The organism is Rhizobium azibense (assembly GCF_004342325.1).
GTDB lineage: Bacteria > Pseudomonadota > Alphaproteobacteria > Rhizobiales > Rhizobiaceae > Rhizobium > Rhizobium etli_B.
On record NZ_SMBJ01000005.1, the window covers coordinates 112,086 to 226,721 of the forward strand.

Here is a 114,636-nt window from a genome sequence, read left to right on the forward strand (position 1 = left end):
CAGGCAAATCTTGTACGCGACGGCAATCTTGTGCCCTGTACGATTAACACAATTTCAATCAGCAAGGCCGAGATCACGCTGCATGACAATCGGACGGCCAGGCAGATTAGTGCAGGCGACATTCTAATCTTTTCACCCTTCGCCGACTTCGACGTCGCGGCCAGGGTCAGCGACGTCGATATTGCGCGCCTTGCCCTGTCCATGGCGATCGTTGCGGTCCGGGACCGCCGCTACGACTGGAAGATCCGGCAGACCGCCGAGGATGTCCGCCGGAAGATGATCCAGCGCCTGTTCAGCGAGATGCCGCAGGCCATGCCCGCCCGCGCCTATCCGCTTGCCGCCCTCCGCGGCCTCTGGCGCCGGACGTTCAATCCCCCCTCGAAGCTTTTCGGTAGCATCGAAAAGCACGAAGTCAGCGTCAGATCGCGGCAGGCGCCGCGACGGTGGCAGAGGCGGCGTGACCTTGCACCAAGCATGCCGCTTTTGCAGGTTCGAGCGGCGAGTGCTGGGCCGCCGCTGGCGGAATGAACAGAACGGCTTTAGGCGCTTGGTCCTAATGCACACCGTCACATCAGTTAATGGCATTCTTCGACTGATTCCAAGATGGTGCAGCACTAAACCAAACTGCCCAATCCAAGCGGATCATCGACGCCGGTATCGAGCGCCGCAAGAGCCTTGTGGTCCGGCAAAGAAGTTCACTTTTACAGAATTTGAGTTTCCCGTGAGATAAACGATGGCGATGGAAAATCAACGTCATACGAAAGAAATGGTGGGCCCGGAGGGACTCGAACCCCCAACCAAGCGGTTATGAGCCGCCGGCTCTAACCATTGAGCTACAGGCCCTCACGTGGCTTTGCCGCGCGGGCAGCGGGGCAATGGCCCCCCGGTGCGGTTTCGCTCTAGCGCAATTCGGATGCAGCGACAAGACGCCGCCGCAATAGCTTCACAATCAATCTGCAAAGAGTGAGGCGGGATGGCGACAACCAAGGAGTGAAAAAATGGCGCTATGGACTATCAGAAACTTGGCCTTCGGCGTGCTGATCGGCGTACCTGCCGCGCTGGCGGGGCTGTCGGCTTCGGCTGCCGACGAAACAAAGCCGCGCGAGGCGGTGATCACGGTCTCGGGCGAAGGGGAGTCGGCGCTGGCACCGGACATGGCTGTGCTCAACCTTGCCGTCGTCAAGCAGGCGAAGACGGCGCGCGAGGCGCTTGACGAGAACAACAAGGCGATGGCCGGCGTGCTGGCAGCGCTGAAGAAGGGCGGGATTGCCGACAAGGACCTGCAGACCACGGGCTTTTCGGTGCAGCCGCAGTATAATTATCCGCAGAACAACGACGGCCAGCCGAAGCCGCCGGAGCTGATCGGCTATCAGGTTTCCAACGGGCTGACGGTGCGCGTGCGCGATCTTGGCGAGCTGGGTGAAATCATCGACCAGGCCGTGACGCTCGGCGTCAACCAGGGCGGCGACATCCAGTTCACCAACGACAAGCCGGATGCGGCAATCGAGGAGGCCCGAAAGGATGCCGTCGCGGCAGCGATCAACAAGGCAAAGACGCTGTCGCAGGCTGCCGGCGTGAAACTCGGCCGCATCGTCGAGATCAGCGAAAACAGCGCTCGGCCGCTGCCGCAGCCGGTCTACCGTGCGGCGATGATGAAGGAGGCAACCGACGCTGCTGTGCCGGTTCAGGGCGGCGAAAACACCTATAGGGTTACGGTCAACGTCACCTTCGCACTCGAGCAGTAGGCTCAATTCTCCACTTTCAAGTGAAAAAAAGCCGCTGATGTTCTTGAGCGATATCAGCGGCTTATCAGCTGCCGGAGATCCGTCGGCGGCCTGCGCGGCATAAATCGCTTTATCACGCGAGTGTTACACTATAAAATCGATCGTGTTATTCGGTCCGGAGGGAACCCTGGGTTCTGTGTGTCCTGCTTCGATCCCGGCCGATGAGGAGGAACTGGCTTAATCCACAAGAGGAGACAGACATGACGAATGCCTTGCCGCCACTTCACAACGGACACGCCCCGATAACCCTTCAGGAATTGTTCCGCGAAGCGCTCTATGCCTTCGAGGAATGGGATACGGAACTTACCGAGCCGATCGTCACGTTCGAAGGGCGGGTCATCCCGATCAGCCTCGTCTTCGAAGCCATGCGCGAATGCGACGACATCGTGCCGATGAACATCGTCGGCGCAGTCACCGAAAGATTGACCAAACCGTGGGAAGGCGAAGGACCGCTCGATCAGATGAGCTTCTCGACGGCCGCGCGCGTCATGCGCGTGCTGGTGCGCAAACGCCTTCTTGCCAACGGAAGCGCCGATATCATGGCCGTCTCAAGCCGCACAGCAGAACGCAAGCCGCCCGAATGAGCCTTTGAGGGATCGCGCCCGACCCGCGGTCCCGTCACGCTCGCAGGGAACCGCTCTCGCTTCCAATCGTTGAAGACAGACACGAAGGATGTGAGCGCCATGCTGAAATCAATCATACGCGAAATCATGGGTCCGGCGCCGCGTGCGCCCGTTTCGCCGGACTGTCTCAAGCCATTCATTGGCTCAAAGCGCGTGCTCATCATATTTGCGGATGCCGATGATGATCGCGCGGCTGTTCAGGACGAGTTGCTTCGCACCTCTCATCTTCGTTTTATAGAGGATGATATCGAGGTGTTCAGTATCGCCGGCGGAGGAGTGTTTCCGCTTTTCGAAGGCTCTTACGACCTCGACGCCGATGAAATCCGCGATGACCTCGAAGGTCCGCAGCCCGGTGAATTCGGCCTTGTCCTGCTCGACCGGCACGGAAGGGTGAAGTTGCGTTCCAGCGAGCCCGTGCCTCCCGAGGAAATCATCGGCGCGCTGTCGTCGATGCCGCACTGAACTTCGGTAGAATCGCGATTTTTGCTTTACTTTTGCCGTTGGATGCAGATGTTCTCTGCCGGTTCGATGACGCAAGAGGAGCGAGGTTTATGACTATCGAGGAAGATCTCGGCCAGATCGCTGAACAGGAAAAGGTTCTGAGCTTTGACGCCTTCGACCTCACTACTGCCTGGCAACTCGGCAAGCTCTTGCAGGAACTCGCCACCGAACGCGGCCTTGGCGTGGCAATTGACGTCACGCTGCAGTCCATGCCGGTCTTCTACGCAGCGCTGCCGGGCGCCACTCCCGACAATGTCCAATGGGTTCGCCGCAAGCGCAACATGGTATTCCGCTATTGGAAGAGCAGCTATGCCTGTGGTCTGAAGCTGCAGAAGGACGGAAAGACGGTCGAAGACAACGGTCTATCCGGCGCCGACTACGCCCCGCATGGCGGCAGTTTCCCAATCAACGTCAAAGGAACTGGCTGCATCGGCGCCGTCACGGTTTCGGGTCTGCCGCAGCGCGACGACCACAACCTCGTCGTGGAGGCGCTGTCGCTGATACTGGCGAAGGATTTGGATACCTTGCGGCTGAGTTAACATCTTCCGCCTTTCAAGCGGGAAAGATGTTAATCCGTGTGTGGCGATGGCCGACCCGTGAACGCTACTCCAAAGGAATGATGGCGTCAGGGAAAAGCCTCCGGCCTCATGTTGGGGAGTTGCCTCAAATCCTCCCGCCGGTCTCTAAGATGCCCTTGGTCAGGCTGCCGGTCGCCGGGAAGAGCGGAATGAGGCAGGCCTGGAGCGCGTGGTAGATATCACCCTTGCCTGGGAAGAGGCTGTGGGACGGAACGAGCTCTTCCGTCAGCTCTTCGTGCCAACCGCCGTTTTCATGGTCGATAAAGGCGCGTTCGATGATGTTCCAGATCTTGCGGTAGCTTTGCTCGTGGAAGTCGCTCGGCAGGTGCTCGTTGAGGAAATGGGCGGCGGCGGCGCCCTCGCAGGCGGGCCACCAGAGCTTGTTGCGCTTGACTGGCTTGTCGTCCCAATCGAGCGTGTAAAAGAAGCCGCCCTTGTCGTCGTCCCAACCGAGCGCCATGGATTGTGCGAAGAGGGCCTTCGCCGCGTCGGGCATCCAGTCGTGGCGCTTGCCGCCGAGTGACCACAGCTGCAGGAGGAGACGGGCCCATTCAAGCCAGTGGCCGGGCGTGGTGCCGGCGGGACGGAACATCTCGTTTGGATGATAGTAGTTCTTGTCGAGTGCCCAGTCGGCGCTGAAATGCTCGGCGACGCGCCAGCCGACGGAACCTGCCGACCGCAGAATGACGAGATCGGCGATGCTTTCGGCCTTGGCGAGATAGTTCTTGTCGCCGGTGGCCTCGAAGGCCGCCATCAGCGCTTCGGTCAGATGCATGTTGGAGTTCTGGCCGCGATAGGCGCCGCCGTCGAGGGGTTGCCAGTCGGATGTGAATTCTTCGGCGATGGCCCCATGCACAGGTTCCCAGAACCGTGAATTGAGGACCTCGGTGATGTCGGCCAGCATGCCGTCGGCCAGCGGATGGCCGATGGTTTTCGCTGAGGACGCGGCCAAAAGGACGAAGGCATGGCCATAGCCCTGCTTGTTGGAATCGACCGGGCCGTCATTGTTCAGCGACCAGAAGTAGCCGCCGTTCTTCTTGTCGCGATGATGATTCCAGAGGTAGTCCATGCCATGGTCGACGACGCCGGCTGAACCCGGACGGCCGAGAAGGACGCCGAGCGAGAAGCAGTGGACTGCGCGCGAAGCAATGTGGATGCTGCGAACCTGTCCCTCGGCATTTAGCGGCCTGCCATGGTCGTCGAGATCGTAAAAACCACCCTTGGGATTGACCGAATTGTGCTGGAAGAAATCGAAAAGGCCGTTCGCCTGGGCAAGAAGCCAGTTGCGGTGATATGCGCGGGCGCTCCAGTTTCCGAGCCCGGTTCCGCCAATTGCAGGTGCCATGTTACTCCTCCGATTTCGTGCACAACGCCTTGCGAAATGGCCTATACAGGGCACGCTCGAGTCTGTCACCCGCCAGGTGTTCCAAACACCGAAACGCCTAGCATATATTGACATAAAGATATCTTTATGTGATTTGGTCACTTTAGTCTTTAACGACGTCAAGGAGTCCGCCCGTGTTCGACAATCTTTTTGGTCCCGAAGGGGCAAAACGCGACGGCAGCGAAGTCTTTGCAGCTCTGCGGAAAGCCGCGAGCGAGCGGATCCTCGTTCTTGACGGCGCCATGGGCACGCAGATCCAGGGCCTCGGCTACGATGAGGATCAGTTCCGGGGCGAGCGCTTTATCGGCTGCGCCTGTCACCAGAAGGGCAATAACGATCTTTTGATCCTGACGCAGCCGGATGCTATCGAGGAAATCCATTACAAATACGCCAAGGCCGGCGCCGATATTCTCGAAACCAACACCTTCTCCTCGACCCGCATCGCGCAGGCCGATTATCAGATGGAAGGCGAGGTCTATGCTCTCAACAAGGAAGGCGCCGAGATCGTGCGCCGCGCAGCGATCCGCGCCGAGCGCGAGGATGGCCGCCGCCGTTTCGTGGCAGGCGCCATCGGCCCGACGAACCGCACCGCCTCGATTTCGCCGGATGTGAACAACCCGGGCTTTCGCGCCATCAGCTTCGATGAACTGCGCATTGCCTATGGCGAGCAGATCGATGGCCTCATCGATGGTGGAGCAGACATTGTCCTCATCGAGACCATCTTCGATACGCTGAATGCCAAGGCTGCAATCTTTGCCTGTGAGGAGCGGTTCGAAGCCAAGGGTATTCGCCTGCCGGTGATGATCTCGGGCACGATTACCGATCTTTCCGGCCGCACGCTGTCTGGACAGACGCCTTCGGCCTTCTGGAACTCGGTACGCCACGCCAATCCGTTCACGATCGGCCTCAACTGCGCGCTCGGTGCCAATGCGATGCGTCCGCATCTGCAGGAGCTCGCAGCTGTAGCCGACACCTTTGTCTGCGCCTATCCGAATGCCGGATTGCCGAACGAATTCGGCCAGTATGACGAAACGCCGGAGCTGATGGCGGGGCAGATCGACAGTTTTGCCCGCGAGGGCCTCGTCAACATCGTTGGCGGCTGCTGCGGCTCGACGCCGGAACATATCCGCGCGATCGCCGAGACAGTTGCCAGGTACAAGCCGCGGCCGATTCCCGAGCATCGGCCCTTCATGTCTTTGTCCGGCCTTGAACCCTTCGAACTGACCAAGGACATCCCTTTCGTCAACGTCGGCGAGCGCACAAACGTCACCGGTTCGGCCCGCTTCCGCAAGCTGATCACCAATGCCGATTATACGGCAGCGCTCGATGTCGCCCGCGATCAGGTGGAAAACGGTGCGCAGGTCATCGACATCAACATGGACGAGGGCCTGATCGATTCGGAAAAGGCAATGGTCGAGTTCTTGCACCTGATTGCAGCCGAGCCCGACATTGCCCGCGTGCCGGTGATGATTGACTCGTCGAAGTTCTCGATCATCGAATCCGGCCTGAAGTGCGTTCAGGGCAAGCCGATCGTCAACTCGATCTCGCTGAAGGAAGGCGAAGAGAATTTCCTCGCCCAGGCGAAGCTGCTGCACCGTTATGGCGCGGCCGTCGTCGTTATGGCCTTCGACGAGACGGGGCAGGCGGATTCTTATGAGCGCAAGGTAGAAATCTGCACGCGCGCCTATAAGCTCCTGACCGAGAAGGCGGGTTTCCCGCCCGAAGACATCATCTTCGATCCGAACATCTTTGCGGTCGCGACCGGCATCGAGGAACACAACAATTACGGCGTCGATTTCATCGAGGCGACGCGTACGATCCGCCAACGCATGCCGCTCGTGCATATTTCCGGCGGTGTTTCCAATCTGTCCTTCTCGTTCCGCGGCAACGAGCCGGTGCGCGAGGCGATGCATGCGGTGTTCCTCTACCACGCCATCCAGGCTGGCATGGACATGGGTATCGTCAATGCCGGCCAGCTTGCGGTCTATGACCAGATCGATCCGGAACTGCGCGAGGCTTGCGAAGACGTCGTTTTGAACCGCCGGCCGGACGGTACCGAGCGCCTGCTCGAAGTCGCCGAACGTTTCCGCGGTGCAGGGACGAAGGAAGCCAGGGTTCAGGATCTTTCCTGGCGCGGATGGACGGTCGAGAAGCGTCTTGAACATGCTTTGGTCAACGGCATTACCGAATACATCGGGGCCGATACCGAAGAGGCCCGCCAGAAGGCGGCACGTCCGCTCCATGTCATCGAGGGCCCGCTGATGGCCGGCATGAATGTCGTCGGCGATCTGTTTGGCTCGGGCAAGATGTTCCTGCCGCAGGTCGTCAAGTCGGCGCGCGTCATGAAACAGGCTGTCGCCGTACTGCTGCCCTACATGGAAGAGGAAAAGCGTCTCAATGGCGGCGACGAGAGGCAGGCTGCAGGCAAGATCCTGATGGCGACCGTCAAGGGCGACGTGCACGACATTGGCAAGAACATCGTCGGCGTCGTGCTAGCCTGCAACAATTACGAGATCATCGACCTCGGCGTGATGGTGCCGGCGACGAAGATCCTCGAGACGGCAGTGGCCGAAAAGGTCGATGTCATCGGCCTTTCGGGCCTCATCACGCCTTCGCTTGACGAGATGGTGCATGTGGCAGCCGAGATGGAACGTGAGGGCTTCGATATCCCACTGCTGATCGGCGGCGCGACGACCAGCCGTGTACATACGGCGGTGAAGATCCATCCAGGCTACAACAAGGGCCAGACGGTTTATGTGACGGATGCGAGCCGCGCCGTCGGCGTCGTCTCGTCCTTGCTGTCTCCGGATACTCGCCAGGGCTATATCGACGATATCCGCTCTGAATATGCCAAGGTTGCCGCTGCCCATGCGCGCAGCGAAGCCGAGAAGGTTCGCCTGCCACTTTCCCGCGCCCGCGAAAATGCGCAGCAGGTGGATTGGGCTTCCTACAAGCCGACCAGGCCGCAGTTCACCGGCACCAAGGTGTTCGAGGATTACGATCTGGCCGAAATCGCCAAATACATCGATTGGACGCCGTTCTTCCAGACCTGGGAGATGCGCGGGCGCTTCCCGGCAATCCTCGAAGACGAGAAGCAGGGCGAAGCTGCGCGCCAGCTCTGGGCCGATGCACAGGCGATGCTCAAGAAGGTAATCGACGAAAAGTGGTTCCGCCCACGCGCCGTGATAGGCTTCTGGCCGGCCAACAGCATCGGCGACGATATCCGTCTCTTCGCCGATGAGGCGCGCGACAAAGAGCTTGCGACCTTCTACACCCTCCGCCAGCAGCTTTCGAAGCGCGACGGCCGCCCGAACGTGGCGTTGTCGGATTTCGTCGCACCGGTTTCGAGCGGCGTCGAGGACTATGTAGGCTGCTTCGTGGTGACGGCGGGCATCGAGGAAATCGCCATCGCCGAGCGCTTCGAGCGGGCGAACGACGACTACTCCTCGATCCTCGTCAAGGCGATCGCCGACCGTTTCGCGGAGGCCTTTGCCGAGCGCATGCACGAACGGGTCCGACGCGAATACTGGGGCTATGCCAAGGATGAGACGCTTAGCAACGAGCAACTCATCACCGAGGAATATGCCGGCATCCGCCCTGCGCCGGGCTATCCGGCGCAGCCCGACCATACAGAAAAAGCGACGCTCTTCCGCCTGTTAGACGCCGAGAAGGCAGCCGGCGTGAAACTGACAGAAAGCTACGCCATGTGGCCCGGCTCTTCGGTCTCGGGCCTCTATATCGGCCATCCCGATAGCTATTATTTCGGGGTCGCCAAGGTGGAGCGTGACCAGGTCGAAGACTATGCGGTTCGAAAGGGCATGGAGATTTCCAAAGTGGAACGCTGGCTCGGGCCGGTACTCAACTACGTGCCGCGCAAGGCCGCCGAGGAGATCGACGACGCGGCATGAGTGCCGTGTGTGCGATGTAGGTGTTGATTCATGAAACCCGGAAAGTGAATCACTTTCCGGGTTTATGTATTTGATAACTCTACATATTCTTGCATTCATTCTCCGGTGCTAACCGATGGATAATGACGACATTAGAGCCTGGGAAGGCGAGAATTGAACGCAGTTCTGCGCGATACCGCACGGTTGGGCCACCTCGCTGACCGGCGATGAGCTGATCACCTTGCCACCGATGACCGCTGGGCCGCTCGCATCTGGCAATTCTCAGGCCCCGATCGTCAGCTCTGCCACGAAATCATAAGCGTCGCCACGATAGAGCGAGCGGGTGAATTCGACCGCGCGCCCCGAACCGAGATAGGAGATACGCTCGATCGATAGGCCGGCGGCGCCAACGGGAACACCAAGGAGATGGGCGTCGGCGTCCTTCATATTCGTGGCAGAGATGCGCTGCACCGCGCGTACCGGACGAACCTGGCGCCGCTCCAGTTCAGCATAAAGAGATGTCGTCACCACGAAAGGATCCGGCAGGAATTCGCCGGAGACACTGGCATTTTCGATTGCCAGAGGCTGGTCGTCGGCGATGCGCAGGCGGCTCAGCCGCGAGACCTTGATGTCGGCGGCAAGGCCGAGAATCATCATCTCGTCGGGCGAGGGGGTGTGGATGCCCTTGTGCAGCCATTCGGAGCGAGAGGTCATGCCGCGGCGGGCCATATCCTCGGTAAAGGAGGTGAGCTGCGACAGGCGCTGTTCGACCTTCGAGACCGGCTTGGTCACAAACGTGCCGGACCCATGGCGGCGCACGAGCAGGCCGTCCGCGACGAGTTCGTCTATCGCTTTGCGGACCGTGACCCTACTGACGGTCGAGAACTCCGCGATGTCACGCTCCGGAGGCAAGGCGTCGCCGTGGCCGAGGGTACCGGCACGGATGGCCTCTTCAAGAGTGCGGCGCAGCTTGACATAGAGCGGGCCGCTGCCGCCGGCTTGAAGGCGCTCGGGGGAAAGAATGCTGGCAAAATCATCCGTCATGCCGCGCCCTTCTGTCGCTCCTGAAGATAATTTACTGCGAGTTCGATCGCACCCTGGAGGACATCGCCTTTAGGCACTCTGAGGAGTGCTTTATGCCGCTCGGCCAGCCAGGGTTCGTAAGCCCCCGCGAGGCCGCCGAGCAGACAGATCGCCGGGCATTCCGGCCAGAGGAGGGCGTCCAGGTTTTCGTCGATCGCCAATGCGGCGTCCTTGATGATGCCAATTGCGATCTTGTCGCCTTGTGCGGCGTAGTCGAAGACAAGCGGCGCGTATCGCGCAAAATCCCTGGGTTTCGAGGCGTGGGCGAATTCGACGACGCGTTCGGGGTCGCCGCCATATTCAGCCATGAGCTTTGCCGTCAGCGGCGAAGACGGGCGCACCTTGTCGTAGGCGAGCAGCGACTTTTCCAAAAGGTCGCGGCCGAGGCGCGCACCGCTCGCCTGATCACCGACGACGAAGCCCCAGCCGCCGATGCCTCGCAATTTGCCGTCCCGGCGCGCATTGTAGACCGAACCGGTGCCGAAGGCGCCGATGACGCCGTCGGAATCGCCAAGCGCGCCCTGAAGCGCGATCAGAGCATCAGTGACGACATGGCCGTCTGCGAAGGGCAAGTTGCGTTCGATGCGGGCTCCGTAGTCGCCGACATTGGCGCCCGCGACTCCGACAACTGCGGAGACTTTGGAGATGGTTTCTGCAGGCAGGCCCGCTTCGCGCAGAGCATCGTGCGCTGACTCCACGATATTGAGGAGAGAGCCGTCTAGATCGGACAGGATGTTGGCAGGCCCCGCCTTGCCGCGGCCCAGAACATTGCCCCTTCTGTCCGCAACTGCAGCACGGCAGCTCGATCCGCCTCCGTCTATGCCGATTGCCAGTTCCGTCATCGAACCTCCGAACGACGCATCCATTTGGTTTTATTACCATACCAAAAAAATACCATTTACCAAGCGGAATTGGCGCGAAAAATCTGCATTTGTATCTCTTTGATTTTTAAAGATAAAATTTTTAAATGAAGCTTACGGACGTCAAAAGTTAAAATTCGGCTGGACAATTGGTATTTTTTTGGCATTAATTCTGGAAAAGGGAACAGCACGTAGAGGCAGATGGAAACCGGCGTCAGGACACCAGCCGGTCTCTTTGAGAAAAGGTGGAACTACGATTGCCGCGTCGGCGCAAACGCCGTGGAGATCGAGCCGCCTGCAGCTTTTCCTTAAGGATAATATCGCGCCCGGTTCAGCGTATCGGCAGGGCGCATACGGGCCGGGGCGTCTTCGCCTTCAGCGTCCGTCTGGCTTTCGGGGGTCGGCAGGTGATGACGGCCCTTCCAAGGGGAGTTGGGTGTAGCCTTCAGGCACGCCAACTGCTTGTTTCAGAACCAAGATAGCGCCCCCGCGGCGCTTAAAACAGGAGAGGGAAATGAAAAACACTGCTCTGAAAAGCCTGCTGCTTGCCTCCAGTCTGCTTACGTCTGCCGGCTTTGCCTATGCTGCGGACGTCACGCTGACGATCGAAAGCTGGCGCAACGACGACCTGCAGATCTGGCAGGAAAAGATCATCCCGGCCTTCGAGGCCAAGAACCCGGGCATCAAGCTCGTTTTCTCGCCGACTGCGCCGACTGAATACAACGCATCGCTGAACGCAAAGCTCGATGCCGGATCGGCAGGCGACATCATCACCTGCCGCCCGTTCGACGCCTCGCTCGAACTCTTTAACAAGAAGCAGCTTGCTGATCTGACAAGCCTGCCGGGCATGGAAAACTTCACGCCGGTTGCCAAGGCTGCCTGGTCGACCGACGACGGCAAGTCGACCTTCTGCGTTCCGATGGCTTCGGTCATTCACGGCTTCATCTACAACAAGGATGCCTTCGACAAGCTTGGCATCGCCGTTCCCAAGACGCAGGACGAGTTCTACGCCGCGCTCGAAAAGATCAAGGCGGACGGCACCTACATCCCGATGGCAATGGGCACCAAGGATCTTTGGGAAGCCGCAACCATGGGCTACCAGAACATCGGCCCGAACTATTGGAAGGGCGAAGAGGGCCGCATGGCCCTGATCCAAGGCAAGAAGAAGCTGACGGATGCCGAGTGGGTCGAGCCTTTCAAGGAACTCGCCAAGTGGAAGCCCTATCTCGGCGACGGCTTCGAAGCGCAGACCTATTCCGACAGCCAAAACCTCTTCACGCTCGGCCGTGCAGCGATCTACCCGGCCGGCTCGTGGGAAATTTCGCTGTTCAACAGCCAGGCGCAGTTCAAGATGGGCGCATTCCCGCCGCCGGTTCCGAAGGCTGGCGACACCGGCTACATCTCCGACCATCCGGACATCGGCGTCGGCTTGAATACGAAAAGCCCACATCCTGAGGAAGCAAAGAAGTTTTTGAGCTGGGTTGCTTCCTCCGAATTCGCAGACATTTACGCAAACTCGCTGCCAGGCTTCTTCAGCCTGAACTCGAATCCGGTGAAGATGAGTGACCCGCTGGCTCAGGAATTCGTTTCCTGGCGTGGCCCGTACAAGTCGACCGTCCGCTCGACCTATCAGATCCTGTCGCGGGGCACGCCGAACCTCGAAAACGAAACCTGGGTTGAATCAGCCAATGTCATCAACGGCACCGATACGCCGGAAGTGGCTGCCGAAAAGCTCCAGAAGGGTCTAGACGGCTGGTACAAGCCGGGCAAGTAAGCCGCAAGAAGGGCGGCGATCTTCGCCGCCCTCGTTCCTGTGCTCGTCACAGGAAAAAAGCCCAGCGAAGTCTTTCGCCTGAGAAGAGTCTCCCGTGGCGCCGTGGCGGCGAACTGGATCCCTGTTGATCGGCATAAACCGAAGACAGGGACGAGGGAGAGAACGAAGCAAAGCGAGCCTGAAACAATGACCGATCTGACATCGGCAACCCCGATTTCGCTCAAGCGCCCGGTGCGCTGGCATATCGGTGTCTTTCTTCTTCCGGCAATCGTCGTCTATTCGGCGATCATGATCCTGCCGTTGATCGAAACGCTCAGGCTATCGTTCTACAATGTGGTTGACGGTGTGCCCGCCTTCGTTGGCCTTGCGAACTACAAGGTCCTGTTCGGCGATCCACGCTGGGCGCAAGATTTCTGGAACGCGCTTGTCAACAACCTGATCTTTTTCGCCATCCATATGTGTGTGCAGAATCCGATCGGCGTTGCGCTGGCGGCGCTCCTGTCCACGCCGCGGCTGCGTTTCGTCGCCTTCTACCGCACGGCGATGTTCCTGCCGACACTGCTTTCCTTCGTGATCGTCGGCTTCATCTGGAAGCTCATCCTCTCGCCGATCTGGGGCGTTGCACCCTGGCTCATGAGCCTTGTCGGCATGAAATCCTTCTTCGCGCCGTGGCTCGGCCAGTCCGGCCCGGCGCTGGTCGCCGTCTCGCTGATTTCCAACTGGCAATATATCGGCATCCCGATGATGCTGATCTACGCGGCGCTGCTCAGCATTCCGGAAGAGGTGATCGAGGCGGCAGAATGCGACGGCATCACCGGCTGGGCACAGTTCTGGAAGATCAAGCTGCCGCTGATCCTGCCGGCGATCGGCATCATCTCGATCCTGACCTTCGTCGGCAATTTCAACGCCTTCGACTTGATCTACACGGTGCAGGGCGCGCTTGCCGGTCCCGATATGTCCACCGACATTCTGGGAACGCTGCTCTACCGCACCTTCTTCGGCTTCCAGCTGCAGCTCGGCGACCGCTCCATGGGGGCGACGATCGCGACGACGATGTTCCTGATCATCCTCGCTGGCGTCTCTTTCTATCTTTTTGCCATCCAGCGGCGCATGCGCCGGTATCAGTTCTAAGGAGCGTGGTCCATGTCCAACAGAGCACGCACATCGCCCATCCGCACCGGGCTCGTTCACCTGGCTTTGATCGGTTACACGCTCGTCGCCATCTTTCCGGTGTTTCTCACGATCATCAACTCGTTCAAGGACCGCAACGCGATCTTCCGTTCGCCGATGCAGCTTCCAACGCCCTCGACCTTCAGCCTTGTCGGCTATCAGACGGTGCTGGGGCAGGGCGACTTCGCGACCTATTTCCAGAACAGCTTCATCGTGACGGTCGTCTCGATCTTCTTCGTGCTGCTGTTCGGCGCGATGGCGGCGTTCGCCTTGTCCGAATACCGCTTCCGCGGCAACGCGCTGATGGGCCTCTACATGGCGATCGGCATCATGATCCCGATCCGCCTCGGCACGGTCGCGATCCTGCAGGGCATGGTGGCAGCGGGTCTCGTCAATACGTTGACAGCGCTGGTTCTAGTCTACACGGCGCAGGGCATTCCGCTGGCGATCTTCATCCTGTCGGAATTCATGCGCACGGTCTCCGATGACCTGAAGAATGCCGGCCGCATTGACGGGCTTTCCGAATACGCAATCTTCTTCCGGCTGGTGCTGCCGCTTGTGCGCCCGGCTATGGCGACGGTTGCGGTCTTTACGATGATCCCGATCTGGAACGATCTCTGGTTCCCGCTGATCCTGGCGCCGGCCGAATCCACCAAGACCGTCACGCTCGGCTCGCAGATATTCATCGGGCAATTCGTCACCAACTGGAACGCCGTTCTGGCTGCGCTGTCGCTGGCGATCCTGCCGATCCTCGTGCTCTACGTCATCTTCTCGCGGCAGCTGATCCGCGGCATCACCTCCGGAGCAGTGAAATGACCATTTCGCAGAAGCCGGTCCGTGTTCTCGTCGCGGGGCTCGGCAATATGGGCCGCAGCCATGCGCTCGCCTATCACAACAACCCGGACTTCGAGATCGTCGGTCTCGTCAACCGCTCGAAGCCGGAGCTTGCGCCGGAGCTGCTGGGCTACAGGATCTATCCCGACTTCGAGACGGCGCTGACCGAACTGAAGCCCGATCTCTGCTCCATCTGCACCTATTCCGACAGCCATGCCGATTATGCGGTCGCCGCATTCGAGGCCGGTTGTGATGTCTTCGTGGAAAAGCCGCTTGCAACGACCGTTGCCGACGCCGAGCGCGTCGTGGCGGCTGCGAAGAAGGCCGGGCGGAAACTGGTGATCGGCTACATCCTTCGCCATCATCCGTCCTGGATGAAGCTGATAGAGGAAGCGCGGAAACTTGGGCCGCCTTATGTGTTTCGCATGAACCTCAATCAGCAATCCAGTGGCCCGACCTGGCAGACGCACAAGTCACTGATGCAGACGACATCGCCGATCGTGGATTGCGGCGTGCATTACGTCGACGTCATGTGCCAGATCACCGATGCCAAGCCCGTCGAGGTGCGCGGCATGGGGCTGCGACTTTCCGGCGAGATCGCGCCGGACATGTACAATTACGGCCACCTGCAGGTGATCTTCGAGGACGGTTCCGTTGGATGGTACGAGGCCGGCTGGGGGCCGATGATCTCGGAGACGGCCTTCTTCGTGAAAGATGTCATGTCGCCGAACGGGGCGGTCTCGATCGTCATGGACCCGAACGCGAAATCCGACGACATCGACACGCACACCAAAACCTCCGTCATCCGGCTGCACAGTGCCGAGACGGGGCCGGAGGGCAAGTTCGTCAGGCCGGATCAGGACATGACGATGGCGGGAGAACCCGGCCATCAGGAGCTCTGCGAGCGCGAGCAGTCCTTCATGCTCAAGGCCATTCGCGAGGATCTCGACCTCAATCGCCACATGGCCGATGCCGTTGCATCGCTACGAATCTGCCTCGCCGCCGATGAGAGCGTGCGCACTGGCAAACCGGTCAAACTGCAAGGGAACGACTAGTGGGATCGCTTCAACTCAAATCCATACGCAAGACCTATGGCACGCATGAGGTGCTGAAGGGCATCGACCTTGAGGTCAGGGACGGCGAATTCGTTATTTTCGTCGGACCGTCCGGTTGCGGAAAATCGACGCTGCTGCGCAGCATCGCCGGCCTCGAAGACGTGACGTCCGGCGCCGTCCTCATCAACGGAAAGGACGAGACGCTGAAGCCGCCCGCCAAGCGCGGTATCGCCATGGTCTTCCAATCCTACGCGCTTTATCCCCACTTGACGGTGAAGGACAACATGGGGCTCGGCCTGAAGCAGGCCGGAATGCCGAAGGACGAGATCGACACGCGCGTCGGCAAGGCATCGTCGATGCTGTCGCTTGAGCCCTATCTCGCGCGCCGGCCCGCCGAGCTCTCCGGCGGCCAGCGTCAGCGCGTCGCGATTGGCCGCGCCATCGTGCGCGAACCGGAACTTTTCCTCTTCGACGAGCCGCTTTCCAACCTCGATGCGGCACTGCGCGTCCAGACGCGCCTGGAGATCGCCCGCCTGCATCGCAGCCTGAAGGCGACGATGATCTACGTCACCCACGACCAGGTCGAGGCGATGACGCTGGCCGACAAGATCGTCGTGCTGAACGCCGGTGCAATCGAGCAGGTCGGTTCGCCGATGGAACTCTACAATCGTCCGGCAAACGTCTTCGTCGCTGGCTTTATCGGCTCGCCGATGATGAACTTGATCCCGGCAGAGAAGCTCGGCGACAAGGAGGCAAGGACGATCGGCGTTCGTCCCGAGCATCTGACGCTTTCACGCGAGCAGGGGACCTGGAAGGCCAAAATCGTGCATGTCGAGCATCTCGGCGCCGATACGATCGTCTATCTGGAGTCGGATCAATGTGGCCTGCTGACGGCGCGCCTGTTTGGCGAACACAAGTACGAGCCGGACGAGATTGTTTATGCGACGCCGGACAAGGCACATATGCATCGCTTCGATGCCAAGGACCAAGCGATCCGTTAGGTCGCAAGATAGATTTTCGCCCTCGAGCTGGCTTGTTTGATACGTATCTTCAGCTCATCCGAGGACGGGCCGCATGAAGCTTCGTTCGTAGCTGATGATGCTGCGGTTGCGGCGGTCGAGCTCGAAGGCCGCCTGGCACTCGGTGTCCGTCGCCATGCGTGTACGATAATCCTCGTAGGCGGCAAGGCTCGGGAACGAAAAGAGGGCAACGGCAATGTTGTTGGCGCCTTCGGACGGCAGGAAGTAGCCGTGATGGGTACCGCCCATCCGGTTGACGATCGGAATCCAGAGCCGAGCATATTCCTCGAATTCCGCGATCTTATAAGGGTCGAGGACGTAGCGCAGATGGCAGGTAATCATCGAAATATCCTCGAATGATGTTAGGTTGCCGGGCAAACTGCCGTCCGGCCGTTGGCATATGGCTTACGAGCTTGCCGCAAGCCGCTCGGTGAGTTCCTCGATGCCGACCTCGGCTTCGACGCTGTCGCCCCTGGCCATCAGGTAAAGCCCGAGAATGAAGGCGAGTGCAGCGATGAAAAGCAGGTAATAGGCATGCGCCATGGGGTTGATCGGCAGCAGCGAGGCGACTGCCAGCGGGGTGAGACCGCCGAAGATCGCATAGGATACGTTGTACGAGAAGGAAAGCCCCGTGAAGCGGACGCGCGCGGGAAAGGCCCGGACCATCACGTACGGCACGGCGCCAACCATGCCGACGGAAAGGCCCATGATCGCGTAAAGCACGAAGAGCACTGTCAGCGAGACGGCAGCGTAGCTGTAGAACGCGAAGGTAGCGAGGCCAAAGAAGATGCTGGCGGCGGTGAAGAACTTGCCGGAGCCGACGCGGTCGACGATCGCGCCCGCGGCTGCCGTGCCGAAGATCAAGAACAGCGTGCTGAAGCTCGTCGCGGCAAGCGCCTGCTTGGCGGTGTAGCCGTAAAGTTTCTCAAGGAAGGTAGCGGTCATCAGCGTGGTGACGACGATGCCCGCTGACAGGATCCAGGTCAGCAGCATCGAAATGATGACGCCGCGCGGATGATCGCGAAGCACCGCCTTCAGCGGCAGTTCCCGCGCCAGAGAACGGCTCTGCTTCATTTCAGAGAAGATCGGTGTTTCCTGCAGCCAGCGCCGCAGATAGACGGCGACGAGGCCGAAGATGCCACCGACGAAGAAGGGAATGCGCCAGGCATAGGCAGCGACCTCCTCGGACGTGAAGACCGAGTTGATGATCGTCGCGATGAAGGAACCGAGCAGGATGCCGAGTGTCAGGCCGGAACACAGGAAACCGCAGGCAAAGCCGACGCGGCGGAAAGGGACGTGTTCAGCGACGAAGGTCCAGGCGCCCGGCACCTCGCCGCCGATCGCCGCACCCTGAAGGATGCGCATTAGGATCAGCAGGATGGGAGCGGCAACGCCGATCGAGGCATAGGTCGGCATGGCGGCCATGCCGAGTGTCGAGAGCGCCATCAGCAGGATCGAAAAGGCGAAGACGCGCTTGCGGCCGAACTTGTCGCCGAAATGTGCAAGCACGACGCCGCCAAGCGGACGAACGAGATAACCGGCGGCGAAGATGCCGAAGGTCTGGATGGTCACCAGCCAGCCGGGCATATCCGGCGGGAAGAACAGATGGCCGATGACGGTGGCGAAGAACACGAAGATGATGAAGTCGTAGAATTCCAGCGCACCGCCGAGAGCGGAAAGGCCGAGCGTGCGGAAATCCTGGGAGGTGAGGCGGCGGGGAGCCGCGGCGGGCGTGGTGGTGGGAGACATGAGGCTGCGCTTGTGGATGAACAGGGATCGTTCGGTCCATGCGGCATGGCGCCCGTCAGTTCAAGCGTTTTTTCCTGATGGCGGATTATTGACGCGTTTGGAAAAGAAAAAACTGCCACGGAGAATGGCGCTCTTGTCCAGTCATTTGTGCAAGATCAATCGCGCACGACGAGCAGGTCGGCGGCCATGAAGCGGAGCGTGACGGTTTCGCCTGCCTGTGGCGGGGTGATGCCCGGGCTGTTGAACATGTCGAAGGAAATGACGTTGCCGCCGACATTCATGCGGGTGCGGATGACGGAGCCCAGGAAGTGGGCGGAGATGACCTGGCCGGTCAGCGCCGTATCGCTCCTGACGCTGTCGGAAAGCGAGCCTGCTTCCGGACGAAGCGCCAGCGAAACGGTCTCGCCTGCCTTGTAGGCTGCGAGCGACTGCTTGAGCGTCACGGCCTGGTCGCCGATCTGGATGCGGTTTGCCGCCGGATCGACGACCTTCGCCTCGATCATGTTCAGCGTCCCGACGAAGGACGCGACGAAGCGGGTTGCGGGCGTATTGTAGACCTCGAAGGGTGTACCGATCTGGTCCGCCTTGCCGGCATTCATAACGACAATTCGGTCGGAAATCGAGAGCGCCTCTTCCTGGTCGTGCGTCACGAAGATGGTGGTGATGCCGAGCTTCTGCTGAATGAGGCGGATCTCTTCGCGAAGCGACACGCGGATCTTCGCATCAAGCGCGGAGAGTGGCTCGTCGAGCAGCAGGACCTGCGGCTTGACGGCAAGCGCGCGGGCAAGCGCCACGCGCTGCTGCTGGCCGCCCGACATCTGGTAGGGAAAGCGATCAGCGAGATGGTCGAGGCGGATGAGGCCCAGCATTTCCTTCACGCGCGCATCGATGTCGGCCTTCGACATGCCCGCAACCTTGAGACCGAAGGCGACGTTGTCGTGCACGTTCATGTTCGGGAACAGTGCGTAAGCCTGGAAGACCATGCCGATGTTGCGCTGGTTCGGTTTCAGCGGGCGCTGATCCTTGCCGTTGATGAAGAGGCTGCCGCCGGTCGGCGTTTCGAAGCCGGCGATCATGCGCAGCACCGTAGTCTTGCCGCAGCCGGACGGCCCAAGGAAAGAGACGAATTCCCCCTTCTCGATGCTCATGTTGAAATTATGGACGACCTGAACCTGGCCGAAGGATTTCTGAAGATTGGTCAGCGTGAGGAATGACATGGCCAGTTACCTTGCGGGGGCGGATTTTTGGAAACGGGAGATGAGGTTGAGCAGACCCATGCAGAGCCATGTGATCGAGAAGGCAATGACGGCAAGCGCCGAAGGCTCGTAAGCCTTGTTGGCACCGACGAGCTGCAGATAAGGCCCGAAGGCCGGCCGGTTGAGGAGGGCAGCCATCGTGAATTCGCCCATGACGATCGCGAGCGTGATGAAGGCGCCCGACAGCACGCCGCTCATGACGTTCGGGAAGATGCAGCGGAACATGATGGTCGGCCAGCTGGCGCCGAGGCTTTCGGCCGCCTCTGTCAGCGTGCGCACGTCGATGGCGCGCATGGCCGTATCGACCGCTCGATACATGTAGGGCAGCGAAAGCGTGATGTAGGAGCAGACGAGCAGGATGTTCGTGCCGGTCGTGTAACCCGTCAGGGGCAGGACCGACGACGAATTATACATGCGCAGATAGCCGAAGACGATGACGATCGCCGGGATGACCAGCGGCAGCAGCGTCACGAATTCCACGATCGGGCGCATCTGCGGCAGGCGCAGGCGAACCCAATAAGCCGTCGGCACGACGAGCAGCATGCCGAAGACGATGGTCAAAAGGGCCATCAGCATGGAATAGCCGAAGGTCTCGCGGAACTGGATGTCCGAAAAGACCGACTGATAGGCATCGAAGCTGTATACGCCGCGGCGCATTCGCAGCGAAAACTCGATGGTGCCGATCAGCGGAATGATGAAATAGGACGCACCCAGAAAAATGGCGATCCAGGCGCCGAGACGTTGAGCTTTCATTTCTGCCACCGTTCGGCGCGCATGCGCAGCATCAGGTAAAGGACGTTGGAGACGCCGGTGATGACGATCATGCCGAGCGCGATCGCGTAGCCGAGGTTCGGGTTGTGAAGGACATCGCCGCGGATCTGCGCGTAAAGCAGGATCGGAACGATGTTCAGTGAGCTTCCTGTCAGTGCATAGGCTGTCGCGATGGCGCCGAAGGCGTTTGCAAAGAGCAGCAGCGTCGTGCCGAGCAGGCTCGGCCAGAGGATCGGCAGGGCCACCATCGTCCAGTACTGGCGGTTCGTGGCGCCAAGAATTTCAGCGGCCTCGCGCCATTCCTTCTTCATGCCGTCAAGCGCCGGCGTTAGGATCAGCACCATCAGCGGGATCTGGAAATACATGTAGGTGATGGTGAGGCCGAAGAAGGACAGCAGGTTGAAGCCGGTGCCGTAGAGGTTGAAGCCGAACCAGTCGCGCAGGAAGATGGTGACGAGGCCGGTGCGGCCGAGCGTTGCCAGGAACGAGAAGGCAAGCGGCACGCCGGCAAAGTTCGATGCGACGCCGGAGAAAGTCAAAAGTGTCGAGCGGACAGAGGAGGGCAGTCCCCCCAGGACGACTGCCCATGCGAGAAAGAAGCCGATCAGCGCACCCCCGAGAGCGGAAGCCACGGACACGCGGATGCTGATCCAATAGGCGCTCATGATCGACGGGGTGAAGAGATCGCCGATGTTCTTGAACGTGAATTCGCCTTCGGGCGTGAGGAAGGCGCCGACGACAAGATAAAGCGTGGGGATGATCAGAAACAGCAGAGCGAAGATGACGAAGGGCAAGATGCCCAGCCAGTCGATTACGCGATCCTTGTTGATCAGGGGGGCGGTGCTCGCCAAAGGAGTTGAAACGGTGCTCATGCAAAGCTCATCCGGGGGCCTCGGAGTGAAAGAAAATGCCTCCCCGCTATAAGGGCGGGGAGGCATGATGTCATGCCTTACTGAACGTTGGCACCGACGACGCTGTCCCACTTGGTGGTGATGGCGGTCTTGCCTGCGGCCTGCTCGTCGAGTGTCGGGAAGACAGCCTTGGCATAGCCTTCAGCCGGCGGCAGCTTGTCGAGCAGTTCCTTCGGAATCAGGCCCTTTTCGGCAAGGTCGTTGAAGCGGATCGGGTGGCAATAGCCTTTCAGCCAGCCGAGCTGGCCTTCGTCTGAATAGAGGTATTCCATCCAGAGCTTGGCAGCATTCGGATGCGGAGCAAAGGCGGAGATCGCCTGAACGTAGACACCGGCAACGACGCCCGATGCTGGAACGACGACCTCAACCGGCGGGTTGCCGTTGAGGCTGTCACGCCAGGAGAGGCCGTTATAGTCCCAGGCGACGACGATCGGGGTGGAACCCTGAGCGAGCGAAGCGGACTTGCCGATGACCGGAACGAGGTTGCCGGCCTTGTTGAGCTCTGCGAAGTAAGCAAGACCTGCTTCGCCAGCCTTCGTGGCATCCTTTTCACCGGCAGCGAGGCCAGCGGCGTAGACGGCTTGAACAGCCTGGTTGGAAGCGCGCGGATCGCCAGCGAGCGAAACGGAGTTGGCATATTCGGACTTCTTCAGGTCGGCCCAATCCTTCGGGACGTTCTTGACGATGTCGGTGTTCACCACGAACGAAAGAACGCCGTAGTAGTCGCCGTACCAGAAGCCGTCGGCGTCCTTGGCTGAGTCCGGAATGGAATCCCAGGTGGAGACCTTGTAGGGCTGGATGAGGCCTTCGGCCTTGGCCGACGGGCCGAAGGAGAGGCCGACGTCGATGACGTCGGGCGCCTGCGGGCCGGTATTGCCCTTGTTGGCCTTGATTGCTTCGATTTCGTCGCCCGAACCTGCGTCCGGGTTCAGTTCGTTGACTTCGATGCCATACTTGGCCTTGAAGCCGGCAATGACGTCGCCATAACCGCACCAGTTGTGCGGGAGAGCGATGGTGGTGAGCGTGCCTTCCTTCTTGGCGGCGGCGACGAGTTCGGCGCTCGGTTCTGCTGCGGCAATCGCAGTCGAAGCTACGACGATCGCAGTAGAAAGCGAGAGCAGTCGAGAAATGTTAGAGATCACTGTTGTTCTCCTTCGGTTTTCAGTGGTCTGGCGATGCTGTTACTGGCGTTGCATGAAGCTTGTATGACGGTCGCGTGACGTTCGTTTTTCTTATGATTCCAGTATTTTTCGGAGTCTGTTTCGTCTGCGACGCTCGGTTCTATTTCTTTCACGCAGCCTTATTGTTTTGTTCGTTCCTGCCTCTCCTCCTAGCCGGGTTTTCGGAACAGCCTGGTCTGTTCGAACAGGCCCTCCAGTGTTTTCATACGCTCCTTCGTCTCGTCCCAGGTAGAATTCTGGACCGCTTCGATGAGCGCTTCGACGATAAAGAGGGTGACGACCGAAGAATCCCAAGCCGACGGCGCCTCGATCTGGACGCGAAAGACGTGTTTCGCGAGCTTTGCCGCCGGCGATCCCCATTGGTCCGTGAAGACGATGATTTCGGCGCCGCGCGTACGGGCGGCCTGGGCAAGGCTCACCATCTCCTGCTCATAGCGGCGGATGTCGAAGATGATCAGCAAATCGCCGGCATTCATGTTGAGAACATACTGCGGCCAGCTGGAGGAATTGGACGACAAGAGTGCGGTATTCGGCCGGATGACCTGCATGTGGGTGAAGAAGTATTCGGCAAGCGCGCCCGTGATGCGACCGCCGACGAAATAAAGGCCGCGCTTGCGATCCGAAAGCAGGGCAGCGGCGCTGTTGAAAGTCGCGGTGTCGAGATCGCTCAGCGTCTGGCGCAGATTGCCGATGATGGCATCGGCGAAACGGTTGAGGATATGCGTGCCCGGCGCATTGGAAGCCCAACGATCGTGTTTGGCGATCGGGTTGGAGATCGTCGCTTCGACCTCCTGATGCAGATGCGCCTGGAAATCCGGATAACCCTTGAAGCCGAGCTTCTGGACCATGCGGACGACGGTGGGCGTCGAGACGCCGGCGTTTTCGGCGATCGTGGTGATGCTGCCCAGCCCCGAAACAGGATAATTATCCAGCAGACTCTCGGCCAATTGCTTCTCGGCGCGCGTCAGCGCTTCGAAATGCGAATGGATGACGTCCGAAACCGTCTTCGACGCAGCGCTCACGCGATCTTGCTCCCCGGGATTGGTCTTGTGCCACTTTCCCTCTCAAAGTTAACAACGCTGTCACAATCCATGTCAACCACTGTCATGAAAAGAAATTTTCAGATCGCGCTTGACACCGCCCGAAGACTGAAGAATTCTTTTCTTGTAAGGAAATTATTAAGGCAACGGCAGGCGCGGCTAGGTGCTCACTCAGTTCAAGATTCTAAGCGAAGCGGATGGAAACTGCGTCGGAATAGAGCGGCCGCGCGGCAAGAGCCCATTGCTGGTCATCTGCGAGCACGCTTCGCGAGCGCTGCCCGAGCAGCTCGGCGATCTCGGTCTTTCCGAGGAAGCGCTCAATAGCCACATCGCCTGGGATCCGGGCGCTTTGGCAGTTGCGCGCGCCATCTCGACGGCGCTTGACGCAACACTTGTCTTTCAGCGCTTCTCTCGCCTGATCTACGACTGCAATCGCCCGCCCGAATCGCCAGGCGCAATGCCCGAGACGAGCGAGATCTATGCCATTCCCGGCAATCGGAATCTGAGCGCAAAGGAACGGCAGGCCCGTACCGAAGCGCTGTATCGACCTTTCCACGATGCGGTTAGAGATCTCATAAAGGACCGTCAGGCGCGGGGGCAGGAGACGGTGATCGTCACTGTTCACAGTTTCACGCCGGTCTATAATGGCAAGGAGCGTGCCGTCGAGCTCGGCATCCTGCACGATGCCGACAGCCGCCTGGCAGACAGAATGCTGGCAGCGGCGGCTGACGCCCCGCTCTACAAAACCGAACGAAACGAGCCCTATGGCCCTGAGGATGGCGTCACGCACACGCTGATCCTGCACGGCCTCTCGAACGGGCTCCGCAATGTAATGATCGAGGTCCGCAACGACCTCATCAGCGAGGATGTCGGCCAAGGGGTCATGGCCGACTATCTGACAGGGCTCCTCCAGCAAAGCCTGGAAGCCCGACCATAAAACAATAGACCCCAGGGAGCAGTCTAACTGCGATCTGTCCGTATGGCGAAAGCGGCGGGCAACTTTGGCACTGGATCTGCGGCAATTCCGCTGCTGATCGTCAAACAGGGGGAAGTCATGTCGGACTATACCGAACTTGATAAGAAGCAGGATATGAGCATCCTGCATTCGATGGGCTATGCCCAGGAACTGGAAAGGCGAATGAGTTCGTTCTCGAACTTTGCCGTCTCCTTCTCGATCATCTGCATCCTTTCCGGCGGCATCAATTCGCTGGCGCAGGCGACTGCCGGCGCTGGTGGTGCTGCGATCGGCATCGGTTGGCCACTCGGCTGCTTCATTTCGCTCGTCTTCGCCGTTGCCATGGCGCAGATCAGCTCTGCCTATCCGACCGCAGGCGGTCTCTACCACTGGGGTTCCATCCTCGGCAACCGCTTCACCGGCTGGCTGACCGCCTGGTTCAACCTGCTCGGTCTCGTGACGGTGCTCGGTGCCATCAACGTCGGTACCTACTACTTCTTCATGGGCTCCTTCGGCACGAGCTATCTCGGGCTGGCGGACACGACATTCGTTCGCATCGCCTTCCTGGTCATCATCACCGGTGCGCAGGCTCTTGTGAACCATATGGGCATCGGCCTGACCGCCAAGCTCACGGACTTTTCTGGCTACCTGATCTTTGCAACGGCAATCGCGCTCGCCGCAGTTTGCCTGATCGCCGCACCATCCTACGAGTTCGGCCGTCTCTTCACCTTCGCCAACTATTCGGGCGAAGCTGGCGGCAATGTCTGGCCTGCCACGTCCGCGACCTGGGTGTTCCTGCTCGGCCTCCTGCTGCCGATCTACACGATCACCGGCTATGACGCGTCGGCCCATACGTCGGAAGAGACCGTAAAGGCTGCGCATTCCGTGCCGCGCGGCATGATTTCCTCCGTGCTCTGGTCGGCGCTCTTCGGCTACATCATGCTTTGCGCATTCGTGCTGATGCTGCCCAGCATGGACGAAGCTGCCAAGCAGGGCTGGAACGTGTTCTTCTGGGCGATGGACAGCCAGGTCAATCCGATCGTCAAGGATATCCTGTATCTTGCCATTCTGGTCAGCCAGTGGCTGTGCGGCCTTGCAACCGTCACTTCGGTTTCCCGCATGATCTTCGCCTTCTCGCGTGACGGCGGTCTGCCGGCATCCAAGGCATTGTCGAAGGTCAGTCCGAAACACCGCACGCCGGTTGCTGCAATCTGGACCGGTTCTATCCTCGCCGTCCTCTTCGTCTGGGGTTCGTCGCTCGTTTCGATCGGCGAAACGCCGGTCTATACCATCGTCGTTTCGTGCACCGTCATCTTCCTCTTTTTCTCCTTCGCGATTCCGATCACGCTCGGCCTCTTCGCCTGGGGTACGTCGAAGTGGGACAAGATGGGGCCGTGGAATCTTGGCGAGGCAATGTTCAAGCTCTTTGCCGTGCTCTCGATCATTGCAATGGTGCTTATTTTCGTGCTCGGCATCCAGCCGCCGAATGACTGGGCGCTCTATATCACCGTCGGCTTCCTTATTGTAACCGGCGTTGTCTGGTACGGCTTCGAAAAGCGCCGCTTCAAGGGCCCGCCGATCGGCGAGGAAGTCGCCAAGCGCCAGGCTGAGATCGCGGCTGCCGAAAAGGCCGTCGGCGAAGCGTAAGAAAACCGAGCTTCCCTCTCAAATGGCGGGGCCGCCATTCACGCGGCCCCATCACCGGTCCAGCGAAGAGGCATCTAGCCGGTCATGGCGACCGCTGCATGCTGTTTCGTTGCCCCGAGTTTCCAATCCAGATTTCAGGCGGATAAATGATGAGCAACAGCTATACTTTCGATGATCTCAAGAAGGACGTGGCCGAAGGGCGCATCGATACTATTCTCGCATGCCAGGTGGACATGCAGGGCCGCTTGATGGGCAAGCGCTTCCAGGCGGAATATTTCCTCGAAAGCGCCTGGAAGGAAACGCATAGCTGCAACTATCTGGTCGCGACCGACATGGAGATGGAAACCGTTTCCGGCTACAAGGCGACGAGCTGGGAGAAGGGTTACGGCGACTACACGATGAAACCGGACCTTTCGACGCTGCGCCGCATTCCCTGGCTCGAGGGAACGGCGCTGGTTCTTTGCGATCTGCTCGACCATCACACGCACGAAGAGGTGCCGCATTCGCCGCGCGCCATCCTGAAGAAGCAGGTCAAGCGCCTGGAAGACATGGGCATGAAGGCCTTCATGGCATCCGAGCTCGAATTCTTCCTCTTCGACCAGACGTATGAGGCTGCGCATGCCGCCGGCTACCGCAATCTCAAGCTCGCCAGCGCCTACAACGAGGACTACCACATCTTCCAGACGACCAAGGAAGAGGATGTGATGCGGGCGATCCGTACCGGCTTGCAGGGTGCGGGCATTCCGGTCGAGAATTCCAAGGGTGAGGCTTCGGCAGGGCAGGAGGAAATCAACGTGCGCTACGCCGACGCGCTGACGATGGCTGACCGGCACGCCATCATCAAGAACGGCTGCAAGGAAATCGCCTGGTCGAAGGGCAAGGCAATCACCTTCCTCGCCAAATGGAGCTACATGTCGGCCGGCAGCTCCTCTCATATCCATCAGTCGCTCTGGAGCGCCGACGCAAAGACGCCGCTGTTCTTCGACGAGAAGGGTACATACGGCATGTCGCCTTTGATGCGGAACTACGTGGCCGGCCTTCTCGCCCACGCAAGCGAGATCACCTATTTCCTGGCACCTTATATCAATTCCTACAAGCGCTTCATGGCCGGCACCTTCGCACCGACGAAGGCGATCTGGAGCAAGGACAACCGCACCGCCGGCTACCGCCTCTGCGGCGACGACACCAAGGCGATCCGCATCGAATGCCGCGTCGGTGGTTCGGACCTCAATCCGTATCTCGCCTTTGCAGCACTGCTGGCGGCTGGCATCGACGGCATTGAGAACGGGCTCGAACTCGAATCGCCATTCGTCGGCGATGCCTATGGCGCGCGAGATATCCGCGAGATCCCGCACACGCTTCGTGCCGCGACGGTCGCCATGACGCAATCAAAGATGCTGCGGACGGCTTTCGGTGATGACGTCATCGACCACTACACGCGCGCTGCCGAATGGGAGCAGGAGGAATACGACCGCCGCGTGACGGATTGGGAAGTGGCGAGAGGCTTTGAAAGGGCGTAAGGCATTTTGCAGCGTGTCGTTGCTGTGTCCTCACCCTAACCCTTGACGGGGCGAGGTGACTGTCCCACAGGCGTTGCGATTGACCGGGTGCGGCATCCCTTTCTTCGCCGCGATTTTCGCAAGAAGGTCGGCAGGTGGATGAGGGGCTGGTGCCCGAAGAGATTTGAAGAATACAAAGGCAGGACGAGACCATGACCATGATCCAATGCATTTCGCCGGTCGACGGATCGGTATACGCGGAGCGTCCGGCGCTCTCGCTGGAGGCGGCGAGGGATGTTGTTGCCCGCGCCCGCAAGGCGCAGAGGGCTTGGGCGAAGCGGCCGCTGGAAGAGCGCGTACAGCTTGTGCTGAAGGGTGCTGCGCGTCTCAACGAGATGTCCGATCGCGTCGTGCCGGAACTCGCCTGGCAGATGGGTCGGCCGGTCAAGTATGGCGGCGAATACAGAGGCTTCAACGAGCGCTCCAACTATGTCGCCTCTATCGCTGCCGACGCGCTGGCGCCGCTTGTTGTCGAACAAAGTGACAAGTTCGAGCGCCGTATCGAGCGTGAAGCCCATGGCGTCGTGTTCGTGATCGCCCCGTGGAACTATCCTTATATGACGGCGATCAACACGATCGCACCGGCGCTGATGGCGGGCAATACCGTCATCTTGAAACACGCCTCGCAGACGCTGCTCGTCGGCGAGCGGCTGGTTCAGGCCTTTGTCGAGGCAGGTGTTCCGGAAGACGTCTTCCAGAACATCTTTCTCGACCATGAAACGACGTCGGCGCTGATCGCCGCCGGCAGCTTCAATTTCGTCAATTTCACCGGATCCGTCGAGGGTGGTCGTTCCATGGAGCGGGCCGCAGCCGGGACCTTTACGGGCCTCGGGCTCGAACTCGGCGGCAAGGATCCGGGCTACGTCATGGAAGATGCCGATCTCGATGCGGCCGTCGATACGCTGATGGATGGCGCGACCTACAATTCCGGCCAATGCTGCTGCGGCATCGAGCGCATCTACGTGCATGAATCGCTTTATGACAGCTTTGTCGAGAAGTCGCTCGCATGGGTTTCCAATTACAAGCTCGGCAATCCGCTCGATGCGGAAACTTCGCTCGGTCCAATGGCGAACAAGCGTTTCGCCAAAGTGGTGCGCGAGCAGATCGCCGACGCGGTTTCCAAGGGCGCCAAGGCACTCGTCGATCCGAAGCTCTTCCCGGCCGATGACGGCGGCGCCTATCTCGCACCGCAGATCCTCGTCGACGTCGACCATTCCATGGCGTTCATGCGCGAAGAGACTTTCGGCCCGGCGGTCGGCATCATGAAGGTAAAGAGCGACGAGGAAGCGCTGGCTTTGATGAACGACAGCCAGTACGGCCTTACCGCATCGCTCTGGACGAAGGATGCCGAGCGGGCAGCGCGGCTCGGCCGCGAGATCGAAACCGGCACCGTTTTCATGAACCGCGCAGACTATCTCGACCCGGCGCTCTGCTGGACCGGCGTCAAGGAGACGGGCCGCGGCGGCTCGCTGTCGATCATCGGCTTCCACAATCTGACGCGCCCGAAATCCTTCCACCTCAAGAAAGTCACAGCATGAGCAGCAGCAATATTACCGCCAACTGGAGCTATCCGACATCAGTCAAGCTCGGCCGCGGCCGCATCAAGGAGCTGGCCGACGCCTGCAAGAGCCTCGGCATGAAGAAGCCGCTGCTGATTACCGATCGCGGCCTGGCCCCGATGGCGATTACCAAGAACGCGCTCGACATCCTGGAAGATTCAGGTCTCGGCCGCGCGATCTTCGCAGACGTCGATCCGAACCCGAACGAGAAGAACCTCGAGGCAGGCGTCAGGGCTTTCAAGGACGGCGGCCATGACGGCGTCGTCGCTTTCGGCGGCGGTTCGGGCCTCGATCTCGGCAAGTGCGTCGCCTTCATGGCCGGCCAGACGCGTCCAGTCTGGGATTTCGAGGATATTGGGGACTGGTGGACGCGTGCGAGCATCGAGGGCATTGCGCCGATCGTTGCGGTGCCGACGACGGCCGGCACTGGCTCGGAGGTCGGCCGCGCCAGCGTCATCACCAATTCCACAACACATGTGAAGAAGATCATTTTCCATCCGAAATTTCTGCCGGGCGTCGTCATCGCCGATCCGGAGCTGACGGTCGGCATGCCGAAGATCATCACCGCCGGGACCGGGATGGATGCATTTGCGCATTGCCTGGAAGCCTATTGCTCGCCATTTTATCATCCGATGTCTGCCGGTATCGCGCTGGAAGGCATGCGCCTTGTCAAGGAATTCCTGCCGCGTGCCTATAAGGAAGGAACCGACCTCGAAGCCCGCGCCAACATGATGGCCGCCGCCGCCATGGGCGCCGTCGCCTTCCAGAAGGGACTTGGCGCCATCCATGCGCTGTCGCATCCGATCGGCGCCGTCTACAACACCCATCACGGCATGACCAATGCCGTCGTGATGCCGGCGGTGCTGCGTTTCAACCGCGCCGCCATCGAAGAAAAGATCGCACGTGCTGCCGCCTATCTCGGCATTTCCGGCGGCTTCGACGGTTTTTATGAATACGTGCTGAAGCTTCGCGCAGAACTCGGGGTTCCGGGAAGCCTTTCGGCCATGGGGATCGCACCGGACCGGATCGACGAGCTCTCTGCGATGGCAATCGAAGATCCGAGCGCGGGCGGCAATCCCGTCGAAATGACGCTCGAAAATACCAGGACGCTGTTCAAGGACTGCTTCTGATCACACAGGCGGACCGTCAAGACTGGCCTGGAAAGCCTGAGCTTTCCGGGCCTTTCTCGTTTTCGGCATCCCGATTTCTTAGGATGTGAAAGATTGAGGCTGCAATTTCGGCGCGATTGTTTGGATTTTGTTAACCATCATCGGAAAGGATACGTTAACGCACGATGAACCCGAAAGTGCGCAAGAAAGCGACATCCGGCTCGCGACATTTCCTTCGAGGATTCAACATGCCAGTCATCACATTTGCAAACACCAAGGGCGGAGCAGGCAAGACCACGGCCGTCCTTCTGCTCGCGACGGAACTTGCACGCAAGGGCTACCGCATCACCATTCTCGACGCCGATCCTCAGCACTGGATTTCCCGCTGGCACGAGATTTCAGGCCATGTGCCGAATATTCAGGTCATCGATTTCGTGACGTCCGCCTCGCTTCCGCAACACGTCAGCGAGAACAAGCATTCCACGGACTACTTTATCATCGACCTGCCAGGGGCCCGCAATCCCTTGCTGGCCACCGCAGTCGGCCTTTCCGACCATGTGCTGATCCCGATCCAGGGCTGTGCCATGGATGCGCGCGGCGGGGCGCAGGTGCTGGAATTGCTGCAGTATCTGGATGAGAAGGCGGGCATCAGGATCGGGCATTCGGTGGTGCTTACCCGCGTCAGTTCAATGGTGACCACCCGCGCACTGCAACTTGTCAAGACGCTGCTCAACGAGCGGAACGTTCCGATCCTCGATACGGCGATCATCGAGCGTGCGGCATTCCGCGATATCTTCGATTGCGGCGGTACGCTGCAGGATATGGACCCAATGCGGGTTTCCAATCTCGAGAAGGCCTGCGAGAACGCGCTCTGTTTTGCCGAGGAGATTATTCGCAAGGTACCGGTCAAGCTTCCCGCTTCCGCACGGATAACCGGACCGCTCATCCGTTCGGCGGCTTGAACACTGGGGATGCTCAGAACCAGCCGCCGGAGCGATCCGGCGGTTTTTTTGTTGGAACTGAACAAGCTTTTGTCGTGGCGGAGGCAGGTCTGTCTCTTCTCCGGGGAACGGAAAGAAGGTGCCGCCAGCCAGAAACGGGCAGAGGCTTGCCCTGCCGCTGACGAAAATTCAATCGACGAACTGGACCGTCACGCCGGGCTTCACCATCTTGGCGAGCTCCGTGGCATCCCAGTTCGTCAGACGAATGCAGCCGTGGCTCTGGGTGCGGCCGATCTTCGATGGTTCCGGTGTGCCGTGAATGCCGTAGGTCGGCCTCGAAAGAGCGATCCAGACGGTGCCGACGGGTCCGTTCGGGCCGGGCGGGATATTCAGGATGCGGTCGTTAGCGCCTTGCTGGAAATTGATCTTCGGGTTGTATGTGTAGCCGGGGTTCAGTGCGACCCGTTCAACGTTGACGAGGCCGGAGGGCGAAGGAGTATCGCTGGAGCCGATCGAGGCGGGATAGGCGGCGACGAGAGCGCCAGTCGCGTCATAGGCGAAGACCTGCTTCTTGGCCTTGTCGGCAAGGATCTTCGCGACGGTGCCGCTCTTGGCTTGCCCGGGATTGACGACCTTGATGATCGTGCCGGGCACGGTGAAGTCTGCGCCCGGGTTCATTTCCTTGAGGAAGGCTTCGTCCATATGGAAGCGCTCGGCAAGCATTTCGGTCGTCGAGGTATAGGCCATGGAAGGCAGAAGCGCCTTTTGCGAATAGTCTTCCGGAATTGCGGCCACGTAGGGTCCGGCGGCATCTGCCGGCGTGATCGTGTAGCTGGTGACGGGTAATCCCCCCGACAGGCGAAGCTGCTCGAGGATCGCATCAGTATTGTTGGGGTCGAGCCGTTCCCCGGTCATCTGCTCATAGGCATAGATCGCCTTCGTGACGTTAGAGCCCATGTGGCCATCGATGACGCCCGGAGAAACGCCAGCGCGGTCGAGGAAGACCTGGATGGCGACGATCTCGGGTTTCGATTTTCCCTTGAGCGTGATGACCGGCTCTAATGGCGGCTGTGTTTGCAGGTCGCCCGGGAACGACTGTTCCGGTTCGATCGATGCATAGTCCTCGCTCTGCGGGTAATTTTCTGCGTTGGCGTCCGGATAGGGCTGGTCGTAAAGTGGTTCACGCTGGATTTCGGCATCGCGCGGGATGGAGCCGGTCACGGCGCCGCGCTCCACATAGCGCGGGTTGCCGTAGCCGTTGTCGGCGTAGTAGGGGTCGTTGTCGTAGGCTTCGCGGGCCGGCGGGCGCGGATAATAGCCGCTGCTGCGCATTTCCGTCGCGACGACGTTGCCGTAGCTATCGAGCAGGACGCGGTTTCCGTTGCGATCGCGCGAATAGTAGACGTCGGCGCCAGGTGGGACATAATCGATGATTGCACCGTCGGGAGTCACCATCACGACATCGCGCTGGCGGCGGCCATTCTGCTGCGCATCGGCAACCGGTGCGGCAGCTGCAAGGGCCAGCACGACTGCGGCTAAGGACATCCCCGATTTCAAAAAGCGATTCACGTCTTACACCTCGAACAGTGATTTGGCCGACACACACCTGCGAATTTTGACGCTAGTGTGGAAATTATGAATTCGTACTAAACAAAAGATGAAAATCACGCGCTTTTCTGCCTGAGGCAAAACGTTTCGTTTGGCAAGCGGGTTCCACGGCGCATCGTTGGTTGTGCGCAACCGGATTGCCGCAATTGACGAACGTGCGGACGGATCCTAACCCTACGGCAGCTTAAAGATTGGAGGAGTTGCAATGATCGAGTTTGCCGCCGCCAAGGGGCCGCGCCTGATGCTGGATGAAACATCGATGATGGATATCGGCGGATGCTTCGTCGACGGCATCGATATTGCACCGAAGCGTGCCATCCCTGACGATGGCGATCCGCGTATCGACCACTCGCTCGAAGGCTTTCTCTTCACCTGCGGTCCGGATCACATCCGCCATCGCGAACCGATCCCGGGGCGGACGGATGGCAAGGTCTACCCGCTGCACGGTTCGGCTTCCGGTCACCCGGCCAAGGTTGTCTGGACGAAATTCGAAAACGGCAATGCCGAGTGCCGCGCCGACATCGATGTCGTCACCGTCGAAGGATTGCCGCAGCGCATCGAACGGCTTTGGCGAATCGACGGCGCGACGGGGGAGGTCTTACTGGACGACAGGATCGTCAACACCACAGATCAGGCGGTGCCCACCTTCCTCATGTATCACATGAATACCGGCGGCAAATGGCTCGACGCCGGTTCGCGGCTTCAGGGGACGATGCTGGAAGGCGGCGGTTTTCCATGGACCTTCGGCGAAGAGCTCGGCGGCCTCTTTTGCGTCGAGGCCCCGGCCATGACGGATGGCTTTGCCGAAGTCCGGCTCGGTCCGATGAAAGCGGCAGGCGGCAAGACGCTGTGCGTGCGTTTCGGCGCGGATACGCTGCCGTACCTGCAGGTCTGGCGGAACCAGAAGACGCCGGCGGACGTTTTCGGCATCGAACCGGTTTCGCATCGCTGCGTCTCGCGTAGCGAGCTTCAAGCAGGCGGCGAGTTCAACATGCTGCAACCGGGCGAGACCCGCAGCTATGCGCTTCGCTTCGCCTTCCTCTGAGCGAACTGTTGTTGACGCTTCCGGTCCCGCATCGTAGAGCTTCTGCCATCATTTTCAGGAGGAACGCGCGATGGACATCCGCCAGATCGACGACGAATATTCGGTATCGGGCCAGATAACGCTGGAAGATCTCGATCAGATCAAGGCGATGGGCTTCAAGTCGATCGTCTGCCATCGCCCGGACCAGGAAAGCCCGGACCAGACGCCGTTTTCCGTGATCAAAGCCCGCGCCAAGGAACTCGGCCTCGACATCGCGCACGTGCCTGTTGGCGCGATGGGCGTGACGGAGGAAGCCGTGCAAGGCATGGTCGACGCACTCGACGAATTTCCGCGCCCGATGCTCGGCTACTGCCGTTCCGGCGCACGCTCCACCGCAATCTATCAAAAGACCCATCATATTCGCGGCTGATCTTTTGGCGCGGCTTTCGGCCGCGCCCTTCTTTCATAAACTCAGGAGAACATCATGAGCATCAAGCGTATCGACGTCGGCGCCCGCATGAGTGGCGCGGTCATCCACGGTAACACCGTCTATCTCGCCGGCCAGGTCGGCGAAGGCGAAAGCGTGACAGATCAGTGCAAGTCGGCGCTTGCCGAAGTCGATCGTCTGCTTGCCGCTGCAGGTTCCAGCAAGTCGAAGATCCTGCAGACGTTGATCTATCTCTCCGACATTTCCTACTTTGCGGAGATGAACGCTGCCTGGGAAGCCTGGGTCGACCCGGAGAACACGCCGGCTCGCGCCACCAGCGAGGCCAAGCTTGCTGCACCGAAGTACAAGGTCGAGTTTATCGTCATCGCCGCGATCGACTGAGTTCGGCGCCAATTGCCCGTTTCAAAGCCGGTGGGTTCGCTCACCGGCTTTTTGTTTGCGCGATTTCGGTAAGCGTGCGTGTCGGCGTGATCGCCTCGGGATCAAGCTTCACCTCGATGATCGAAGGCTTGCCGCTTGCGCGCGCGCGCTCAAAGGCAGGCGCGAAGTCCCCGGTTTTCTCCACCGTTTCACCATGGCCGCCATAGGCACGGGCAAGGGCTGCGAAATCCGGATTGGTGAGATCCGTTCCGCTGACACGGCCGGGATAGTCGCGTTCCTGATGCATGCGGATCGTGCCGTAGATGCCGTTGTTGATGACAAGGGCGATGATCGGGAGGTTGTAGCGGACGGCCGTGGCGAATTCCTGCCCGTGCATCAGGAAACAGCCGTCGCCGGCAAAGCAGATGACTTCACGCTCCGGAAAAAGCCGCTTGGCGGCCACGGCAGCCGGCAGGCCGTAACCCATCGAGCCGGATGTTGGGGCCGCCTGGGTATTGAACTGCCGGAAGCGATGGAAGCGATGCAGCCAGGTGGCATAATTGCCGGCACCATTGGTGAAGATCGTGTCGGCTTTCGTGTTGCCCTCGATCCATTCCATGATCGGTCCCATGTGAACGGCGCCGGGGCCTGATTGGGGCGGCTTCGACCAGGCAAGATAGGCCTGGTGCATATGCTCGGTCCTTTCCGCCCAGCGCGGTTCGGCAGGCGCTTCGAGATCGGTAAGGGCGGCGACGAAGTCCTGCGGCGATGCGCAGATCGCCAGGTCCGGACGGTAGATGCGGCCAAGTTCGGACGGGTCAGGATAGATGTGGACGAGCGATTGCGCCGGGTAGGGGACGTTGATCAGGGTATAGCCTGACGACGGCATTTCCGACATCCGGGCGCCGAGCAGGATCAGCAAATCGCTCTCCTTGATCTCCTTCGCCAACGCCGGATTGATGCCGATGCCGACATCACCGGCATATCCCGGGTTGAGGTGATCGAAGAGCATCTGGCGGCGGAAGGAACAACCGACCGGCAGCTTGAAGCGTTCGGCAAAGATGCGGAAATCGGCAACTGCATCGGCATCCCAGCGAGTGCCGCCAACAATGACAATCGGCCGTTCGGACTTCAAGAGCCGCATGTAGAAATCGTCGACCTGACGGCGCCCGGGATGAGCGGCAACGCGGGCATAAGGCTTTGCGCGCGGCGCTTCCACCTCGTCGCGCAACATGTCTTCGGGCAGTGACAGCACGACAGGCCCGGGCCTGCCGGCCGTGGCAACGGCAAAGGCGCGGGTCACGAATTCGGGAATGCGTGCCGCATCATCGATTTCACCGATCCATTTGGCATACTCGGTCAGCGCGCGGCGGAACTCGACCTCCTGGAAGGCTTCGCGCTCGCGGGCATCACGCTGCACCTGGCCGATGAAGAGGATCATCGGGATCGAATCCTGCCTGGCGATATGCAGGCCTGCCGTGGCGTTGGTGGTGCCAGGCCCGCGGGTGACAATGCAGATGCCGGGTTCGCCGGTGAGCCGACCCCAGCAATCGGCCATCATCGCGGCACCGCCTTCCTGGCGGCAGACGATCACTTCGATATCCGTGTCATAAAGCGCGTCCAGCACAGCGAGGAAGCTTTCGCCGGGCACGCAGGAAAGCCGCTTTATTCCGTTTGCCTTCAGCGCTTCGACAATCAGCTCGCCGCCGGTCTTCTTCATGATGCAGATTTCCTCTCCCGTTCAGCGCGCTCCAATGCCTCGAGCTCTGCCAGAACCTCTTCCTGATGCTCGCCGAGCCGGGGGCCCGGCCTTTGGTAACGCAGGGGCGTTTCGGAGAGCACGACCGGCGTCCTCACGCCCGGAATCATGTTTCCTGCCGCATCCGGCAGATCGATGCGCAGTCCGCGCGCCTTTATCTGCGGATCGGCGAACATCTCCTCGATCGTGTTGATTGCGCCGGCGGGTACAGCATCCTTTTCGCAGGCTTTCAGCAAGTCGGCCTTCTGCCATTTCAACGTTTCGGTCGAGATCAGGCGGCGCACTTCGTCGCGGTTGGCGACGCGGGCCTTATTGGTCGAAAAACGCTCGTCGTCGGCGATGCCATCGAGACTGAGGATCGTGCAGAGACGCCGGAACTGGTTGTCATTGCCGACGGCGAGGATCAGGTAACCGTCCGCGCTCGGCACGACCTCGTAAGGCGAGATGTTCGGATGGGCGTTTCCGAGCCGCGCCGGCGCGCGGCCGGAGATCAGGTAGTTCATGTTTTGATTGGCGAGCACGGCGGATTGCACGTCGAGCAATGCCATATCGACAAGCTGGCCTTTGCCGGTTTTCAGCGCATGGATGAGGGCTGCCTCGATTGCCGCGACAGCATAGATGCCGGTGAAGATATCGGCGATGGCCACACCTGCTTTCATCGGCTGGCGATCCGGCTCGCCGGTGATCGACATGAAGCCGGACATGCCCTGGACGATGTAGTCATAGCCCGCGAGGCTGGCATAGGGGCCAGACTGGCCGAAGCCGGTGATGGAGCAGTAGACGAGCTTGGGATTGATCTTGCGCAGGCTCTCGTAGTCGAGCCCATACTTGACGAGGCCACCGAGCTTGAAATTTTCGATCAGGACATCGGCCGTTGCCGCAAGGCGTCGCACCAGCGACTGGCCTTCCTCGGTCTTCAAATCGGCCGTGACAGAGCGCTTGTTGCGATTGGCGCAGTGATAATAGGCGGCTGAAAGGTTTTCGCCGTCGCCGCCCTCGACGAAGGGCGGCCCCCATTGGCGCGTATCGTCGCCGCCTTCCGGATTTTCGACCTTGATGACGTCTGCGCCTAGATCGGCCAATATCTGCCCGGCCCAGGGGCCTGCCAGGACGCGGGCGAGCTCGATGACCCTGAAGCCGGCAAGCGGCGGTTTCTTGCTACTTTCCGTCATGTTCCTCCCCGGAAACGGATCATGGTGCCCGCGTTGCCTCAGATGTATCGGATACGGGTTTGGATGCAAAGCGGCGCTCGCGCCAGATGATGTAAAGTCCCGATGCAATGATGATGAGAATTCCCAGCCATTTGATGGCGTCGGGAAAATCGCCGAAAACCAGCCATGCGAAGATCGTGGCCGAGACGATCTCAAAATATTGCAGCGGCGCTAAAGTCGAGGCGGGTGCGGAGCGATAGGCATAGACGCCGAGAATGCTGGCAATCGCGGCCGTTACGCCGACGCCAAGGAGCCAGACGAGACCCATCGTGGTTGGCGCTACCGGTTCGAACACATCCGAGCCGCTTCCACGAGCCAAGAAAAGCAGGACAGCACAGATGAAAAGACCCCACAGGCCCATGTGAAACTGCATCACCCATGGGTCCTCGCGCTGCGCCAGGGCCCTGTTCATCATCGCGGAGATGGCGATGCAGACTGCGCTGACGACCGGCAACAACGCCACGTAGCCGACTTCCTGGAAGCTTGGCTGAATGACCAGGATCGCGCCGAAGAAGCCGATCCCGCAGGCCGTGTAGCGCCTCCAGCCGATTGTCTCGCCCAGAAAAAGGCTGCTCAGGACTGTGAGGATGATGGGTTCGACGAAGAAGATCGCGATCGCATCTGCAACTGCCATGTATTTGAGCGTGGTGACGAACGAGATCATCGATATCGTGATGATGGCGCCGCGAATTGCGTGGAAGAGGCTCTGCCTCAAAGACGAATCCGTCAGTTTTTTGCGCCAGATGACAATGGGAAGCATGCACAGAGCCTGTATGGCAAAGCGTGCTGCGGTGATCTCCGCAGACGGAACCGTCGTGATGGCAAGCTTGGAAAAAATATCGATCAGCGGCGATACGAGCACCGAAAAAAACATGAGCATGAGGCCCATGCTGACTTCGGAGGAGCTATTCTTTGTTATCGCACTGTTCATTTCCGGTCCGCTCGTCGGGGCTTGCGGTTGCGCAATCGCACCAATCGGCAAACGCCGAAATCGCCGCTTCGGCGCCGATCTCGTTCAGAGTCTCGTGCCGCTTGTCCTGATATATTTCGGTGGTGATACGGGAGAAACCATGCTGTTTCAAATGGTTTGACAGCCACATCACGGCTTTTCCGCCATCGGTCGCCGGATCCTTTCCGCCGCCGACGAGATGGATCGGCAGGTTCTTTCGCAGCCTCTCGAGGTGCCGCTTCTGCGGCGCGCGAAAGGTGAGTTGAATAATATCGAGCCAGAGAGAAACGGAAGCATCGAAGCCACAGAGCGGATCGGCGATATATTTGTCGACTTCGGCCGGATCGCGCGAGAGCCAGTCATATGCAGTCCTGTGGCCGGGAATGGATTTGCCCCAGACGTCGAAGGTGAGCTTCGGCATGAGGGCGCTCGGAACGTCGGAACCCTTAAGGGCTTTCTCGGCAAGCAGGATGGCTTGCGCGGCCCTGCCTGTCAGACCGACAGCGAAATTCGAATTCCACACGGCCACGGCATCAAACTTTTCCGGATAGGTCACCGCAACATTGAGGGCGATCAGCCCGCCCATGGAGTGGCCGAAGAGGATCACGGGAAGGTTCGGATGAAATCTTGCCGCATAGTCGCGCATGGCGACCATGTCGGCAAGGACCTGCTGCATACCGTTGCGCCGGGCGAATTGGCCGATCGGCGCGCCGTTGGCCACGGTTTCGCCGTGGCCGCGGTGGTCGTGGGCATAGACATGATAGCCGCGTGCGGCCATCGCCTTGGCGAAGCGTGCGTAGCGCCTGGAATGTTCAGCAAGTCCGTGGGAGATCAGCAGGATGCCCCGCGGACGGCCGCAGGCCGCCTCATGATGAAAGGCGAGCATCGCCTCAGGCGCCTTAAGCCATTGTGTTTTCGAAAACATTTCCATCCTCCCGCTGCAAAAGAGCAGATCGCGGGCCAAATGCAACATCCTGACGCATGTTTGCTGTGGAATTTCCTGCGAGTCCGGGTTGCACTACCTCGGGCTTCGGGTCTATTCGTTCGCGAATTGTTCTGTCTGCGGGAGTTGCGATGAGCAGGGTGTTTGTGCGTTTGGTGGCGTTTGTTCTGTCGACCGTCATGGCCGGCTTTGCGGTTGCTCAGGATGAGGGCACGCGCTTCATCCTTGCTGCAAGTTGGCAGCCGGCATTCTGCCAGGTAAACCAAAGGAAGCCGGAATGCAGGACCCAGACGAAGGACCGTTTCGACGCGACGAATTTTTCGCTCCACGGCCTTTGGCCGCTGCGGCAGAATTACTGCGGTGTACCGAAGGAGCTGCAGGCAGTCGATAAAGACGGGGATTGGAAAAGGCTGCCGGAAGTCAAGCTGACGATCGAGAATGCGTCAGCCCTTGCGAGGGCCATGCCCGGATCGCAATCGGGCCTTGAGCGGCATGAATGGACGAAGCACGGCACCTGCACGAAGATGAGCGCCGACGATTATTTCAACGTGGCGATCCGCCTGATCGATGACCTCAACGGCTCGGCCGTTCGCGATCTCTTTGCCGCAAATGTCGGCAAGAAGGTCAATGCCGATCAGATCAAGGCGGCTTTCGACAAGAGCTTCGGTGCAGGTGCAGGCGAGCGTGTGAAGATGAACTGCCGGCGCGCAGGCGACGTGCGTGTCATCGCCGAGCTGACGATCGGGCTGTCGGAGGACGCGGGCTCGGTTGTCGGCGCCGGCGCTGGCCTTGCGAAACTCATGCAAGACGCCGGCCGCACCTCCTTCGGCTGCGACGAAGGCGTTGTCGACGCTGCGGGGTTCTGAGAGTTCATCGCACGGATGGATCGAGCGCAGCTCGAACAAGAGCGGGAAAAGAAATGCGGCTTTATGACTTCGGAAGCGTCGGGGAGGCCTACCAGAGATACTCGGACGGATACGAGGCCGAATTCGTCACCAGCTGGTGTTCGAAGTCGTGGCCGGCCTCACGTTTGCCTAGGCTGTTTCATGCGACTGGGCGGAAAGCCTGACGGGAACCGAGGAAATCCCTGCGTTGTCTTGTTTTTCGAACGCAGCCAAATCGATTGCCGTTCACAAAGCCGGTTTCGGCGTTGCCCGAACGCCGGCTTTCGCCTACATAGCGGCCACGGTTTTCAAAGTTTCCGCCCGGAGCAGCGTATAATGGCACGTCAGTTCATCTATCATATGGCCGGCCTCAACAAGGCCTATGGCAACAAGAAGGTGCTGGAGAACATCCACCTTTCCTTCTACCCCGATGCCAAGATCGGTATCCTCGGCCCGAACGGCGCCGGTAAGTCCACCGTTCTGCGCATCATGGCCGGTCTCGACAAGGAATATACCGGGGAAGCCTGGCTCGCCGAAGGCGCAACGCTCGGCTACCTGGCGCAGGAGCCGCAGCTCGACGCGTCGAAGACGGTGCTCGAAAACGTCATGGAAGGTGTGGCTTCCAAAAAGGCGATCCTCGACCGCTACAACGAACTGATGATGAACTATTCCGACGAGACGGCGGAAGAGGGGGCGAAGCTCCAGGACATTATCGACAGCCAGAACCTCTGGGACCTGGAAAGCCAGGTCGAAATGGCGATGGACGCGCTGCGCTGCCCCCCGGGCGATGCTTCAGTCGACAATCTTTCGGGCGGCGAAAAGCGCCGCGTGGCGCTCTGCCGCCTGCTGCTTGCCCAGCCGGATCTGCTGCTTCTCGATGAACCGACGAACCATCTCGATGCCGAGACGATCGCCTGGCTCGAAAAGCACTTGCGCGAATATCCAGGTTCCGTGCTGATGATCACCCACGACCGCTACTTTCTGGACAATGTCACCGGCTGGATCCTCGAGCTCGACCGCGGCCGCGGCATTCCCTACGAGGGAAATTATTCGGCTTATCTGCAGGCGAAGGCCAAGCGCATGCAGCAGGAGGGCCGCGAAGAGGCCTCCCGCCAGAAGGCTCTGTCTCGTGAGCAGGAATGGATTGCGTCAAGTCCGAAAGCGCGTCAGGCAAAGTCGAAGGCGCGTATCCGCGCCTATGACGAACTGGTGGCGGCAGCCGCCGACCGTCGTCCGGGCGACTCCCAGATCGTCATCCCGGTCGGTGAACGTCTCGGTCAGGTCGTCATCGAGGCGGAGAATCTCACCAAGGGATACGGCGATACCGTCCTGATCGAGAACCTGAGCTTCAAGCTGCCCCCCGGCGGCATCGTCGGCGTCATCGGCCCTAACGGTGCCGGCAAGACGACGCTTTTCCGCATGATCACGGGCCAGGAAAAGCCGGACAGTGGTGAAATCCGCATCGGCGATACCGTCGATCTCGGCTATGTCGACCAGAGCCGGGATGCGCTCAACGGCAACAAGACCGTCTGGGAAGAGATCTCCAGCGGCAACGACATCATCAAGCTCGGCAAGCACGAAGTGAATTCGCGCGCCTATTGCGGCGCCTTCAACTTCAAGGGCGGCGACCAGCAGCAGAAGGTCGGCACGCTTTCCGGCGGCCAGCGCAACCGCGTCCATCTTGCCAAGATGCTGAAGGCCGGCGGCAACGTCATCCTGCTCGACGAACCGACCAACGATCTCGATACGGAAACGCTGGCGGCGCTTGAGGACGCGCTCGAAAACTTCGCGGGCTGCGCTGTTATCATCAGCCACGACCGCATGTTCCTCGACCGGCTTGCAACGCATATCCTCGCCTTCGAGGGCGACAGCCATGTCGAATGGTTCGAAGGCAACTTCGAAGACTACGAGCAGGACAAGATGCGTCGCCTCGGCGCGGATTCGGTCAATCCGAAGCGGGTGACCTACAAGCGCCTGACGCGCTGAACGTCAGCGACGAGCCATTAGATCAGAAGCCCCGGTAATCGCCGGGGTTTTGTGTTTTTGTCGGTCGCTTTCAGACCAGTGAATTTCGTGAACAGAGAGGATTCCGGCTTGCCATGTCTCCTCAAATCACATAAAGATATCTTTATATGTTGATTGGGTCGGAATATGGCTGAAGCTGTGAAGCTTGGATTGGATGGGCTGGTGGACGTCTTGAAGGCGGCCGGTGAGCCGACGCGTCTGCGGCTTCTGGCGCTTCTTGCCGCCGGCGACCTGACGGTGACCGATCTTACGGAAATCCTCGGACAGTCGCAGCCGCGCATCTCCCGGCATCTGAAGCTGCTCGGTGAGGCCGACCTCATCGATCGCTATCAGGAAGGCGCCTGGGCCTATTTCCGGCTGAGGCAGGATGGCAAGGCGGCGGCGCTGGTGCGCCTTCTGCTGACACACGCTTCCCAGAACGATCCGGTGTTCTTGCGCGATGGCGAGCGGCTTTTAGCCGTGAAGCGTCAGAGGGCAGAGCGGGCGCAGGCCTATTTCAGTCGCAATGCCGCTGAATGGGACGAGCTTCGGCGCCTGCATGCCGCCGACGAAGAGGTGGATGCCGCGGTCATCAAGCTCCTCGGTGACCAGCCGGTCCATTCGCTGCTTGATCTCGGCACGGGGACCGGCCGCATGCTCGAGCTGCTTTGCGGCCTCTATCGCCGGGCGATCGGCGTCGATGCCAGCCGCGACATGCTGAGTGTCGCCCGCGCCAATCTCGACAGGGCAGGCATCACCAAGGCATCGGTGCGGCATGCCGACATCCTGAACCTGCCGTTCGAGGGGCAGGATTTCGATCTCGTCACCATTCATCAGGTGCTGCACTTCTTCGATCAGCCGGAAATCGCGATTGCCGAGGCGGCGAGGATGCTGGCACCTGGTGGGCGTCTCATGGTCATCGATCTTGCGCCGCATGGGCTTGAATATCTTCGCGACGAGCACGCGCACGTCCGCCTTGGTTTCTCGCATCAGTCGATGACCGACTGGCTGCGCAGGACGGGGCTCGACGTGGAGCAGGCCGTCGATCTACATCCGGGTCAGCCGGGCGAGAAGGGGCTTACAGTCACGATCTGGCTTGCGCGCGATCCCAGGCGCCTCATTGCATCCGAAGGCGCCGAAACAGTATTGGCCGGGGAGGTATGATATGGCTTTGAACACCGGAGACCGCCGCAATATCGGCATTTCCTTCGAATTTTTCCCGCCGAAGTCGGAGGAGATGGAAGGCCAGCTCTGGAAGACGGTGGCCGAGCTGCAGGACTGGGATCCGGATTTCGTCTCGGTGACCTATGGCGCCGGGGGCACCACAAAGGCGCCGACGCTGACGGCCGTGACGCGGTTCCTCAACGAGACGCCGCTTGCGACGGCGTCGCATCTCACCTGCGTGGGCGCCACGAAGGAAGAGACGCACCAGGTGATCGACCATTTCCGCAAGGCCGGCGTGAAGCACTTCGTGGCGCTGCGCGGCGATGCGCCGGGCGGGGCAGGGGTGCCTTACGAGCCTCATCCGGGCGGCTACGCCAATGCGGCCGAACTGGTGGCCGGCCTTCGCGAAATCGGCGATTTCGAGATTTCGGTGTCCGCCTATCCGGAGAAGCATCCGGAGAGCCTGGACGTGGCGGCCGATATCGACATGCTGAAGCGAAAGGCCGACAACGGCGCGGACCGCGCATTGACGCAATTCTTCTTCGATAACGACAACTTCGAGCGCTACCTGGAGAAGGTGCGGCGCTCTGGCGTCAAAATTCCGATCGTGCCCGGCATCATGCCGATCCAGAACCTGACGCAGCTGAAACGATTTGCCAGCGCATGCGGCACGGTGATCCCGGCCTTTCTCGATGAGCGCTTTGCCGGTCTCGACGACAAGGTGGAGGAGCGGGCCAAGGTTGCCGTTGATGTCGCCGTCGAGCAGATCGAGGATCTCGTTCGCCGCGGGTTAAACGAGTTTCATCTCTATACGATGAACCGCTCGCCGTTGGTTTCAGCCGTCCTCACCAATCTCGGCCTCAGGCGAGAGGGCGCAAAGAGGGCAGCGGGCGCGGCTGCCTGAGGGCACCGGCAATCGGCATCCAATAAAAAAGCGCATGTCTGGCGGTGACATGCGCTTTTTAATTGGCTGAACTGTTAGCTTGTCAGGAGCTAGGTATTCCAGTCATAGGGTTCGCCGACCGCTCAAATAAAGAGCATGGACAAGACGAACGCGAACGCTGCACTGACCAACAGGACATTCAAGGATCGTGTGATACCCATGTCTGCCTCCTCGCGTTAACCGGCATATAATATGTCTGAATTGTGTCGCGTGGAAAGCGGTTTCTATGCTGCAGCGCAGCGGCGAACTGCGGATGAGCCGAGTTCTGATCAGCTAAGCGATTGAAACGAAGTGCTAAATTGGAACGAAAATTTGTTCACACATTTTAACCGTGCGTTAAATTGGGCGATTGCCCGTTAACGGTGACGGCGACATAAAGGCATGACCGGAACCATTTGATATAACGCGGGAAATCGAAACCGCGCCCCGTCATGTTCCGGGGCGCGATCGAATTGCGCGGTCTTTACGAAAATCAACTGGTCAGAGCGCGCCGAGCAGGCCGGGCGTCGCCCAGCCATCGGCCGGCATTCCGAGACGCTGCTGCTCCCTCTGAATCGCGACACGCGTGCCGGAACCCAGGATGCCGTCTATCTGGCCGACATCGTGGCCCTTAGACTGCAGCTTGGTCTGCAACTGCTTCATCTGGTCATTCGCAAGGCCCTGTTCCGGTGTCCCCTTGAGATAAGGCTGCGCACCGCCAAAGCGGGTGGCGAAATATGCGGCCGAGGTCGTGTAGATGAATGACTTGTTCCACTCGAGATAGATCTTGAAGTTCGGATAGGCGATAAAGGCCGGTCCGTGACGGCCTTGCGGAAGAACGAGGTCACCCTCCAGATTGCCGAAGCTGGTGTTGCCGTCACGCGGTTGGACACCGAGCGCGAACCACTCGCCCGCCGTCATGGTGCCGCCGAGACCCGATTTTTCCCAGGGAAGATTTTCTGGCAAGGTGACTTCCTGCAGCCAGGGCTGGCCGCGCTTGAAGCCGAGATGCTGGATGAACTTAGCAGCCGTCAGGATTGCGTCCGCGCCGCTCTCCTTCAGCCGCACATGGCCATCGCCGTCGCCATCCATGCCGTATGCGACGATGTCGCGCGGAAGCATCTGCACCTGGCCGATTTCGCCCGCCCATGCGCCGGTATTGGTCGCCGGGTCAAGGTCGCCGTGCTGGACCATTTCGATGAGCGCGATCAATTGCGGGCGGAAGAGTTCGGGGCGGCGGCAGTCATGCGCCAGCGTGACGAGCGCGTTGCGCGTATTGAAATCGCCCTGAACCGCGCCGAAGTCCGTTTCCATTGCCCAGAAGGCGGTGATGACGCCCGGGGCGACGCCATAGTCCTGCTCGGCCCTGGCGAAGACGTCTGCGAACTGTTTCAGCTTCTGGCGGCCGATATCGAGACGGGCCTGACTGACGGTACGCTGGGAAAACTCAAGGAAGGTCTGCTTGAAAACGCCCTGCGCGCGGTCCCGGCTAAGAACCTTCGGATCGATCTGCGCACCGGCGAGCGCCTTGTCGGCAGCTTCGGCCGAAGCGCCGGCGGCGATCGCATCGGCCTTTACGCCCGCCAGAAATTCGGCAAGGTCGCCGGCGCAAGCCACGGGAGGAGCCTGAGGCGTTGCGGCTGGTGGAGGGGAAGCCGCCGGCGCCATTGCCTGCTGCTGAGCCAGCGCCGTGGTTGCCGCGGTGATTGCAAACAAGAGAGCAAGTGCAGAGCGGCTTGCGAGCGAGCGGTGCATGAGATCGTCCTTATATCCGAAATATGTCCGTTGCTTTCACAGATGAATGTGACGGAAGCAAGAAAGATCGGCGGACGTTACTAAGAATTCTTGTCCTTAGAAACGGAAGCCACCCAGTTGGTCCAGTTCTTTGAGGAGCCCGCGAACACATTGATGTCGGCGGGGCCTTTAATGCCGGGGATCACGCCGGTCGACGTGTACTGCCAGAAGGCCCAGCGGCGGTCGGCATAGGTGACTTCCGGGTGCTTGGCCACCGAGCGGACCCAGAAGTGATAGTCCTGGAAATAACCCTGCAGATTGTCGCGGTGGAAATCGACCGATGTATAGATGATCGGCCGCTTGCCGTAATAGGCTTCGAGGCGGTCCATGAAGCGCTGCATCTGAGCGCGGACGGTCGCCGGGTCCGGCCGAAAGCGGCAGGTCTTCGATTCGCCGTTCCATTCGACGTCCAGGACCGGGGGCAGGCGCATCGAGTCCCGCGGGACGTTGCGGATGAACCAGTCGGCCTGCTCATCGGCCGACGAGCAGAAATAATAGAAATGATAGGGCGCATGCGGGATGCCGACGGCGCGGGCGCGCTGCCAGTATTCATTGAAGCGCGGGTCGAACCTGTCCTTGCCCTCGGTCGCCTTGATGAAGGCAAAGGCGACGCCGGAGGTCTTCACCGTCTGCCAATCGATGTCGCCCTGCCACTTGGAGATGTCGATGCCGTGAACCTCGTTCCGATGCGGATGCTTCTCCCCGAAATCCTGGGGGTCGGTATCCTTGAATCGGGTCTTCGGTTTTATGGATGCGGTTTCAAGATAATCGTATCCCGATGAAGTACAGCCGGCCAACATGATGGCCAATGGCAATACAACAAACAAAATCCGGCGCATAAATGTCCCGTCGTGGACCGAATGATCGACTTGCCCCACAGCTTGACCTTCGAAAGACGAGTTTCAGTAGAGGAATCCCCCTCTTTGAACATATCAACGTAAAAATTCGGTTAGTTTCAAGTCAATTGTGAAGGTCGGGCGATGATTGCCGCCCGCCAGGCGTAGCCGCCGCCGATCGTCTCGAACGACAATCTCGCGTTGTTTTCATGGGCTTGGGCTTCCAGCACCTCGCGCAGATCGGCGCGAGGCATCACGTGAAATTTTGCAAGCCATGACTTCAGCACTGCCTTGAACCAGCCCGGCAGGCCCTCCTGCTGGCCGAAATCGACGATATGCAGTTGTCCGCCAGGGTTCAATGCGGCGATTGCGGCAGCCACGGCGCGTTCCCAATCGGGAATCATCGACAGAGCATAAGAAATGAGGATCCGGTCGAAGCCGCCGACACCAAATTCCCGCGGAGTGAAGGCGGTCGCGTCGGCTACGCGAAAATCGGCAACCGCAAGCTTCGTGGCGAATGTTTTGCGCGCTGAAATCAGCATTTCCTGCGAAATGTCGAGGCCGTAGAGCCTGGCGGCGGGGAACAGCCGGTGTGCGAGCACCAGATTGCGGCCCGTGCCGCAGCCGACTTCGAGCAGCGTACCGCCTTCCGGAACGTCCAGATTGCGGATCGTACGGTCGCGGCCGAGCAGGTAGTATTTGCGCGTCAGATCATAGATATGGCGCTGGTGGCGATACATGCCGTCCATGAGATTGGCATGTTTCTCGTCCAGGATGGAGCGGATCTCGGTCACGCGTTCTTTCCGTAGATGTGGAAGCCGCCGTAGATGGCAGAACGGTCGAGCGCGGTCATATCTTTGGATTTCTCCTCGAAATATTGCCATCGGTCGCGAATCGACGCGGAAAGACGGCCCTCGATGACGCTTTTTTCGGCCGCGGTGCGAAAGATGACGCGGGCGCCGGGGCGGGCGGTGCGGGTAATCTCGGCCCAGAGCTCGTTCATCTGCTGGTCCGTCATCCAGTCCTGTGCATCGAGCAGGATATAACGGTCGCGAGAGGCGGCGGGTTCCTTGGTGAGAAGCTCGGTGAAGCTTGCGTGATGGACGTTGACACGATCGACATTGGCGCGGATGACCTCGTAGTGCTGCCGCTTCAGATAGGTCGGCAGCGGGCCTTCGTCATCGGTGGCATAACGGCGACCAAAAGCCTGCCAGGCGAAATAGTTTTCGCTCATCGGAAAATGGCAGGCGAGCTTTTCGAGGCGATGCTTCAGCACCGGTGCGATCGACTGATCGGCGGTGAGACTGGCAAGCTCGTCATATTGCTGCGGCGGAATCCCAAGGCCGAAAAGCGAGCTCTTGCGCCCGGTAATCCATCGCACCACCGGCTTTTCGAAGAGGGGCGCAACCTGTTCGTCGAAGAACTGGCGCTGTTCGCGGATTGAGCGGGTCTTTGTCATCTCTTTGAGATCGACGCCGTGCAGGCGGGCAAGCAGATGGGCCGCGCCGATGAAGCGGCCGAGCAGGCCGGTCTCGTAGAAGTTGCGGTTGAAGACGGTGACGCGGCGGCGGCCGAACTTGCGGCCGTTCCAATAGGCGCGTGTCGTCCGATCGAGATTGGATGACAGGAAGTGGTCGAAGGCCTGGCTGTTCGAGCGCTCGTTGGGCATGGCGAGGAAGCGTACGAGGTCGGTATGGCCCGGAAGATGCTTGAAGGCAGCAAGCTTCAGGCGGTTCAGCGCGACATGGTGGGGGTTGAGGTCGACCACATCGATGGAGGCCGGCGCCTTGGAGAGATAGGCGAGCATGTTGCACCCGCCCGAGCCGATCGTGACGATGCGGTGATGCGGCTGCAGTTCCATCGCTTGCATGTCGAGATCCGGATCCTCCCAGATCTGGGGATAGACGAGGCCGGAAAAGAGCAGGCCGAAAAGCCGTTCCGATAAGCCGTCCTTGGAAAATGCCTTGTGGCGGAGAAGAGCGTCCTTGAGTTTCCGGTTCTTGCGGAAGCCGGTATCCGGTGCAAATTCCGTCATTTGATTCTGTCACCCTTTTTGTGTTCAGGGCGTGTAGCGCGTCCCTGCTACAGTTTGATGACGCAGATTGTCGGTATCGCTTCCCACCGGAATTGCCCGGCACGAAACGATACTCGCGTTCTTGTGCTCTTTTTTGGGAAGTGATTTCCTGCTTTCTCCGTTCGTGGAGGCATGACATGCGATTTGTTCTGCGTATCTTGAAGGCACTGGCCGCTGCATCTGTTGTCATCGTCATCGCAGGCGGGACCTGGCTTGGCGTCAACCCGCCTGAGCTGTTGCGCGTGGGTGACGGTTATGCGGCGAAGATCGTCTGCTCGAATGTGTTCCTGGCAGGACGCGACCCGCAATCGGTGCTCTATGGCGACGTACAGGCGCCGGGCAATCCGCTGCTGCGGTTGGTGCGAGTTTCGGTCGATCGCGATCAGGGCCATGTAACGGCGCGCATCCTGGGGCTCTTTGCGCCCGGATATGCGCTCTATCGCGGGGCGCTCGGCTGCACGAGCGTGCCTGACGGCAATTTCAAGGCTGCTGCCGAGGCTGTACCTTCAGAGACATCGCCGCGGGTGGTTCCGCAGAACGCCGCACTATGGCCGGAAGGCGAGAGCATCGCTGAAGCTGACGATGGAGAGCTTGCGTCGCTGCTGGCAAACGACCTGCTGGCCGGTCCGCAAATGCGGGCGATGGTCGTCGTTCACAACGACCGGATCGTGGCGGAGCGCTATGGCGAAGGCTTCGATGCAAGAACGCCTCTGCTTGGCTGGTCCATGACCAAGACGGTCAATGCGGCGCTCGTCGGACGCGCCATGCTCGATGGAAAGGTAGATTTCAACACGAACCACCTGTTGCCGCAGTGGAAGAATGACGAACGGTCGCAGATCAGGCTGCGGGATCTGATGGGCATGGAAAGTGGTCTCGCTTTCAACGAGGAATACGGCGATGTCACGGATGTGACGCGCATGCTCTATCTCGACCCCGATATGGTTTCGTTACCCGCCAATGCGCCGTTCGAAGCAAGGCCTGGCGAACGCTTCCGTTATTCGAGCGGCACGGCGGTCCTGTTGTCACGAATCTGGATGAATGGGCTAGGCGACCAGGAAAGGGCCTTCTCTTATCCGAGGGAGGCACTTTTCAAACCGCTCGGCATGTCGAGCGCAGTGCTGGAGGTCGATGCCCGTGGCACCTTTGCAGGCAGTTCCTATCTCTATGCGACGGCGCGCGATTGGGCGCGTTTCGGACAATTCCTGCTTCAGGACGGCGTCTGGAACGGTCGGCGGCTGTTGCCGGAGGGGTTTGTCACGGCCATGCGAACGCCGACGCAATCGTCGGGCGGTAAATATACGCAAGGCCAGGCATGGCTCGCAGCACCCGGCGGAGATACCAGCGCTGAAGCGGGGCTGCCGGAAGATACCTTTTGGCTGGAAGGACATGACGGACAAAGTATGGCAATCGTGCCGTCCGCCGATCTGGTCTTCGTCCGCATGGGCTTGACGCCGGGCCGCCTCGGCTACAAGCCGCAGGTCATGCTGAAAGAGCTGCTGGCCGCGCTGCCTGCCGGTTGAGCGGCTGTGAAGGCGAAATCTTAGTAGTTGCCCTGGGCAATGTCCGTCATGCCTTTGCGCTTGGCATCGTAATAATAGCCGCGGGCATAAAGCCTTACGGCATCTTCTTCCTTGTTGTTGGAAACGAGCCATGCGCCGCGCAGATACTTCGCGGCATATTTAATGTTGGTTTCGGCGTCGAGAAGGCCGGCGGGCGCACCGTCATAGCCCATCGATTTGGCCGTATTGTACTTGATCTGCATCAGTCCGAAATACCCACGCTTATTGTAAGCCTTTGGATTGTAACGGCTTTCGCGATGAACGACGCGGTGGATCAGTGTCTCGGGGACTTCGTAAAGCTTCGAATACTTGCTGATCAGCTTGCCGATAAAGCTCTTTTCTGCGGTCGGCGCAGTATCAAGGTCGCTGTCGCTGAACACCGGCGGGGCGGCTGGCGGGTCCATGGGGCCGGACTCATCGAAGCTGAAATCCAACATCGAACGCCGCGTGGGGCCGACGGAGGCGATGGCGGCCAGGGCCCCGGCCTGCGGCGCTGTCGCTGCGAAGGCAAGCTGTGCGGCAGGCGATGCCGGAGTGCCTGGACGCGGGGTCGGCACGACCGACTGTATCGCGGTCATTTCCGGCGTCAGCGGGATTTGTGTGCCACCCGCGGTCATCGCCTGTTGCATGGCAGGATTGGCCGAGGTTGCCGTCGCCGGCATTGCCGTTGCGGCCGTCAAAGCGGGTGTCGCCTGCGGATTGGAAGCTGCGAATGCGGTTTCGAGATGGCTGGCGCCGTCGGCGGCCGGCACGGCGGCCATCTTCATCGCATCCTCGCCAGGCTTCGGTGTTGGCACGACGCTCTGCACAGCGGTCAATTCCGCCTGCGACGTATACTCGACCGTCGAGCATCCGGCCATACCGCACAACATTGTCGTCACGACAAGGCCGCGTTTCAGGCCGGAAGAACCGTTCGCTACCATTCTGTCACTTTCGTGAATCGCGCCGCCCTGGCAGCATTTTAAAGTTATCGAGACCCTGCACCCTGATTTGCCATTAGCCTATTCGCTGTTGCGCCGCAACCGGCGAAGATCGTCAGGCGGCGATACGGCGATAACCGGCCGTCACGGCGCCCGCAGCGATCAACAACGTCCCGCCGGTGCGGTTGACGGCGCGCTGCACGCTGGCCTTGCGGATGAGGCCGCGTGCGGCATTTGCTAGAAGTGCGTAAGTCGCGGCATTGATCGTTGCGAGAACAAGGAAGGTCAGCTCCATGATGACCATCTGTTCGAAGAAAGGCTTCTCGGGGTTGAGAAATTGCGGAACGAAGGCGACGAAGAAGACGATGCTCTTCGGATTGAGCGCAGTCACGATATAGGCGTGCAGGAAGATCTTCAGCGACTTCTCTTCCGGCAGGTTGTCGTTGTCGGCGACCGGTTCGGTGATGAGCGGCGCACGCCAAAGCTTGATGCCTAGCCAGATGAGGTAGGCGCCGCCGATCCACTTCAGCACCGTGAAGAGCATTGCCGATGCGGCCAGAACCGCACCCAGGCCGAAGAGGGAGGCCGTCATCGCCGTGAAATCGCCGAGCGCCACGCCGCTTACCGTCGCCAGCGCCGTGCGTCGTCCATGGCCAAGCGCATAGGACACGACGAGCAGGATTGTCGGGCCTGGAATGGCAAGCATGATGGCGGACGCGGCGGCGAATGCGAGCCAGGCTTCGAGCGACATGGAATCTCCTCCTAATCCCTAGGAAACAAGCAAAGACACCATATTAGCCCTGCGTCAATCATGCTTCCTGGTATTTTTGTCCTATCCTATCCATCACTTCGGCGAACCATCTGGTCGAAAGGTCGAAGGCCTTGCCGCCCTTGATGCGCGGGAACTCGATGGTGCGCAATTTGCCATCCTGTCCTTCGTCATGGCCGGTGACGCCGGAGACCTTGTTGAGGGCGCTTTCGACAGCCAGGTCCACCATGCTGTGGATGAGGCGGAGGTCGTCGGCATTGGCAGGCGCGGAGCGGGCGAAATAGCCGGATTTCTGGACCAGCGAACGCTCGGCATCGACGAGGTTGGCGAACTGCTTCTGGAACCAGCCGCCGACATTGATCGTGTCGATCTTCACATGGCCAAAGGCATCGCGCTTGATGGTCTCGCCGGCAGCTTCCCGCTCCGCGACTATGGCATCGAGGCAGGCGCCTTCAGAAACGAAGACGGTCGCATGTCCGGTCTTGTTCATGATCTCCTTGAGGCGTTCGGCCTCGGCCTGCAGATCAAATGCCATTTCCGGCAGGTAGACGGCATTGATGCTTTTCAGGCCAACATTCATCATCATCCCGTCGACATATTCGTAGTTCTTCGTACGGTCGAGATAGGCCCGGGCGGTCGCCGCCGTCAGCCAGCCGCAGTGGCGGCCCATGACCTCGTGGATGACGAGCGTGCGCGGCGCAGCACTCTGCTCGTTGCTCACATTGTCGAAAAAGTGCGCGCCGACTTCAGCCGCCGTCCAGGCGCCCAGAGACTGACGGATCGGCACGACGTCGTTGTCGACCGTCTTGGGCAGGCCGACGACGGTAAGGTCGTAATTATTGGCCGCGAGATAGGCTGCGAGATCGGCCGCAGTCGTGTTGGTGTCGTCGCCGCCGATGGTGTGAAGGATGGTGACGCCGTCATCGGCAAGGCGTTCGGCTGCGACGCGCAGCGGGTTCTCGCCCTCCTTGACGAGGCCGCGCTTGACGCAATCGGCGGCATTGGTCAGCTTAACGCGGCTGTTGCCGATCGGCGAGCCGCCGAAGCGGTGGAGAAGCGGCGCCTTTTCGCGCATTTCCTTGCTGATTGCGATGCTGTCGCCAAGAAGTACGCCCTGATAACCGGATTTGTAGGCGATGAGCTCGGCTTCCGGCGCGACGTCGCTATAGCGCTCGATGAGGCCGCCGACGGCGGAGGAAAGACAGGGAGCCAGGCCTCCGGCGGTCAGCATTGCTACTTTTTGTTTGGCCATTTTCCCTCCTTAAGTGCTTTCGTGCAGGTGTTCGCATGCAGCTTACCTAACGCATGGATGCGGCAGGGAAAGAGGCCTGTAAAGCAAAGAATTTACGAATAATGCTCGGCTCGGGCGGGCAAGGCGAGGAAGATGGCAAGAAGGGCGCATCTAATCGTTTCAGGCCCCTGTTTGCCATTTGAGACGCGCTGTGGAAAATCTGAAGAGGCAATCACGGCTTGTCCAAAGGCGCCCATTCGCGTGCGGTCTTTCGCCTTGCAAGCGGCGCGACAATTACCGAATTGTGAAAAGTGTTTTCAATCATACGACCAATCGCCGCCTTGCAATGGCTATGATTATTTGATCAAGGTATTTTCATATTGCGATGCGAGAAACTTCGATGTCCTTCTGGGAAAAACTGTTGAATGCTGTTGGCAACGCTGCGGGTAACCTGCTCTCGGCGATGGTCGAGGCGATCCGCACGGTTTTCGAGGGGGATCCCGAGACCCGTCGCAAGGTGGCGTTCTCCGTCGCCATCATCGCGCTTTCCGCCAAGATGGCGAAGGCCGACGGGATCGTCAGCGAAAAGGAAGTCCGGGCTTTCCGCGACATCTTCTTCTTTCCGCAGGACCAGGCCAAAAACGTTGCCCGCCTCTACAATCTCGCGCGGCAGGATGTTGCCGGTTACGAGGCCTATGCTGCGAAGCTTTCTTCACTCTGCGTCAGCTGCACCGCCAATTGCGCTGTTCTGGAAGACGTACTCGACGGCCTCTTCCACATCGCCAAGGCGGACGGGGCAGTCCATGAGAAGGAGATGAATTTCCTCCGTCATATCGGCCAGATCTTCGAAATGAGCGAAGAACGTTTCGAGCAGATCGCGGCGCGCCATGTTTCGATCGGCCGGGACCCTTACAAGGTCCTCGGTGTTTCGCCTTCCGACGATTTCCCGACGATCCGCCGCCGCTATCATGGCCTTGTCAGCGAGAACCATCCCGATCGGCTGATTTCGCGCGGCGTGCCCAGGGAGTTCCACGCGATCGCCAACGAGCGCATGGCTGCCCTCAACGATGCCTATGCGACGATCGAGAAGGAACGCCGCGCAGCATGACCTCTTTCGAGGCCGACTACCGCAAGGCCTGCGTGCTGCCGTCGCCGAACCACGGCGAGCGCGCAGACGGGCGCAAGCCGGACATGATCATCCTTCATTACACGGGCATGCCGACGCCGGAATCGGCCCTCGAATGGCTTTGTCGAAAGGAGAGCGAGGTCTCCTGCCACTATTTCGTCCACGAGAACGGCGATGTCGTTCAGCTCGTTCCTGAGGCGCGTCGGGCGTGGCATGCAGGCAAGGGCAGCTGGCACGGCGAGGGCGATATCAATTCCCGATCCATCGGCATCGAAATCGCCAACGCCGGGCATCCGGGCGGCCTGCCAGACTTTCCCAAAGAACAGATTGCGGCGGTGATTGAATTGTGTCGCGATTGCGGCAAACGTTGGTCGATCGCACGTGAAAAGGTACTGGGTCACTCGGACGTTGCACCCATTCGCAAGGTCGATCCGGGCGAGAAGTTTCCGTGGGCGGAACTGCATCACGCAGGGGTAGGACACTGGGTCGAGCCGGCGCCGATAACCGGCGGGCGCTTCTTCCAGCGGGGCGATTGCGGCCAACCGGTTGAAGCCCTGCAGTCGATGCTTTCGCTTTATGGTTATGCCACGGAAATAACAGGCGAATTCTCCGAGAGGACGGCGGGCGACGTGGAGGCCTTCCAGCGTCATTTCCGCCAGGAGCGCGTCGACGGCATCGCCGACTTTTCGACAATCGATACACTGCACCGGCTGCTCTCGGCACTACCGCGTTATTCATGACGTCTGTGTGACACTCAAGCAACGTTTTTGCGCAAACGACCTTGAATGCTGCACTGCCACATCATTTCCCTATTATCTCCTCATTGCGATGGTCTAACCCCGTCCGCTGAACGGCGCTCGCGGCTGTTTTTGTGTGTAGCTGCGGGAGTCAAAATGAAACGATAAGAATTGCTGCGGAACGTTGCCAGTCCTTGGCACGTGAAACCGGAAGACGGCGAGGCGCGCAGTCCGGTAATTCTTTGGGTCGGAGTAACTAGACTACATGAGACATATGATTATTGGTGCAGCGGCATGCGCAAGCCTGCTGCTGGCAGGGTACGGCTGCGCTTTTGCTGGCGACGCAGGTAACAAGGACAAAGACGGGAACAAAGAAACCCGAACGGTCATCTTCAAGACCGTCGACCGCCAAAGCGGTTATGCAATGCCGGATTTCACAGCCAATAAATATTCAGTTCTGATTGCCAAATATGCCGAGCAATATGACGTACCCGTCGAGCTTGCCCACGCCGTCGTCCGTGTCGAGAGCAATTTTGACCCGAAGGCACGCGGCAGCGCAGGCGAGATCGGCCTCATGCAGATCAAGCCGGCAACGGCGCGCATGATGGGTTATTCGGGAACGAAGAAGGGCCTCTTCGATCCGGAAACGAACATCAAGTATGGGATGAAATATTTGGCGGCTGCCCATGAACTTGGCGGCGGGCAGACCTGCAATACCATCCTCAAGTACAATGCCGGCCACGGCGCACAGAAGATGAACCCGATCTCAAAGGCCTATTGCGGCAAAGTGCTCGCTCTTATGTCAGGCGCGGCGCAAACGTCGATTTAAGATATGAATTGCGTCGGCCGCCGTGCTATCTGGACCTCGAAGCGAGGTGAGATATGGCGGCTGATTTCAAGTATATCGTCGTCGGCCGCGGCATGATGGGCGCGGCGGCGGCGAAGCATTTGGCCAAACGCACGGACGGCGTTGCCGTGATCGGTCCAGACGAGCCGGAAAACCGCAAGGCGCACCGGGGTGTTTTCGCCAGCCATTACGACGAGGGCCGCATCACCCGGACCGTCGATCCGGATCGCGACTGGGCGCTTCTCGCCAATCGGTCCATCTCCCGATATGCTGACATCGAAGCAGACAGCGGCGTCACATTCTACACCGAAGCGGGTTGCGCCTTCGTGGCGCCGGCCCAGAGCGAGTACATCGTCAACACGACAAGAGCGGCTGCATCGCTCGGTGTCGAAACGACGCTGCTCGACGAGGCGGGCCTCAAAGCAGCGTTTCCTTTCTTTGACCTGCCGGACGGCTGCGAGGGCGTATTTCAGGTAAAGGGCGCCGGCCATATCAGTGCGCGCAAACTGGTGAAGGCGCAGTCGATCATTGCGCAAAAGGCGGGAGCAACAGTCGTACGCGACTATGTGACGGCAATCTGCGAGGCAGGCGGGGTTGCTACAGTCGAAACCTCGCGCGGCACGGTGTATTCGGCGGAAAAGGTACTGATTGCGGCTGGCGGTTTTTCCATTGGCGAGAATCTGTTGCCGCAATCGGTTGACATGTCGGTTCATGGAAGGACGGTGACCCTGTTCGAGGTGAGCGAGGCGCAGGCCGCAGAGTTTGCTGCCATGCCGTCGCTGATCGTCGAGGCGCCGCAGACCGATATCTATCTGCTGCCTCCGATCCGGTATCCTGACGGGAAGATATATCTGAAGATCGGCGGCGATCCCGATGACCATCTACTTGAGACCGAAAGGGATTTGCGTGCCTGGTTCCGGACCGACGGCCGGCCGGCGGCGCGCGATCATCTCACGGCGATTGTCCGCCGTCTCGTTCCGGATCTGCGGCCGCTTTCCGTTTCGACGGCCGCCTGTGCCGTCTCGCACACCAAGAGCCGTTATCCGATGATCGGTTATACTTCGTCTCCACGGCTTGCGGTTCTGACCGGCTGTGCCGGCACTTCGGCGAAGAGTTCCGACGAGATCGGCCGACTTGGGGCCGAGCTGTTGTTGAAGGGCAAAATCGGGGATCAGGGCTACGCTACGGATTTCCAGCCTTTCTTTCGGTAATGGCATCTGTACATTTCCAGTGGTAATTGGCCGCGCTCTCGTCTATTTGAGCTCTGCCAGTTGGCCGGGCAGCCGCGCTTTACCAATGTCGAAAGGCGGTAAGGTGAGGAAAGTCCGGGCTCCACGGAAATACGGTGCCGGATAACGTCCGGCGAGGGCGACCTCAGGGAAAGTGCCACAGAAAGCAAACCGCCTGCGCTTGCGCAGGTAAGGGTGAAAGGGTGGGGTAAGAGCCCACCGCGTCTCCGGCAACGGCGACGGCACGGTAAACCCCACCGGGAGCAAGACCGAATAGGGATGACGTGGCGGGCGAAAGCCCGCCGGCCGGTTTCCGGGTCAGTCATCCGGGTGGGTTGCGTGAGGCAGCGTGCAAACGCTGTCCCAGAGGAATGGCTGCCACGTTCCGGTTTCGGCCGGAGCCATACAGAACCCGGCTTACAGGCCAACTGGCGATTAATTTCTGCGACATGTCATTTCGGCGGCGGCGATAATCCTCTGATGGATCGCAAGTCTTGCGCATGATTGCACCTGTGCGGTCTTTTGCAGTTCGTTTTCTCGTCGACGCTTTCTGGGACGAGCGGGATGTCGATCCTAACCCTTTGTTAAACTTAACAGCTTATAAATTTTCGATACTGCGCTCATCGCGAGACGGGCGTTTCCCATTGACGCCCATATGGTCCCATGGTATCCCATAAATGCACTGCACGAGGGCAATCAATCGCCCGTCAATCGCAAAGCCAAGGCGTCTTCCTTTCCGGAGGCGCCGGATGGATTCTTGTTCATCCGGCTGGCGAAGCTGTGTCTGAATTTGAGGGATGCGGGCATCTGAATTCTGCCCGGGCCCTTTCGGGAACGGATGTTTCGTGTCATGAGCCGCTTCCTTTCGAATGCGACCAACCGGATCGATTCCAAGGGCAGGGTTTCCGTGCCTGCGGCCTTTCGCTCCGTCCTGGCGCAGCGCAACGTCCAGGAGCTCTATTGCTTCCAGGACTTTGTGTTTCCGGCGATCAGCGTCGGCGGCCCGGATCTTCTGGAAAGATTCGAGCGGCAGATCGCTGCGGAGGATCCGTTTTCGCCGGATGCGAACGAGATGTCGCTTCTTATCCATGGGGGCGGGGTCTTCATGAAGCTCGACGCCGAGGGGCGCCTTATGGTCACGGATTTCATCCGCGACTTTACCGGCATCTCGGACGAGGTGGCCTTCGTGGGTCGGGCGGATCATTTTCAGCTGTGGCAGCCGCAGGCATTTCAGGCGGCCCAGATACAGGCACGAGGGGAGCGCAGGCTGGCGGGCAGGCGTTCCGGATAGAACGAGGGTGCGGAATGGCGGCGAATCCTGGCGGAGGTTCAACTGATGCCGGTGGCGGACCGGTTCGCCACATTCCGGTTCTTCTTGCGGACGTGCTTTCGGCGCTTCAGCCGGCTTCCGGCAAAATCATTCTCGATGGAACGTTTGGTGCCGGCGGCTACGCATCGGCCATTCTCGATGCCGGCGCCGATGTGATTGCGCTGGATCGGGATCCGACGGCAATTGCAGCCGGCCAGGACATGGTCGCAGCCTATGGCGGCCGCCTCAAGCTCGCTCGTTCGCAATTTTCCAGCCTGGCCGATCATGCGCCTGAAAGTGGGCTCGACGGCGTTGTGCTCGACATCGGTGTTTCCTCGATGCAGATCGATGAGGCTGAACGCGGTTTCTCCTTCCAGAAGAGCGGCCCGCTCGACATGCGCATGTCCGCTTCCGGCGTTTCTGCCGCCGACGTCGTCAATCGCGCCAAAGTTGCCGAGCTCATCCGCATCTTCCACTTCCTCGGCGAAGAAGATCAGGCGCCTCGTATCGCGCATGCCATCGAGAAGCGCCGGAGTGAAAAGCCGTTCGAAACGACGCGCGATCTCGCGGGTCTCATCGAGGTGGTGACGCCGCGCAAGATGAAGGACAAGATTCATCCTGCGACCCGTGTTTTCCAGGCGCTTCGCATCTTTGTCAATGATGAGCTTGGCGAGCTCGGGCAGGCGCTCTTTGCAGCCGAGCGCGTCTTAAAGCCCGGTGGCCGTCTCGTGGTCGTCACCTTCCATTCGCTGGAAGACCGCATCGTCAAGAAATTCTTCTCCGACCGCTCGGGCAAGGCGTCGGGTTCGCGCCACCTGCCGATTGCACATGAGCGCGCGGCGACGTTCGAGCCGATCGGCAAACCCATGATTACTGCAGGCAAGGCTGAAGCCGAGGCCAATCCGCGGGCGCGTTCGGCCAAGCTGCGGGCCGGCATGCGTACCGATGCGCCGGCCGAAACTGCTGATATGTCGATCTTCGGGTTGCCCAGTCTTGCCAGCCTCGAAAAGCTTGGAGGTTGAAATGCTCAGAACGTTCGACTTTGTGCTCATCGGCGTCATGACGGCAGCGGCCACCGTGACCTATACGATCAAGCACCGCGCAGAACTGAAGCTCGAAGAGGTTCGTCGCCTCGAAGCCGAGATCAAGCTCGAAAAGGACACGATCGACCTGCTCAAGGCCGACTGGGCGCTGCAATCGCAGCCGAACCGGCTGGAGCGTCTGGTGAATGCCTATAATGGCGAACTGAAGTTGCAGCCGACGGACTCCACAGCGCTCGTCCATATGCGCGAATTGCCGATGTTGAAATTGCAGGTTCCAGTTCCGGAAATCACCGAGGCGAAGAATGGCCAGAAGCCTGGTGCAAGTGCAGCTACGGCTGTTGCTGCCAAGGCGCAGCCGGTCCCTACTCCGGCACCGCGGGCCAAAGAAGAAGATCTGATGTCAACCGGTTCGGTGGAGTAGCCATGTCGTTTCTCTCTCGCATCATGGTCCTGAAAAGTCAGGCGCATTTCTCCTCTGGCGTCTATAACCGCTTCGGTGGCCCGTCAGGCAGCTTGCCGCTGGAGGGGTCGCGCAAGAAGAAGTCCGGTCAAGCCAAAAGCCGCGTCGGGCTTCTGATCCTCGGGTTCACCGCGCTTTACGGCGTCATCGGCGGCCGCCTGGTCGAGTATGGCATGAAGGATCCGGAAGTCGTTTCCAGCATCCTGCCGCCCGATCGCCTGATGGCGTCGCGGCCCGACATCCTCGATCGCAATGGTGAAGTGCTGGCGACCGACATCCGCACGGTTTCCCTTTTTGCCGAACCGAACAAGATCGTCGACGCTGATGAGGCGATCGAGAAGCTTGCCACAGTCCTGCCCGATCTCGACGTGAAGGGGACTTACAAGAAGCTCTCGGTGAAGAGTTCGCACTTTGCGTGGCTTCGCCGCCAGCTGACCCCGAAGCAGCAGAGCCAGATTCTGGCGCTCGGCATTCCCGGTATCGGTTTCCGTCCGGAAAAGCGCCGCTTCTACCCGGGTGGTCCGACGGCCTCGCATATCCTCGGTTACGTCAACATCGACAACCGCGGCGTCGCGGGCATGGAAAAATACATCGACGACCAGGGCCTTGCCGACCTGGCATCGGTAGGAATGACCAGCGATCAGCCGCTCGAGCCGGTCAAGCTCTCGATCGATCTGCGCGTCCAGAACATCGTGCGGGACGTCGTGATTAACGCGGTCACCAACTACGAAGCCAAGGGCGCGGGCGCGGTCGTCCTCAATATTCACACCGGCGAAGTGCTCGGCATGGCCTCTGCGCCGGACTTCGACCCGAACAATCCGGAAGAAGGCGCCAAGGAAGGCTGGCTGAACCGCATGTCGAACGGCACGTTCGAAATGGGCTCGACCTTCAAGACCTTCAGTACGGCCATGGCGCTCGACAGCGGCAAGGTCAGCATTAACGACAGCTTCGATGCAAGCCGCCCGATCCGCATCGGCGGCTTTACGATCAACGATTTCCATGGTCAGCGCCGCTGGCTGACAGTGCCTGAAATCTTTGAGTATTCATCGAACATCGGTACGGCGAAGATGATCGACATCGTCGGCATGGACCTGCAGAAGGACTATCTGACGCGCTTTGGGCTGCTGACGAAAATGCGGACGGAACTGCCGGAAGTGAAGATGCCAAGCCAGCCGAAAGTCTGGAAGAAGATCAACTCGATCACGATCTCTTTCGGCCATGGCGTCTCGACGACACCGCTGCAGACGGCCGTTGCCGGCGCAGCCCTCGTCAATGGCGGAAAGCTCATCGAGCCGACCTTTTTGCCGCGCACCCGTGACCAGGCCGACGAGACGGCCGAGGTCGTCGTCAAGAAGAGCACCAGCGACGAAATCCGCTACCTGTTCAAGCTGAACGGCCTCAAAGGTTCGGGACGCAACGCCGACGTGCCTGGCTTCAATGTTGGCGGCAAGACGGGCACGGCCGACAAGGTCGTCAACGGCCGTTACGCGAATGATCTGAATTTCAACGCTTTCATCGCCGCGTTCCCGATCGACAATCCCCAATACGTCGTGCTGACCTTCTGCGACGAGCCACATAACGGCGAAAAGGGACAGAACATCGCTGCTTACACGGCTGCGCCAATGGTCAAGAACATCATCCGGCGTGCCGCGCCCATCCTCGGCATAGAACCGCAGTTTGGCCAAGACGGATCGGCCTTGCTGGTGTCTTATTGAGTGTGAATGAATATCAGCGCCGATTCGCGTGGGGTGGGCGGCGTGAGAGAGAAAAGACATTCGATGAAACTGCGGGACATAGCCGGAAGCGCGTTTCCGGAAATCAAGGACCAACTCGAAGGGCCGTTGGGCGGGCTGGAGATTTCCGGACTTTCTGCCGATAGCCGCAAGATTGAGGCCGGAATGGCGTTCTTTGCGGTGGCCGGCTCGAAGGCCGACGGCGCGGTCTACCTCGCCGACGCCGCCAAACGTGGCGCGATCCTTGCCGTGTCGGCTCAAGCCGTCGAGGCTTCCATTCCTGTCCTTGCGGTCAGGGAACCGCGCCGCTTTCTCTCCGTCGCCGCATCGAATTTCTATGGCAGGCAGCCTCAGACGATGGTCGCCGTAACCGGCACGGCGGGCAAGACCTCAGTCGCTTCCTTCACGCGCCAGATCTGGACCCATGCCGGACATCCGGCGGCCATGATCGGCACGACCGGGGTCGTTTCCCCGATGCGCAACGAGTACGGTTCGTTGACGACGCCAGATCCGGTTTCGCTGCACAAGCTGCTGGCCGACCTCGCTGACGAGGGGGTGACGCACGCTTCGATGGAGGCATCGAGCCACGGTCTCGACCAATGCCGTCTGGACGGCGTGAAGCTTTCGGCTGCCGCCTTCACCAATCTCGGCCGCGATCACATGGATTATCATCCGACGGTCGAAAGCTACATGGCCGCCAAGATGCGGCTTTTCGATACGTTGCTGCCGAAGGGGTTGCCAGCCGTCATTTTCGCCGACGATGCCTGGTCCGAGCAGGCGATCAAGGCGGCAAAGGATGCGGGCCACGATGTCCTGACCGTAGGCCGCAAGGGAGATTATCTTGCACTGAAGCGGGTCGAGCATTTCCGACACAAGCAGATCGCCGAAGTTCATTGCGGTGACGAGATTTTCGAAGTCGATATTCCGCTCGCCGGCGATTTTCAGGTCGCCAATGGGCTGGTCGCCGCGGCGCTTGCCATGTCCACCGGTGTTCCGGCCAAGACCGCGATGGCCGCGCTTGAGAAACTCCAGGGCGCCTCGGGGCGTCTCGAACTCGTCGGCCATACGAAGGATGGAGCGCTTGCTTATGTCGATTACGCGCACAAGCCGGATGCGCTGGAAAATGTACTCAATTCCGTGCGTCCCTTTACGACCGGGCGCGTGATCCTCGTCTTCGGTTGCGGCGGCGACCGCGACCGGGGCAAGCGTCCAATCATGGGCGAGATCGCCTGTCGGCTGGCCGATGTGGTGATCGTCACGGACGACAACCCCCGTTCCGAGGAGCCGGCCTCGATCCGGGCCGAGATCATGGCTGCGGCGCCATGCGCCACCGAAATCGGCGACCGTTCGCAGGCGATCCACGAGGCCGTCGGCATGCTGAAATCCGGCGACACACTCATCGTTGCAGGCAAGGGGCATGAAGAAGGGCAGACCATCGGGAGTATGACGCTGCCGTTCTCGGACCACGCCGAAGTGCGCGAAGCTTTGGAGGAGCTGAAATCGTGAACTGGCTTTGGACCACCGATGACATGATTGCCGCCATGGCGGGCCGCCCGTTCGGCACGCTTCCTGAAGGCATCACGGGCATTTCCATAGACAGCCGCTCGATCAATGCCGGCGAAGCCTTCTTCGCCATCAAGGGCGACCGGGTCGACGGTCATGACTTCGCCTCAATGGCGATGGCAAACGGTGCTGCACTTCTCGTCGTCAGCGAAGCCCGCCTTCCGGGACTTGGCCGCTTGACTGTTCCGATGATCGTCGTCGACGATGTGCTTGCAGCCCTCGGCCGCCTTGCCGTGGCGTCGCGCCAACGCTCGCGCGCACAGATCGTTGCGGTGACGGGCTCTGTCGGTAAGACGACGACCAAGGAGATGCTTCGTCACGTGCTTTCGCCGTCCGGCAAGGTGCACGCCTCCGTCGCCTCCTTCAACAACCATTGGGGCGTGCCGCTGACACTGGCGCGCATGCCGCTCGACACGCACTTCGGTGTCTTCGAAGTCGGCATGAACCACCCGGGCGAAATCCGGCCGCTGGTGAAGATGATCCGGCCGCATGTGGCCGTCGTTACGACGATCGCTCCAGCCCATCTCGGCAATTTCAAGAGCATCAAGGAAATCGCCGCGGCGAAGGCGGAGGTTTTCGAAGGCTTGGTGCGCGGCGGGCATGTCGTGCTCAACCGCGACAGCGACCAGTACAACTTCCTCGAACGGACAGCGCAGTCGCTCGGCATCGAGAACATCCATTCCTTCGGCCAGCACGCCAAGGCCGAATTCCGCCTTGCGGAATTCAACGGTTCGGACGAAAGCTCGGCGCTCTGGCTGACGATCGACGGCGACACGTTCGAAGTGGCGATCGGAGCACCCGGGCGGCATATTGCGGAAAATGCGCTGGCTGCTCTCGGAATTGTCACACTCGTCAACGCCGACCTCGACAAGGCGATCGAAGCGCTGGCCACCCTGCAACCGGAAAAGGGCAGGGGCCGCCGTTACAAGTTGGCGATTGGAAACGGCAGCTTCACGCTGATCGACGAAAGCTACAACGCCAACCCCGCCTCGATGCGCGCGGCGATCGCGCTGCTTTCCACAACCGGTCCGGCAGGCCGCGGGCGCCGCATCGCCGTGCTCGGCGACATGCTGGAAATGGGCGAATACGCAAAAAAGGTCCATTCCGATCTTTCCGGGCCGCTGCTTGCAGCCGGCATCGAACATCTCTGGCTTGCGGGCACGGATATGCTGGCGCTGAAGGAATCGCTTCCCGACAGCGTGCAGGTCGAATATCGCGAGAAGACTGAAGAACTCATGGAATATGTTTTGAACTCGGTCGCGCCTGGCGACGTGTTGATGGTGAAATCGTCCTTGGGGATAGGCTTTGGCAGGATTGTCGCTGCGCTCCTTGACAGGTTTGCGCCATTTGTAGACACGCAACGCGAACTTTGACCGGGTAAACAAGGGGCCCTGAATGCTGATTTGGCTAGTCGAACTGTCGGACCAACTGAAATTCCTGAACCTGTTCAGATACATTACGTTCCGTACAGGCGCCTCTCTTTTCACGTCCGCACTGATCGTCTTCCTCTTCGGGCCGATGATCATTAACTCGCTGCGAATCCGCCAGGGAAAGGGCCAGCCGATCCGCGCCGACGGGCCGCAGACGCATTTCAAGAAGGCCGGCACGCCGACCATGGGCGGGCTGATGATCCTTGCAGGCATCGTCGGCGCCTCGCTTCTGTGGGCCGACCTTTCCAATGTCTATGTGGTCGCGACATTGCTCGTTACTCTCGGCTTCGGCGCGATCGGCTTCTACGACGACTATCTCAAAGTCACCAAGCAGAGCGACAAGGGGTTCTCGGGCAAGGCGCGTCTCGGCATTGAGTTCGTGATTGCCGGCATCGCCGTCTATTTCATGATGCGCACTGCACTTGCCTCCGGTACCGCAGGCTCGACCTTTGGCTCCTCGGTCGCATTCCCGTTCTTCAAGGATTTCCTGATCAATCTAGGCATCTTGTTCGTGGTCTTCGGTGGTTTCGTGATCGTTTCGGCAGGTAACGCCGTCAACTTGACGGACGGCCTCGATGGTCTTGCGATCGTTCCGGTGATGATTGCCGCCGCCTCCTTCGGTATCATCGCCTATCTTGCCGGTAATGCGGTATTTGCGAACTACCTGCAAATCAACTTCGTGCCCGGCACGGGCGAACTTGCCGTGGTTCTCGGCGCAGTCATCGGTGCGGGCCTCGGCTTCCTCTGGTTCAACGCGCCGCCCGCCGCAATCTTCATGGGCGATACGGGTTCGCTGGCGCTCGGCGGCACGATCGGCACCGTTGCGGTCGCGACCAAGCACGAGATCGTCATGGCGATCATCGGCGGTCTGTTTGTTGCAGAAACGCTCTCGGTCATCATCCAGGTCGGCTTCTTCAAGATGACCGGGCGCCGCGTATTCTTGATGGCGCCGATCCATCACCATTTCGAAAAGAAGGGCTGGACCGAAAGCCAGGTGGTGATCCGCTTCTGGATCATCGCCGTCGGCCTCGCAATGCTTGGCCTTTCCACCCTCAAGCTGCGGTGAGGCGGACATGATCCCTGTCACGACGCTCGCGGGAAAGAAGGTCGCGTTATTCGGCCTTGGAGGGTCCGGATTTGCAACGGCCCGCGCGCTCATTCTGGGCGGCGCCCATGTTACTGCCTGGGACGACAATCCCGACAGCGTCACCAAGGCTGCCGCCGAGGGAATCCATACCGCGGACCTGCGAAGCATCGATTGGAGTGTTCAGTCGCTCTTCGTTCTGTCGCCGGGCGTGCCGCTCACGCATCCGAAACCTCATTGGACGGTCGATCTCGCCCGCGCCGCCGGTGTCGATATCGTTGGAGATGTCGAACTCTTCGTGCGCGAGCGCCGGGCGCATGCCCCCGATTGCCCCTTCATCGCCATCACAGGCACGAACGGCAAGTCGACGACGACCGCGCTGATTGCCCATATCCTGAAATCCAGCGGCCGCGACACGCAGCTTGGCGGCAATATCGGAACGGCCGTGCTGACGCTCGATCCGCCGAAGACCGGACGCTACTATGTCGTCGAGTGCTCCTCCTACCAGATTGACCTCGCGCCGACGCTTAATCCCTCTGCTGGCATTATGCTCAACCTGACGCCGGATCATCTCGATCGCCACGGCACGATCCAGCACTATGCCGGCATCAAGGAGCGGCTGGTCGCCGGCAGCAGCATGGCTATCGTTGGCGTCGATGACAGTTATGGCGAGATGATCGCTGATCGCCTCGAGCGGGCAGGAACGAAGGTGGTGCGCATTTCGCGCCGCCATCGGCTGGCTGATGGAATTTATGCCGAGGGCACGAAGCTTATACAGGCTTCTTGCGCTGCGGCTCTGCCGCTTGCCGATCTCGACGGCATCCAGACGCTGCGCGGCGGCCACAATGCGCAGAATGCCGCTGCGGCGGTCGCCGCCTGCCTTGCCGTCGGCCTTTCGGCCGAAGACATTCGCACCGGCCTTGCCTCCTTCCCCGGCCTCAAACATCGCATGCAGCCGGTCGGAACACGCGGCCACGTCGTCTTCGTCAACGATTCGAAGGCGACGAACGCAGACGCCGCAGCGCCCGCACTTTCCAGCTACGATCGAATCTACTGGATCGCCGGCGGCCTGCCGAAGGCGGGAGGCATCACGACGCTTGCGCCGTTCTTCCCGCGCATCGCCAAGGCCTATCTGATCGGCGAAGCGGCGGCGGAATTCGCCGCGACGCTCGGCGAGGCGGTGCCCTACGAGATTTCGGGGACGCTGGAGGGCGCCGTTGCCCATGCCGCAGCCGATGCGGAAAAAGATGACGCTGGTCCGTGCGCGGTGATGTTATCCCCGGCTTGCGCAAGCTTCGACCAGTACAAGAACTTCGAAGTCAGGGGCGATGCATTTGTCAGCCATGTGGCAGCGCTCGACGGAGTGACTATGCTGGTCGGTTCGGCAACAGGAGATAAATGACATGGTGAGCCGTGCGGAACGTGGGCCTTTGGCCGATTGGTTTTGGACTATCGACCGCTTTTTTCTCGCGATGTTCATCTTCCTGATGGGCGTCGGCTTCATGCTCTCCTTTGCGGCCTCGCCCGCGGTTGCCGAGCGCATCGGGCTCGAGCCGTTCCATTTCGTGAAGCGCCATGCAGCGTTCATGATCCCCTCGATCGCCGTCATGATCGGGCTTTCGTTTCTGACGCCGCGGCAGGTGCGACGGACCGCCATCCTTTTGCTTGTCATTTCACTCGCCATGATGGTCATGGCACTTTTCTTCGGCATTGAGGTCAAAGGCTCCCGACGCTGGGTGACGCTAGCCGGCATCTCGGTCCAGCCGTCGGAATTCATGAAGCCCGCCTTCGTCGTCGTCTGTGCTTGGCTCTTTGCCGAGCATGCCCGTCAGCCGGAAATCCCGGGCAACCTCTTTGCGATCATCCTCTTCGGGATGGTCGCGGCGCTGCTCGTCGCCCAACCTGACCTTGGCCAGACGATCCTGACGACGGCGGTGTGGGGCGGCATGTTCTTCATGGCGGGCATGCCCTGGATATGGATCATCCTGCTCGGCGCCGGCGGGGCGGGCGGGCTGCTCAGCGCCTACTACGTCTTCCCCCACGTGGCGGGACGAATTGACAAGTTCATGACCGGCGAGGGCGACACGTTCCAGATCGACACTGCGCGCGAGGCCATCATCCGCGGCGACTGGTTTGGGAAAGGACCAGGCGAGGGCATCGTCAAGCGCATTATCCCGGACGCGCATACCGACTTCATCTTCTCGGTCGCCGCCGAGGAATTCGGCATCATCTTCTGTATCGCGCTCGTTCTGCTCTTCACCCTCCTTGTTTTGAGGGGGCTATCGCACGCATATAAGGAGAAGAACGACTTCAACCGGTTTGCCGTCGCCGGACTCGTGCTCCAGATGGGCATCCAGTCGATCATCAATATCGGCGTCAACCTCGAGCTGCTTCCGGCAAAAGGCATGACGCTGCCGCTGATTTCCTATGGCGGTTCGTCCATGGTCGCGATCTGCGTGACCGCCGGTTTCATTCTCGCGCTGACGCGTCATCGTCCGGAAAAACGTGCACAGGAGCGGAGCCTCTTCCGCATGCCGCACGGAATGCCGGCGGAGTAAAATATGCCCTTTCAGTCGATATTCCTCCTCACCTTGGCTCTCTCCCCACTTGATGGGAGGGGGGGCGTTCACACTGCGACGGTGAGGGGTGCGGAGAAGCTGCGGCCTGCATTCTTCTCCCCAAGAGAACGGAAAGAAGGTGCCGGCAGGCAAACGTGCGGCGGCTCCCTGGTTGGAAGGCGGACCTACCGATGAGCAAAGGTATCATCCTGCTCGCCGCCGGGGGCACCGGCGGCCACGTGTTTCCGGCAGAGGCTTTGGCATACGAGCTGAAGGCGCGCGGTTATTCCGTGCATCTCGTGACGGACAGCCGTGCCGAGCGCTTTGCCGGCAAATTCCCCGCGGATGAAATCCACGTGGTGCCGTCGGCGACGATCGGCTCGAAGAACCCGGTCGCAGTCGCGCGTTCGCTATGGACGCTGTGGAGCGGAATGCGTGCCGCCAAGAAACTGATCCAGCGGCTGAAGCCTGCGGTCGTCGTTGGTTTCGGCGGCTATCCGACCGTGCCGCCGCTGCTTGCCGCCACGCGCCTCGGCGTGCCGTCGATGATCCACGAACAGAACGCCGTGATGGGCCGCGCCAACAAGGCGCTGGCGCAACGCGTGCAGGCGATCGCCGGCGGTTTCCTGCCGGAAAACGGCGGCGCCTATCCCGAGAAGACCGTGACGACCGGCAATCCGGTGCGTCCGGCGATTGTCGAAGCGGCGAAGGTGCCGTACAAGCCTTCCCATGCCGGAGAACCTTTCAATCTCGTCGTCTTCGGCGGCAGCCAGGGGGCGCAATATTTCTCCAAGGCGTTGCCGACAGCAATCAGCCTGCTTGACGAGGAGTTGCGTGCGCGGTTGCGCATCACCCAGCAGGTACGCCCCGAAGACATGGAAATGGTGAGCGGCTGTGTGGCCAGGCTTGAAATCGGGGCGGATATCGCGCCGTTCTTCACCGATATGGCGCAGCGCCTTGCAAATGCGCATCTGGTGATCTGCCGCTCGGGCGCCTCGACGGTTTCGGAAATTTCGGTCATTGGCCGTCCTGCCGTGCTTGTGCCCTATCCGCATGCACTTGATCACGATCAGGCGGCGAACGCCGCAGCCCTTGCCGCGACCGGTGGCGCAAAGGTCATCGCTCAATCGGAACTCTCGTCGGAGAAGATCGCTTCGATCCTTTCTCATGTGATGAACGACCCGGAAAAGCTCGCCAGGATGGCGGCAGCCGCAAAGCAGGCCGGGAAACCGGACGCTGCGAACTTGCTTGCCGGGATGGTTGAGGCTATTGCCGCCGGACGTACAATTGCAGAATTCAAGGGGACACAGTCATGAAAATGCCGAAGGCGATCGGCCTCGTCCATTTCATCGGCATCGGCGGGATCGGCATGAGCGGTATCGCCGAGGTGCTGCATAATCTCGGCCACCGCGTGCAGGGATCGGACCAGGCCGACAGCGCTAACGTGCAGCGCCTGCGCGCCAAGGGCATCGAAGTCTTCGTCGGTCACAAGGCGGAAAACCTGGGTGATTGTGAAGTTGTGGTCGTCTCGACCGCCATCAAGAAGAACAATCCGGAGCTTATCGCCGCGCGCGAGAAGCTGTTGCCGGTCGTGCGCCGCGCCGAGATGCTCGCCGAACTGATGCGCTTCCGCAATGCAATCGCCATCGGTGGCACGCATGGAAAGACGACGACGACATCGCTCGTCGCCACGCTGCTCGAAGCAGGCGGTCTCGATCCGACCGTCATTAACGGCGGCATCATCAATGCCTACGGCACGAATGCACGCATGGGCGAGGGCGAGTGGATGGTGGTCGAGGCCGACGAATCGGACGGCACATTTCTGAAGCTGCCCGCTGACGTCGCGGTGGTGACCAACATCGATCCGGAACATCTCGACCACTACGGCAATTTCGACGCCGTGCGCGCCGCCTTCCGGCAGTTCGTCGAGAACGTGCCGTTCTATGGCTTCGGCGTCATGTGCCTCGATCATCCGGAGGTCCAGGCTCTCGTCGGCCGCATCGAAGACCGCAAGGTCATTACATATGGTGAAAATCCGCAGGCCGACGTGCGCTTCATGAACGTACGCATCGACGGTGCCCGGTCGATCTTCGACGTCGAAATCCGCCGCCGCCGCACCGGACAGGTCATCAGGCTCGACAATCTCGTGATGCCGATGCCCGGGCGACATAACATTTCGAATGCGACAGCAGCAATTGCGGTCGCCAACCGCCTCGGCATTTCGAGCGCCGACATCGCAAAGGGCCTCGCCTCTTTCGGCGGTGTCAAGCGCCGCTTTACGCTGACCGGCGAATGGAACGGCGTGCAGATCTTTGATGACTACGGCCATCATCCGGTCGAGATCAAGGCGGTGCTGAAGGCCGCGCGCGAAGCCTGCAAGGGCCGCGTCATCACTGTTCATCAGCCGCATCGGTATTCGCGCCTTTCCAGCCTGTTCGAAGAGTTTGCCTCCTGTTTCAACGATGCCGACAGCATTTTCCTTGCTCCGGTCTATGCCGCGGGCGAAGATCCGATCGAAGGCGTGGATTCCGAGGCACTTGTTTCCCGCATCAAAGCGGGTGGCCATCGCGACGCGCGGTTCCTTGCCAACCAGGAGCTTTTGCCTGAAATGGTCGCGGAGATTGCAAAGCCCGGCGATTTTGTGGTTCTCTTAGGGGCTGGGAATATAACTTACTGGGCAGTCGCCCTGCCCAAGCAACTGGAAGGTCTTTCGGGAAAGTCTGCATGAAACAGGTGAATGGGGAAAAGCTTCTCGAGTCTCTCGGAGAAGGTGTGAAGGATATCCGCGGCCGTATCACGCCGGATGCCCCCATGGACCGTGTTACCTGGTTCCATGCTGGTGGTCTTGCCGAGCTGATGTTCCAGCCCCACGACGAGGCGGACCTTATCGCATTCCTGAAAATCCTGCCGGAAGAGGTGCCGCTGACGGTGGTGGGAGTCGGTTCGAACATTCTGGTGCGCGACGGTGGCATTCCGGGCGTCGTGTTGCGCCTTTCTGCCAAGGGTTTCGGTGCAGTCGAGCTTGCGGGCGACAATCGCATTCTCGCCGGTGCCATCTGCCCGGACAAGCATGTGGCTGCGATGGCGATGGACAACGGTATCGGCGGCCTTCATTTCTTCTATGGCATCCCGGGCAGCATCGGCGGTGCGGCGCGCATGAACGCCGGCGCCAATGGCAGCGAGACCTGCGATCGCTTGGTCGAGGTCAATGCCATCGACCGCAAGGGCAACAAGCTCGTGCTTTCGAATGCGGACATGGGATATTCCTACCGTCATTCCACGGCCTCGCCCGATCTCATCTTCACCTCCGTGCTTTTCGAGGGCTATCCTGAAGACCGGGCGAAGATCCGTGCCGACATGGATGCGGTGCGCAATCACCGCGAGACGGTGCAGCCGATCCGCGAGAAGACCGGTGGTTCGACCTTCAAGAATCCCCAAGGCCATTCGGCCTGGAAGCTGATCGACGAAGCGGGCTGCCGGGGTCTCGTCATCGGCGGCGCACAGATGTCGTCGCTTCATTGCAATTTCATGATCAACATGGGGCAGGCGACCGGCTACGATCTCGAATATCTCGGCGAGCAGGTTCGCCGTGAAGTCTTCGAAAATTCCGGCGTCAAGCTCGAATGGGAAATCAAGCGCCTCGGTGTCTTCATGCCGGGCCGCGAGGTGCGCCCGTTCCAGGGTGTGACCGGCGAATAGCCGTTTTATCTGGAACGGCAAGTTGCTTGCCCCGAAAGGCCGCGACGGGAAAACCGCTGCGGCCTTTGATTTATCTTGAGGCAGTCTCGATCAGACTTCGTCGCGGCCGGATGCCAGGATGGAGATCAGCGTGATCACCGCAGCGAGGCCGAGATAGTAGCCGACGTAAAGCATCCCGTAGTTCGTCTGCAGCCACGTGGCGATATAGGGGGCGAGCGAGGCGCCGAAGATGCCGGCAAGATTGAAGGTGATCGACGAGCCGGTGTAGCGCACTGCGGTCGGGAAGGGGGCCGCCAGGGCCGTGCCGATAAGGCCGTATGTCATGCCCATGAGTGCCATGGCGACAATCGCAAAGACGACGATGCTGCCTTCGCCGCCGCTCATCAGATCGGGCAGGAAGAACGAGAAGATACCGATCAGCACGGTGGTAAGGATCAGAACTTCGCGGCGTCCGAATCTTTCAGCGAGCCTGCCGGCGACGGGAATGAGAATGCCGAAGGCGACCGAGCCGACAATCTGGATTTCCAGCGCGTCCAGGAAAGGAATTTTCAGTACCTTGACGTTGTAGGACAGCAGATAGGCCGAGCCGATGTAGAAGAGCACAAAGGTCGCGAGTGCAACGAAGGTGCCGAGGAACAAGCTGCGCTTGTGCTTGAGAAAGAGTTCCGCAACCGGCACGGCAACGCGTTCATGCTTGTCGATTGCCTTTTGGAAGGCCGGTGTTTCCGTGATCGAAAGACGAACCCAGAGGCCAATGACGATCAGGACGATCGAGGCGATGAACGGAACACGCCAGCCCCAGCTCAAAAGCGCGTCCTGCGAGATGACCTGCAGCAGCAGCCAGAAGACGCCGGAGGAGAGGAAAAGGCCGACGGGTGCGCCGAGTTGCGGGAACATGCCGTACCAGCTGCGCTTGCCTTCCGGCGCATTCTCGGTTGCAAGCAGAACAGCGCCACCCCATTCGCCGCCGAGGCCGAAGCCCTGGCCGAATCGGCACAATGCGAGCAGCAGCGGCGCTGCGACGCCGATCGATCCGTAGGAGGGCAAGAGGCCGATAACGACCGTGGAAATACCCATGGTCAGCAGGGCGGCGACCAGCGTCGTCTTGCGGCCGACCCTGTCGCCGAAATGACCGAAGACGACGGCGCCGAGCGGACGGGCGAAGAAGGCGATCGAGAAGGTGGCAAAGGAAGCCAGAAGGGCGGTGGTTGGATCGTTGTTGGGGAAGAACAGCGTCGGGAAGACCAGGACGGCTGCCGTCGCATAGACGTAAAAATCAAAGAATTCGATCGTGGTGCCGACAAGGCTCGCGATCAGAACGCGCGCCGGCGAATTGACTTGCGCACTGTTCGATGAAGCGGAGGTCGGCGATACGGGAGCTATCGCGTCAGACATGTTTATTCCATTTCGGATTTACAAAGAGCGCCCTTGGAAAGGGTCGAGAAGCGCTCTTAAAGCAATTTTAATTCCGCGCAAACGTCGAATGGGCAAGAAAGTGACGAGATCTCGATGCAGCGACACCTCAATGGTGTCTTCAACCGCGTGGACGCGCGACCTTAAAATTGGCGGGATTGAGACAAATCGGCGACTTCGGTTCGGGAGACAATCCCGTTTCCATCGGCCTTGCGGTCGCTGACCGGATTCGGCGGGACGCCCACATTCGCCATATGGTCGTTGAGGCCCGACATTGCGGCGCGCTCCTCCATCTCGTTGCGAGCGGCAGGCTCCCAACGGCTATGGCGAGCACTGCACTGGCGGCTATTCACTGACATCTGCGTTGGTCATGAAGTCGCTTTCACGCCGTTCTTCCTGATCGTCAGCAACTGGCTTTGCGCCTCTTGCGATTGCCTGGCGCTGACGCCGATCCACCTGATCTCGATCTCGGTGACGATTACATCCGTCAGTTCTGCCCGCTCGACGCCGAGGCTCTCCTTTTCATGGCTTGGTCCGGCAGCACTTCGGCTCTTCTGGCTGCCGCCTGACACCGGAGCTAGGCCTGGCGGGCGTCTGGAACTGCTCGACAAAGACAGCGAAGGAGCCTTCGCTGTCTGTCCCCGCATGGTCATCTAGGCAGGTTTTTTCATGCTGTGAGCGAACTTCAGCATCCTGCCGCAAGGCCATGATTTGGAGTCGGAAACATGCAGGCTGAGCCGGGTTTTTCGAGCGTGGAAACCTTTTCGAAAGGCGCCTGGTTAACAAAAGTAAACACTTCATTAACCATAATGTTGTCATATCGCTCCCATGTCTGAGGCGAAGCGGATTCGCGGGCAAGCTTGGTGCAAGCCTCGAAAATCAGGCTGAGGTTTATTTTGGGGGTACGTATGAGTCGCAAGCATGTCGCTGTCCTGATGGGCGGATTCTCCTCGGAGCGGCCAGTGAGCCTGTCTTCGGGAACGGCTTGCGCGGACGCCCTCGAAGGCGAAGGCTTCCAGGTTACGCGGATCGATGTCGATCGCGATATTTCAGCGAAGCTGGCAGCACTTCGTCCCGATGTCGCCTTCAATGCGCTGCATGGCCCCTTCGGCGAGGATGGCACCATTCAGGGCATCCTCGAATATCTCGAAATCCCCTACACGCATTCCGGTGTTCTTGCCTCTGCACTTGCAATGGACAAGGGCAAGGCCAAGGGGGTCGCGGCGGCCGCCGGCGTTCCTGTCGCGCAATCGGAAGTCATCAATCGCTTCGCCTTTCCGGTCGAGCATCCGATGAAGCCGCCCTATGTCGTGAAGCCTGTCCGGGAGGGCTCCAGCTTCGGTGTCGTGATCGTCCGGGAGGATCAGGCCCATCCGCCGCAGATCATCAGTTCGCCGGAGTGGCGCTATGGCGAAGAGGTCATCGTCGAGCGGTATGTCTATGGCCGCGAGTTGACATGCGGTGTCATGGGCGAGAAGGCTCTGGGTGTGACTGAAGTGGTGCCGCAGGGTCACAACTTCTATGACTATGATGCCAAGTATGCCGCGGGCGGCTCAAAACACGTCATCCCGGCGAAAATTTCACCGAATATTTACCAAAAAATACAAACACTGGCATTAAGGGCGCATCAGGCAATTGGTTGTCGCGGGGTCAGTCGGTCCGACTTCCGTTACGACGACCGGTTCTCCGAAGATGGTGAAGTTATCTGGCTGGAAGTGAATACCCAGCCGGGCATGACGCCAACCTCCCTTGTGCCCGAAATGGCCGGCCATGCCGGTTATTCCTTTGGTGAATTCTTGCGTTGGATGGTGGAGGACGCCTCTTGTTCTCGTTGACGGTCAAAAGGATAGGGCGCCCGAGCCGCCAGCCGAGCATTGCTCTTGCCGAGGGCGATGGGCGGATGATTCTTCCGCGTCCGCTGCGCCGCGCAGTGCGCTTCCTCGTCAGTCTCGGAACTGGCCGTATCCACATTCCTGCCCATACCGGGACGATTTCTGCACTCGCATTCTTTGCGGCGACCGGTCTCTACGGCATGTCGCTCGGCGGCCATACGGAAACGGTCGCGCAGGCGGCGACGACGGCTGCCGGTTTCGCCATCGAGGACGTGAAGGTTTCCGGCAATTCCGAAACTTCGGAAATCGAAATCTTTGAACTCCTTGGCCTCGACGGGACAACGTCGCTGGTGGCCCTCGATGTGGATGCTGCGCGCCGCAAGATCGTCAAGCTTCCGTGGGTCGAAAGCGTCGAGGTCAGGAAGATTTATCCAAAGACAATCGAGGTCAAGCTCAAGGAGCGCCAGGCCTATGCGATCTGGCAGCACGGGCAGGAGCTTTCGCTGATCGAAAGGAATGGCAGCGTCATTGCGCCGCTCCGCGACAACAAGTTCTCGACGTTGCCCCTCGTTGTCGGCCGAGATGCAGAAAGTGCTGCGGCATCGCTCGAGGGCGAATTTTCGAAGTGGCCGGACATCACGTCGCGCGTGAAGGCTTACGTCTGGGTCTCCGGCCGCCGCTGGGACCTGCACATGGACAATGGCGTGGTGGTGAAGCTGCCGTCCGAGGATGTCGATCAGGCGCTCGCCAGGCTGTCGAAACTCAACAAGGAACAGGATCTTCTGGCGCGCGACATCGCAGCCGTCGATCTGAGGCTGGTGGACAGGACCGCGATACAACTGACCCCGGAGGCCATGGCGCGCCGGCAGGTCGTTCTCGATCAGCGGACCAAGGATTTGAAGAAGGCGGGGCAGAATATATGAGCTTGTTCGGTTCGTCTCATTTCGGATTGCCGCGCCTGAAGCCGCTGTCGTCGAAGCGGTCGCATATCGTTTCGGTCCTCGACATCGGCTCGACCAAGGTCGTTTGCATGATCGGCCGCCTGACGCCGCGCGAAGAGAGCGAGATCCTTCCGGGCCGCACGCACGATATCGAAATCATCGGCATCGGCCATCAGCGCTCCCGTGGCATCAAGACCGGCGTCATCGCCGATCTCGATGCGCTCGAAGGCGTCATTCGACTTTCCGTCGATGCGGCCGAGCGTATGGCGGGCCTCACCGTCGAGAGCCTGATTGTCAATCTGACGGCCGGTCGTCTCGGCAGCGACATCTACACCGCAACGATCGATCTCGGCGGCCAGGAAGTCGAACTCAACGATCTAAAGAAGGTGCTTGCAGCCGCCTGCCAGCAGTCGCTGCGACAGGATCGCGCCGTGCTTCACTCTCTGGCGACCGGCTTCTCGCTCGACGGCGAACGCGGCATCCGCGACCCGCTGGCGATGTATGGCGATGTGCTTGGCGTCGACATGCATGTGGTAACCGCCGAAAGAGCCGCGTTGAAGAACCTCGAGCTCAGCGTCAATCGCGCCCATCTCTCCGTCGAGGGCATCGTTGCGACACCTTACGCCTCCGGGCTGGCCGCTCTCGTCGACGATGAGGTCGAGCTCGGCTGCTGCGCGATCGATATGGGCGGCGGCGCCACGACGATCTCGGTCTTTGCCGAAGGCAAGCTCGTTCACACGGATGCCGTCGGTCTCGGGGGCCTTCACGTCACGACCGATCTGGCGCGCGGCCTTTCGACCCGCATCGAAGACGCGGAGCGCCTCAAAGTTGTTCACGCTTCGGCATTCTCGAACTCTTCGGACGAGCGCGAGCTCATCTCGATCCCGCCGATCGGCGAAGACGAGCGCGATCAGCCGACGCAGGTGCCACGCGCGCTCGTTTCGCGCATCGTCGGTGCACGCATCGAGGAAACGATGGAATTGATCCGCGACCGGATACAGCGTTCGGGCTTCAGCCCGATCGTCGGAAAGCGCGTCGTGCTGACGGGGGGCGCAAGTCAGTTGACCGGTCTTGCGGAAGTGGCGCGGCGCATCCTGGCGCGAAACGTCCGCATCGGCCGGCCGATGGGCGTCTCGGGCCTGCCCACGGCAGCCAAGGGACCGGCGTTTTCGACGGCGGTCGGACTGATGATCTATCCGCAGGTCGCGGACATGGAAACACACGCGTCACAGAGCGGTCTGCTCATGTCGCTTGGGGGTAATAACAGCCGCATCGCCCGGATGGGCCAGTGGCTGAAGGAAAGTTTCTGAAATTGAGTGAATTGGCCGGCGTGGCGATGCGGCCATAAAGAGAAGGAACAGGTACTATGACTATCAAGCTGCAAAAGCCGGATATCACTGAGCTGAAGCCGCGGATCACCGTGTTCGGTGTCGGCGGCGGCGGCGGCAATGCTGTCAACAACATGATCTCAGCCGGTCTCCAGGGCGTCGACTTCGTCGTTGCCAATACGGATGCCCAGGCGCTGACCATGACGAAGGCCGAACGCATCATCCAGCTCGGCGCCAACGTCACCGAGGGACTGGGTGCCGGTTCGCAGCCGGAAGTCGGCCGCGCAGCCGCCGAAGAGTGCATCGATGAGATCATCGATCACCTCAACGGCACGCATATGTGCTTCGTCACCGCCGGCATGGGCGGCGGCACAGGCACGGGCGCTGCCCCGGTCGTCGCGCAGGCAGCACGCAACAAGGGCATCCTGACCGTTGGCGTAGTCACAAAACCGTTCCACTTCGAAGGCGGTCGCCGCATGCGCCTTGCCGAATCCGGCATCGAGGAACTGCAGAAGTCGGTCGATACGCTGATCGTCATTCCGAACCAGAACCTCTTCCGCATCGCAAACGACAAGACCACCTTCGCCGATGCTTTCGCCATGGCCGACCAGGTTCTTTATTCGGGTGTTGCCTGCATCACCGACCTGATGGTGAAGGAAGGTCTCATCAATCTCGATTTCGCCGACGTGCGCTCGGTCATGCGCGAAATGGGCCGCGCGATGATGGGCACCGGCGAAGCGTCCGGCCAGGGTCGCGCGATGCAGGCTGCCGAAGCTGCAATTGCCAACCCGCTGCTCGACGAGACTTCGATGAAGGGTGCTCAGGGCCTCCTGATCTCCATCACCGGCGGCCGCGACCTGACGCTCTTTGAAGTCGACGAGGCTGCGACCCGCATCCGCGAAGAAGTCGATCCGGATGCCAACATCATCCTCGGCGCCACCTTCGACGAATCGCTCGAAGGCATCATCCGCGTCTCCGTCGTTGCGACCGGTATCGACCGTGCGATGAACGAAGCCGCTGCCAAAAACTTCCAGCCTGCCGCCAAGCCGGCTATCCGTCCTTCCGCGGCCGTTGCTTCCGCACCGGCCGCAGTTCAGCCTGCGCCAGTCATGCAGGCACCCAAGCCGGCCGATCCGATCGCGCAGACCATCCGCATGGCGGAAGCCGAAATGGAACGCGAGCTCGAAATCCCGGCTCCGCGCCCTGCAGCTCCGGTTCAGCAGCCCGTTGCTCAGGACGCGTTCCGTCCGCAGAGCCGCATCTTCGCAGCCACTCAAGAAGCTCCGGTCGCTCGTCCGACTCCGATGCAGTCGGCGCCGGCACCCGTTATGAGCCAGCCGGCGCCGCAGCCGGTCATGCAGCAGCAGCCGGTTCGCCAGGAACCTGCCATGCAGCAGCCGGTCCGCATGCCGAAGGTCGAGGACTTCCCGCCCGTCGTTCAGGCCGAGATCGATCACCGCGCCCAGCCAGCTGCCGCACAGGCGCATGAGGAGCGCGGCCCCATGGGTCTGCTGAAGCGAATCACCAATTCGCTCGGCCGCCGCGAAGAGGAAGTCGCTCCCGAGATGACGGCAGCGCCGGCCGCCGCTTCGCAGCAGCGCCGTCCGCTTTCGCCCGAGGCGAGCCTTTATGCACCGCGCCGCGGCAATCTCGACGATCAGGGCCGCAGTGTTCCGCAGGCCCGCATGATGCAGGAAGACGACCAGCTTGAGATTCCTGCCTTCTTGCGCCGTCAGTCGAACTGAAGACACAGAATCGCCACGCATGCGCCCGGGATCACAGACCCGGGCGCAGCTGTTTCAAAGCGTCATATAAGTTGATGATTCCTAAACCATTTCAAACGGATGGTTTCGTAACAAAGCGAAACGAACAGTGATTTGGTTTGGAGCCCGGCCGCACGTATGTATGACGTCAAGGGACCGTGCCTTGCCGCCTTCACGGCGACAATTCGGCGGTGGGCAAAACAGGTTGGCGGTTTGTTTTTCGGTGCTTTTGGCGCTACGGACTGTAAATTCAATAAAGGCAGAATTTTATGGTTATTGGCATGCTTGGCTTCCAGACGACGGTTTCGCGCCCGGTGACGCTTTCGGGCACCGGCGTTCATTCCGGCGCGGAAGTCACCATTACTTTCAATCCGGCTGAAGTCGATACCGGCGTCGTTTTCCATCGTATGCATGACGACGGCAGCGTCACCGAACTGCGTGCCGTCTCCGCTCAGGTCGGCAGTACCGATCTCTGCACCGTCCTTGGCTTTTCCCCGGCACATTCGGTTGCGACGGTCGAACATGTGATGGCAGCGCTCTACGCGCTCGGCCTCGATAATGTCGTGATCGAGGTTCATGGCGCCGAGATGCCGATCATGGACGGCAGTTCGGCCCCCTTTATCGAGGCGATCGAGCAGGTTGGCCTCGTATCGCTCGGCGTGAAGCGCCGCTATATCCGCATCACCAAGCCGGTTCGCATCGAGCATGGCGGCTCCTGGAGCGAGTTCCGTCCATATGACGGCACGCGCTTCGAAGTCGAGATCGATTTCGAATGCCCGCTGATCGGCCATCAGAAATGGGAAGGAAATCTGACGGCAGCGACCTTCAAGTCCGAACTGTCGCGCGCACGCACCTTTGGCTTCATGCGTGACGTGGAGCGTCTCTGGGCCTCCGGTCATGCACTCGGTTCGTCGCTTGAGAATTCCGTCGTCATCTCCGACGACAATACGGTAATAAACGTCGAAGGCTTGCGTTACGCAAAGGATGAGTTCGTGCGTCACAAGGCGCTCGATGCCGTCGGTGACCTGGCGCTTGCCGGCGCTCCCTTCATCGGCTGCTACCGCTCTTATCGCGGTGGTCACAAGATGAATGCCAATGCTTTGAAGGCGCTGCTAAGCGACCCGACTGCCTATGAAGTTGTCGAGACTTCTGCTGCGCGCCCGCGCGTTACACCCCGCGATTTCGTGGCCGTTAACGCTCCCGGATTCGCCCCCTGGTCGGCATGACCTCCACACTCAAATTCAGGCCAGGGCCGCCTCTTTCGGGAGGCGGTTTTTTTTGTACTTCCGTAAGCCGATAACTGTTGTCCAGCATATGCTTAGCAGCAACAGGCCCGATTAAAGTCAAAAACCTCGCTATTCTGACGCTTGCTGCCACAAAAATGCGTTAATGGCTCATCATTGCGTTGCTCTCGCCACGCATTTGTGGCTAGAAACGCCGGCGAGGTGTGGCTGCCGCAGGTTAGGGTAGCGGCAGTTGGGATTCTTCTATGGATTATGCAAGGTCTGAAGGTATGATGAAGACAGCGCGCGCTTTGCTCGCATCGCTCGTGATTTTGAGCGCAGGCGCCTTGATTTCCGGTTGCCAGTCGGACCCTGACATCGACATCACCAAGCTCGGCCTTAGCAACGATCCGCCGGACGTCCTCTACAATCAGGCGCTTGCCAACATGAAGGCCGGCAACATGGCCGAAGCCGCGCGCAAGTTCGACGCGATCGACCGCGAAAACCCGTTCTCCGAATGGGCGCGCAAGGCTCTCGTGATGAGCACCTTCGTGAAGTACCGCCAGGGCAAGATCGACGACGCCCTCGCATCGGGCAACCGCTATATGGCGCAGTATCCGAAGTCTGAAGATGCGGCTTATGTTCAGTATCTGATCGGCCTCAGCTATTCGAAGCAGATCTCAGATGTGACCCAGGATCAGCGGGCGTCCTCCAAGACCATCGAAGCCATGCAGGCCGTCATCGACAATTATCCGGACTCCGAATATGTCGACGACGCGCAGGCAAAGATCCGCTACGCCCGCGACCAGCTCGCCGGCAAGGAAATGCAGGTCGGCCGTTATTATCTCGAGCGCAAGGAATATCTTGCAGCCGTCTCCCGGTTCCGTATCGTGGTTGAGAAGTATCCGAACACGAATCAGATCGAGGAAGCGCTGGCGCGCCTCGTCGAGGCCTATTTTGCGATGGGAATCGTCGAGGAGGCCCAGACGGCAGCCGCTGTTCTCGGTCACAACTATCCGGATAGCCAGTGGTACGCCGATTCCTTCAAGCTGCTGCAGTCGGGCGGGGCCGAGCCCCGGGAGAACAAGGGCTCCTGGATTTCGGCAGCCGGCAGGAAGCTGCTGCTCGGCTCGTGAGGCCTGACACGCAATGCTGATCCAGCTTTCGATCCGCGATATCGTTCTGATCGAGCGGCTGGATCTTGCCTTCGAAACAGGGCTCTCGGTTCTGACGGGCGAAACCGGTGCCGGCAAATCCATTCTCCTCGACAGTCTTTCTCTAGCACTTGGCGGACGTGGCGATGGCGGCCTCGTGCGCCACGGCGAGGACAAAGGCCAGGTGACGGCCGTCTTCGACGTGCCGATGGATCACGGTGTCCGACAGCTTCTGCGCGAGAACGGGATTGACGACGAGGGCGATCTCATCTTCCGGCGCCAGCAATCGGCCGACGGCCGCACCAAGGCATATGTCAACGATCAGCCGGTGAGTGTGCAGCTGATGCGCCAGGCCGGGCAGATGCTGGTCGAAATCCACGGCCAGCACGATGACCGCGCGCTTGTTGATACGCATGCGCACCGGCTTCTGCTCGATGCCTTCGCCGGCATCAACGAGGATGCCGCGGCGGTCTCCGAGCTTTACCGCACGTGGCGCGATGCCGAGCGAACGCTGAAAAAGCATCGCGAAAAGGTGGAGAACGCCGCCCGCGAGGCCGACTATCTCCGGTCCTCCGTCGACGAGTTGGAAAAGCTTTCGCCGCAGGATGGCGAGGAGGAGGAACTGGCCGAGCGCCGCCAGAAGATGATGAAAGCGCAACGTATCGCAGGCGATATCGCCGAGGCCTGCGAGTTTTTGAACGGCAATGCCTCTCCGGTGCCTCATATCGCGTCGCTGGTGCGCCGCCTGGAGCGCAAGAGCCACGAGGCGCCCGGACTGTTGGAAGACACGGTGGCGCTGCTCGATGCGGCTCTGGACCAGCTGTCCAATGCCCAGATGGAAGTGGAGGCAGCACTGCGAAAGACGGAATACGATCCGAAGGAACTGGAGCGCGTCGAGGAGCGACTCTTTGCCCTGCGTGCCGCGTCGCGCAAATATTCCGTGCCGGTGACCGAGCTTCCGGCGCTTGCCGTGCGCATGATCGCCGACCTTGCCGATCTCGATGCCGGCGAGGAGAAGCTGGTGAAACTCGAATCCGAAGTCGGTGTCGCCAATGCGAATTACCATGCCGCGGCCCGCTCTCTTTCGGACAAGCGTCACCACGCAGGCGAAGCGCTCGCCGCCGCCGTCATGGCGGAGCTGCCGGCTCTCAAGCTGGAGCGAGCGCGCTTCATGGTCGAGATGACGACCGATGCGACAGCCGCAACGGCCGAGGGCATCGATGTCGTCGAATTTCACGTTCAGACGAACCCAGGGACCCGTCCGGGCTCGATCATGAAGGTGGCATCGGGGGGCGAGCTTTCACGCTTCCTGCTTGCACTGAAGGTGGCGCTTGCCGATCGCGGTTCGGCGCCGACGCTGGTCTTTGACGAAATCGACACCGGTGTCGGTGGTGCCGTTGCCGATGCCATAGGCCAGCGACTGAAGCGGCTTTCCGACCGCGTGCAGGTGCTCTCGGTCACCCATGCCCCGCAGGTCGCCGCGCGCGCAGAAACGCACCTGCTCATCTCCAAGGGGCCGGTTTCCGACGGCTCTGAAAAGATTGCCACGCGCGTTGCGACGATGGCGCATAAGGACCGCACGGAAGAGATCGCCCGCATGCTTGCTGGAGCCTCTGTGACCGAAGAGGCGAGGGCGGCGGCGGCCCGGCTGTTGGCGGGGAATGGTTAGGCCGCCAGCCTAGGCCGTGGTATTGATCTCACCCTGATACCCTGTCCGTCTTGACGGGGAAAGGGACGTTCTTCACTCAAGCGCACGTTCATTTGAAACGGCGCGGGCATATACCTTCTCCCTGTCAGAATGGACAAGGGTGCCGGCAGTCCGATGAGGGATCGCCTCATCGGCCTCTCTTTCAATCCATGATTTTTGCTCTAAAACGATTCCAGATTTTCTGGAGTGATCCCGTATGCCAACCGAGTCCGTTGCAGTTGAAGACCTGACGATCGATGATGCCGCCGCCGAGCTCGCACGGCTGGCGAAAGAGGTCGCCCGTCACGACGCACTCTATCATGGCAAGGATCAGCCGGTGATTTCGGACGCCGATTACGATGCGCTCAAGCGGCGAAACGATGCGATCGAGGCGCGGTTTCCCGAGCTCATCCGCGAGGACAGCCCGTCGCGCCGCGTCGGCGCTGCACCTTCGGTGACCTTTGCCCCGGTCGTCCATGCGCGCCCGATGCTGTCGCTCGACAATACGTTTTCGCAGGAGGACGTGCAGGATTTCGTGGCCGGCGTCTATCGCTTCCTCGGGCGCCTGCCGGATCAGTCGATTGCCTTTACCGCCGAACCGAAGATCGATGGGCTCTCCATGTCGATCCGTTACGAGAACGGCAAGCTGGTAACGGCTGCAACGCGCGGCGACGGCACGACGGGCGAGAACGTCACCGCAAATATCCGCACCATCAAGGAGATTCCGAACGAACTGCCAAAGGGGGTCCCGGCCGTCGTGGAGGTGCGCGGTGAAGTCTACATGGCAAAGAGCGACTTCATGGCGCTCAACAAGCAGATGGAGGCCGAGGGAAAGCAGACCTACGTCAACCCGCGCAATACGGCAGCCGGATCGCTGCGCCAGCTCGACGCGAAGGTGACGGCAAGCCGCAAGCTGAAATTTTTTGCCTATGCCTGGGGCGAGATGTCCGACATGCCGGCCGACACTCAGTTCAACATGGTACAGCTCTTCAGGGATTGGGGCTTTCCGGTCAATCCGCTGATGAAGCGGCTGAATTCTGTTGCCGATATCCTCGCCCATTACGACGAGATCGGCCTGAAGCGCCCCGACCTCGACTACGATATCGACGGCGTCGTCTACAAGGTCGACAGCCTTGAACTGCAGCAGCGCCTTGGCTTCCGCTCGCGCAGCCCCCGCTGGGCGACGGCGCATAAATTCCCGGCAGAACAGGCCTTCACCACCGTCGAGAAGATCGAGATCCAGGTGGGGCGTACCGGCGCATTGACACCTGTTGCGCGACTTACGCCCGTCACCGTCGGCGGAGTGGTCGTGACTAACGCGACGCTTCACAACGAGGATTACATCAAGGGTCTCGGCAATTCCGGTGAGCCCATTCGCGGCGAGGAGCATGATATCCGGGTCGGCGATACTGTGATCGTGCAGCGGGCGGGCGACGTCATTCCGCAGGTGCTCGATGTCGTCATGGAAAAGCGGGACGCGGATGCAGTGCCCTACGAGTTTCCAAAGCGCTGCCCGGTCTGCGGTTCGCATGCGGTGCGCGAGAGAAACGAGAAAACCGGAAAGCTCGATTCTGTCACGCGCTGCACCGGCGGCTTCGTGTGCCGGGCGCAGGCGACCGAGCATCTCAAGCATTTTGTCTCGCGTAACGCCTTCGATATCGAGGGCCTGGGATCGAAGCAGATCGACTTCTTCTTCGAGAGCGAGGAGGAGGCGCTGCGGATCCGCACGGCGCCTGATATCTTCACGCTGGAAAGGCGCCAGCAGAATTCGTTGACGAAGCTCGAAAATATTGAAGGCTTCGGCAAGGTCAGCGTCGGCAAGCTCTATGCGGCGATCAACGAACGGCGCAGCATCGCGCTTCATCGCTTCATCTACGCGCTGGGCATCCGCCATGTCGGCGAGACGACGGCGAAGCTGCTGGCGCGCTCCTACGGCACCTATGAGGCTTTTGCCGCGGCGATGAAGGAGGCCGCACCACTCTCCGGCGATGCCTGGAACGACCTGAACGCCATCGAAGGCATTGGAGAGATCGTCGCCCGCGCGATCGTGGAGTTTTACAAGGAGCCGCGCAATGTCGAGGTGATCCGTGCCCTGCTTTCGGAAGTGACGCCGCAGGAGGCGGAGCAGCCGGTCACCTCCGGCAGCCCGGTTTCGGGCAAGACGGTGGTGTTCACCGGCTCGCTCGAGAAGTTCACCCGCGATGAGGCCAAGGCCAAAGCGGAGAGCCTCGGCGCAAAGGTTGCCGGATCGGTCTCCAAGAAGACCGATATCGTTGTTGCCGGACCGGGTGCGGGCTCGAAGCTCGACAAGGCGCGCGAGCTTGGCGTCCAGACCATGGATGAGGACGAGTGGCTGGCGCTGATCCGTGGCTAAGCTCATTTCCCGGTCTGGGAATGATTTTTCATCGTCGTCGGCGGCAACAAAATACCGGCTGGTTGCGCATGCCGCGTATAGTTATGGCCGCGTGCGGATCGAACCGGTCGGGGCGCATGCTGAGATTACTGAACCGATCTGCAGACGGGGTAATTCACGATCCGAACATGGCCGGCCGCAAGCAGGCAAATCGGTGATGAATCGGGCCCCGTTTCCCGGGCCCCGATCGACCCCAGGAGATGAAGACGCAAGGGGCATTCCCGGCCGATTGCCTCCAAAAGCATTACAAGCTGTTCGGCTGGAGGCGGACTCGAGCCATCGCATAGGCGTCGACATAACCTCCGGCGCGGAAGGCGAAGGCTTTAAGCAGGCCTTCCTCTTCGAAGCCGAATCTTCTGTAGAGGGCGATCGCAGCCTCGTTGTCGGTATACACCGATAATTCCAGTCGTTTTATGTTCAGCCAGTTGTCAGCCATGTCGATGAGTTCGGCCAGCAGTGCCCTGCCGATGCCCTTGCCGGTGAAATCGTCGTGGACTCCCATGCCGATGTGGGCTGCATGGGCGCGCCGCCCCAGATAGCGCATCATGCCTGCGTCACCGACGATCCGGCCATCCAGTTCCGCAACGAGGTTGACCTGGCCGGGGCCGGCGCTTTCGAAGCGTTTTCGGGTCTCGTCGACGGTTTGATACGGCAGGCGCAGGGTGCCGAAGCGGAAGCCTGGCAAGTTGATGAGCGCCGTCACCGCCTCGATATCAGAGGCGCGCAACGCCCGGATGATCAAGCCTGCCATCGCTGGCGGACGTTCGGCTGCATTGCTTTCCAACTCTTTCAAAACACTCACCTTGAATTTGAAAGAGGAGAGCAGACTTCGAACCCTGCTCGCCTCGGCAGGGTTTCGGGACTGATCGGACTGTTAACGTGCCAATGCTGCCCCGCACCCTGCATGGGTCGTGGTCTTATGGACGGCAGTAAGAATGATGTCTGGTCCGTTCATCAGCAAAAAGTCGTTGATCCTTTCTCGAAAGTCAACCGGCGGCATTTGCCTGGCTATAGCCGCGCGATATGCATGTCTTGACGAAAGAATCGCGGAGCAGCCTTGAAGACCATAGCCATCGATTTCGAAACGGCCAATGAGCAGCGCGGCAGCGCGTGTTCGCTCGGGCTTGCCTGGATCGAGGAGGGCAGGATCACTCGTGTCGAGGAGCGGCTGATCCGGCCGAAGGATATGCGTTTTTCCGGGATGAATATTGCAATCCACGGCATCAGGCCCGAGCATGTGGAAGATGCGCCGGAATTTCCGGAAGTCATGGAAGAGTTCCATGATGAATTCCAAGGCGCGATGATGATCGCGCACAACGCCGCCTTCGATTTCAGCGTCTGGCGCGCTTCGCTCGACCTTTATCGCCAGTCATATCCGGAACTCACCTATCTCTGCAGCCTCAAGATGGCGCAGCGCATCTGGCCGCAGTTCCTCTCGCACAGATTGAACGTGATTGCCGAGCATCTGGGCCTGCGCTTTTCCCACCACAACGCCGCGGAGGATGCTGCCGTCTGCGCGCATGCGGCGATCGAGATGGCAAGGGCTGTCAAGGCCGCTGCAGTGCATGCGATTCCCGCGGCAATCGGCATGCGGCCCGGCAGGCTTACGGCAAACGGTTACGAGCCCTGCACCTGCCGCAAGGCATAGCCAGCTTCCTTGTTTTGGCGGTGACCGTAATTATCTAGTGAAGCGGATTATTCAGGGAGCCGCCATGTCCACTTTGCGCAAGCTTGTTCTTTCCGCCGCTTCGGTTGCCGCGCTTGGCGCAGGTGCGGCGTCTGCCGAGGTTGTCGGCAAGGTCGGGGTCGACTGGATCGGCAACGACATCATCGTCGATGCCATCGCCGATCCGCAGGTGAAGGGCGTGACCTGCCACGTCACTTATTTCGACCGCAGCGTGATCGACCGGATGAAAAACGGCAACTGGTTCGAGGATCCTTCGAACAATTCGATCGCCTGCCGCCAGACGGGACCGATCGAGATCGGTGACATCAATCTCTCCAGAGATGGCGACGAGGTGTTCAAGGCGGGCATGTCGCTCATCTGGAAGAAACTGGTCGTCAACCGCATCTACGACAAGACCAACGACACGCTGATCTATCTCGCACATTCGCGCGAACTGACAGATGGCTCGGCGAAGATGTCGATCTCGACGATCCCGCTCTATGGCCAGAACGTCACCTGGAAGAACGCCAAGCCGCAATAGCGAAAAGGTCCTCCTTTCGCCAGCTTCGCCAGCGCGTTCCGAGCGGAAGGCTGATTACGCAGCCTGCGCCAGCTCATCGGCGATGACGGTGTCGAGGTTGAGGAAGCAGACCATGGTCTTTTCCAATGCCACGATACCGCGGCAGAAGGCGCGCTGGGCTTCCGGGATGATTTCCGGCGGCGGTTGCAGGTCCTCGCTCTTGATGGTCATCATGTCGGAAACCTGCTCGACGAGGAGACCGACGAGCTTGCCGGCGATGTCGGTGACGATGATGGCGGAGCGTTCCGACGGCTCCGTCATCTTCATGCCGAGACGGCAGGCCATGTCGATGACCGGGATCACTGCACCGCGAAGGTTGATGAGGCCAAGCACGTAGGGCGGCGTATGCGGCATTGGCGTCACTGGCGCCCATCCGCGGATTTCGCGGATCGCCATGATGTCGATGCAGAATTCCTGTTCTGCGAGATGAAAGGAAACGATTTCGAGATGGGAACCGGCCTGTGTGATGATGGCGCTTGTCATGATCAGATTCTTCCCAGTTGTCTCCGGCCAGAGCGGCCACGGCTTTGGCGGCGGCGCCGCCAATGAATGCGCCCGCGACTTTGCCAATCAGGCTCCATGCAGGTGAAGGTCTCGGATGCGAGGCGGCGGTTGCTTCTCGCGGCGGGTGACGGGCGTTCATGCCCTCGCCGGTCTTGAACTGCCTACCCAGTCGGATCGAATTTCGGCGTCTGTGGCTGGCGGCAGTATTGTTGTCTTTCACTCCGATGGATTTTTCGCTCGCAGAGGTTACGATTGATTTAACGGGAACGGCGGTTGTGCAAAACATCTGCCAAAGCGAAGGGTGAGGCAATTGATCACGTGCAGGAAAACGGGATGTTGAATTGCGTGCGTGGCGCCGACGAGCTATCAGGCGGGCAGTTGCGGACTGCGTCGTCCGCTTGCTTTCAGGGGTCGCAGACATGAAGAATTTCCGTGTTGCTGTTTGGGTGGCCGTCATCATCGTCGCGGCGGTGCTCGGATGGCTGACGCTGAACATCACGAAGACGAGGGATATGCCGCTCGCCGATGGGCCCTACGGCGTTCCTTTCTCGCTCGTTTCGCAAAGCGGCGAGCCGATCACCGAGCAGGCCTTGCGCGGCAAGCCGAGCGCGGTCTTCTTCGGCTTCACGCATTGCCCCGAGGTGTGCCCGACGACGCTCTTCGAGCTCAATGGCTGGATGGAAAAAGTCGATCCGGCTGGCGACAAAATACAGGCCTATTTCGTTACGGTCGATCCGGAGCGAGACACGCCGGAAATCATGAACCAGTATGTCTCGAACGTTTCGAAGCGCATCACGGGCATATCCGGTCCGCCAGAGAAGGTGACCGACGTCATCAAGGGCTTCCGCGTCTACGCCAAGAAGGTGCCGGTCGATGAGAAGGATCCGAATGGCGAATATACGATGGATCACACGGCGTCCGTCTTCCTCCTTGATTCCGAGGGCCGTTTCGCCGGCACGATCGCCTATGGCGAAAATCCGGACACGGCGGTAAAGAAGCTGGAGAATTTGATCAGCAAGGGATGAAACCATGGGGGCCGGGCATCGCAGCATCCTGATCGCCGGTGCCGGCGCGACGGGTCTTGCAGCAGCAATCGAGCTTGCCCGGCGAGGCAAAGCCGGGCGCTTGGCATCGCGCGAACGCTGACCTCGCTTTCATCTTCCCGGGCCGCTGACGCAATCCTTCGCAGCGTTGCCGGTTATGATAGACCGCCGCCAGTCTGGATCGACGGCGCGCAATAGAAATAGGATAAGTTCGTGAGTGAAATTCGCCTGTTTGTGACGACGGCTGAAAAGAAGGCCGGGCAGGTTCTCGATCTTCTGACGGAAGTTTTCGGTGAAGAAGACTTCGCGATTGCGACGACCGAGATCGATGAGAAGAAGGATATTTGGGAAGCCTCCGTCTATATGATGAGGGAGGACGAAGATGAGGTTCGCCTGCGCGTCGAGGAGGCGCTGAAGGCGTTCCCCGACCTGACGGTCGAGCGCGAAGTCATTCCCGATATCGATTGGGTGGCGAAGTCCCTTGAGGGCCTGAGGCCTGTTCGGGCAGGGCGCTTCCTGGTGCATGGCTCGCATGACCGCGGCAGGGTCCGCCCCGGCGATATCGGCATCGAGATCGATGCTGGGCAGGCCTTCGGCACCGGCCATCACGGCACGACCTCCGGCTGCCTGGAGGTAATCGACAGCGTGTTGCGTTCGCGCCCCGTCGGCAATGCGCTGGACCTCGGCACGGGCAGCGGCGTCCTGGCGATTGCGGTGAGAAAGCTCAAGAAGATCCCGGTTCTCGCAACCGACATCGACCCGATCGCCACGCGTGTCGCGGCCGAAAACGTACGCCGGAACGGCATTGCCTCGGGAATCGTTGCGAAGACTGCGCCAGGTTTTCATTCGACGGCATTTGCCGAACACGGGCCGTTCGACCTCATCATCGCCAATATTCTGGCACGGCCGCTGATCAAGATGGCGCCGAAGCTGGCCCAGCACCTGGCGCCTTGCGGCTCGGTGATCCTGTCCGGCATCCTCGCAGAACAGCGCTGGAAGGTGCTTTCGGCCTATAACGGTGCAAAGCTCCGCCACGTCCGCACCATCTGGCGGAACGGCTGGGTGACGATCCATCTGGACCGTCCGTAAGCTGTCGGCAAAAATGAAGGCGGTGCCATTGGCACCGCCTTCGACCGTTAAACGGCCATGCCCGCGAGCTCGAAGGAGGAGGAGCGCTCGAGCGGGCTCTACAGTTCTGATTGCCGGTCCGTTGAGGGAGGAGGAGAAACGAAGCGGCAAATAGCTCAGAACGCGTAGCTGGGTACACCCTTGTGATGTGTAACCTTGTGGCCCGTGCCGAGCATCTTGAGGCTATCCCCATTGAGCGGGCGGCGGGCACCGATGACGTGATGCACTGTCTGGCGTTCGCCAGCCTGCACCGGGCTGCTGTAAGCGAAGCGCGACAGAGAGGCAGTCATTTTTCATTTCCCTTTCGTTGCAGGCTCGATTTCCGAACCGCTTGATGCGCCGTATATAACTATTCCCAGATCCTTAGGCAGAGGCTTTCGCTCATGGGAGCCATGCGCTAAATGCATAAAGCATGCCAGTTTTGCTTTCCTTGTCACATTTCTGCCAAATATCGAGCGGCCCAGATAGGGGAGAGTGGCTGCTTTTTCTCCCCTTGCCCTGATTTTCCGGTAACATGGGCTGCCCGCTTTTCGGCGGATTCGTCTATACAGGTATTGGGTTTTTCAGGATGTTCCAGTCATTTGAGGTTACTTCCACGCCACAATTCGGCCGCGATCGGGTCGGGCGGCTGCGCGCCAGTTTCGAGGAGCTCGGCATCGACGCCTTTCTCGTGCCGCGTGCTGACGAGTACAACGGCGAATATGTGCCGGCATGCGCCGAGCGCCTGGCCTGGCTGACCGGCTTTACCGGGTCTGCGGGAATTGCGCTCATCACCCATAGCCAGGCGATCATTTTCGTCGACGGCCGCTACGTCACGCAGCTTGCCGAGCAGGTTGATGGTTCCGTCTTTACCGGCGGCGACCTCGTCAACGAGCCGCCGCATGTCTGGATTCCCAAGAACGGCAAGCAGGGAATGCGTCTTGGCATCGATCCGTGGCTGCATTCCGGCGCCGACGTGCGGCGTCTTGAAAAGGCGCTTTCCGAGATCGGCGGCACGCTGGTGATCCTGCCGCACAATCCGCTCGACAGGCTCTGGACGGACCGGCCGGCCGAACCGCTCGGCGCCGTGGTCATCCACAATGTCGTCCAGGCCGGCGTGCTGGCAAAGGACAAGATCGCGACGATCGCTGCCGATCTTGCCAAGAAGAATGCGGCAGCCGTGCTCATTGCCGATCCGTCTTCGATTGCGTGGATCTTCAACATACGCGGTGCCGACGTTCCGCATACGCCGCATCCTCTTGCCCGTGCGATCATCCATGCCGACGGCAAGGCTGAGCTGTTCCTTGATAAGCGCAAGACGAGCATCGAGCCGGAAGCTTACCTGGCGCAGATATGCGTGCAGCTGCCGCCGTCTTCGCTTGACGAGCGCCTTGCTGCCGTGTCGAAGGATGGCGGCCGGGTTATGATCGATCCGGACATCGCCTCCCATGCGCTTGCCGACATCATCCGCAAGTCGGGCGGCGAAGTGGTGGAGGGTAACGATCCTGCCAAGCTGCCGCGGGCGGTGAAGAACAGCGTCGAACTCAACGGCTCGGCGGCGGCCCACCTGCAGGACGGTGCGGCGATGGTCGAGTTCCTCTACTGGCTGTCGCAGGAAAGGCCGGGCACGGTGACGGAGATTGCCGCGGCCGAGAAGCTGGAGGCCGTGCGCGCCAGCGTCGGCCAAAACATGCAGAACCCGCTCAAGGATATTTCATTCGACACGATTTCCGGCGCCGGCGAGCATGCCGCGATCATGCACTACCGCGTGACGGTCGATACAGACCGGACAATCAATGCCGGGGAGCTTTTCCTGATCGATTCCGGCGCCCAATACATCAATGGCACTACCGACATCACCCGCACCGTCGGCATCGGCGCGGTCTCGGATGAGCAGAAGCGCTTTTTCACACTGGTGCTGAAAGGCATGATCCAGATCAGCACGGCGCGCTTTCCGAAAGGCACTCGGGGCTGCGATCTCGATCCGCTGGCGCGCATTGCGCTCTGGCGGGCGGGCGTCGATTTCGGGCACGGCACCGGCCATGGCGTCGGCTCGTATCTTTCCGTGCACGAGGGACCGCAGCGCATATCGAGGCTTTCCACGCAGGAGCTGCTGCCGGGCATGATCCTTTCCAACGAGCCGGGTTATTACCGGCCGGGCAGCTTCGGCATCCGCATCGAAAACCTGATCTATGTGCGCGAGGCGGAGGACATCGATGGCGGCGACATGCCGATGTTGGGCTTCGAGACGCTGACCTTCTGCCCGATCGACCGCACGATCGTTATTCCCGAACTGCTGACGCATGACGAGCTGCACTGGTTCAACGACTATCATGCCCGCACCCGCGACGCGCTGATGCCGCTGATCCACGACCAGGACGTCAAGTCGTGGCTGGAGAATGCGACGCTGCCGCTGGAATACTGAGGTTTGGCGCGTCGCGCGGCCCTAGAATCCGACCGTGCGGCGCCAGCCCATGACGACAAGCCAGGCCGCGACGAGCATCCAGGTGTGCGACACCTTGAGACCGACGATGAGGGCGACGACAAGCGACAGCTTGGAATCCCAACCGCCGTCGAAGAAGGCCGGTGCGACGATGGTCGTCAGCACTGCCGCAGGGACGGCGTTGAGGGCTGCCTCCATGCGCGGTGGGATTCGTTTCATGGTGGTGATGAGCACATAGCCGCCAATACGTGTTGCATAGGTCGCAACAGCCGATGCGAGGATCACAAGGACCATCTGCAGATCGAATTCCATGTCAGACCTCGTGCGGTTCGTTTTCTGGTTCGGGTTTGAGCGCGCCAGGCAATGGCAGCAGCGCAGCCAAGGTGATGCCGGCCGCAGCGCCCAGGCTGACATGCCAGGGTGACCCGACATAGTGGTAGGCGATCGCAGAGGCGACGGCGCTGACGAGGGCGACCGGCAGGAAGTTGGAGCGGTTGCGGAAGCCGAGGACGATACCAAGGAAATAAGCGGGTAGCAGGATATCAAGGCCAAGCGCCTTCGGATCCCCGATGAAGCCGCCGAGCAGCCCGCCGAGAAGGCTGACCAGAACCCAGGGCACGTAGATGATAATGCCGAAGCCGAAGTACCAGATGAAGGTGACCGGCTTGCCCTCCTCGCCGCGCTTCACCATCTCGGCGAATTGCGGGTCAACGAGCAGGAAGAAGGTGAAGAACTTCTGCAGCGGCGTGAAATGGCGTACGTAGCGCGCGATTGCCGCCGAATAGAGAACATGGCGAAAGTTGACGGCGAGAATGGAGGCGACGATAAGCCAGGCCTGGACGTTGTTTCCGAAAAGCTCGATGCCGACCATCTGGCTGGCACCCGCATAGACGGTGGCGCTCATCAGCATCAGCTCGGAAAGCGACATGCCGTTATCAACGGCAAGCGCGCCGAATAGCGCTGCGAAAGGCGCGGACGCCACGGCGACGGTGAAGCCGCCCCGCAAACCCTCGACGAAATCCGCGCGACTCATAGGCACGTGTCCTCATTCAAAAACGAACCTGCTCTATGTGTCCATCGCCTCTGCCGCAATCGAATTTCCTTGATCGACCGATCGATTTCGCTGAACGGTGAACCTCAGACAATGGCAGGAGACAAGACGATGAAGCCGATAGATTTTTCCAGAGAAGATAAGGCGGCGCTGATTGCGCGTATCCAGCACTTCTTCGAAAAGGAACTGGATCATCCTGTCGGGCTGCTCAGGTCGGAACTGGTCCTCGACTTCTTCGCCAAGGAGATCGGCGCCGCCTATTACAGGCAAGGCCTGCAACATGCACATACGGCGTTCTTGAAGCGTGCCGACGACCTTGCGGACGATATCTACGGGCTGGAGCAGGGAGCGCGGGACTGAGCCTCAGCCGGCGAGCGCCTTTTGGCTGTCGATGATCTCGATGCCACGTGCGCGCATGTCCTCGATTGCGGCAGCCACGCCTTCCGGCGTGATGCCGCGGCTTGCATCTTCGACAAAGCGAACCTTGATACCGGGCATCATCTCCAGCGCATCGAGCGCCGAGAATTTGACACAATAGTCGGTCGCCAGGCCGCAGACGTCGAGCTCTGTCACGCCCTGGTCTAGGAGGAAATCGGAAAGACCGGTCGAGGCATCCTGGTCGTTGTCGCGGAAGGCGGAATAGCTGTCCACCAGCGGATTTTCGCCCTTCTGCTGGATGAGATCGATCTCTTCGGATTTCAGCGCCGGATGCAGTTCGGCGTCGAGGGTGTTCTTTACGCAGTGATCCGGCCACATCATCTGCGGCTTCCCGGAAAGCACGCCCATTTCGAAAGGCTTCTTGCCCGGATGGGAGGAGGCAAAGCTTCCGTGGCCGGGTGGATGCCAGTCCTGCGAGGCGACGACCAGATCGTACATGCCGCTGTCGATCAGCTTGTTTGCAACCGGCACGACCTGATCGCCTTCCGGCACCGGAAGATTGCCGCCCGGGCAAAAACCATTCTGAATATCGACCAGCAATAACGCTCTCATCAGGCGACCCCATACGTTTGCGGCGCGCAGCATGCCAAGCGGATATGCCGCTATCAACTAGTGGATTTGCAGGTGGTCAAGCGCAAGCTTTTTTTGGAGAAACATGCATGCGCCAAGTGCGACGGCCTGCCGCGCCTGTTCCAGCAGCCGGGCGGCGATCCAATCGTCCTTGCGTTTCGTGAAAGCCGGCTTGGCCGCGCTTCGTCGAAATCGAGCTCACGCGTCACCGTCGAACCGCCGGGGCGTATAATCGGGCAGCGCAGGCTTGTTGGCAGGATCGATCCTGCCTTGCGGACTCATGTCCAAAAAGACCGGTTCTTCGCCGGGACGCGGCACGAGAATCCTGACGTGGTCGTCATGGCCGAGGCTGACGAAATCGTCAAGATCCGGCATGCCCGCTGGCGAGAACAGGGGCATCGCGCTAGATATCGTCCGGCAAGGCGAGGAGATCACAATGGCAATCAGCATCGTGCAACTGGGCTCGCCACGGAGCAAGGACGAGGGCCTTCGCATCGGCACTGTGCGCCGCCCGCCGCGCGGCGTGGCGAAGGAGGAGTTTGCGAGCCGCGACTATTACGACGTTTGGCTGCCGATGCTGGCGCCGAGCCGGGAGCTGGTGGCCATGGCGAAGGCAGCGCAGACCGAAGCCGAGTGGCAGGCCTTCTCCCGCGCCTATCGCAAGGAAATGAACGCACCTGACACCAGTCGGGTCCTCGACACGCTGGCCGCACTCTCGCACACCGCCAACTTCGCCGTCGGCTGCTACTGCGAAAATGAAAGCCGCTGCCACCGCAGCCTGCTGCGCGGGCTTCTTGCCGAGCGTGGCGCGCAGCTCGGGGCGCAGGCCCTCGCCTAGGCGTCGGATAGGCTGACTTGCCGATTCCGGTTTTTTCTGCCTTCCTTGGCCAAGAAGAGCAGCCGGGAGCAAGCAATGACCGAGCCAGGGCCAGAGGAGAAAATCGACGCCACCTTCCGCAACGGCTCGCTGACGGCTGCGGGCATCATTCTCGGCTTTTCGCTGAGCTTCATCAGCCGCTGGGTCTCCAACCCGAATGACTGGAGCAGCATCGATATCCTGCCGATGCTGCTCTTGAGCGTCGGCATCGCCCTGCAGGTGAAGGTCTTCGCCGATCTTTTGGCGCGCGATTCGCTGATTGCCGCCAAGTACGACCGGGCGCGGCGGCTCTTCCTGATCGGGTTGAGCATCGTCGCCATCGGCATCACGATTGCGCTCGTCAACGATATTTTGGGGATGGGCAAGATGCCGATTTTGGGTTGATGCCGCATAAAATAAGATCAAAGCTGTGCGCGACGAACCCGAGCCGCGAAAAAGCCGGCCGTGAAATCAGGGCCGGATCTGGAAGGGACGTCTCGTGCCGCGCTGCCGGACGGCTAGTCAAACCCGTTCCACAAACCCATCCAACACCCGCTTTTGCCCGGCCCGATCAAAATCGATCGTCAGTTTGTTGCCCTCGATCCCGGTAATATTCCCATTGCCGAATTTCAGGTGGAAGACGCGGTCGCCCATCTGGAAGCGGGATGGTTCGGTGGAGGTGGATTTGGCGACGAGTTCGCCGTCGATCATGCGACCCTTGGGGCCGCTTTCGCCGTAGCCGATACGTTCGACGGCGTGGCCCGAGCGCGTGCCCCAGTTGTCGCGGGTGGCATCGGTCCTGTTGGCTTGGGCGCGTTTCCACCCGGGGGTGGAATAGGAATTGGCGAAGGGGTCGGCCTTGTCGAAGCGCGATTGGCCGTAGCCGCCGCGGCCGTAACCGCCGTAGCTCTGCTCGACTTCGGCGACTTCCACATGGGTTTCCGGCAGTTCGTCGAGGAAGCGGGAGGGGATGGTCGATTGCCAGAGACCGTGGATGCGGCGGTTGGAGACGAACCAGATGTGGCAGCGGCGCTTGGCGCGGGTGATGCCGACATAGGCGAGGCGGCGCTCCTCCTCAAGGCCGGCGCGGCCGCTTTCGTCGAGCGAGCGCTGATGCGGGAAGAGGCCCTCTTCCCAGCCCGGCAAAAAGACGGTGTCGAACTCCAACCCCTTGGCCGAGTGCAGCGTCATGATCGAAACGGCGTCGAGGTTTTCGTTCTGCTCGGCATCCATGACCAGTGCGACGTGCTCCAGGAAGCCACGCAACGACTCGAAGCTTTCCATCGAGCGGATCAGTTCCTTGAGGTTTTCCAGCCGGCCGGGCGCCTCCGCCGTCTTGTCGGCCTTCCACATGTCGGTGTAGCCGGACTCTTCGATGATCTGCTCGGCAAGTTCGGTATGCGGAGTCGTTTCAAGCCTTTGCTGCCAATTCCTGAAGCTGTGCACCACGTCGAAAAGCGCTTTGCGCGCCTTCGGTTTCAGCTCGTCTGTTTCGATGATGTCGGCCGCTGCTGCGAGCATCGGGATATCACGGGCACGGGCATAGTCGTGCAGCGCGCGCACGGTCGTCTCACCGAGGCCACGCTTCGGGGTGTTGATGATGCGCTCGAAGGCGAGGTCGTCGGCGGGCTGCGCGACGAGGCGGAAATAAGCCATGGCATCGCGGATTTCGAGGCGCTCGTAAAAGCGCGGGCCGCCGATTACGCGGTAGTTGAGCCCGAGCGTCACGAAGCGGTCTTCGAATTCGCGCATCTGGAAGGAGGCCCGCACCAGGATCGCCATGTCGTTGAGGTCGTGCTGCTTGCGCTGCAGGGCCTCAATCTCCTCGCCGATGGCGCGGGCTTCCTCTTCGCTGTCCCAGGAAGCATGCACCTGCACCTTGACGTCTTCCGGGTCGACGCGGTCGGTAAACAGCGTCTTGCCCAGGCGGCCTTCGTTGTGCGCGATTAGATGCGCGGCGGCGCCGAGGATGTGTTCGGTCGAGCGGTAGTTGCGCTCCAGCTTGATGACCTTGGCGCCCGGGAAATCTTTCTCGAAGCGCAGGATATTGTCCACTTCGGCGCCGCGCCAGCCGTAGATCGACTGGTCGTCGTCGCCGACGCAGCAGATGTTGATGGTGGTTTCCGCGATCTCTTCCCTTTTCGAGGAGATGTCGGGGGAGGCGACAAAGGCGGATGTTCTCGAGCCGGTGTCCGACGCGATATCTCCCTCTGCCCTGCCGGGCATCCCCCCTACCAGGGGCGAGGTCGACTTGCGGCCCGGCCGCTGTGCCAACAGCCGCAGCCACATGTACTGCGCGGTGTTGGTATCCTGATATTCGTCGACGAGGATATAGCGGAAGCGCTGGTGGTATTCCTTGAGCAGGTCCGGGTTCTTGCGGAAAATGGCAATGGGATGCATGAGCAGGTCGCCGAAATCACAGGCGTTCAAGCTCATCAGTCGCGCCTGATAGGCGAAGTAGAGTTCGCGGCCCTTGCCGTTGGCAAAGGCGCGGGCGTCGCCTTCGGGGATGTCGGCGGGACCGAGCCCCTTGTTTTTCCACGTATCGATCATGCCGGCGAATTGCTTGGCCGGCCAGCGCTTGTCGTCGAGGCCCTCGGCCTGGATCAGTTGCTTGATGAGGCGCACGACGTCGTCGGTATCGAGGATGGTGAAATCGGACCGCAGGTTGACGAGCTCGGCGTGGCGGCGAAGGAGCTTGACACCGATCGAGTGGAAGGTGCCGAGCCAGGGCATGCCTTCGACGGCGCCGCCGACGAGCAGCGCGATGCGCTCCTTCATTTCGCGCGCCGCCTTGTTGGTGAAGGTGACGGCGAGGATCTGCGAGGGGAAGGCGCGGCCGGTGCTTAAGATGTGCGCGATGCGGGTCGTCAGCACGCGGGTCTTGCCGGTGCCGGCGCCCGCCAGCACGAGGACCGGACCTTCCAGCGTTTCGACGGCTTCCGTCTGTTCGGGGTTCAGGCCCGCGAGGTAATCCGGTCGCTTGGCGCCGTCGCGGGCAGCCATGGCACGGGCGGCGATCCCTCCGGCTGCAGGCGTAGGCGCCTGCGGCTTGCGCGGGGCCTCGCCCGGTTCTTCGTCGAAGAAGGGGATATCGTCGAAACTATTGCTCATGGCGCGTAATGTAGTGATTCGGGATGGAAAGGCCAGAAAAGATGTTCTTGGTTCATTCCAACCCCTCCAGGAGGAAGGCCGACCGCTGGCGCGCCGGCGCATTCAGGGCGGCGGCAGATGCTTGTCCAGTCCCTAAAGTAGCGATTGTCAGTCGCGAGCCGGAAATACGCTTCCGCTCAAGCAAAAGTGACCTGTTTTCGTGAGGATGGAGATTACAATTCTGTAATGACCGGCACGTGCGCTTGATGGCCGCTTGTAAAGGGGCGATATTGCCGCAGTCAGTGGGGAATATGTCTAAAGCGCTCTTGGGATCGTCCCGGGTCTGACCCTCGGCCCCTTCGGAGACGTGTATGGCCTTTTGGAAGCAGTTTGTTCTTTCTCTTATCGTTATTGCGGCCGGCTTTGCCGGATGGATTTTTCTTGTGCCGGGTGCCGCCGATGTATTGAGAAATGCCGGCGTCCCGCAAAACCTTGTCGCCAGGGTGGCTCCCCCCGTGAAGCCCGGGGGCGATGCGTCGGGTCAGGGCGAGGGCAGCCAGGGCGGACGCAACGGCGGCGGGCGCAACAGCGCCGTTCTGGTCGTGACGCAGGCCGTCGTGCAGGGCGTTGTCAACGACCGGCTGAACGCGATCGGCACAGGCGACGCGATCCGCTCCGTGGCGGTGACGCCGCAGGCAATGGGCACGATCCGTGAGATCCTCATCAAGTCCGGCGACAAGGTCAAGCAGGGTCAGGTGCTTGCCAAGCTCGACAGCGAGGAGCAGGTGATCGCCAAGGGGCAGGCCGAAGTGGCGCTGAAGAGCGCGATCGAGAAATCCAATCTCTATCACAACATCAAGTCCAGCGTTGCGCGCATGGACGTATTCGATGCCGAGATCGCCGAGCAGGGGGCGCGGCTGCAGCTGCAGGCCGCCGAGCTCAATCTCACCCGGCGCAATATCGTGGCGCCGATCGACGGCATCGTCGGCATCGTCCCGGTCAACATCGGCGACAACGTGACCACCAGCACGCCGATCGTGACGCTCGACGACCGCTCGGAAATCCTGGTCGACTACTGGGTGCCGGAGCGCTTTGCCAATACGGTTTCCGTCGGCCAGCCGGTTGAGGTAACCACCGTCGCGCGGCCGGGACAGGCGTTCACCGGAGAGGTCCAGGCAGTCGACAACCGCATCGATGCGGCGAGCCGGACACTGCGCATCCGCGCCAAGATCGACAACCGCGCCGACGTGCTTCGCGCCGGCATGTCCTTCAATGTCAGCATGAAATTCGCAGGCGACAAATATCCGGCCGTTGATCCGCTTTCCGTCCAGTGGGATTCGCAGGGCTCTTTCGTCTGGCGGGTGGTCGACGGCAAGTCGAACAAGGTGCGTGTCAGCATCGTGCAACGCAATCCGGATTTCGTGCTCGTGAAGGCCGGCATCAAGGATGGCGACGCCATCGTGACGCAGGGCCTGCAGCGCGTCCGCGAGGGTGGGCCGGTGCGCTTCGGCAATGAAATGGCCTCGAAAAACGGGGTCGCGACACAATGAACGTGACCGTCACCGATCTTCCCGAAAGAGCATCCGGCAAGCAAACCTTCACGGCACTCTTCGTGCGCCGCCCGATCCTGGCGCTGGTCTTCAATACGCTGATGGTGGTTGCGGGTCTTGCTGCCTATGCCGGGGTCGAAGTGCGCGAACTGCCCGATGTCGACCGGCCGGTCGTGACCGTGCGCACCATGTTCGACGGCGCTGCACCGCAGACGGTCGATCAAGAGCTGACCAAGGTCATCGAAGGCGCAGTGGCGCGCGTCAGCGGGCTGAAATCGATCTCCTCGCAATCGCAGTTCGGCCAAAGCCGAGTGACGCTGGAGTTCTCCGATGCCGTCGATCTCGCCGTTGCTGCAAACGACGTGCGTGATGCGATCGGGCGCATCATGGAGCAGCTTCCAGACGACGCCGACGCCCCGCAGATCGTCAAGGCGGATGCGGATTCACAGCCGATCATGCGTCTTGCGGTCACCTCGACCAAGCTCAACATGGATGACCTGACGCTCCTCGTCGAAAACGAGATCGTCGACCGGCTAGCCTCCGTCGACGGCGTTGCCGATGTCGAGCAATATGGCGACCAGGAAAAGATATTCCGCGTCGATGTCGATCAGGGCGCCCTCGCAAGCCGCGGGCTGACGGTCGGCGATCTGACGGAGGCACTCGACAACTCCGCCCTCGACGTTCCTGCCGGATCGCTGAAGAGCACGACACAGGACATCGTGGTGCGCGCCACGGCGAGCCTGCAGAAGCCGGAGGATTTTTCAAATGTCATCCTGCAGGACCGCGTGCGTCTCGGAGACGTCGCGACGGTAACGCTCGGGCCGCGTGACGGAGATACGGCGCTGCGCTCGAATGGCAATCGCGGCATCGGCCTCGGCGTCATCCGGCAGGCCCAATCCAATACGCTCAATATTTCGAGCGGCATCAAGACGGTGGTCGAGCAGCTTTCGAAGACGCTGCCGGAAGGCACGAAGATCGCCGTCACCAGCGATGACGCGGTGTTCATCCAGGGAGCGATCCACGAGGTCGTGCTGGCGCTGATCCTTGCCGGCGTCATCGTCACCGGCGTCATCTACCTCTTCCTGCGCGACTGGCGGGCAACCTTGATCCCCGCGGTCAGCATGCCTGTCGCATTGATCGGCACGCTGGCTGCGATCTATCTCGTGGGCTTTTCGATCAATATCCTGACGCTGCTCGCCATCGTTCTGGCGACGGGTCTCGTCGTCGATGATGCGATCGTGGTGCTCGAGAACATCGTGCGGCGGCGCGCCGAAGGCATGGGGCCGCGGGCGGCCGCCGTCCTTGGCACGCGCGAGGTCTTCTTCGCGGTCATCGCGACCACAGCAACACTTGCCGCCGTCTTCATTCCGCTGTCATTCCTGCCGGGACAGGTGGGCGGTCTCTTCCGGGAGTTCGGCTTCGTGCTGGCCTTCTCGGTCGGTCTCTCGTCGATCGTCGCGCTGACGCTTTGTCCGATGCTCGCCTCGCGCATGCTGACGAAGCCAATGCTGGAGGATCATGGCGCGCTCGGCCACTTCGGCGCGGCGTTTGCACGTGTCTATCAGTGGACTCTCCAGCGTTGCCTCAATGCGCCCTTGGTGGTCATTGTCGCGTCGGTTTTCTTTGCTGGTGCGGCGCTTGTCGCCTTTTCGACGGTCAAGAGCGAGCTTACGCCGAACGAGGACCGCGCCATGGTGATGATGCGGCTCACCGCGCCGCAGGGATCAAGCCTCGAATATACGCGCGACAAGCTGCAGCTCGTCGAAGAATACCTGCAGCCGCTGGTCGATAGCGGCGACATCAGGAACGTCTTTTCGATCTCCGGGCAAGGCGGCTCGGCCAATAGCGGCTTCATGGTGCTGACGCTGGCGCCCTGGGGCGAGCGCGACCGCACGCAGGCGGATATCGTCCAGGATGTCAACCGTGCGGCATCGCGCGTGCCCGCACTTCGCGGCAATGCGATATCATCGAACAGCCTGCGCATTCGTGGCGCCGGCAGCGGCCTGCAGATGGCGCTCGTCGGCAATGACTACGACCGGCTGACGGCTGCCGCCGTCAAGCTGGTGCAGGCGCTGGATGCGACCGGGCAGTACGATACGCCGCGCCTCACCAACGAACCGACGCAGGCGCAGGTCTCCGTCACCATCGACCGGGAGCGGGCTTCCGATCTCGGCATCGATATCACCGGGCTTTCGACGGCGATGCAGTCGCTCCTCGAGGGGCGTTCCGTCGTCGACGTCTTCGTCAATGGCGATGCCTATCCGGTTCTGCTTACTTCGACCATGCGGCCGATCGATGATCCAACGGATCTTGAAAACGTCTTCCTGAAGACCGGCGAGGGCAAGATCGTACCGATGTCGGTCATCGCATCGCTAAAGGAAGGCGCGGTTGCGCCGCAGCTGAACCGTGAAGCTCAACTCGCCTCCGTCGCGATTACGGCTGGCCTCAAGGAAGGCATGTCGCTCGGCGATGCCGTCAAGCAGGTGACGGAGCTCGCCGAGACGATTTTGCCGCCAGGGGCGCGTCTTATTCCGCTTGCCGAAGCAGCAACCCTGGAAGAGAACTCCAGCGGCATGGCACTCACCTTCGGCTTTGCGATCGTGATCATCTTCCTGGTATTGGCGGCGCAGTTCGAAAGCGTGCTGTCCTCGCTGATCATCATGTCGACCGTGCCCCTTGGGCTTGCCTGCGCCGTCTTTGCGCTCATTATCACCGGATCGAGCCTCAACATATACAGCCAGATCGGCCTGGTGCTGCTCGTCGGCGTCATGGCGAAAAACGGCATCTTGATCGTCGAGTTCGCCAATCAGCTCCGCGATCGCGGTGTCGAAGTGCGTGAGGCCATCGAACGCGCTTGTTCGCTGCGGCTGCGCCCGGTCATGATGACGATGATCGCCACCATCCTGGGCGGCGTTCCGCTCGTCTTTGCGCATGGCGCAGGCGCGGAAGCGCGCATCGCGCTCGGCTGGGTAATCGTCGGCGGACTGGGTTTTGCAACGCTTGTCACGCTCCTAATTACGCCCGTCGCCTACCTGCTGGTCGCCCGCTTTGCCAAGCCGCATGCGCATGAGGAAGCGCGCTTGCACGAGGAGATGGCGATTGCGGCACGGCCGAAACCGGTGCCCGATCCCAAGCATCTGCAGGCTGCGGAATAGATTTCACTTCGCCCGCCGATCGCGGCGTTCAATGAACGGTTGCAAAACAAAGTGAATTTGTTCTGAACGTTAGATATTTCTTAAGCATAAAACGCAATGATCTACCTGTAACCGAGCAGATTTCTCCAGTCTTTCGGAGGTTTGCCCACCCGCTGGCTTCAGCGCCCGAACATGACGTTTCGCGGACACGGTTCGCTGTTTGTAAGTAGCATGTTGTTGTGTTCGGAGTTCCTGTCCCGTGAGTATTTTTCAACGCACGTCTGTCGATGCGGCGCTGCATACGCTTCGTGATATCAACCACAGCCTGACGCGGACGCAGAACCGCGTCTCGTCCGGTTTTCGCGTCGAACAGGCCCGCGACAACGCCGCCTACTGGTCGGTGGCGACGACGGCCCGCTCCGACAATAAGGCGCATGCTGCCATTCAGGATGCGCTGGGCATGGCGGCCGCCACAATGGGCACGGCCTATACGGGCGTTGCCAGCGCCGTTGACGTGGTTTCCGAAATCAAGGCGAAACTTGTCGCTGCGACCGAACAGGGCATCGACAAGGAAAAGATCAATGACGAGCTGACGCAGCTGAAGGCTCAGTTGCGCTCCGTCGCCGAAGCGGCGGCCTTCAACAGCGACAACTGGGTCGTCCTGACCGATGAAGACAATCCCACCGAGCCGAAGCAGATTCCGGCATCCTATATCCGCAATGCCGACGGCACCGTCACCGTCGGCACGCTGACCTATCATATCGACCTGCCCTCGACGGGCGTCACCACATCGAAGGATGCCCGCTACCTCGTCGACGACCGTTCCGGCGGCAGCGGCGAATACGGCGCACTGACATCATCCTATTTCGCGGCGGAAATGGGCGCTTCGCAGAATTACGTCTTGATCTTGAGCAAGGCGGGCAATACCGCCGGACAAGTGGAGATCGGACTTTTGTCCTCGACGACAAAAGATCAGGTCGACGAGATGATAAGCGTAGTAGACGGCATTCTCAGGCAGATGACCACCGTGGGCTCGGCTTTTGGTGCGCTTGAAAAACGCATTGAGCTGCAGAACGAGTTCGCCAGAACGCTTTCCGACGCGTACAGCTCAGGTATCGGACGTCTCGTCGATGCCGATATGGAAGAGGAATCGAGCAAGCTCACGGCACTGCAGACGCAGCGGCAGCTTGGTCTGCAGGCGCTCTCGATCGCCAACGCGAGCTACGACACCGTAAGGCAGCTCTTCCAGAACTTCTAACCACCTGCTTGCCCGCTTGTCTCGCACATTCTCGAGCCGGTGAGACCGCTGTGGCAAATTGGCGATAGACTCGGGATTTGTGCAAGCGGCACGTGTCCATTCCACCGATTTTGTTTTATCGGAGGGGACGCGTTCATCTTGTTGCCGCATTCCATAATATTTGCTCGGGCCAGCTTCGAACGGAGAGCTTTCTGTCCATGATCAAGAAATTCGTACTTCTGGCGATCGCCGCCAGCTACCTGACCGCCTGCACCACGACCGACCCCTATACGGGCGAGCAGAAAATGTCGAAAACCGCAGGGGGGGCGATGCTCGGAGCTGTCGGCGGAGCGCTTGCCGGCGCCGCCCTTGGCGGACGCGGGCACGGGCCGCGCAATGCGGCGCTGATCGGCGCGGGCCTCGGCGCGCTCGCAGGCGGCGCAATTGGCAACTATATGGACCAGCAGGAAGCCGAACTCCGTGCCCAGCTCCAGGGCACTGGTATTTCGGTAACGCGAAACGGCGACAACATTATCCTGAACATGCCGTCGAACATCACTTTCGACATCGACCAGGACGCCGTAAAACCGGGCTTCTATTCCACGCTGAATTCGGTAGCGATCGTGCTCAGGAAGTTCAATCGCACATTGATCGATGTCAACGGCCATACGGATTCCACCGGCAGCCTGCAGCATAACCAGGATCTGTCGCAGCGCCGTGCCCTTTCGGTTGCCGATTACCTCGGCGCACAGGGCATCGACCAGCGTCGCGTCTCTGCCGTCGGCTTTGGCCCGTCGCAACCGGTCGCGTCGAACGCGACGGAAGCTGGCCGCGCCCAGAACCGCCGTGTCGAGATTCAGATTGCGCCGATCACGCAGAGCTGAGCTACGCCATTTTTATCAGGAACGGCCGGATCATCCCCGGCCGTTTTTCATTTGTGCGCCGGGCATGGCGCGTGCCGCGCCCTGGGAGACCTGCCAGCTGCCTCTCTAGACAGATGTGCTTGTGCATGGGCTCTTGATCGTCAAGTCTCTCCGCTGATTGTCTCGCCGCCAGGATCATCCTTCCGTCCGTGGTCAGCACGAAGACTGCCACACCATGCCATAGGATCCGAGCCGAAAGGTCGACTAACGCGCGAGATTTTCCGAGCCATTCACAGCACATCTTCCGACCTTGCCAAGCCCTACTTCAGGCGAGGGGACCTGCAAGGAGCAAACCTGATGCGGTCTGCTTTGCTTGACGTGTCGTTCCTTTCCGCAGCCATCTGCCTGCTCACGCAGCAAGGGACCCCGCAAATTGGCCCACTTTTGCCGCTGTTGTCGAATGTTCCGCTTGATGATCTTGACGAGGAGTGGGAACTCTTGGTCATGCCTTCTGCCGCTAGAGGCTACCTCCTAACCGATCAGGCATGCATCGTCGCGCCCTTGGTGACTTTGTCGACGGTCTTCTTGCCGGCGCGCAGAGCAACGCCGACGACCTTGGCATCTTCCGGCGCGTATTCGGCAAAGACGGCGCGATTGGCGGCGTCATGGCCGGTCGCAAACATCTCCTCGATGAACAGCGAGGATAAAATCTCGCGCTCCAGCACGCGGCGATGTATCGCTGAAATCGTCGCCTCATCGGCCGATAGCACGATGATCGGCTGGATTGACATGGCATTGTAGGTGTTGCCGGCGCGGTCCCTGTAGGCCTCGCCGATGATCGCCGGATTTTGCCCGGCGATGCCGCTCATCAAAAAGGCGGTTACATTCAGCTTCTGCCATGACGCAAGATTGTTTCGCAGAACGATCGCAATTTTGGTATCAAACATTCCAGTCTCTTTCATGCGGTTTCGAGGTCGCGTTGAGCCAGGATTTAACGCCCCAGGTTTTCGAAGGTCTTGAACGTTTGTGCATGCCGCAGGGCGGCGAGGGCATTGTGGCAGCGCCTGCCTTTCCCGGGATCGAGCGTATCGAGGCAAAATTCAGCGGAAACGCCTTCGAGCCGCACCGGCACGACACCTATGGGCTCGGTGTGACGCTGAAGGGCGTGCAGACCTTCTCGTATCGCGGCGAAAGGCGCTTCAGCATGCCCGGTCAGGTGATCGTGCTGCATCCAGACGAGGTGCATGACGGGGGGGCGGGCACGGATGACGGGCTGCAGTACCGCATTCTCTACCTGGAGCCCTCGCTGCTTTTCGAATGCCTGGAAGCCGAGAAACTCGGACTGCCTTTTGTCGACCAGCCTGTTATCAGCGATGCGGTTCTTGCCGATGTCCTGCTTGGCGCGCTGACGGATCTCGAAGGAGAGCTCGACGAGCTTTTCGTCGACGATTTCCTGATGCGCATGGCGCAGGGGCTCGTAAGGCATACGAAGGCATTGCGCAGGCTGCCCGCCAATATTGCCTGGAACCAGGCCCGCTGCGCCCGCGACTACCTTGACGCACATGCGACGCGAACGGTGCGCTCTGGCGAGCTTGAATCCGTAACAGGTCTCGACCGCTTTACATTGTCGCGGCATTTTCGGGCGGCGTTCGCGACCAGTCCGCATCGCTATCTTCTGATGCGGCGGCTGCAGCAGGCGCGCGCGATGATCGGCGAGGGCAGCGAGCTGTCGGACGTCGCCTTTGCCACCGGGTTTGCGGATCAGAGCCACCTGAACCGCCATTTCAAGAAAGCCTATGGCATGACGCCCGGCCAGTGGGCTGCGCTCAGGCGGGGTTCTCAACCAGGCCGCTCCTTCGCGCGATGAAACGCGCAAGCATAGGCCCGGTAAACAGGATCACCACAAACCGGCCCACCTGCATCGCCATGACGAACGGCAGGTCGACGTCGCTGGAGGCGGCGATGATGGCAACCGAATCCGCACCGCCAGGGCTGGTCGCCAGATACGCCGTCAGTGGATCGATGCCCGCGAACTTGTGAAGTGCCACTGCCATCAGCCCGCAGGTCGACATCAAAAGCAGGATGGAGGCGCAAACGCGCGGCAGAGCACGGGCGGCATGCTTCAGGATCGAACGGGTGAAGCGCAGTCCGATGCTCCAGCCGATCAGGGCATAGCTCATCGCGAGCAGCCACATCGGCAGCTCGATCGTCAGGACGTCGAAACCCTGCAACAGGGAGCCGGCGAGAAGCGGCAGGATGATAGTGCCGCCCTGGACGCGGAAACGGAAGGCGACATAGACGCAACAGCAGGCAAGCAGCACGGTCGCGGCAAATGCCGGCCAGTCGATCGGCGGGAAGAGAATGATCGGCGGCAGCTCGCCGTCGGGGGCGACCCAGAGGCGCGAGACGCAGGAAGCTGCAACGCAGACGAAGACAACGCGCAGGTACTGCATGAAGGCGACTAGGCGGGCGTCGGCGCCATAAGCCTCCGACATGATGACCATCGCCGAGGCACCGCCCGGAGAGGAGCCCCAGACGGCGGTGGTGCCGGGCAGCACCTGCAGCCGGGTCAGGAAATAGCCGAGCACGCCTGCGATGGCGATCACCGAGACGATGACCAGCATGAAGAGCGGCGCATCATTGGCCATCGTGGCGAGAATGTCAGGGGTGATGGCGCGTGCCATCATCAGGCCCACCAGTGCCTGCCCGAATTGCAAGGGCAAGCAAGGGACGCGCATCTTTCCCTTGCCGATCACCAAGGCGAGAAAGATTGCCGCGATCATCGGCCCGACGAGCAGCGATGCCGGAAGGGCAAGACATTCAAGAACGATAACGAGAACGGTAGAGAAGCTAAGCAGCAGAACCCATCTCGGCAGGCTGGCTTCTCGTATGGCTCTGCTTGCGGCCTTAAAAGGCATGGAACGCCTGTCTTTTTTCCGACCGATGGGCCGCGGTGAACGGCATGGAAATTCATCGGCAGCAACATGAGGATCGGCCGGAGCAGCCGAAAAAATAATTCCCGGTATATGGGCAGGTTAAGCCCGCCGCAATTGCGAAATATGGTCTCCATGGGAAAATTCCGCCTGGGGTGCGCGAGCCGAATAGCAGCGTTGCGACAAGCGCAAGACTTCTCCTAAAGACGAACGTTGGCTGCAAGAAAATCAAGCAGTGTGCGGACGCGGGCTGGCAGCGGACCGCCGTGGCCGATGTAGACGGCGGAGAATTCCTCGAGGTCGCCGGGGTTCAGGTCTTCAAGGACAGATACCAGTCGACCTGCGGCGATATCGGCGCGGACGGTGAAGGCGGCAAGGCGCGCAAGGCCGGCGCCGCAAAGTGCCAGGTGGCGCATCCCTTCGCCGTCGCCGACCTGAATGCCCGGCGTCACGGGAACAAGCACCGTGTCGTCTTGATCAAGGAGCGGCCAGCCGCCGATGGCGCGGGAATAGGAAAAGCCAATGCGGCAGTGCTGTCGGAGATCTTCGATCGACACTGGTTGACCATTGCGCAAAATGTAGTCCGGCGAGGCGACGATGAATTTACGGGCTGCACCAAGCTTGCGGGCGATCAGACTGGAATTCTTCAGCGGTCCGGCGCGGATTGCGACGTCGGCGCGTTCCTCCATGAGATCGACGATCTTGTCCGTATAGGAAATGTCGAGTGTCACGGCCGGATGAAGCGCCATGAAGGCGGGCAGGAGCGGGGCGAGCACGTGATTGCCGAAGGACGCGCTGGTATTGATACGGATCGGCCCGGCTGCCTGTTCGCCTGCTGAGGCATAGCGCTCGGCCTCGGCGATATCGGCAAGGATGGAGACGCTTCTTTCGTAGAATGCGCAACCTTCCGGCGTGAGTTGCAGGCGCCGCGTCGAGCGGTTGATGAGACGTGTCCCAAGCCGGGCTTCCAGGCGGGCGATAAGCTTGCTGACGGCCGACGGGGTCATCCGGCAGGCGGTTGCCGCAGCGGTGAAGCCGCCGAGTTCGACGGCGCGTACGAAGACGTCCATTTCGCCGGAGCGATTGATGTCCTGACGGCTCATGATGAATTCAAATCACAAATGACTTTCTCGCTGGCAATCTATAACGCGCCTCAGCGAGTGTCTATCTCTCCTGAGGACAACAGGAGACAGTCCATGGAATACAGAAATCTCGGTGCATCCGGCGTAAGGGTGCCGATCTTGAGTTTCGGCGCGGGCACCTTCGGCGGCAGCGGCCCGTTGTTTGGCGCATGGGGCAATACCGACGCGGCGCAGGCGCGACGTCTGGTCGATATCTGCCTCGAGGCAGGCGTCAATCTCTTCGATACCGCCGACGTCTATTCGGCTGGCGCATCGGAGGAGGTTCTGGGGCAGGCGATCGGCGGCAAGCGCGACGGCGTGCTCATTTCCACGAAGACGGCCTTGCCGATGGGCGAGGGGCCGGCAGATTGGGGAACCTCGCGCTTGCGGCTGATCAAATCCGTCGATGACGCGCTTCGCCGCCTCGGCACAGACTATATCGATTTGCTGCAACTGCATGCCTTTGACGCCTCCACGCCGGTCGAGGAGATGCTTTCGACGCTCGATCGTCTCGTTGCTGCCGGCAAGCTCCGCTATATCGGGGCGTCGAACTTCGCCGGCTGGGAGCTGATGAAATCACTCGCCGTCTCGCAACAGCATGGCTATGCGCGCTACGTAGCCCATCAGGTCTATTATTCCCTGGCTGGGCGCGACTACGAATGGGAGCTGATGCCGCTCGCTGCCGATCAGGGCGTGGGTGCGCTGGTGTGGAGCCCTCTTGCCTGGGGTAGGCTGACCGGCCGTGTCCGCCGCGGCCAGCCGCTACCGGAAGGTAGCCGGCTGCACCAGACAGCGCAATACGGCCCGCCGGTCGATGACGAAAAGCTGTTCGACATCGTCGACGTTCTCAATGAGATTGCCGCGGAGACGGGCAAGACGGTACCGCAAATCGCCATCAATTGGCTGACCTCGCGGCCAACCGTGGCAAGTGTCATCATCGGGGCGCGCAACGAGGAGCAACTGCGCCAGAATCTCGGCGCCGTTGGCTGGTCGCTGACGAAGGAGCAGGTCGAAAGGCTCGAAACGGTCAGCGCGGTGCCGGCACCATATCCGTATTTCCCGTACAGGAGGCAGGAAGGCTTCGCTCGGCTCAATCCACCGCTCGTTTGAACCATCTCGCGCGACTCTTGACTGGACAGGTGCCATCCGTTGGCCCATATCAACCTGCCCGTGGACGGCAGATAGTATGGGAGATCAACAGGATGGCGCTCAGCGACGCAAAGGCTGGAAAACGCAACGAGGAGGGCATTTTTGCCGTCGTCGGCATCTTGAAACAGCGCTTCGGCGAGCGCTTCCAGACCGGCGAATCCTTCCGCGCCCAGCATGCGCATACGACCACCTACATACCGGCGCAGCTGCCCGATGGCGTACTGTTTGCCGAGATGGCCGATGACGTAAAGACCGCCGTCAAGGTCTGTGGCGAATACAAGGTGCCGGTGATCGGCTTTGGCACCGGTTCCTCGCTGGAGGGGCAGGTGAATGCCCCCAGCGGCGGGATTTCGATCGATTTCAGCCGCATGAACCGAGTTCTCGAAGTGAATGCCGAAGACCTCGATTGTACCGTCGAGCCGGGCATCACACGCGAGGAACTGAACGTTTATCTGCGCGATACCGGCCTGTTTTTTCCCATCGACCCCGGCGCGAATGCCTCGATCGGCGGCATGGCTTCGACGCGAGCGTCCGGAACCAACGCCGTGCGCTATGGCACGATGAAGGACAATGTGCTGTCGGTCACGGCCGTGACGGCCAATGGCAAGGAAATCCGCACCGCTCGCCGAGCGCGCAAATCCTCGGCAGGCTACGACCTGACGCGCCTTTTCGTCGGCGCCGAAGGCACGCTCGGGATGTTGACTTCGGTGACGCTGCGGCTGCAGGGAATTCCCCAGAAGATCGCGGGCGGGGCCTGCTCCTTTCCAACGATCAAGGCCGCCTGCGACGCGGTCATCATGACAATCCAGATGGGCATTCCTGTCGCACGCATAGAATTGCTCGATGACGTGCAGATGCGGGCATGCAACGCCTATTCGGGTCTGAGCTACGCCGAGAGCCCGACGCTCTTCCTGGAATTCCACGGAAGCGACGAGAGCGTCGAGCTTCAATCGGCGCAGTTTGCCGAGATAGCGGCCGAATGCGGCGGGGGCGATTTCCTGTGGACGGCAAACGCCGAGGAACGCAACAAGCTGTGGAAGGCACGGCATGATGCTTATTGGGCCTGCCGGGCGCTGGCGCCCGGGCTTGCCGCACTTTCGACCGATGTTTGTGTTCCGATATCACGGCTTGCGGATTGTGTTGCCGAGACTCAGGCCGATATCCAGGAACATGGTCTGCTGGCGCCGATTGTCGGCCATGCGGGAGATGGCAATTTCCACGTGCTTCTCCTGTTCGACGACAAGACGGCGGAAGGTGTTGCGGTTGCGGAGAATTTCGTCGTACGGCTTAACCAGCGGGCTCTTGCGATGGATGGGACATGCACCGGGGAGCATGGGATAGGACAGGGAAAGATGAGGTTTCTCGAGCAGGAACTCGGCGGTGCCGTCGATCTCATGCGGCAGGTCAAGCAGGCGCTCGATCCTGACAATATCTTCAATCCGGGCAAGATTTTTCATCTTGTCTGAAAACGGAACAATCTCATGAACTTCGGCTTTGCTCCCGGCATGAATGACAGTAGTGTCTCCAACACAATCCCGAATGGAGAATGCTTGATTTGATAGGCCGGTTCCTCGTCTTTCTGGGGGGAGTGATCGTCGTAGTGCTCTTCGTGGCACTGCTCGCGCCGCTTTTCATCGACTGGACGGACTTCCGCAGGAATTTCGAAGAGCAGGCAAGCCGCATCATCGGCAAGAAGGTGACCGTGCACGGCACGGTCGATGCCCGGCTATTGCCTTTTCCGTCGGTAACGCTGCATGACGTGCGTGTGGGGCAGGAATCCGACGGTCAGCCGACCGTACAGGTCGAGCAATTCGCCATGGATGCCGAACTTGCGCCGTTCCTTTCCGGCGAGGCGCTGATTTTCGATATGCGCGTCGTCAATCCTAAGCTGCGCCTTCGTCTGCTGAAGGACGGCACGCTCGATTGGATGCGCGGCAGCCGGCCCGAGATTCCTGCAAAGACGGTCGTTCTGGAAAGTGTGCATGTCACCGGCGGCGACGTTAAGTTCATCGACGATCAGTCGGGCCGCGCCCGCACCATTACCGGGCTGAACGCCGAAATGTCCGCCCGGTCGCTGGCAGGCCCCTGGCGTATCGAAGGCGATGCAGCGCTCGACGGCGAGCATGGCAGCTTTTTGATCTCCAGCGGGCAGCCCGACGAAACCGGCACGCTGCAGGTCAGGACTCAGCTGATACCGGATGAGCGTCCGGTCAAAATCGATCTCGATGGCCAGCTGAGGTTCGCCGATAGAAAACCGAATTATCAGGGTCTCATGTCGGCTGCCTTCGAGAACCGCGGCGCGGCCAAATCCGACGACAAGAATGCACTGCCGCCGCGCGTCAAGGGCCGCTTCGAACTGACCAACGATCGCATCCGGCTTTCCGAGTACCGGATGGAAATCGGCTCGGTGGAAGATCCTTATGTGATCACCGGCGAGGCGACGCTCGATACGGGCAACGCGCCCGAGTTCCTGCTGATCGCCGACGGCCAGCAGATTGATGTGAACAGGATCGGCAATCAGGGCGCAGGCGGCAAGACAGCGCGCGATCCCGGCCTGTCGGCCCGCCAGCGGCTCAATTCGCTGATCAGCATCATCGCCCAGATTCCCGTGCCGCAGGTGCAGGGCAAGGCGAGCGTCAAGCTGCCGGCGATCGTTGCTGGGGACACGACCATCCGCGACGTGCAGCTCGACCTGCAGCCGGCCGGCAACGGCTGGACGATCGACCATGCCGTCGGAACGCTGCCCGGCCGTACCCAGGTGGAGGGTCAGGGCCAGCTGACGCTCAGGGGTGAGCCTTCCTTCAACGGCAACATTACCGTCGCCTCCAACCAGCCGTCGGGGCTCGCCTCCTGGCTTGCCGGTTCGGTCGATCCCGCGATCCGTCAATTGAAGCAGGCGGGTTTTTCTGCCGATGTCAGCCTGACGCATCAGCAGCAGCGCTTCGATAATCTGGAGATTGCCATCGGCCCCGCTACGCTGAAGGGCAAGCTGGAACGGCAGGCGCTGGAGAACCAGCCGCCCCTGCTGAACGTCGAT

At 60.5% G+C, this 114,636-nt stretch carries 100 protein-coding genes, 1 tRNA gene, 1 other RNA gene and 1 pseudogene (2 of these 103 running past the window's edge); 67 read left to right on the top strand and 36 right to left on the bottom strand.

Translation table 11 applies throughout. The annotated features are described in order from the left end of the window. Positions 1–528: the final stretch of a glycosyltransferase family 2 protein gene (locus EV130_RS13760; RefSeq protein WP_132660570.1), read on the top strand. 1,641 nt of this gene lie to the left of the window's left edge; 528 of the gene's 2,169 nt are visible here — the last part of the coding sequence; its start codon lies off the left edge, out of view; its stop codon occupies positions 526–528. Between the two features lie 239 nt (positions 529–767). On the opposite strand, the gene EV130_RS13765 is transcribed toward EV130_RS13760, so the two are convergent. Then, a tRNA-Ile gene (locus tag EV130_RS13765) sits at positions 768–843 on the bottom strand. Between the two features lie 155 nt (positions 844–998). Between EV130_RS13765 and EV130_RS13770 the strand changes: the two genes are divergently transcribed. From EV130_RS13770 to EV130_RS13785, 4 genes are all read left to right on the top strand, one after another. Next, the gene (locus EV130_RS13770; protein ID WP_074061797.1) at positions 999–1,745 is read left to right on the top strand and encodes an SIMPL domain-containing protein; all 747 of its coding nucleotides are present in this window, start codon (positions 999–1,001) and stop codon (positions 1,743–1,745) included. 239 nt (positions 1,746–1,984) lie between these two features. Then, positions 1,985–2,368 carry a BRA0787 family protein gene (locus EV130_RS13775; protein WP_074061796.1) on the top strand — a complete coding sequence of 128 codons (384 nt, stop codon included), beginning with the start codon at positions 1,985–1,987 and terminating at the stop codon, positions 2,366–2,368. A gap of 99 nt (positions 2,369–2,467) precedes the next feature. Beyond that, positions 2,468–2,869 carry a DUF4174 domain-containing protein gene (locus EV130_RS13780; protein WP_074061795.1) on the top strand — a complete coding sequence of 134 codons (402 nt, stop codon included), beginning with the start codon at positions 2,468–2,470 and terminating at the stop codon, positions 2,867–2,869. Positions 2,870–2,958: 89 nt separating this feature from the next. Continuing rightward, positions 2,959–3,447 carry a heme-degrading domain-containing protein gene (locus tag EV130_RS13785; RefSeq protein WP_074061794.1) on the top strand — a complete coding sequence of 163 codons (489 nt, stop codon included), beginning with the start codon at positions 2,959–2,961 and terminating at the stop codon, positions 3,445–3,447. A gap of 124 nt (positions 3,448–3,571) precedes the next feature. On the opposite strand, the gene EV130_RS13790 is transcribed toward EV130_RS13785, so the two are convergent. Next, positions 3,572–4,831 (bottom strand): AGE family epimerase/isomerase, encoded by a 1,260-nt coding sequence (locus EV130_RS13790; protein WP_132550497.1) that lies wholly within the window; start codon positions 4,829–4,831, stop codon positions 3,572–3,574. Positions 4,832–5,004: 173 nt separating this feature from the next. Between EV130_RS13790 and metH the strand changes: the two genes are divergently transcribed. Further along, positions 5,005–8,778 (top strand): methionine synthase, encoded by a 3,774-nt coding sequence (gene metH / locus EV130_RS13795; RefSeq protein WP_074061792.1) that lies wholly within the window; start codon positions 5,005–5,007, stop codon positions 8,776–8,778. 261 nt (positions 8,779–9,039) lie between these two features. Here metH and EV130_RS13800 read toward each other — a convergent pair whose 3' ends face one another. Beyond that, positions 9,040–9,801 carry a GntR family transcriptional regulator gene (locus EV130_RS13800; protein ID WP_074061791.1) on the bottom strand — a complete coding sequence of 254 codons (762 nt, stop codon included), beginning with the start codon at positions 9,799–9,801 and terminating at the stop codon, positions 9,040–9,042. Beyond that, entirely contained in the window at positions 9,798–10,682 is an 885-nt protein-coding gene (locus tag EV130_RS13805; RefSeq protein ID WP_074061790.1) for a glucosamine kinase nucleotide-binding domain-containing protein, read from the bottom strand. The genes EV130_RS13800 and EV130_RS13805 overlap by 4 nt, the downstream gene beginning before the upstream one ends. A 532-nt stretch (positions 10,683–11,214) precedes the next feature. Here EV130_RS13805 and EV130_RS13810 point away from each other — a divergent pair. The 5 genes from EV130_RS13810 (at position 11,215) to EV130_RS13830 (ending at position 16,534) form a co-directional block, all read left to right on the top strand. Next, positions 11,215–12,474 carry an ABC transporter substrate-binding protein gene (locus EV130_RS13810; protein ID WP_074061789.1) on the top strand — a complete coding sequence of 420 codons (1,260 nt, stop codon included), beginning with the start codon at positions 11,215–11,217 and terminating at the stop codon, positions 12,472–12,474. A 186-nt stretch (positions 12,475–12,660) separates the two neighbouring features. After that, on the top strand, positions 12,661–13,605 hold the full coding sequence (locus EV130_RS13815; protein ID WP_132550495.1) for a carbohydrate ABC transporter permease: 945 nt from the start codon (positions 12,661–12,663) through the stop codon (positions 13,603–13,605). 12 nt (positions 13,606–13,617) lie between these two features. Continuing rightward, positions 13,618–14,460 carry a carbohydrate ABC transporter permease gene (locus tag EV130_RS13820; protein ID WP_074061787.1) on the top strand — a complete coding sequence of 281 codons (843 nt, stop codon included), beginning with the start codon at positions 13,618–13,620 and terminating at the stop codon, positions 14,458–14,460. Then, a complete protein-coding gene (locus EV130_RS13825) occupies positions 14,457–15,533 on the top strand; it encodes a Gfo/Idh/MocA family protein (RefSeq protein WP_074061786.1) in 1,077 nt (358 codons plus the stop codon). Before EV130_RS13820 ends, EV130_RS13825 begins: the two co-directional genes overlap by 4 nt. After that, positions 15,533–16,534 carry an ABC transporter ATP-binding protein gene (locus EV130_RS13830; protein ID WP_074061785.1) on the top strand — a complete coding sequence of 334 codons (1,002 nt, stop codon included), beginning with the start codon at positions 15,533–15,535 and terminating at the stop codon, positions 16,532–16,534. Before EV130_RS13825 ends, EV130_RS13830 begins: the two co-directional genes overlap by 1 nt. 54 nt (positions 16,535–16,588) lie before the next feature. On the opposite strand, the gene EV130_RS13835 is transcribed toward EV130_RS13830, so the two are convergent. From EV130_RS13835 to EV130_RS13865, 7 genes are all read right to left on the bottom strand, one after another. After that, on the bottom strand, positions 16,589–16,894 hold the full coding sequence (locus tag EV130_RS13835; protein ID WP_074061784.1) for an NIPSNAP family protein: 306 nt from the start codon (positions 16,892–16,894) through the stop codon (positions 16,589–16,591). Positions 16,895–16,957: 63 nt separating this feature from the next. Further along, the gene (locus tag EV130_RS13840) at positions 16,958–18,301 is read right to left on the bottom strand and encodes an MFS transporter (RefSeq protein WP_132550489.1); all 1,344 of its coding nucleotides are present in this window, start codon (positions 18,299–18,301) and stop codon (positions 16,958–16,960) included. A 155-nt stretch (positions 18,302–18,456) separates the two neighbouring features. Then, positions 18,457–19,518, bottom strand: coding sequence for an ABC transporter ATP-binding protein (locus EV130_RS13845; RefSeq protein WP_074061782.1), 1,062 nt, complete (start codon positions 19,516–19,518; stop codon positions 18,457–18,459). A 6-nt stretch (positions 19,519–19,524) separates the two neighbouring features. After that, a complete protein-coding gene (locus EV130_RS13850; protein WP_074061781.1) occupies positions 19,525–20,310 on the bottom strand; it encodes an ABC transporter permease in 786 nt (261 codons plus the stop codon). Then, the gene (locus EV130_RS13855) at positions 20,307–21,200 is read right to left on the bottom strand and encodes an ABC transporter permease (RefSeq protein WP_074061780.1); all 894 of its coding nucleotides are present in this window, start codon (positions 21,198–21,200) and stop codon (positions 20,307–20,309) included. Before EV130_RS13855 ends, EV130_RS13850 begins: the two co-directional genes overlap by 4 nt. A gap of 77 nt (positions 21,201–21,277) precedes the next feature. Beyond that, positions 21,278–22,381 (bottom strand): ABC transporter substrate-binding protein, encoded by a 1,104-nt coding sequence (locus tag EV130_RS13860; RefSeq protein WP_074061779.1) that lies wholly within the window; start codon positions 22,379–22,381, stop codon positions 21,278–21,280. A 188-nt stretch (positions 22,382–22,569) separates the two neighbouring features. After that, on the bottom strand, positions 22,570–23,442 hold the full coding sequence (locus EV130_RS13865; protein WP_074061778.1) for a MurR/RpiR family transcriptional regulator: 873 nt from the start codon (positions 23,440–23,442) through the stop codon (positions 22,570–22,572). A 181-nt stretch (positions 23,443–23,623) separates the two neighbouring features. On the opposite strand from EV130_RS13865, the gene EV130_RS13870 reads away from it, so the two are divergent. The 6 genes from EV130_RS13870 to EV130_RS13895 all read left to right on the top strand — a co-directional run bounded on the left by EV130_RS13870 (position 23,624) and on the right by EV130_RS13895 (position 31,251). Beyond that, the gene (locus EV130_RS13870) at positions 23,624–24,397 is read left to right on the top strand and encodes an N-formylglutamate amidohydrolase (RefSeq protein ID WP_132550487.1); all 774 of its coding nucleotides are present in this window, start codon (positions 23,624–23,626) and stop codon (positions 24,395–24,397) included. Positions 24,398–24,514: 117 nt separating this feature from the next. Beyond that, entirely contained in the window at positions 24,515–26,062 is a 1,548-nt protein-coding gene (locus tag EV130_RS13875; RefSeq protein WP_074063234.1) for an amino acid permease, read from the top strand. Positions 26,063–26,211: 149 nt separating this feature from the next. Beyond that, the gene (locus EV130_RS13880) at positions 26,212–27,582 is read left to right on the top strand and encodes a glutamine synthetase family protein (RefSeq protein WP_074061776.1); all 1,371 of its coding nucleotides are present in this window, start codon (positions 26,212–26,214) and stop codon (positions 27,580–27,582) included. Between the two features lie 191 nt (positions 27,583–27,773). Further along, complete coding sequence (locus tag EV130_RS13885; protein WP_132660572.1) at positions 27,774–29,159, top strand: aldehyde dehydrogenase family protein; 1,386 nt, start codon at positions 27,774–27,776, stop codon at positions 29,157–29,159. Beyond that, positions 29,156–30,310 (top strand): iron-containing alcohol dehydrogenase, encoded by a 1,155-nt coding sequence (locus tag EV130_RS13890; RefSeq protein WP_074061774.1) that lies wholly within the window; start codon positions 29,156–29,158, stop codon positions 30,308–30,310. Before EV130_RS13885 ends, EV130_RS13890 begins: the two co-directional genes overlap by 4 nt. A 227-nt stretch (positions 30,311–30,537) precedes the next feature. Continuing rightward, a complete protein-coding gene (locus EV130_RS13895) occupies positions 30,538–31,251 on the top strand; it encodes a ParA family protein (protein WP_074063233.1) in 714 nt (237 codons plus the stop codon). Positions 31,252–31,419: 168 nt separating this feature from the next. On the opposite strand, the gene EV130_RS13900 is transcribed toward EV130_RS13895, so the two are convergent. Next, entirely contained in the window at positions 31,420–32,775 is a 1,356-nt protein-coding gene (locus EV130_RS13900; protein WP_425375570.1) for a L,D-transpeptidase, read from the bottom strand. Positions 32,776–33,043: 268 nt separating this feature from the next. On the opposite strand from EV130_RS13900, the gene EV130_RS13905 reads away from it, so the two are divergent. From EV130_RS13905 to EV130_RS13915, 3 genes are all read left to right on the top strand, one after another. Next, positions 33,044–33,883: a DUF4432 family protein gene (locus tag EV130_RS13905; RefSeq protein ID WP_074061772.1), complete on the top strand. Its 840-nt coding sequence runs from the start codon at positions 33,044–33,046 to the stop codon at positions 33,881–33,883. 70 nt (positions 33,884–33,953) lie between these two features. Next, positions 33,954–34,292 carry a protein tyrosine phosphatase family protein gene (locus tag EV130_RS13910; RefSeq protein ID WP_132660576.1) on the top strand — a complete coding sequence of 113 codons (339 nt, stop codon included), beginning with the start codon at positions 33,954–33,956 and terminating at the stop codon, positions 34,290–34,292. 54 nt (positions 34,293–34,346) lie between these two features. Continuing rightward, entirely contained in the window at positions 34,347–34,691 is a 345-nt protein-coding gene (locus EV130_RS13915; RefSeq protein ID WP_074061770.1) for a RidA family protein, read from the top strand. A gap of 40 nt (positions 34,692–34,731) precedes the next feature. Here the strand turns inward: EV130_RS13915 and EV130_RS13920 are convergent, their stop codons facing one another. From EV130_RS13920 to EV130_RS13935, 4 genes are read right to left on the bottom strand one after another with little or no spacing between them, the layout of a single operon-like run. Then, positions 34,732–36,390: a thiamine pyrophosphate-binding protein gene (locus tag EV130_RS13920; protein WP_132660578.1), complete on the bottom strand. Its 1,659-nt coding sequence runs from the start codon at positions 36,388–36,390 to the stop codon at positions 34,732–34,734. After that, complete coding sequence (caiB, locus tag EV130_RS13925; RefSeq protein ID WP_074061768.1) at positions 36,387–37,601, bottom strand: succinate--glutarate CoA-transferase; 1,215 nt, start codon at positions 37,599–37,601, stop codon at positions 36,387–36,389. Before caiB ends, EV130_RS13920 begins: the two co-directional genes overlap by 4 nt. 19 nt (positions 37,602–37,620) lie before the next feature. Further along, entirely contained in the window at positions 37,621–38,571 is a 951-nt protein-coding gene (locus EV130_RS13930) for a DMT family transporter (protein ID WP_074061767.1), read from the bottom strand. Next, positions 38,546–39,514: an alpha/beta hydrolase gene (locus tag EV130_RS13935; RefSeq protein ID WP_132660580.1), complete on the bottom strand. Its 969-nt coding sequence runs from the start codon at positions 39,512–39,514 to the stop codon at positions 38,546–38,548. The genes EV130_RS13930 and EV130_RS13935 overlap by 26 nt, the downstream gene beginning before the upstream one ends. Positions 39,515–39,663: 149 nt before the next feature. On the opposite strand from EV130_RS13935, the gene EV130_RS13940 reads away from it, so the two are divergent. From EV130_RS13940 to metF, 4 genes are all read left to right on the top strand, one after another. Continuing rightward, complete coding sequence (locus tag EV130_RS13940; protein WP_074061766.1) at positions 39,664–40,398, top strand: ribonuclease T2 family protein; 735 nt, start codon at positions 39,664–39,666, stop codon at positions 40,396–40,398. 354 nt (positions 40,399–40,752) lie between these two features. Then, positions 40,753–42,402 carry an energy-dependent translational throttle protein EttA gene (gene ettA / locus EV130_RS13945; protein ID WP_074061765.1) on the top strand — a complete coding sequence of 550 codons (1,650 nt, stop codon included), beginning with the start codon at positions 40,753–40,755 and terminating at the stop codon, positions 42,400–42,402. 165 nt (positions 42,403–42,567) lie between these two features. Continuing rightward, positions 42,568–43,584, top strand: coding sequence for an ArsR/SmtB family transcription factor (locus tag EV130_RS13950; protein WP_074061764.1), 1,017 nt, complete (start codon positions 42,568–42,570; stop codon positions 43,582–43,584). Position 43,585: 1 nt separating this feature from the next. Continuing rightward, on the top strand, positions 43,586–44,488 hold the full coding sequence (metF, locus tag EV130_RS13955) for a methylenetetrahydrofolate reductase [NAD(P)H] (RefSeq protein ID WP_074061763.1): 903 nt from the start codon (positions 43,586–43,588) through the stop codon (positions 44,486–44,488). A 519-nt stretch (positions 44,489–45,007) separates the two neighbouring features. On the opposite strand, the gene EV130_RS13960 is transcribed toward metF, so the two are convergent. The 4 genes from EV130_RS13960 to EV130_RS13975 all read right to left on the bottom strand — a co-directional run bounded on the left by EV130_RS13960 (position 45,008) and on the right by EV130_RS13975 (position 49,171). Next, positions 45,008–46,261 (bottom strand): lytic murein transglycosylase, encoded by a 1,254-nt coding sequence (locus EV130_RS13960; protein WP_074061762.1) that lies wholly within the window; start codon positions 46,259–46,261, stop codon positions 45,008–45,010. An 80-nt stretch (positions 46,262–46,341) separates the two neighbouring features. After that, the gene (locus tag EV130_RS13965) at positions 46,342–47,139 is read right to left on the bottom strand and encodes a glycoside hydrolase family 25 protein (RefSeq protein WP_074061761.1); all 798 of its coding nucleotides are present in this window, start codon (positions 47,137–47,139) and stop codon (positions 46,342–46,344) included. A 116-nt stretch (positions 47,140–47,255) separates the two neighbouring features. Further along, a complete protein-coding gene (locus EV130_RS13970) occupies positions 47,256–47,885 on the bottom strand; it encodes a class I SAM-dependent methyltransferase (RefSeq protein ID WP_074063231.1) in 630 nt (209 codons plus the stop codon). A gap of 41 nt (positions 47,886–47,926) precedes the next feature. Further along, on the bottom strand, positions 47,927–49,171 hold the full coding sequence (locus EV130_RS13975) for a BtaA family protein (RefSeq protein WP_132550484.1): 1,245 nt from the start codon (positions 49,169–49,171) through the stop codon (positions 47,927–47,929). A 176-nt stretch (positions 49,172–49,347) separates the two neighbouring features. Between EV130_RS13975 and EV130_RS13980 the strand changes: the two genes are divergently transcribed. After that, a complete protein-coding gene (locus tag EV130_RS13980) occupies positions 49,348–50,730 on the top strand; it encodes a serine hydrolase domain-containing protein (RefSeq protein ID WP_132660582.1) in 1,383 nt (460 codons plus the stop codon). Between the two features lie 20 nt (positions 50,731–50,750). Here EV130_RS13980 and EV130_RS13985 read toward each other — a convergent pair whose 3' ends face one another. From EV130_RS13985 to EV130_RS13995, 3 genes are all read right to left on the bottom strand, one after another. Then, positions 50,751–51,692: a lytic transglycosylase domain-containing protein gene (locus EV130_RS13985; RefSeq protein ID WP_132660584.1), complete on the bottom strand. Its 942-nt coding sequence runs from the start codon at positions 51,690–51,692 to the stop codon at positions 50,751–50,753. A gap of 112 nt (positions 51,693–51,804) precedes the next feature. After that, entirely contained in the window at positions 51,805–52,440 is a 636-nt protein-coding gene (locus EV130_RS13990; RefSeq protein ID WP_132550478.1) for a LysE family translocator, read from the bottom strand. 58 nt (positions 52,441–52,498) lie between these two features. Further along, complete coding sequence (locus tag EV130_RS13995; RefSeq protein WP_132660586.1) at positions 52,499–53,710, bottom strand: pyrophosphate--fructose-6-phosphate 1-phosphotransferase; 1,212 nt, start codon at positions 53,708–53,710, stop codon at positions 52,499–52,501. 379 nt (positions 53,711–54,089) lie between these two features. Between EV130_RS13995 and EV130_RS14000 the strand changes: the two genes are divergently transcribed. From EV130_RS14000 to murB, 17 genes are all read left to right on the top strand, one after another. Continuing rightward, positions 54,090–54,797 (top strand): J domain-containing protein, encoded by a 708-nt coding sequence (locus tag EV130_RS14000; protein WP_074061755.1) that lies wholly within the window; start codon positions 54,090–54,092, stop codon positions 54,795–54,797. Next, positions 54,794–55,555 (top strand): N-acetylmuramoyl-L-alanine amidase, encoded by a 762-nt coding sequence (locus EV130_RS14005; RefSeq protein WP_074061754.1) that lies wholly within the window; start codon positions 54,794–54,796, stop codon positions 55,553–55,555. The genes EV130_RS14000 and EV130_RS14005 overlap by 4 nt, the downstream gene beginning before the upstream one ends. Before the next feature lie 262 nt (positions 55,556–55,817). Then, a complete protein-coding gene (locus tag EV130_RS14010) occupies positions 55,818–56,381 on the top strand; it encodes a lytic transglycosylase domain-containing protein (RefSeq protein ID WP_074061753.1) in 564 nt (187 codons plus the stop codon). A 53-nt stretch (positions 56,382–56,434) separates the two neighbouring features. Beyond that, a complete protein-coding gene (locus tag EV130_RS14015) occupies positions 56,435–57,610 on the top strand; it encodes an FAD-dependent oxidoreductase (protein WP_132550476.1) in 1,176 nt (391 codons plus the stop codon). 56 nt (positions 57,611–57,666) lie between these two features. Beyond that, an RNA gene (gene rnpB, locus EV130_RS14020) (RNase P RNA component class A) lies at positions 57,667–58,064 on the top strand. Positions 58,065–58,478: 414 nt separating this feature from the next. Continuing rightward, positions 58,479–58,919: a division/cell wall cluster transcriptional repressor MraZ gene (mraZ, locus tag EV130_RS14025; RefSeq protein ID WP_028739521.1), complete on the top strand. Its 441-nt coding sequence runs from the start codon at positions 58,479–58,481 to the stop codon at positions 58,917–58,919. 14 nt (positions 58,920–58,933) lie between these two features. Further along, positions 58,934–59,959: a 16S rRNA (cytosine(1402)-N(4))-methyltransferase RsmH gene (rsmH, locus tag EV130_RS14030; RefSeq protein WP_132550474.1), complete on the top strand. Its 1,026-nt coding sequence runs from the start codon at positions 58,934–58,936 to the stop codon at positions 59,957–59,959. A 1-nt stretch (position 59,960) separates the two neighbouring features. Further along, positions 59,961–60,401 carry a cell division protein FtsL gene (gene ftsL, locus EV130_RS14035; protein WP_132660588.1) on the top strand — a complete coding sequence of 147 codons (441 nt, stop codon included), beginning with the start codon at positions 59,961–59,963 and terminating at the stop codon, positions 60,399–60,401. A gap of 2 nt (positions 60,402–60,403) precedes the next feature. Next, positions 60,404–62,155: a peptidoglycan D,D-transpeptidase FtsI family protein gene (locus tag EV130_RS14040; protein WP_074061749.1), complete on the top strand. Its 1,752-nt coding sequence runs from the start codon at positions 60,404–60,406 to the stop codon at positions 62,153–62,155. Between the two features lie 6 nt (positions 62,156–62,161). Beyond that, a complete protein-coding gene (locus EV130_RS14045; RefSeq protein ID WP_207900881.1) occupies positions 62,162–63,679 on the top strand; it encodes a UDP-N-acetylmuramoyl-L-alanyl-D-glutamate--2,6-diaminopimelate ligase in 1,518 nt (505 codons plus the stop codon). Then, on the top strand, positions 63,676–65,109 hold the full coding sequence (locus EV130_RS14050) for a UDP-N-acetylmuramoylalanyl-D-glutamyl-2,6-diaminopimelate--D-alanyl-D-alanine ligase (RefSeq protein WP_132660592.1): 1,434 nt from the start codon (positions 63,676–63,678) through the stop codon (positions 65,107–65,109). Before EV130_RS14045 ends, EV130_RS14050 begins: the two co-directional genes overlap by 4 nt. Before the next feature lie 22 nt (positions 65,110–65,131). Beyond that, positions 65,132–66,232, top strand: a complete 1,101-nt coding sequence (gene mraY / locus EV130_RS14055; protein ID WP_074061746.1) for a phospho-N-acetylmuramoyl-pentapeptide-transferase — start codon at positions 65,132–65,134, stop codon at positions 66,230–66,232. A gap of 7 nt (positions 66,233–66,239) precedes the next feature. Further along, positions 66,240–67,652 (top strand): UDP-N-acetylmuramoyl-L-alanine--D-glutamate ligase, encoded by a 1,413-nt coding sequence (gene murD, locus EV130_RS14060; RefSeq protein WP_132550463.1) that lies wholly within the window; start codon positions 66,240–66,242, stop codon positions 67,650–67,652. A gap of 1 nt (position 67,653) precedes the next feature. After that, positions 67,654–68,808: a putative lipid II flippase FtsW gene (ftsW, locus tag EV130_RS14065; RefSeq protein ID WP_074061744.1), complete on the top strand. Its 1,155-nt coding sequence runs from the start codon at positions 67,654–67,656 to the stop codon at positions 68,806–68,808. Positions 68,809–68,999: 191 nt separating this feature from the next. Beyond that, positions 69,000–70,124, top strand: a complete 1,125-nt coding sequence (gene murG / locus EV130_RS14070) for an undecaprenyldiphospho-muramoylpentapeptide beta-N-acetylglucosaminyltransferase (RefSeq protein ID WP_074061743.1) — start codon at positions 69,000–69,002, stop codon at positions 70,122–70,124. After that, a complete protein-coding gene (gene murC / locus EV130_RS14075; protein WP_074061742.1) occupies positions 70,121–71,536 on the top strand; it encodes a UDP-N-acetylmuramate--L-alanine ligase in 1,416 nt (471 codons plus the stop codon). The genes murG and murC overlap by 4 nt, the downstream gene beginning before the upstream one ends. Continuing rightward, positions 71,533–72,507, top strand: a complete 975-nt coding sequence (gene murB, locus EV130_RS14080) for a UDP-N-acetylmuramate dehydrogenase (protein ID WP_074061741.1) — start codon at positions 71,533–71,535, stop codon at positions 72,505–72,507. Before murC ends, murB begins: the two co-directional genes overlap by 4 nt. Before the next feature lie 90 nt (positions 72,508–72,597). Here murB and EV130_RS14085 read toward each other — a convergent pair whose 3' ends face one another. Continuing rightward, on the bottom strand, positions 72,598–73,902 hold the full coding sequence (locus tag EV130_RS14085; protein WP_074061740.1) for an MFS transporter: 1,305 nt from the start codon (positions 73,900–73,902) through the stop codon (positions 72,598–72,600). Between the two features lie 279 nt (positions 73,903–74,181). On the opposite strand from EV130_RS14085, the gene EV130_RS14090 reads away from it, so the two are divergent. From EV130_RS14090 to ligA, 9 genes are all read left to right on the top strand, one after another. Beyond that, a complete protein-coding gene (locus EV130_RS14090; protein ID WP_132550461.1) occupies positions 74,182–74,577 on the top strand; it encodes an MIP/aquaporin family protein in 396 nt (131 codons plus the stop codon). A 251-nt stretch (positions 74,578–74,828) separates the two neighbouring features. Continuing rightward, positions 74,829–75,755 (top strand): D-alanine--D-alanine ligase, encoded by a 927-nt coding sequence (locus EV130_RS14095; RefSeq protein WP_074061738.1) that lies wholly within the window; start codon positions 74,829–74,831, stop codon positions 75,753–75,755. Then, the gene (locus tag EV130_RS14100; RefSeq protein ID WP_132550459.1) at positions 75,743–76,675 is read left to right on the top strand and encodes a cell division protein FtsQ/DivIB; all 933 of its coding nucleotides are present in this window, start codon (positions 75,743–75,745) and stop codon (positions 76,673–76,675) included. The genes EV130_RS14095 and EV130_RS14100 overlap by 13 nt, the downstream gene beginning before the upstream one ends. Beyond that, a complete protein-coding gene (gene ftsA, locus EV130_RS14105) occupies positions 76,672–78,003 on the top strand; it encodes a cell division protein FtsA (RefSeq protein WP_074061736.1) in 1,332 nt (443 codons plus the stop codon). Before EV130_RS14100 ends, ftsA begins: the two co-directional genes overlap by 4 nt. Before the next feature lie 56 nt (positions 78,004–78,059). Then, positions 78,060–79,766 (top strand): cell division protein FtsZ, encoded by a 1,707-nt coding sequence (ftsZ, locus tag EV130_RS14110; protein WP_132660594.1) that lies wholly within the window; start codon positions 78,060–78,062, stop codon positions 79,764–79,766. Between the two features lie 287 nt (positions 79,767–80,053). Continuing rightward, positions 80,054–81,010 (top strand): UDP-3-O-acyl-N-acetylglucosamine deacetylase, encoded by a 957-nt coding sequence (gene lpxC / locus EV130_RS14115; protein WP_074061734.1) that lies wholly within the window; start codon positions 80,054–80,056, stop codon positions 81,008–81,010. Between the two features lie 263 nt (positions 81,011–81,273). Next, positions 81,274–82,143, top strand: a complete 870-nt coding sequence (locus EV130_RS14120) for an outer membrane protein assembly factor BamD (RefSeq protein ID WP_196776280.1) — start codon at positions 81,274–81,276, stop codon at positions 82,141–82,143. Positions 82,144–82,156: 13 nt separating this feature from the next. Next, positions 82,157–83,830, top strand: coding sequence for a DNA repair protein RecN (gene recN / locus EV130_RS14125; RefSeq protein ID WP_132660596.1), 1,674 nt, complete (start codon positions 82,157–82,159; stop codon positions 83,828–83,830). Positions 83,831–84,065: 235 nt separating this feature from the next. Continuing rightward, positions 84,066–86,222, top strand: a complete 2,157-nt coding sequence (gene ligA, locus EV130_RS14130; protein WP_074061732.1) for an NAD-dependent DNA ligase LigA — start codon at positions 84,066–84,068, stop codon at positions 86,220–86,222. Between the two features lie 283 nt (positions 86,223–86,505). Here ligA and EV130_RS14135 read toward each other — a convergent pair whose 3' ends face one another. After that, on the bottom strand, positions 86,506–87,054 hold the full coding sequence (locus EV130_RS14135; RefSeq protein WP_420493351.1) for a GNAT family N-acetyltransferase: 549 nt from the start codon (positions 87,052–87,054) through the stop codon (positions 86,506–86,508). Positions 87,055–87,318: 264 nt separating this feature from the next. On the opposite strand from EV130_RS14135, the gene EV130_RS14140 reads away from it, so the two are divergent. After that, positions 87,319–87,909: a 3'-5' exonuclease gene (locus tag EV130_RS14140; protein WP_132550452.1), complete on the top strand. Its 591-nt coding sequence runs from the start codon at positions 87,319–87,321 to the stop codon at positions 87,907–87,909. 64 nt (positions 87,910–87,973) lie between these two features. Next, the gene (locus tag EV130_RS14145; RefSeq protein ID WP_074061730.1) at positions 87,974–88,468 is read left to right on the top strand and encodes a CreA family protein; all 495 of its coding nucleotides are present in this window, start codon (positions 87,974–87,976) and stop codon (positions 88,466–88,468) included. A 54-nt stretch (positions 88,469–88,522) separates the two neighbouring features. Here EV130_RS14145 and EV130_RS14150 read toward each other — a convergent pair whose 3' ends face one another. Next, entirely contained in the window at positions 88,523–88,990 is a 468-nt protein-coding gene (locus EV130_RS14150; RefSeq protein WP_022714385.1) for a chemotaxis protein CheW, read from the bottom strand. A gap of 7 nt (positions 88,991–88,997) precedes the next feature. Then, positions 88,998–89,273: pseudogene (locus tag EV130_RS33340) on the bottom strand (methyl-accepting chemotaxis protein); the annotation flags it as partial. Positions 89,274–89,430: 157 nt separating this feature from the next. Here EV130_RS33340 and EV130_RS14160 point away from each other — a divergent pair. Both EV130_RS14160 and EV130_RS14170 read left to right on the top strand, forming a co-directional pair. Then, positions 89,431–90,036 carry an SCO family protein gene (locus EV130_RS14160; RefSeq protein WP_074061729.1) on the top strand — a complete coding sequence of 202 codons (606 nt, stop codon included), beginning with the start codon at positions 89,431–89,433 and terminating at the stop codon, positions 90,034–90,036. Between the two features lie 231 nt (positions 90,037–90,267). Further along, a complete protein-coding gene (locus tag EV130_RS14170) occupies positions 90,268–91,143 on the top strand; it encodes a 50S ribosomal protein L11 methyltransferase (protein WP_074061728.1) in 876 nt (291 codons plus the stop codon). A gap of 155 nt (positions 91,144–91,298) precedes the next feature. On the opposite strand, the gene EV130_RS32560 is transcribed toward EV130_RS14170, so the two are convergent. Further along, positions 91,299–91,472: a hypothetical protein gene (locus EV130_RS32560; RefSeq protein WP_165918524.1), complete on the bottom strand. Its 174-nt coding sequence runs from the start codon at positions 91,470–91,472 to the stop codon at positions 91,299–91,301. Positions 91,473–91,750: 278 nt separating this feature from the next. Between EV130_RS32560 and EV130_RS14175 the strand changes: the two genes are divergently transcribed. Then, complete coding sequence (locus tag EV130_RS14175; RefSeq protein ID WP_074063228.1) at positions 91,751–93,586, top strand: aminopeptidase P family protein; 1,836 nt, start codon at positions 91,751–91,753, stop codon at positions 93,584–93,586. 21 nt (positions 93,587–93,607) lie between these two features. Here the strand turns inward: EV130_RS14175 and EV130_RS14180 are convergent, their stop codons facing one another. Further along, a complete protein-coding gene (locus EV130_RS14180) occupies positions 93,608–93,916 on the bottom strand; it encodes an AzlD family protein (RefSeq protein WP_074061727.1) in 309 nt (102 codons plus the stop codon). 1 nt (position 93,917) lies between these two features. Then, positions 93,918–94,637: an AzlC family ABC transporter permease gene (locus EV130_RS14185; protein WP_074061726.1), complete on the bottom strand. Its 720-nt coding sequence runs from the start codon at positions 94,635–94,637 to the stop codon at positions 93,918–93,920. 129 nt (positions 94,638–94,766) lie between these two features. Here EV130_RS14185 and EV130_RS14190 point away from each other — a divergent pair, with 129 nt between their 5' ends. Beyond that, positions 94,767–95,015, top strand: a complete 249-nt coding sequence (locus tag EV130_RS14190) for a DUF2164 domain-containing protein (RefSeq protein WP_074063227.1) — start codon at positions 94,767–94,769, stop codon at positions 95,013–95,015. 3 nt (positions 95,016–95,018) lie between these two features. On the opposite strand, the gene pncA is transcribed toward EV130_RS14190, so the two are convergent. Both pncA and EV130_RS14200 read right to left on the bottom strand, forming a co-directional pair. Further along, positions 95,019–95,645 (bottom strand): bifunctional nicotinamidase/pyrazinamidase, encoded by a 627-nt coding sequence (gene pncA, locus EV130_RS14195; RefSeq protein ID WP_132550446.1) that lies wholly within the window; start codon positions 95,643–95,645, stop codon positions 95,019–95,021. 216 nt (positions 95,646–95,861) lie between these two features. Continuing rightward, positions 95,862–96,062 (bottom strand): siderophore-interacting protein, encoded by a 201-nt coding sequence (locus EV130_RS14200; protein WP_165918525.1) that lies wholly within the window; start codon positions 96,060–96,062, stop codon positions 95,862–95,864. Between the two features lie 37 nt (positions 96,063–96,099). On the opposite strand from EV130_RS14200, the gene EV130_RS14205 reads away from it, so the two are divergent. Both EV130_RS14205 and EV130_RS14210 read left to right on the top strand, forming a co-directional pair. Further along, positions 96,100–96,501, top strand: a complete 402-nt coding sequence (locus EV130_RS14205; protein ID WP_132660600.1) for a DUF488 domain-containing protein — start codon at positions 96,100–96,102, stop codon at positions 96,499–96,501. 75 nt (positions 96,502–96,576) lie between these two features. Further along, on the top strand, positions 96,577–96,924 hold the full coding sequence (locus EV130_RS14210; RefSeq protein WP_132550440.1) for a hypothetical protein: 348 nt from the start codon (positions 96,577–96,579) through the stop codon (positions 96,922–96,924). A gap of 117 nt (positions 96,925–97,041) precedes the next feature. On the opposite strand, the gene EV130_RS33345 is transcribed toward EV130_RS14210, so the two are convergent. Then, the gene (locus EV130_RS33345) at positions 97,042–99,633 is read right to left on the bottom strand and encodes an ATP-dependent helicase (protein WP_245520057.1); all 2,592 of its coding nucleotides are present in this window, start codon (positions 99,631–99,633) and stop codon (positions 97,042–97,044) included. 350 nt (positions 99,634–99,983) lie between these two features. Between EV130_RS33345 and EV130_RS14225 the strand changes: the two genes are divergently transcribed. The 4 genes from EV130_RS14225 (at position 99,984) to EV130_RS14240 (ending at position 106,417) form a co-directional block, all read left to right on the top strand. Then, positions 99,984–101,162, top strand: coding sequence for an efflux RND transporter periplasmic adaptor subunit (locus EV130_RS14225; protein ID WP_074061723.1), 1,179 nt, complete (start codon positions 99,984–99,986; stop codon positions 101,160–101,162). Next, on the top strand, positions 101,159–104,317 hold the full coding sequence (locus tag EV130_RS14230) for an efflux RND transporter permease subunit (protein ID WP_132660602.1): 3,159 nt from the start codon (positions 101,159–101,161) through the stop codon (positions 104,315–104,317). Before EV130_RS14225 ends, EV130_RS14230 begins: the two co-directional genes overlap by 4 nt. Before the next feature lie 238 nt (positions 104,318–104,555). Further along, complete coding sequence (locus tag EV130_RS14235; RefSeq protein ID WP_074061721.1) at positions 104,556–105,554, top strand: flagellin N-terminal helical domain-containing protein; 999 nt, start codon at positions 104,556–104,558, stop codon at positions 105,552–105,554. 197 nt (positions 105,555–105,751) lie between these two features. Beyond that, positions 105,752–106,417 (top strand): YiaD family glycine zipper/OmpA-like lipoprotein, encoded by a 666-nt coding sequence (locus EV130_RS14240; RefSeq protein ID WP_132550434.1) that lies wholly within the window; start codon positions 105,752–105,754, stop codon positions 106,415–106,417. A gap of 518 nt (positions 106,418–106,935) precedes the next feature. Here EV130_RS14240 and EV130_RS14245 read toward each other — a convergent pair. Further along, positions 106,936–107,343 carry a DUF2000 family protein gene (locus tag EV130_RS14245; RefSeq protein WP_132660604.1) on the bottom strand — a complete coding sequence of 136 codons (408 nt, stop codon included), beginning with the start codon at positions 107,341–107,343 and terminating at the stop codon, positions 106,936–106,938. A gap of 32 nt (positions 107,344–107,375) precedes the next feature. On the opposite strand from EV130_RS14245, the gene EV130_RS14250 reads away from it, so the two are divergent. Further along, entirely contained in the window at positions 107,376–108,263 is an 888-nt protein-coding gene (locus tag EV130_RS14250; RefSeq protein ID WP_132550430.1) for an AraC family transcriptional regulator, read from the top strand. On the opposite strand, the gene EV130_RS14255 is transcribed toward EV130_RS14250, so the two are convergent. Together EV130_RS14255 and EV130_RS14260 are read right to left on the bottom strand one after the other, a co-directional pair. Then, positions 108,223–109,314, bottom strand: coding sequence for an AbrB family transcriptional regulator (locus tag EV130_RS14255; protein WP_074061716.1), 1,092 nt, complete (start codon positions 109,312–109,314; stop codon positions 108,223–108,225). The two genes, EV130_RS14250 and EV130_RS14255, sit on opposite strands and share 41 nt — an antisense overlap. A 215-nt stretch (positions 109,315–109,529) precedes the next feature. Beyond that, positions 109,530–110,432 carry a LysR family transcriptional regulator gene (locus EV130_RS14260; protein WP_132550428.1) on the bottom strand — a complete coding sequence of 301 codons (903 nt, stop codon included), beginning with the start codon at positions 110,430–110,432 and terminating at the stop codon, positions 109,530–109,532. A 93-nt stretch (positions 110,433–110,525) separates the two neighbouring features. Between EV130_RS14260 and EV130_RS14265 the strand changes: the two genes are divergently transcribed. The 3 genes from EV130_RS14265 to EV130_RS14275 all read left to right on the top strand — a co-directional run. Next, positions 110,526–111,560 (top strand): aldo/keto reductase, encoded by a 1,035-nt coding sequence (locus EV130_RS14265; RefSeq protein WP_132660606.1) that lies wholly within the window; start codon positions 110,526–110,528, stop codon positions 111,558–111,560. A 92-nt stretch (positions 111,561–111,652) separates the two neighbouring features. Then, positions 111,653–113,065, top strand: coding sequence for an FAD-binding oxidoreductase (locus tag EV130_RS14270; protein ID WP_132550424.1), 1,413 nt, complete (start codon positions 111,653–111,655; stop codon positions 113,063–113,065). 89 nt (positions 113,066–113,154) lie between these two features. After that, on the top strand, positions 113,155–114,636 hold the beginning of the coding sequence (locus tag EV130_RS14275; protein ID WP_132660776.1) for an AsmA family protein. It continues 2,244 nt past the right edge of the window; 1,482 of the gene's 3,726 nt are visible here — the first part of the coding sequence; it begins with the start codon at positions 113,155–113,157; its stop codon lies beyond the right edge, outside the window.

What these genes read in the sequence shown, in the direction of transcription:
- EV130_RS13770 (WP_074061797.1), top strand. Translation starts at nt 999, where the DNA reads ATGGCGCTATGGACTATCAGAAACTTGGCCTTCGGCGTGCTGATCGGC.
- EV130_RS13775 (WP_074061796.1), top strand. Translation starts at nt 1,985, where the DNA reads ATGACGAATGCCTTGCCGCCACTTCACAACGGACACGCCCCGATAACC.
- EV130_RS13780 (WP_074061795.1), top strand. Translation starts at nt 2,468, where the DNA reads ATGCTGAAATCAATCATACGCGAAATCATGGGTCCGGCGCCGCGTGCG.
- EV130_RS13785 (WP_074061794.1), top strand. Translation starts at nt 2,959, where the DNA reads ATGACTATCGAGGAAGATCTCGGCCAGATCGCTGAACAGGAAAAGGTT.
- EV130_RS13790 (WP_132550497.1), bottom strand. Translation starts at nt 4,831, where the DNA reads ATGGCACCTGCAATTGGCGGAACCGGGCTCGGAAACTGGAGCGCCCGC.
- EV130_RS13800 (WP_074061791.1), bottom strand. Translation starts at nt 9,801, where the DNA reads ATGACGGATGATTTTGCCAGCATTCTTTCCCCCGAGCGCCTTCAAGCC.
- EV130_RS13805 (WP_074061790.1), bottom strand. Translation starts at nt 10,682, where the DNA reads ATGACGGAACTGGCAATCGGCATAGACGGAGGCGGATCGAGCTGCCGT.
- EV130_RS13810 (WP_074061789.1), top strand. Translation starts at nt 11,215, where the DNA reads ATGAAAAACACTGCTCTGAAAAGCCTGCTGCTTGCCTCCAGTCTGCTT.
- EV130_RS13815 (WP_132550495.1), top strand. Translation starts at nt 12,661, where the DNA reads ATGACCGATCTGACATCGGCAACCCCGATTTCGCTCAAGCGCCCGGTG.
- EV130_RS13820 (WP_074061787.1), top strand. Translation starts at nt 13,618, where the DNA reads ATGTCCAACAGAGCACGCACATCGCCCATCCGCACCGGGCTCGTTCAC.
- EV130_RS13825 (WP_074061786.1), top strand. Translation starts at nt 14,457, where the DNA reads ATGACCATTTCGCAGAAGCCGGTCCGTGTTCTCGTCGCGGGGCTCGGC.
- EV130_RS13835 (WP_074061784.1), bottom strand. Translation starts at nt 16,894, where the DNA reads ATGATTACCTGCCATCTGCGCTACGTCCTCGACCCTTATAAGATCGCG.
- EV130_RS13840 (WP_132550489.1), bottom strand. Translation starts at nt 18,301, where the DNA reads ATGTCTCCCACCACCACGCCCGCCGCGGCTCCCCGCCGCCTCACCTCC.
- EV130_RS13845 (WP_074061782.1), bottom strand. Translation starts at nt 19,518, where the DNA reads ATGTCATTCCTCACGCTGACCAATCTTCAGAAATCCTTCGGCCAGGTT.
- EV130_RS13850 (WP_074061781.1), bottom strand. Translation starts at nt 20,310, where the DNA reads ATGAAAGCTCAACGTCTCGGCGCCTGGATCGCCATTTTTCTGGGTGCG.
- EV130_RS13855 (WP_074061780.1), bottom strand. Translation starts at nt 21,200, where the DNA reads ATGAGCACCGTTTCAACTCCTTTGGCGAGCACCGCCCCCCTGATCAAC.
- EV130_RS13875 (WP_074063234.1), top strand. Translation starts at nt 24,515, where the DNA reads ATGTCGGACTATACCGAACTTGATAAGAAGCAGGATATGAGCATCCTG.
- EV130_RS13880 (WP_074061776.1), top strand. Translation starts at nt 26,212, where the DNA reads ATGAGCAACAGCTATACTTTCGATGATCTCAAGAAGGACGTGGCCGAA.
- EV130_RS13885 (WP_132660572.1), top strand. Translation starts at nt 27,774, where the DNA reads ATGACCATGATCCAATGCATTTCGCCGGTCGACGGATCGGTATACGCG.
- EV130_RS13890 (WP_074061774.1), top strand. Translation starts at nt 29,156, where the DNA reads ATGAGCAGCAGCAATATTACCGCCAACTGGAGCTATCCGACATCAGTC.
- EV130_RS13895 (WP_074063233.1), top strand. Translation starts at nt 30,538, where the DNA reads ATGCCAGTCATCACATTTGCAAACACCAAGGGCGGAGCAGGCAAGACC.
- EV130_RS13900 (WP_425375570.1), bottom strand. Translation starts at nt 32,775, where the DNA reads ATGTCCTTAGCCGCAGTCGTGCTGGCCCTTGCAGCTGCCGCACCGGTT.
- EV130_RS13905 (WP_074061772.1), top strand. Translation starts at nt 33,044, where the DNA reads ATGATCGAGTTTGCCGCCGCCAAGGGGCCGCGCCTGATGCTGGATGAA.
- EV130_RS13910 (WP_132660576.1), top strand. Translation starts at nt 33,954, where the DNA reads ATGGACATCCGCCAGATCGACGACGAATATTCGGTATCGGGCCAGATA.
- EV130_RS13915 (WP_074061770.1), top strand. Translation starts at nt 34,347, where the DNA reads ATGAGCATCAAGCGTATCGACGTCGGCGCCCGCATGAGTGGCGCGGTC.
- EV130_RS13920 (WP_132660578.1), bottom strand. Translation starts at nt 36,390, where the DNA reads ATGAAGAAGACCGGCGGCGAGCTGATTGTCGAAGCGCTGAAGGCAAAC.
- caiB (WP_074061768.1), bottom strand. Translation starts at nt 37,601, where the DNA reads ATGACGGAAAGTAGCAAGAAACCGCCGCTTGCCGGCTTCAGGGTCATC.
- EV130_RS13930 (WP_074061767.1), bottom strand. Translation starts at nt 38,571, where the DNA reads ATGAACAGTGCGATAACAAAGAATAGCTCCTCCGAAGTCAGCATGGGC.
- EV130_RS13935 (WP_132660580.1), bottom strand. Translation starts at nt 39,514, where the DNA reads ATGTTTTCGAAAACACAATGGCTTAAGGCGCCTGAGGCGATGCTCGCC.
- EV130_RS13940 (WP_074061766.1), top strand. Translation starts at nt 39,664, where the DNA reads ATGAGCAGGGTGTTTGTGCGTTTGGTGGCGTTTGTTCTGTCGACCGTC.
- ettA (WP_074061765.1), top strand. Translation starts at nt 40,753, where the DNA reads ATGGCACGTCAGTTCATCTATCATATGGCCGGCCTCAACAAGGCCTAT.
- EV130_RS13950 (WP_074061764.1), top strand. Translation starts at nt 42,568, where the DNA reads ATGGCTGAAGCTGTGAAGCTTGGATTGGATGGGCTGGTGGACGTCTTG.
- metF (WP_074061763.1), top strand. Translation starts at nt 43,586, where the DNA reads ATGGCTTTGAACACCGGAGACCGCCGCAATATCGGCATTTCCTTCGAA.
- EV130_RS13960 (WP_074061762.1), bottom strand. Translation starts at nt 46,261, where the DNA reads ATGCACCGCTCGCTCGCAAGCCGCTCTGCACTTGCTCTCTTGTTTGCA.
- EV130_RS13965 (WP_074061761.1), bottom strand. Translation starts at nt 47,139, where the DNA reads ATGCGCCGGATTTTGTTTGTTGTATTGCCATTGGCCATCATGTTGGCC.
- EV130_RS13970 (WP_074063231.1), bottom strand. Translation starts at nt 47,885, where the DNA reads ATGGACGGCATGTATCGCCACCAGCGCCATATCTATGATCTGACGCGC.
- EV130_RS13975 (WP_132550484.1), bottom strand. Translation starts at nt 49,171, where the DNA reads ATGACGGAATTTGCACCGGATACCGGCTTCCGCAAGAACCGGAAACTC.
- EV130_RS13980 (WP_132660582.1), top strand. Translation starts at nt 49,348, where the DNA reads ATGCGATTTGTTCTGCGTATCTTGAAGGCACTGGCCGCTGCATCTGTT.
- EV130_RS13985 (WP_132660584.1), bottom strand. Translation starts at nt 51,692, where the DNA reads ATGGTAGCGAACGGTTCTTCCGGCCTGAAACGCGGCCTTGTCGTGACG.
- EV130_RS13990 (WP_132550478.1), bottom strand. Translation starts at nt 52,440, where the DNA reads ATGTCGCTCGAAGCCTGGCTCGCATTCGCCGCCGCGTCCGCCATCATG.
- EV130_RS13995 (WP_132660586.1), bottom strand. Translation starts at nt 53,710, where the DNA reads ATGGCCAAACAAAAAGTAGCAATGCTGACCGCCGGAGGCCTGGCTCCC.
- EV130_RS14000 (WP_074061755.1), top strand. Translation starts at nt 54,090, where the DNA reads ATGTCCTTCTGGGAAAAACTGTTGAATGCTGTTGGCAACGCTGCGGGT.
- EV130_RS14005 (WP_074061754.1), top strand. Translation starts at nt 54,794, where the DNA reads ATGACCTCTTTCGAGGCCGACTACCGCAAGGCCTGCGTGCTGCCGTCG.
- EV130_RS14010 (WP_074061753.1), top strand. Translation starts at nt 55,818, where the DNA reads ATGAGACATATGATTATTGGTGCAGCGGCATGCGCAAGCCTGCTGCTG.
- EV130_RS14015 (WP_132550476.1), top strand. Translation starts at nt 56,435, where the DNA reads ATGGCGGCTGATTTCAAGTATATCGTCGTCGGCCGCGGCATGATGGGC.
- mraZ (WP_028739521.1), top strand. Translation starts at nt 58,479, where the DNA reads ATGAGCCGCTTCCTTTCGAATGCGACCAACCGGATCGATTCCAAGGGC.
- rsmH (WP_132550474.1), top strand. Translation starts at nt 58,934, where the DNA reads ATGGCGGCGAATCCTGGCGGAGGTTCAACTGATGCCGGTGGCGGACCG.
- ftsL (WP_132660588.1), top strand. Translation starts at nt 59,961, where the DNA reads ATGCTCAGAACGTTCGACTTTGTGCTCATCGGCGTCATGACGGCAGCG.
- EV130_RS14040 (WP_074061749.1), top strand. Translation starts at nt 60,404, where the DNA reads ATGTCGTTTCTCTCTCGCATCATGGTCCTGAAAAGTCAGGCGCATTTC.
- EV130_RS14045 (WP_207900881.1), top strand. Translation starts at nt 62,162, where the DNA reads ATGAATATCAGCGCCGATTCGCGTGGGGTGGGCGGCGTGAGAGAGAAA.
- mraY (WP_074061746.1), top strand. Translation starts at nt 65,132, where the DNA reads ATGCTGATTTGGCTAGTCGAACTGTCGGACCAACTGAAATTCCTGAAC.
- murD (WP_132550463.1), top strand. Translation starts at nt 66,240, where the DNA reads ATGATCCCTGTCACGACGCTCGCGGGAAAGAAGGTCGCGTTATTCGGC.
- ftsW (WP_074061744.1), top strand. Translation starts at nt 67,654, where the DNA reads ATGGTGAGCCGTGCGGAACGTGGGCCTTTGGCCGATTGGTTTTGGACT.
- murG (WP_074061743.1), top strand. Translation starts at nt 69,000, where the DNA reads ATGAGCAAAGGTATCATCCTGCTCGCCGCCGGGGGCACCGGCGGCCAC.
- murC (WP_074061742.1), top strand. Translation starts at nt 70,121, where the DNA reads ATGAAAATGCCGAAGGCGATCGGCCTCGTCCATTTCATCGGCATCGGC.
- murB (WP_074061741.1), top strand. Translation starts at nt 71,533, where the DNA reads ATGAAACAGGTGAATGGGGAAAAGCTTCTCGAGTCTCTCGGAGAAGGT.
- EV130_RS14085 (WP_074061740.1), bottom strand. Translation starts at nt 73,902, where the DNA reads ATGTCTGACGCGATAGCTCCCGTATCGCCGACCTCCGCTTCATCGAAC.
- EV130_RS14095 (WP_074061738.1), top strand. Translation starts at nt 74,829, where the DNA reads ATGAGTCGCAAGCATGTCGCTGTCCTGATGGGCGGATTCTCCTCGGAG.
- ftsA (WP_074061736.1), top strand. Translation starts at nt 76,672, where the DNA reads ATGAGCTTGTTCGGTTCGTCTCATTTCGGATTGCCGCGCCTGAAGCCG.
- ftsZ (WP_132660594.1), top strand. Translation starts at nt 78,060, where the DNA reads ATGACTATCAAGCTGCAAAAGCCGGATATCACTGAGCTGAAGCCGCGG.
- lpxC (WP_074061734.1), top strand. Translation starts at nt 80,054, where the DNA reads ATGGTTATTGGCATGCTTGGCTTCCAGACGACGGTTTCGCGCCCGGTG.
- EV130_RS14120 (WP_196776280.1), top strand. Translation starts at nt 81,274, where the DNA reads ATGGATTATGCAAGGTCTGAAGGTATGATGAAGACAGCGCGCGCTTTG.
- recN (WP_132660596.1), top strand. Translation starts at nt 82,157, where the DNA reads ATGCTGATCCAGCTTTCGATCCGCGATATCGTTCTGATCGAGCGGCTG.
- ligA (WP_074061732.1), top strand. Translation starts at nt 84,066, where the DNA reads ATGCCAACCGAGTCCGTTGCAGTTGAAGACCTGACGATCGATGATGCC.
- EV130_RS14145 (WP_074061730.1), top strand. Translation starts at nt 87,974, where the DNA reads ATGTCCACTTTGCGCAAGCTTGTTCTTTCCGCCGCTTCGGTTGCCGCG.
- EV130_RS14150 (WP_022714385.1), bottom strand. Translation starts at nt 88,990, where the DNA reads ATGACAAGCGCCATCATCACACAGGCCGGTTCCCATCTCGAAATCGTT.
- EV130_RS14160 (WP_074061729.1), top strand. Translation starts at nt 89,431, where the DNA reads ATGAAGAATTTCCGTGTTGCTGTTTGGGTGGCCGTCATCATCGTCGCG.
- EV130_RS32560 (WP_165918524.1), bottom strand. Translation starts at nt 91,472, where the DNA reads ATGACTGCCTCTCTGTCGCGCTTCGCTTACAGCAGCCCGGTGCAGGCT.
- EV130_RS14175 (WP_074063228.1), top strand. Translation starts at nt 91,751, where the DNA reads ATGTTCCAGTCATTTGAGGTTACTTCCACGCCACAATTCGGCCGCGAT.
- EV130_RS14180 (WP_074061727.1), bottom strand. Translation starts at nt 93,916, where the DNA reads ATGGAATTCGATCTGCAGATGGTCCTTGTGATCCTCGCATCGGCTGTT.
- EV130_RS14185 (WP_074061726.1), bottom strand. Translation starts at nt 94,637, where the DNA reads ATGAGTCGCGCGGATTTCGTCGAGGGTTTGCGGGGCGGCTTCACCGTC.
- EV130_RS14190 (WP_074063227.1), top strand. Translation starts at nt 94,767, where the DNA reads ATGAAGCCGATAGATTTTTCCAGAGAAGATAAGGCGGCGCTGATTGCG.
- pncA (WP_132550446.1), bottom strand. Translation starts at nt 95,645, where the DNA reads ATGAGAGCGTTATTGCTGGTCGATATTCAGAATGGTTTTTGCCCGGGC.
- EV130_RS14200 (WP_165918525.1), bottom strand. Translation starts at nt 96,062, where the DNA reads ATGCCCCTGTTCTCGCCAGCGGGCATGCCGGATCTTGACGATTTCGTC.
- EV130_RS14205 (WP_132660600.1), top strand. Translation starts at nt 96,100, where the DNA reads ATGGCAATCAGCATCGTGCAACTGGGCTCGCCACGGAGCAAGGACGAG.
- EV130_RS14210 (WP_132550440.1), top strand. Translation starts at nt 96,577, where the DNA reads ATGACCGAGCCAGGGCCAGAGGAGAAAATCGACGCCACCTTCCGCAAC.
- EV130_RS33345 (WP_245520057.1), bottom strand. Translation starts at nt 99,633, where the DNA reads ATGAGCAATAGTTTCGACGATATCCCCTTCTTCGACGAAGAACCGGGC.
- EV130_RS14225 (WP_074061723.1), top strand. Translation starts at nt 99,984, where the DNA reads ATGGCCTTTTGGAAGCAGTTTGTTCTTTCTCTTATCGTTATTGCGGCC.
- EV130_RS14230 (WP_132660602.1), top strand. Translation starts at nt 101,159, where the DNA reads ATGAACGTGACCGTCACCGATCTTCCCGAAAGAGCATCCGGCAAGCAA.
- EV130_RS14240 (WP_132550434.1), top strand. Translation starts at nt 105,752, where the DNA reads ATGATCAAGAAATTCGTACTTCTGGCGATCGCCGCCAGCTACCTGACC.
- EV130_RS14245 (WP_132660604.1), bottom strand. Translation starts at nt 107,343, where the DNA reads ATGTTTGATACCAAAATTGCGATCGTTCTGCGAAACAATCTTGCGTCA.
- EV130_RS14255 (WP_074061716.1), bottom strand. Translation starts at nt 109,314, where the DNA reads ATGCCTTTTAAGGCCGCAAGCAGAGCCATACGAGAAGCCAGCCTGCCG.
- EV130_RS14260 (WP_132550428.1), bottom strand. Translation starts at nt 110,432, where the DNA reads ATGAGCCGTCAGGACATCAATCGCTCCGGCGAAATGGACGTCTTCGTA.
- EV130_RS14265 (WP_132660606.1), top strand. Translation starts at nt 110,526, where the DNA reads ATGGAATACAGAAATCTCGGTGCATCCGGCGTAAGGGTGCCGATCTTG.
- EV130_RS14270 (WP_132550424.1), top strand. Translation starts at nt 111,653, where the DNA reads ATGGCGCTCAGCGACGCAAAGGCTGGAAAACGCAACGAGGAGGGCATT.